At 47.7% G+C, this 102,839-nt stretch carries 85 protein-coding genes, 1 pseudogene and 2 other annotated features; of the genes and pseudogenes, 24 read left to right on the top strand and 62 right to left on the bottom strand.

Features of this window, described 5'->3' with window-relative positions:
* A partial coding sequence (locus tag H8710_RS12255; protein ID WP_346727117.1) for an AzlC family ABC transporter permease occupies positions 1 to 934 on the top strand: 934 nt, incomplete at its 5' end.
* Complete coding sequence (locus H8710_RS12260) at positions 931 to 1,260, top strand: branched-chain amino acid transporter permease (protein WP_249296135.1); 330 nt, start codon at positions 931 to 933, stop codon at positions 1,258 to 1,260. The genes H8710_RS12255 and H8710_RS12260, both read left to right, overlap by 4 nt.
* A 90-nt stretch (positions 1,261 to 1,350) precedes the next feature.
* Here H8710_RS12260 and H8710_RS12265 read toward each other — a convergent pair whose 3' ends face one another.
* From H8710_RS12265 to H8710_RS12370, 22 genes are all read right to left on the bottom strand, one after another.
* On the bottom strand, positions 1,351 to 3,012 hold the full coding sequence (locus tag H8710_RS12265; protein ID WP_249296136.1) for a recombinase family protein: 1,662 nt from the start codon (positions 3,010 to 3,012) through the stop codon (positions 1,351 to 1,353).
* A gap of 77 nt (positions 3,013 to 3,089) precedes the next feature.
* Positions 3,090 to 3,452 carry a hypothetical protein gene (locus H8710_RS12270; protein WP_249296137.1) on the bottom strand — a complete coding sequence of 121 codons (363 nt, stop codon included), beginning with the start codon at positions 3,450 to 3,452 and terminating at the stop codon, positions 3,090 to 3,092.
* Positions 3,453 to 3,536: 84 nt separating this feature from the next.
* Positions 3,537 to 5,009 (bottom strand): MobQ family relaxase, encoded by a 1,473-nt coding sequence (gene mobQ / locus H8710_RS12275; RefSeq protein WP_249296213.1) that lies wholly within the window; start codon positions 5,007 to 5,009, stop codon positions 3,537 to 3,539.
* A gap of 2 nt (positions 5,010 to 5,011) precedes the next feature.
* The gene (locus H8710_RS12280; protein ID WP_249296138.1) at positions 5,012 to 5,338 is read right to left on the bottom strand and encodes a DUF3847 domain-containing protein; all 327 of its coding nucleotides are present in this window, start codon (positions 5,336 to 5,338) and stop codon (positions 5,012 to 5,014) included.
* A 1,180-nt stretch (positions 5,339 to 6,518) separates the two neighbouring features.
* A complete protein-coding gene (locus H8710_RS12285; protein ID WP_346727118.1) occupies positions 6,519 to 7,355 on the bottom strand; it encodes a hypothetical protein in 837 nt (278 codons plus the stop codon).
* A gap of 98 nt (positions 7,356 to 7,453) precedes the next feature.
* A complete protein-coding gene (locus tag H8710_RS12290; RefSeq protein WP_249296139.1) occupies positions 7,454 to 8,506 on the bottom strand; it encodes a DUF6236 family protein in 1,053 nt (350 codons plus the stop codon).
* Between the two features lie 22 nt (positions 8,507 to 8,528).
* A complete protein-coding gene (locus H8710_RS12295) occupies positions 8,529 to 9,236 on the bottom strand; it encodes a TIGR02391 family protein (RefSeq protein ID WP_249296140.1) in 708 nt (235 codons plus the stop codon).
* A 45-nt stretch (positions 9,237 to 9,281) separates the two neighbouring features.
* Positions 9,282 to 9,818, bottom strand: a complete 537-nt coding sequence (locus H8710_RS12300; protein ID WP_249296141.1) for a hypothetical protein — start codon at positions 9,816 to 9,818, stop codon at positions 9,282 to 9,284.
* A 10-nt stretch (positions 9,819 to 9,828) separates the two neighbouring features.
* Positions 9,829 to 11,295: a restriction endonuclease subunit S gene (locus H8710_RS12305; RefSeq protein ID WP_249296142.1), complete on the bottom strand. Its 1,467-nt coding sequence runs from the start codon at positions 11,293 to 11,295 to the stop codon at positions 9,829 to 9,831.
* Positions 11,292 to 12,812 (bottom strand): class I SAM-dependent DNA methyltransferase, encoded by a 1,521-nt coding sequence (locus tag H8710_RS12310; protein ID WP_249296143.1) that lies wholly within the window; start codon positions 12,810 to 12,812, stop codon positions 11,292 to 11,294. The genes H8710_RS12305 and H8710_RS12310 overlap by 4 nt, the downstream gene beginning before the upstream one ends.
* Before the next feature lie 2 nt (positions 12,813 to 12,814).
* The gene (gene hsdR, locus H8710_RS12315) at positions 12,815 to 15,160 is read right to left on the bottom strand and encodes an EcoAI/FtnUII family type I restriction enzme subunit R (protein WP_249296144.1); all 2,346 of its coding nucleotides are present in this window, start codon (positions 15,158 to 15,160) and stop codon (positions 12,815 to 12,817) included.
* Between the two features lie 33 nt (positions 15,161 to 15,193).
* Complete coding sequence (locus tag H8710_RS12320; protein ID WP_177796036.1) at positions 15,194 to 15,397, bottom strand: helix-turn-helix domain-containing protein; 204 nt, start codon at positions 15,395 to 15,397, stop codon at positions 15,194 to 15,196.
* Positions 15,398 to 15,594: 197 nt separating this feature from the next.
* Positions 15,595 to 15,855, bottom strand: coding sequence for a DUF6809 family protein (locus H8710_RS12325; RefSeq protein WP_249296145.1), 261 nt, complete (start codon positions 15,853 to 15,855; stop codon positions 15,595 to 15,597).
* Positions 15,852 to 16,217: a TnpV protein gene (locus H8710_RS12330; protein ID WP_346727119.1), complete on the bottom strand. Its 366-nt coding sequence runs from the start codon at positions 16,215 to 16,217 to the stop codon at positions 15,852 to 15,854. Before H8710_RS12330 ends, H8710_RS12325 begins: the two co-directional genes overlap by 4 nt.
* Positions 16,218 to 16,387: 170 nt before the next feature.
* A complete protein-coding gene (locus H8710_RS12335; RefSeq protein WP_249296147.1) occupies positions 16,388 to 17,848 on the bottom strand; it encodes a flippase in 1,461 nt (486 codons plus the stop codon).
* Positions 17,841 to 18,668 carry a LicD family protein gene (locus tag H8710_RS12340; protein WP_249296148.1) on the bottom strand — a complete coding sequence of 276 codons (828 nt, stop codon included), beginning with the start codon at positions 18,666 to 18,668 and terminating at the stop codon, positions 17,841 to 17,843. Before H8710_RS12340 ends, H8710_RS12335 begins: the two co-directional genes overlap by 8 nt.
* Before the next feature lie 193 nt (positions 18,669 to 18,861).
* Positions 18,862 to 20,370, bottom strand: coding sequence for an O-antigen ligase family protein (locus H8710_RS12345; RefSeq protein ID WP_249296149.1), 1,509 nt, complete (start codon positions 20,368 to 20,370; stop codon positions 18,862 to 18,864).
* Entirely contained in the window at positions 20,371 to 21,471 is a 1,101-nt protein-coding gene (locus tag H8710_RS12350; protein ID WP_249296150.1) for a glycosyltransferase, read from the bottom strand.
* Complete coding sequence (gene tagD / locus H8710_RS12355; protein ID WP_249296151.1) at positions 21,468 to 21,869, bottom strand: glycerol-3-phosphate cytidylyltransferase; 402 nt, start codon at positions 21,867 to 21,869, stop codon at positions 21,468 to 21,470. The genes H8710_RS12350 and tagD overlap by 4 nt, the downstream gene beginning before the upstream one ends.
* 26 nt (positions 21,870 to 21,895) lie before the next feature.
* Positions 21,896 to 23,047: a CDP-glycerol glycerophosphotransferase family protein gene (locus H8710_RS12360; RefSeq protein WP_249296152.1), complete on the bottom strand. Its 1,152-nt coding sequence runs from the start codon at positions 23,045 to 23,047 to the stop codon at positions 21,896 to 21,898.
* Positions 23,048 to 23,055: 8 nt separating this feature from the next.
* On the bottom strand, positions 23,056 to 23,871 hold the full coding sequence (locus H8710_RS12365) for a glycosyltransferase (RefSeq protein ID WP_249296153.1): 816 nt from the start codon (positions 23,869 to 23,871) through the stop codon (positions 23,056 to 23,058).
* 338 nt (positions 23,872 to 24,209) lie between these two features.
* Positions 24,210 to 26,912 (bottom strand): cation-translocating P-type ATPase, encoded by a 2,703-nt coding sequence (locus H8710_RS12370; RefSeq protein WP_249296215.1) that lies wholly within the window; start codon positions 26,910 to 26,912, stop codon positions 24,210 to 24,212.
* A gap of 390 nt (positions 26,913 to 27,302) precedes the next feature.
* On the opposite strand from H8710_RS12370, the gene ymfI reads away from it, so the two are divergent.
* Positions 27,303 to 28,040 (top strand): elongation factor P 5-aminopentanone reductase, encoded by a 738-nt coding sequence (gene ymfI, locus H8710_RS12375; RefSeq protein ID WP_249296154.1) that lies wholly within the window; start codon positions 27,303 to 27,305, stop codon positions 28,038 to 28,040.
* 26 nt (positions 28,041 to 28,066) lie between these two features.
* Entirely contained in the window at positions 28,067 to 28,891 is an 825-nt protein-coding gene (locus H8710_RS12380) for a GDSL-type esterase/lipase family protein (RefSeq protein ID WP_249296155.1), read from the top strand.
* Positions 28,892 to 28,932: 41 nt separating this feature from the next.
* Here the strand turns inward: H8710_RS12380 and clpB are convergent, their stop codons facing one another.
* Complete coding sequence (gene clpB / locus H8710_RS12385; RefSeq protein ID WP_249296156.1) at positions 28,933 to 31,548, bottom strand: ATP-dependent chaperone ClpB; 2,616 nt, start codon at positions 31,546 to 31,548, stop codon at positions 28,933 to 28,935.
* A gap of 435 nt (positions 31,549 to 31,983) precedes the next feature.
* Between clpB and dcd the strand changes: the two genes are divergently transcribed.
* On the top strand, positions 31,984 to 32,505 hold the full coding sequence (gene dcd / locus H8710_RS12390) for a dCTP deaminase (protein WP_249296157.1): 522 nt from the start codon (positions 31,984 to 31,986) through the stop codon (positions 32,503 to 32,505).
* A gap of 63 nt (positions 32,506 to 32,568) precedes the next feature.
* Positions 32,569 to 33,090, top strand: coding sequence for an NUDIX hydrolase (locus tag H8710_RS12395; protein WP_249296158.1), 522 nt, complete (start codon positions 32,569 to 32,571; stop codon positions 33,088 to 33,090).
* A gap of 43 nt (positions 33,091 to 33,133) precedes the next feature.
* On the opposite strand, the gene H8710_RS12400 is transcribed toward H8710_RS12395, so the two are convergent.
* The 3 genes from H8710_RS12400 to H8710_RS12410 form a co-directional block, all read right to left on the bottom strand.
* Positions 33,134 to 35,311: a beta-propeller domain-containing protein gene (locus H8710_RS12400; RefSeq protein ID WP_249296159.1), complete on the bottom strand. Its 2,178-nt coding sequence runs from the start codon at positions 35,309 to 35,311 to the stop codon at positions 33,134 to 33,136.
* Positions 35,295 to 35,894, bottom strand: a complete 600-nt coding sequence (locus H8710_RS12405; protein ID WP_283242881.1) for an RNA polymerase sigma factor — start codon at positions 35,892 to 35,894, stop codon at positions 35,295 to 35,297. Before H8710_RS12405 ends, H8710_RS12400 begins: the two co-directional genes overlap by 17 nt.
* A gap of 67 nt (positions 35,895 to 35,961) precedes the next feature.
* Positions 35,962 to 37,686 carry a B12-binding domain-containing radical SAM protein gene (locus tag H8710_RS12410; RefSeq protein ID WP_249296160.1) on the bottom strand — a complete coding sequence of 575 codons (1,725 nt, stop codon included), beginning with the start codon at positions 37,684 to 37,686 and terminating at the stop codon, positions 35,962 to 35,964.
* Positions 37,687 to 38,198: 512 nt separating this feature from the next.
* Between H8710_RS12410 and H8710_RS12415 the strand changes: the two genes are divergently transcribed.
* The 7 genes from H8710_RS12415 to H8710_RS12445 all read left to right on the top strand — a co-directional run bounded on the left by H8710_RS12415 (position 38,199) and on the right by H8710_RS12445 (position 46,393).
* Positions 38,199 to 38,744, top strand: a complete 546-nt coding sequence (locus H8710_RS12415) for a rubredoxin-like domain-containing protein (protein ID WP_249296161.1) — start codon at positions 38,199 to 38,201, stop codon at positions 38,742 to 38,744.
* A gap of 148 nt (positions 38,745 to 38,892) precedes the next feature.
* Positions 38,893 to 39,143 (top strand) — a binding site (T-box leader).
* Positions 39,144 to 39,245: 102 nt separating this feature from the next.
* On the top strand, positions 39,246 to 40,910 hold the full coding sequence (locus H8710_RS12420; RefSeq protein WP_249296162.1) for a 2-isopropylmalate synthase: 1,665 nt from the start codon (positions 39,246 to 39,248) through the stop codon (positions 40,908 to 40,910).
* 27 nt (positions 40,911 to 40,937) lie between these two features.
* Positions 40,938 to 42,191, top strand: coding sequence for a 3-isopropylmalate dehydratase large subunit (gene leuC / locus H8710_RS12425; protein WP_249296163.1), 1,254 nt, complete (start codon positions 40,938 to 40,940; stop codon positions 42,189 to 42,191).
* 191 nt (positions 42,192 to 42,382) lie between these two features.
* Positions 42,383 to 42,865 carry a 3-isopropylmalate dehydratase small subunit gene (leuD, locus tag H8710_RS12430; protein WP_249296164.1) on the top strand — a complete coding sequence of 161 codons (483 nt, stop codon included), beginning with the start codon at positions 42,383 to 42,385 and terminating at the stop codon, positions 42,863 to 42,865.
* 19 nt (positions 42,866 to 42,884) lie between these two features.
* Entirely contained in the window at positions 42,885 to 43,955 is a 1,071-nt protein-coding gene (gene leuB / locus H8710_RS12435) for a 3-isopropylmalate dehydrogenase (RefSeq protein WP_249296165.1), read from the top strand.
* Positions 43,956 to 44,003: 48 nt separating this feature from the next.
* Positions 44,004 to 44,254: a binding site (T-box leader), on the top strand.
* Positions 44,255 to 44,302: 48 nt separating this feature from the next.
* On the top strand, positions 44,303 to 45,028 hold the full coding sequence (locus tag H8710_RS12440; RefSeq protein WP_249296166.1) for a DUF554 domain-containing protein: 726 nt from the start codon (positions 44,303 to 44,305) through the stop codon (positions 45,026 to 45,028).
* Between the two features lie 99 nt (positions 45,029 to 45,127).
* Positions 45,128 to 46,393 (top strand): O-acetylhomoserine aminocarboxypropyltransferase/cysteine synthase family protein, encoded by a 1,266-nt coding sequence (locus H8710_RS12445; RefSeq protein ID WP_249296167.1) that lies wholly within the window; start codon positions 45,128 to 45,130, stop codon positions 46,391 to 46,393.
* A 48-nt stretch (positions 46,394 to 46,441) separates the two neighbouring features.
* Here the strand turns inward: H8710_RS12445 and H8710_RS12450 are convergent, their stop codons facing one another.
* Both H8710_RS12450 and H8710_RS12455 read right to left on the bottom strand, forming a co-directional pair.
* The gene (locus tag H8710_RS12450; protein WP_249296168.1) at positions 46,442 to 46,669 is read right to left on the bottom strand and encodes a helix-turn-helix domain-containing protein; all 228 of its coding nucleotides are present in this window, start codon (positions 46,667 to 46,669) and stop codon (positions 46,442 to 46,444) included.
* Positions 46,670 to 46,717: 48 nt separating this feature from the next.
* The gene (locus H8710_RS12455) at positions 46,718 to 47,236 is read right to left on the bottom strand and encodes a DUF6886 family protein (RefSeq protein WP_249296169.1); all 519 of its coding nucleotides are present in this window, start codon (positions 47,234 to 47,236) and stop codon (positions 46,718 to 46,720) included.
* Positions 47,237 to 47,469: 233 nt separating this feature from the next.
* Between H8710_RS12455 and H8710_RS12460 the strand changes: the two genes are divergently transcribed.
* From H8710_RS12460 to H8710_RS12470, 3 genes are read left to right on the top strand one after another with little or no spacing between them, the layout of a single operon-like run.
* The gene (locus H8710_RS12460) at positions 47,470 to 47,775 is read left to right on the top strand and encodes an STAS domain-containing protein (protein WP_249296170.1); all 306 of its coding nucleotides are present in this window, start codon (positions 47,470 to 47,472) and stop codon (positions 47,773 to 47,775) included.
* Between the two features lie 26 nt (positions 47,776 to 47,801).
* Positions 47,802 to 48,245: an anti-sigma F factor gene (gene spoIIAB, locus H8710_RS12465; RefSeq protein WP_249296171.1), complete on the top strand. Its 444-nt coding sequence runs from the start codon at positions 47,802 to 47,804 to the stop codon at positions 48,243 to 48,245.
* Entirely contained in the window at positions 48,238 to 48,906 is a 669-nt protein-coding gene (locus H8710_RS12470) for a sigma-70 family RNA polymerase sigma factor (RefSeq protein WP_249296172.1), read from the top strand. Before spoIIAB ends, H8710_RS12470 begins: the two co-directional genes overlap by 8 nt.
* 142 nt (positions 48,907 to 49,048) lie before the next feature.
* On the opposite strand, the gene atpC is transcribed toward H8710_RS12470, so the two are convergent.
* From atpC to H8710_RS12530, 12 genes are all read right to left on the bottom strand, one after another.
* Entirely contained in the window at positions 49,049 to 49,453 is a 405-nt protein-coding gene (atpC, locus tag H8710_RS12475; protein ID WP_249296173.1) for an ATP synthase F1 subunit epsilon, read from the bottom strand.
* Positions 49,454 to 49,544: 91 nt separating this feature from the next.
* A complete protein-coding gene (atpD, locus tag H8710_RS12480; RefSeq protein WP_249296174.1) occupies positions 49,545 to 50,945 on the bottom strand; it encodes a F0F1 ATP synthase subunit beta in 1,401 nt (466 codons plus the stop codon).
* 37 nt (positions 50,946 to 50,982) lie between these two features.
* On the bottom strand, positions 50,983 to 51,840 hold the full coding sequence (gene atpG / locus H8710_RS12485; protein WP_249296175.1) for an ATP synthase F1 subunit gamma: 858 nt from the start codon (positions 51,838 to 51,840) through the stop codon (positions 50,983 to 50,985).
* 18 nt (positions 51,841 to 51,858) lie between these two features.
* Positions 51,859 to 53,373 (bottom strand): F0F1 ATP synthase subunit alpha, encoded by a 1,515-nt coding sequence (gene atpA / locus H8710_RS12490; RefSeq protein ID WP_249296176.1) that lies wholly within the window; start codon positions 53,371 to 53,373, stop codon positions 51,859 to 51,861.
* Positions 53,374 to 53,408: 35 nt separating this feature from the next.
* Positions 53,409 to 53,951, bottom strand: a complete 543-nt coding sequence (gene atpH / locus H8710_RS12495; protein WP_249296177.1) for an ATP synthase F1 subunit delta — start codon at positions 53,949 to 53,951, stop codon at positions 53,409 to 53,411.
* The gene (gene atpF / locus H8710_RS12500; protein ID WP_249296178.1) at positions 53,939 to 54,451 is read right to left on the bottom strand and encodes a F0F1 ATP synthase subunit B; all 513 of its coding nucleotides are present in this window, start codon (positions 54,449 to 54,451) and stop codon (positions 53,939 to 53,941) included. Before atpF ends, atpH begins: the two co-directional genes overlap by 13 nt.
* A gap of 39 nt (positions 54,452 to 54,490) precedes the next feature.
* Complete coding sequence (gene atpE / locus H8710_RS12505; protein ID WP_249296179.1) at positions 54,491 to 54,757, bottom strand: ATP synthase F0 subunit C; 267 nt, start codon at positions 54,755 to 54,757, stop codon at positions 54,491 to 54,493.
* Between the two features lie 48 nt (positions 54,758 to 54,805).
* Positions 54,806 to 55,519, bottom strand: a complete 714-nt coding sequence (locus H8710_RS12510) for a F0F1 ATP synthase subunit A (protein WP_249296180.1) — start codon at positions 55,517 to 55,519, stop codon at positions 54,806 to 54,808.
* Between the two features lie 16 nt (positions 55,520 to 55,535).
* The gene (locus H8710_RS12515) at positions 55,536 to 55,907 is read right to left on the bottom strand and encodes an ATP synthase subunit I (RefSeq protein ID WP_249296181.1); all 372 of its coding nucleotides are present in this window, start codon (positions 55,905 to 55,907) and stop codon (positions 55,536 to 55,538) included.
* A gap of 24 nt (positions 55,908 to 55,931) precedes the next feature.
* Complete coding sequence (locus H8710_RS12520; protein ID WP_249296182.1) at positions 55,932 to 56,282, bottom strand: P-II family nitrogen regulator; 351 nt, start codon at positions 56,280 to 56,282, stop codon at positions 55,932 to 55,934.
* 108 nt (positions 56,283 to 56,390) lie between these two features.
* Positions 56,391 to 57,614, bottom strand: coding sequence for an ROK family transcriptional regulator (locus H8710_RS12525; protein WP_249296183.1), 1,224 nt, complete (start codon positions 57,612 to 57,614; stop codon positions 56,391 to 56,393).
* A gap of 170 nt (positions 57,615 to 57,784) precedes the next feature.
* Complete coding sequence (locus H8710_RS12530) at positions 57,785 to 58,522, bottom strand: DUF421 domain-containing protein (RefSeq protein WP_249296184.1); 738 nt, start codon at positions 58,520 to 58,522, stop codon at positions 57,785 to 57,787.
* 452 nt (positions 58,523 to 58,974) lie between these two features.
* Between H8710_RS12530 and H8710_RS12535 the strand changes: the two genes are divergently transcribed.
* Positions 58,975 to 66,135, top strand: coding sequence for an InlB B-repeat-containing protein (locus H8710_RS12535; RefSeq protein WP_249296185.1), 7,161 nt, complete (start codon positions 58,975 to 58,977; stop codon positions 66,133 to 66,135).
* Between the two features lie 186 nt (positions 66,136 to 66,321).
* On the opposite strand, the gene H8710_RS12540 is transcribed toward H8710_RS12535, so the two are convergent.
* Positions 66,322 to 67,389: a branched-chain amino acid aminotransferase gene (locus H8710_RS12540; protein ID WP_249296217.1), complete on the bottom strand. Its 1,068-nt coding sequence runs from the start codon at positions 67,387 to 67,389 to the stop codon at positions 66,322 to 66,324.
* Between the two features lie 174 nt (positions 67,390 to 67,563).
* Entirely contained in the window at positions 67,564 to 68,445 is an 882-nt protein-coding gene (locus H8710_RS12545) for a DegV family protein (protein ID WP_249296186.1), read from the bottom strand.
* Between the two features lie 312 nt (positions 68,446 to 68,757).
* Between H8710_RS12545 and H8710_RS12550 the strand changes: the two genes are divergently transcribed.
* Both H8710_RS12550 and groL read left to right on the top strand, forming a co-directional pair.
* On the top strand, positions 68,758 to 69,042 hold the full coding sequence (locus tag H8710_RS12550) for a co-chaperone GroES (protein ID WP_249296187.1): 285 nt from the start codon (positions 68,758 to 68,760) through the stop codon (positions 69,040 to 69,042).
* Between the two features lie 29 nt (positions 69,043 to 69,071).
* Positions 69,072 to 70,694 carry a chaperonin GroEL gene (gene groL, locus H8710_RS12555; RefSeq protein WP_249296188.1) on the top strand — a complete coding sequence of 541 codons (1,623 nt, stop codon included), beginning with the start codon at positions 69,072 to 69,074 and terminating at the stop codon, positions 70,692 to 70,694.
* 95 nt (positions 70,695 to 70,789) lie between these two features.
* On the opposite strand, the gene H8710_RS12560 is transcribed toward groL, so the two are convergent.
* The 9 genes from H8710_RS12560 to aroF form a co-directional block, all read right to left on the bottom strand.
* Entirely contained in the window at positions 70,790 to 71,269 is a 480-nt protein-coding gene (locus H8710_RS12560) for a helix-turn-helix domain-containing protein (protein WP_249296189.1), read from the bottom strand.
* 126 nt (positions 71,270 to 71,395) lie between these two features.
* Entirely contained in the window at positions 71,396 to 72,226 is an 831-nt protein-coding gene (locus H8710_RS12565; protein WP_249296190.1) for a putative RNA methyltransferase, read from the bottom strand.
* Positions 72,227 to 72,418: 192 nt separating this feature from the next.
* Positions 72,419 to 73,258 carry a shikimate dehydrogenase gene (aroE, locus tag H8710_RS12570; protein ID WP_249296191.1) on the bottom strand — a complete coding sequence of 280 codons (840 nt, stop codon included), beginning with the start codon at positions 73,256 to 73,258 and terminating at the stop codon, positions 72,419 to 72,421.
* Complete coding sequence (locus H8710_RS12575; RefSeq protein ID WP_249296192.1) at positions 73,255 to 73,758, bottom strand: shikimate kinase; 504 nt, start codon at positions 73,756 to 73,758, stop codon at positions 73,255 to 73,257. Before H8710_RS12575 ends, aroE begins: the two co-directional genes overlap by 4 nt.
* Positions 73,748 to 74,590 carry a prephenate dehydratase gene (gene pheA, locus H8710_RS12580; protein ID WP_249296193.1) on the bottom strand — a complete coding sequence of 281 codons (843 nt, stop codon included), beginning with the start codon at positions 74,588 to 74,590 and terminating at the stop codon, positions 73,748 to 73,750. The genes H8710_RS12575 and pheA overlap by 11 nt, the downstream gene beginning before the upstream one ends.
* A 37-nt stretch (positions 74,591 to 74,627) precedes the next feature.
* Positions 74,628 to 75,683, bottom strand: coding sequence for a chorismate synthase (aroC, locus tag H8710_RS12585; RefSeq protein ID WP_249296194.1), 1,056 nt, complete (start codon positions 75,681 to 75,683; stop codon positions 74,628 to 74,630).
* Positions 75,680 to 76,906, bottom strand: a complete 1,227-nt coding sequence (gene aroA, locus H8710_RS12590; RefSeq protein ID WP_249296218.1) for a 3-phosphoshikimate 1-carboxyvinyltransferase — start codon at positions 76,904 to 76,906, stop codon at positions 75,680 to 75,682. The genes aroC and aroA overlap by 4 nt, the downstream gene beginning before the upstream one ends.
* Positions 76,907 to 76,932: 26 nt before the next feature.
* Positions 76,933 to 78,018, bottom strand: coding sequence for a 3-dehydroquinate synthase (gene aroB, locus H8710_RS12595; RefSeq protein ID WP_249296195.1), 1,086 nt, complete (start codon positions 78,016 to 78,018; stop codon positions 76,933 to 76,935).
* Positions 78,019 to 78,063: 45 nt separating this feature from the next.
* Positions 78,064 to 79,074: a 3-deoxy-7-phosphoheptulonate synthase gene (gene aroF / locus H8710_RS12600; RefSeq protein WP_249296196.1), complete on the bottom strand. Its 1,011-nt coding sequence runs from the start codon at positions 79,072 to 79,074 to the stop codon at positions 78,064 to 78,066.
* A 537-nt stretch (positions 79,075 to 79,611) separates the two neighbouring features.
* Between aroF and H8710_RS12605 the strand changes: the two genes are divergently transcribed.
* Positions 79,612 to 80,937: an MATE family efflux transporter gene (locus H8710_RS12605; protein WP_249296197.1), complete on the top strand. Its 1,326-nt coding sequence runs from the start codon at positions 79,612 to 79,614 to the stop codon at positions 80,935 to 80,937.
* Between the two features lie 77 nt (positions 80,938 to 81,014).
* On the opposite strand, the gene H8710_RS12610 is transcribed toward H8710_RS12605, so the two are convergent.
* From H8710_RS12610 to H8710_RS12645, 8 genes are all read right to left on the bottom strand, one after another.
* Entirely contained in the window at positions 81,015 to 81,710 is a 696-nt protein-coding gene (locus tag H8710_RS12610) for a 5'-methylthioadenosine/adenosylhomocysteine nucleosidase (RefSeq protein ID WP_249296198.1), read from the bottom strand.
* Positions 81,711 to 81,746: 36 nt separating this feature from the next.
* A complete protein-coding gene (locus H8710_RS12615; protein ID WP_249296199.1) occupies positions 81,747 to 82,490 on the bottom strand; it encodes a class I SAM-dependent methyltransferase in 744 nt (247 codons plus the stop codon).
* A 44-nt stretch (positions 82,491 to 82,534) separates the two neighbouring features.
* Positions 82,535 to 82,891, bottom strand: a complete 357-nt coding sequence (locus H8710_RS12620; RefSeq protein ID WP_249296200.1) for an arsenate reductase family protein — start codon at positions 82,889 to 82,891, stop codon at positions 82,535 to 82,537.
* A 14-nt stretch (positions 82,892 to 82,905) separates the two neighbouring features.
* Positions 82,906 to 83,760 carry an MYG1 family protein gene (locus H8710_RS12625; protein ID WP_249296201.1) on the bottom strand — a complete coding sequence of 285 codons (855 nt, stop codon included), beginning with the start codon at positions 83,758 to 83,760 and terminating at the stop codon, positions 82,906 to 82,908.
* 17 nt (positions 83,761 to 83,777) lie between these two features.
* On the bottom strand, positions 83,778 to 84,080 hold the full coding sequence (locus tag H8710_RS12630; RefSeq protein ID WP_249296202.1) for a YkvS family protein: 303 nt from the start codon (positions 84,078 to 84,080) through the stop codon (positions 83,778 to 83,780).
* Positions 84,081 to 84,356: 276 nt separating this feature from the next.
* The gene (locus H8710_RS12635) at positions 84,357 to 91,253 is read right to left on the bottom strand and encodes an Ig-like domain-containing protein (RefSeq protein WP_249296203.1); all 6,897 of its coding nucleotides are present in this window, start codon (positions 91,251 to 91,253) and stop codon (positions 84,357 to 84,359) included.
* A 644-nt stretch (positions 91,254 to 91,897) separates the two neighbouring features.
* The gene (locus H8710_RS12640) at positions 91,898 to 92,785 is read right to left on the bottom strand and encodes a ribokinase (protein ID WP_249296204.1); all 888 of its coding nucleotides are present in this window, start codon (positions 92,783 to 92,785) and stop codon (positions 91,898 to 91,900) included.
* Positions 92,786 to 92,794: 9 nt separating this feature from the next.
* A complete protein-coding gene (locus H8710_RS12645; RefSeq protein WP_249296205.1) occupies positions 92,795 to 94,147 on the bottom strand; it encodes an ADP-ribosylglycohydrolase family protein in 1,353 nt (450 codons plus the stop codon).
* Positions 94,148 to 94,328: 181 nt separating this feature from the next.
* On the opposite strand from H8710_RS12645, the gene H8710_RS12650 reads away from it, so the two are divergent.
* Entirely contained in the window at positions 94,329 to 95,216 is an 888-nt protein-coding gene (locus tag H8710_RS12650) for an AraC family transcriptional regulator (protein WP_249296206.1), read from the top strand.
* A gap of 54 nt (positions 95,217 to 95,270) precedes the next feature.
* On the opposite strand, the gene H8710_RS12655 is transcribed toward H8710_RS12650, so the two are convergent.
* Positions 95,271 to 96,833 (bottom strand): response regulator, encoded by a 1,563-nt coding sequence (locus H8710_RS12655; RefSeq protein ID WP_249296207.1) that lies wholly within the window; start codon positions 96,831 to 96,833, stop codon positions 95,271 to 95,273.
* A 3-nt stretch (positions 96,834 to 96,836) separates the two neighbouring features.
* The gene (locus tag H8710_RS12660) at positions 96,837 to 98,633 is read right to left on the bottom strand and encodes a histidine kinase (RefSeq protein ID WP_249296208.1); all 1,797 of its coding nucleotides are present in this window, start codon (positions 98,631 to 98,633) and stop codon (positions 96,837 to 96,839) included.
* A 259-nt stretch (positions 98,634 to 98,892) separates the two neighbouring features.
* Here H8710_RS12660 and H8710_RS12665 point away from each other — a divergent pair, with 259 nt between their 5' ends.
* The 3 genes from H8710_RS12665 (at position 98,893) to H8710_RS12675 (ending at position 102,134) form a co-directional block, all read left to right on the top strand.
* The gene (locus tag H8710_RS12665; protein WP_249296209.1) at positions 98,893 to 100,236 is read left to right on the top strand and encodes an ABC transporter substrate-binding protein; all 1,344 of its coding nucleotides are present in this window, start codon (positions 98,893 to 98,895) and stop codon (positions 100,234 to 100,236) included.
* A gap of 90 nt (positions 100,237 to 100,326) precedes the next feature.
* Positions 100,327 to 101,271, top strand: coding sequence for a carbohydrate ABC transporter permease (locus H8710_RS12670; protein ID WP_249296210.1), 945 nt, complete (start codon positions 100,327 to 100,329; stop codon positions 101,269 to 101,271).
* 20 nt (positions 101,272 to 101,291) lie between these two features.
* Positions 101,292 to 102,134 (top strand): carbohydrate ABC transporter permease, encoded by an 843-nt coding sequence (locus H8710_RS12675; protein ID WP_249296211.1) that lies wholly within the window; start codon positions 101,292 to 101,294, stop codon positions 102,132 to 102,134.
* A gap of 509 nt (positions 102,135 to 102,643) precedes the next feature.
* Here H8710_RS12675 and H8710_RS12680 read toward each other — a convergent pair.
* Positions 102,644 to 102,839, bottom strand: a pseudogene (locus tag H8710_RS12680) (N-acetylmuramoyl-L-alanine amidase family protein); the annotation flags it as partial.

Genomic DNA, 102,839 nt, shown 5'->3' on the forward strand with positions numbered 1-102,839 from the left:
ATCCTCTCCGCCGCTTCTTCCTGGCCTTCAAGTGACAGCTTGTCTATATTACCACACCCTTCCCCCTTTGTCAACACCGTTCTCCCTCTTTCTTCCCTTTTCAGCATTCTTTATGGTTTCATCTAATTTCTCTGGTTTCTTTTTAGGCCCTTTGTATAGTTGGACTTTCTTGACTTTACTATATGAAAGCATTATAATATTGCTAATTTTATGCTTTATAAGGGAGAGAGTCATTTTGGAGGAAAAGAAAAAGGCCCTAAAAGCTGCCTTTCCGCACACTATTCCCGTTTTGACCGGCTTCATTGTCTTGGGAGCAGCTTATGGAATTTTAATGACCGAAGCCGGTTATTCTTGGGTCTGGACTGTGCTCACCTGTACATTTGTATTCGCGGGTTCCATGCAGTTTGTCTCTGTAGGAATGCTTTCTTTGGGCTTTCATCCCATAAGCGCCGTATTAATGACGCTCATGGTCAATGCCCGCCATCTTTTTTATGGAATTTCCATGCTTCAAAAATTTAATAGCGCTGGCAAACTCAAGCTGTATCTGATTTTCAGTTTATGTGATGAAACTTTTTCGATTCTCTGTACTGCCCATCCTCCTGCGGGTGTAAGCTACAAATGGTTTATGTTCTTTATTGCTGTTTTAGATCATTTATATTGGATTATGGGAGGATTACTGGGGTCGGTGCTGGGCTCCTTCCTCACATTCAACACCAAGGGAATAGATTTCGTCCTCACTGCGCTCTTCGTCGTTATTTTCATCAATCAGTGGAAGGCTACGAAAAACCATCTCCCCGTAATAGTTGGGGTGGGAGCCTCTCTCATTTGTCTGATACTCTTTGGCCCCTCCAATTTCCTTATTCCCGCTATGATCGTTATTCTACTATTGATTACTCTTCTGAAAAAGCCTATGGAAAAGGAGGAACTGCTATGACTATCCTCCAGTCAGCTTTATTTTTTAGCATCGTTGCCGTCACTACAGCGTTGACCCGTGCTTTGCCTTTTCTTCTCTTTCCGTCCAGCAAGCAAACGCCAAAATACATTATATATCTCGGCAATGTAATTCCTTTTGCCATGATTGGTATGCTGGTCGTCTACTGTCTTAAAAATATTTCCCTAGCCGCTTTTCCATTTGGACTTCCTGAAATCATTGCAATTGCCGTCATTGCAGTTCTTCACCTGTGGAAAGGAAATACCCTGCTGAGCATAGGCATCGGTACTGTGACCTACATGATTTTGGTGCAATTCGTATTTATATAGAAAAAAGCTCCCGACGGGCGGGGCTTCGTAAAACAGTTATTTTGAAAAATGCTTGAAAACGACTGTTTTCAAGGGACGGCGTGACTTCGGTCACGCCGTTTCCTTTTTCGCAAGTTCTTCCAAGGGGATAAAGCCGATACCGTCATATTCGATGTGGATCTTCTGTCTGCGCTTACCGCTGGACTTGTCGGGTGCTTCCACATAGATCGCCTTTATCAGCTCTCGCAGCATACACGGGTCGATTTCCTCGATGTCCACATATTTGTCTGCCGTTCGGATGAACCTCTCAATATTTTCGTTCTGTCTTTCCTGTACTTCAATTTCCTGTCGCAGAGCGACAACCTCTGCTTCAAGTTGTTTTTGTTCCGCTTCGTAGTTCTGGCTCATCATCTCGAACCGCTCGTCATTCAGCTTGCCTTTCACGTTGTCCTCGTAGATCTTGACGAACAACCTTTTCAGTTCAGCGATACGGCGCTCATTGCGTTCAAGCTGTTTACGGCTCGTCTGTAGCTTTTCTGCTGACTCCAACTGGAGCTGTTGTTCCATTACGAAGATGAAATGCTGACGGTATCTGAGGATATACCCCATCACCAACTGGATGTGCTTCAGCACCATTCGCTCCAATACAGACTCACGGATGAAGTGCGTTCCGCACTTGTCCTTGTGTTTCCAATGAAGCGAACAATCGAAGAAAGCACCCTCACGTTTGCCGTTGTTGGTAGCTCCGTAGTACAGCTTCTCTCCACAATCAGCACAGTACACCAAACCGGAGAAGGTGCTTGTACATCCCGACTTGGTTTTGCGCTGTCGCTGTTGGCGAATGATTTGCACTTTCTCAAAGACATCCTTTTCGATAATGGCTTCGTGGGTGTCCTCGAAGATGGCCTGCTTTTCGATGGGATTATCCCTTTGCTTCTTGTCCCAGATGGAATTGGTGTAGGTCTTGAAGTTAACCGTGCAGCCTGTGTACTCTCTGCGTTCTAAGATATGAACTACGGTGCTTGCGTTCCACCCGCATGGGTTTTCTGCTGCGGTATTGGGACTCTTGATGCCCATGCTGTTCTTGTAGGCGGTAGGAGTGAGAACTCCATCTTCTTTTAGCTGATTGGCGATCTGCGAAGGGCCTCGCCCGTTCATGCACATATCAAAGATACGCTTCACAACGGATGCCGCTTCGGGGTCAACAAGCCAAGTCTGCGGATTCTCTTTGTCCTTGATGTAGCCGTAAGGAACATTGGTGGTAAGCGGTACGCCACGCTCGCCCTTTGCTTTCTGCACAGCACGAATTTTGCGGCTGGTATCTTTTGCGAAAAACTCATTGAACCAGTTTTTGATACCTGCCATGTCGCACTCGGCGCTGTTCATGTCGATGGAATCGAAGTGGTCATTGATGGCGATATATCGAACACCGCTTTTCGGGAAAACGATGTTGATATACAAGGTGGTCAACGCCGAGTTTCGTCCAAGTCTTGAAAGGTCTTTGGTGATGATCGTGCCAACACGACCTGCCTTTACCTCTGTAAGCATCTTTTGGAAACCGGGGCGATTGTCAAAGTCAACACCGCTGTAACCGTCATCCACAAAGAATGTGGGATTCGGAAAATGATTCTGCTTTGCGTATTGAAGGAGGATCATTTTTTGCGTCTGTATCGAATTTGACTCGTCAGCCTTTTCGCCAGCCTTATCATCCTTCATATCCTCAACAGACAGTCTGCAATAAAGGGCTGTGATTTTGTCTGTTGCTCCTAACATTTCTGTTTCCTCCTCAATCGGAGCAACTGTCAGTACAGGATTGGCTGTCTCTATTATATCAAACTTCTGAATTTCTGTCATTGATGTCCCCCTAACTGATTTGTAAACTTTCTCGTTGCGATGCGCTCCAACTTACGGATGAAGCTGTCCTCACCCTCATAGCTGCCGGTGATGGTGTAGACTGTTCCGTTGATTTCTTCGGTAACGGTCAGCTCCGGAATCCAGTAGGCAGAAATGTTTTTGACCACAATGTTGCCGTTTTCATCGAAACGAATATTGCGGCGAGGTGCATCCGCTGGCGTCGGCTCATGCTTCCAATACGGGTCGGGGTTGGAGAAATGGTAGCAAGGTATCTCGTCATCTTCGGGTACGGTCAAGGAACTAAACCACTCTTTTAGTTCCTCTGGTGTCATGTCGATTGCTTTCTTTTGTTCACTCATCGTAAAAATCCTTTCTTGAGTTGATAGTATCAAGTGGACAAATTGTCCACTTGATCGGATAGGAATGGAATCGAAGGGAAGGAATTATCGTTCCTCCTGTTTGCGGTTATCTTTCTTCTCACGTGTATGCTCAGTGTTGCCAAGTCCTTTGTTCACGCAGGACTGAATGTGCCAAATGCGTTTATGCTCGTCACGGATAGCAACAAACTTGGAATAGGTTTCTGCGTGAGTCTGTTCAAGCATTGCGTACTCCTTGTCCAGTAGTTTCTGGTCGTACTTTCCCTCGGGGAATACTTCCAAAAGCTTCCGTCTCACAGCGTAATACTGCTTCAATTCCTTTTCGTGCTCTGCCTTGTATTTCGCCTTTGCCTTGTCGAACTTGATTTTCTGTAAGCCGTCTACAATCGGTTTCAGCTCTCTCATGATAGAAGCGTATTCAGGCATCTTGTGGATTTCTTTCATGCGGGCAGTTTCCGCATCCATGGTAATTTTCAATTCGTCAACGGTGTCTCTGAGGGTCGATACACGGCTTTCCAAATCTTCGATGGTGTAGATTTCGCTGGCTATAAGATAATGGACCATCTCGTTCAGTTCCTTCAGATTGCTGACCTTGGCTTTCTGCGAATAAGCTTTGGCATTACGCATATCAAAATATCTTTGCAGAGGAATGATAACGGGATCGGATTGCGGCTTATTCAGCTCCGCCTTGATCTCTTTGATTGTTTCAAGCAGGAGGGACAGATTCTTACGAAGATTGCGGATAAAAGCATTGGTTCTTCTGATCCAACGATTGAACTCGCCCTTTTCTGTCTTGATGCCTTTCTTCTCCATGGCTCGGACTGTCGGGCCTTCGTGCCTTGTGGGGAGAAGCTCCACGCCTTGCCGTTCATAGCTGCGGTGGTCGATGTGAACATCCAGGCCTTTTTCTTCAAACTTGGCGTTGCACATCACCGCCCATTGCTCACGCCAGAACTCCAAGGTTTCCGCAGAACCCCAATCGGTGGTAGGCACTGCGTTGAACACATAATCGCCTTTGCCATCGGGGATGCGGCTGCCGTTTTCATCAAGCACATATTCTCGTCTTTGCTTCAATCCCCATTTTCCGTTTTGCTCGATAGGGCGAATGGGACACAGAAAGTGAAAGTGCGGATTGTTGATGCCGCCTTCTTCTCGCTCCGGTTCGTGAACAGCGAAGTCAACCACCATGCCACGACTGACAAAATGTTCTGCAAGGAATTGTCTTGCAAGAGCAATGTTTTCTTCCTGGGTAAATTCATTTTGAAAGGCAATATCGAAGCTGTAGGCAAGCTGCGCTTTCTTTCCTTTCTCCACTTTCTCAACGGCATTCCATAATGTTTCTCGGTCTGCATACGCTCTCGGTGCGTGGGGTGGCAGTAAGATTTCGGAACAAATCACACCGCCCTTGTTGGTGTAGTCGCTGTCCTCGCCGTAATACTCGCTGTGCAGTTTTTCGCCTGCTCGGTAGGCAGCGGATGCCACAACGGATTGACCTTCGCTGCGCTTGATTTGATCTACATGGAAATGATATAAAGCGATACTTACCCCTCCTTTGCTCGGTGGTTTCTGAAATCGTGAGTCTTCTTCATGCGGTGAAGAACCTGCTGAATATCATCCCTGTGAAAGATATATTCCAGTAGTTCCATCACCTCAGTGATGTCCAACTCCTTGATCTCCGGTGCAATGCTTTCCAAAGTTCCTGCGATGGTGCAGAGACGATGTGTGCGGCGTTTGCGTTCACCATCTTCGTAATACTTCTGTCGGTTTTCCAGTCGGGTGATTTTGTGGTCGAGTTGTTCGATTTCTTTTTCGTTTTTCTCTTTTTCTGCTTTGAGCCTTTCAAGCTCGGGATTAGGTTTGTAGTCCATAGAACCTCCTTTGTGTGATGATTGTTTTCAGCCTTGTGGGGACGGAAGGATTTAAAAAATCGTTTCGTGCTCACAAGGGCGCTGGGATAGCTGTGAAACAGTGCAAGGGGTGCAGCCCCTTGTTCGGAACGGAGTGACGCAGAACAGACGCAACTTCGCAGTTGTCGGCTGTCAGCCTCGCAGAGCGCACATACGGGTGTGGAACACACCCGTATAGAAGTGCGCCTTTAGTAAACTAAGGGTTAAAAACGCTTTCGCCGTTCTACCCGAATGTCGTTCCTGCCCAGGAGTCTCACCCCGACGTTGCTTCGCTCATGTCATCTCAAAGTCATATCCCATTCGGACGGTCATTCAGTTGTTGGATGTAGAAGAAAACAAAAAGAGCCGATTACACAGAGCATCAAAAATCGGCGGGAGCATGGCTCTCGCTTCAAAGTGATGTTCTATGTAATCGGCTCTGAAAAATCAAAGTCGGGTTCTGCTTTCTACAGCTCCCGCCGACAGAACCAAAGGCGTGGTGGAGCAGTTCGGCACTTCCGGTGTGCCGATACCGTGTCGGATGAAACCGACCTATGGTGAACATTGGTATTCAGTTGTACCACCATTATACAGATACATCACTTATGCGTCAAGATTCTGAATGTCTCTCACTATATTCGGAATTTCAAAGAGCGCTTTTCAACGGGGGCAGAAAAAGGCCCCTCTACTGGTTAGGACATTTAGGAGCAAATTATCAACGGGTTTTGGAAAACTTTCTTCATATACCTCCAGAAAAAACATTCAGATTCGTACCCGGCGCAGGAAATTTCCTTTCAAGTGGTAGCCGATGGAAGTGGCGTTTTGGGGAGCGGTCTCAGAAAAAACTTATCCCCCAATGGTAGCCGACGAGAAAGACATTTTTAGAAGCGTATCAAGAAAAATTTGTAAAAAAATAATTCTGCCCAAGTTGGACAGAATTTCTAAAATCAACTTCCCGACAACTTGTCGGGAATAAAAAACGACCTCCGACCAAGTTGGTCGGAAGTCTAAAATCCAACTTCTGCCCAACTTGGGCAGAAGTTAAAAATCACTTCGCCGCAAGTTGCAGAAAAGTGGCACAAGCAACTTCGACACAGGTTGTGTCGAAGTTAAATTCACGAGAAACGGCACTAACTCTTTGTGGTTAGCGCCGTTCTTCCAGTTATTTGTTTACGCAGAATACTAAATTATCTACATCTGGAAGTTTGTTCAGCTCTGCGCATCGTTTAAGTATCCGATTCAGTAAATTTGCGGATTCTTCTACTGCACTTTCAAGGTTGTCCTTTGTCTTATTACCATGCACGGCAGAGGAACGTGAAGAATACATTTTTCGTACTTGCTTAAATATCTGCTGCGCCTGTGCCTCGTTTTGACCAAGAAAGTTAGCAATATACAGGCTTATTCTAAAGCTAACCTCGGTGTTCACATTAAACAGCGATTCGATTCCAGACCAAATAACAGCTAACTGCACACGAGGTACAGAATGCCATCTGTAACTTGCCATGGTGTGTACTGCGGTTTGGAAACTGTCTTTCTCTAAAAGTTTATATGCCGTTTCATAGTATCTTTCCAACCACGACTCGTCTTCTTCAGATATGTTGTAGATATCTGATAACAGTGCACGTAATTCATAATTGGTTATATGAATGTGCTCAGCCTTTGCAATTTGCTCGATTGGCTGATCACTTTGCAGATTGCACATAACATTGTGATTGAATAGAGCACCTAACAAAACACAATCCCATTGTGAATTCCATGCATTGGCGATTAGATGTTCTGTGTCATCTCCAATAATATGAAGCTGCGAGGCGATTGTAGGGTTGCATAGCACAGCTATGGAGAAATCTATATCATTTTCAAATAACGGCATAACTTCCTGCCACTTTATTGCTGACTTTGCCGGAAAAAGGCAGACCGTATCGTGTAGCCATATTTGTTTTGAGACAGAAATGCCATTAACGTATAAATAACATTCATTTCCCATGCCGACCATTCCCACAATTCTCACCTCATTCCAGTTGTTCATATATCAATCGGATTTTCTCTACCTTGACAGCAATACAACGAATTGCCACGAGAAATTACCCCACATTAGCTTTAGATGTGAATTAGTCCATGTTTGTTGGCTTTAATAATATAGCTAAATCCACCGTCTGATTTTGCTGGGCTAATCTTATTTTTGTAATCGAAATAACCGATTCCAATATTAAGCAATTGTGCTCCTGTTTGGATTGCGGAAGTAACATCTTGACCAATGTGTGATGATAACTGTTGACCAACGAACGGTATTCCAACCAAACTAACCAAACTACTCAAGAAAAATGTAATTCTCGAGTCCTTAAGTGCCTTATAAAAATCCTGAGAGCACTGTTGCCATCCCTCTATAAATTGAGCTTCATAGTGCCGTATTAACTCTGGACTGTCGGCATTATATATGTTTGTTTCCAACTCTCTGATTTTCGTTCTAAATGCATTAAGTTCATCTTTTCTTCTGTTTTTGAACTCAAGGATGTCTTCAAAACTTACATCAATAGAAGGTTGAGGCAAACAATTTTCTATATTAATTTTGCAGCACTGCGCTTGTAGATCTGCACGGTTGCGAGAATTGTTATAGATTTCTCGGCTATGGGTGGATGTATCTGTACCTAATACGATGTCTTTGCCAGAGCATTTTATCGAATACTCCGCAAGTGTTCTCATGTATATTTGTGCTATTTTGCTGTCTATCTCCATCCAACCATCCGTGTTGTAATCGTGTATATATCTTCTATCTCCGAAATAATCCAATAACTGTGGCGGTAACTTTCTGTAGTGAAGCAACTCGTGTAAAGCCGGTGCATATATTTTGTTTTTGTGCATCCTAACTCGGCTATTTTGAGTTCCATTATTGGTGGTTCTTAACTCATAATCAGAAATTCTTTTTACGATAGAATTGCAAAAATCTTCTGCAAACTCAGAGAAGAACAGTTCTCGAGGATAAACAGCTTTATATACCCCTAATTCCTGCAGATACAATAATTCCGGGGAAAAATCCGGATAGTTCTCATAGGGGACAATGGATGACACCTCATCCCAATACAGAATGGCATTTCTCAACCAAGCGCCATCTTGAATATCGATTGTTGGATAATACAAAATTGTTTGTGCCATAATTCCACCTCTTTTGGGTTCATCAATGATTTTTCTTCGACCTACAAGCACGTTTCTTCAATAGGTGTATTAGTTTCCAACGATCAATACGCTTAGGCATCTTTTGAAAGATTTCCCGATAATCCATCTTTTCTGGAATCCAACGTCCATTTTGCGTGATACTATGACCATCAAGCAGATGAAGGAAGAACGATGCCTCGATGATTACGGAAATAGAATTGCTTACACCGGAGCCAATGTGATTATGTTGGTACAAATTACGAGGTCCCTGGAAGAAGCCCATAAGCATATACCTGATGCCGTCCTGCTCGTTGCGCTCGGATTCATTTTTCAGATCATTGATTGCAATAAGGGGAGACCTCTTGATTTCACCGGTCTGCTTGTCTATTTCAAAAGAAAGTGCTCTTGTTGCCAGATCGAATCCATGCGAATCCAAGCCCGATTTCTTTTTGAGGTAATTCTCCACAGCTATAAAAGCTTCACGTGCTGCCGACTCAAACTCGGATTTATATATAAGCTGTACGGCATCCGATAACGCTGTGTGGATATTGTATACCTCAAAAAATCCTTTGAGTTTCTTTAGGGAATATGGCATCAGACTGCCGCAACAAGGACAGAATGTAAAATCATAAAAGTCAAACCCATATGTACCGTCGCTATATTCCCTTAGTTGCTTTCTTCTGGGTGGCAGAGAACAGCCATTGGGACAAGCGTATTCTTTTCTCCTCATTGCGGTTCACCTCATTTCAGCCAATTATTTATCAAACAATGGTATTTACTGATTTTGAAGAAATCTTTTCTTGATATTATCTTCAATCAGCAGTTGTGCGTCGGTTAAGTAGTGGTCTTCCCACTTCTTGGTTGTATTGCATCGCAGACATTCCATTTCCAATCCATACATGCCACTTTGCTTAAGCCGCATACCGCATTTTGAACAGACCGGATGAAGATGGGAAATAGTGTATTTCCCATCGTAAGTCTTACTATATTCCCATTCCCAGGACAAACCCAGCATAGAATCTTTTGTGTAACTCAGAAAAGGTATGGGTGTATCTTTTTGCTTGGTATCAAGAATTTTCACATAGATCAGCAACGCTGCGAACAGAAGTGCAAGTACAACCAGCACCCACCATACCTTTAATTCAAAGTTAAGGAAAGCTACAATGGCGTTGCCAACGAATTGGAGCAATGCTTTGAGCGTACTCAGCCAATCGACTTTGTTAATCCAATCCATCACGAAGGATAGCAGAACACTACCTATGACGGTCGTTCCGATTCCAAGGGTCCATGGATTCTTTATAAACTTCTTCATCCACCTCACCTCATTTCAACCGTTCGCACAACGGTAGGATTTCTTCCAGTTTGGCGACGATACGTTTTTGCTCGGCAAGGGGAGGTAAGGGAAATAAAAATTGTTTGATTGATTGCAGTCCAACATTGGGTTGTGTGGTTTTATTTATATACCGATTGATTTCCTGCTTTATCATCCCGCTTTGAAGAACATAAAACACGTACTGTGGATGCATTAAATTTGCCATATTTTTCACAGTACAGCATGAATACGAAACCAAAAACTCCCTATCTGTATCTACCATTCGTACCACGCCAATCGTTCCATATCTCGGAAATACAATATCACCTTTTTCCGGTTTACATTTCTTGGATAAATGCTCAAAATCTGATTTTCCAACCATCTTAGCATTATCATAGTCAATTCCTGTTGGCGTGAAATTTACTGGAGAAATATATGGATACCCATTGTTTTCTACTGTTTCTGGCATCTTATGGTCAATATCAGCCACAGAAAGAACCGCATCATTCAACCGCACCCATTTCCAACTATCCGGAATATCAAACGGGATTTCGTCCTCCGTAATTTCAGCCAACGGCTTTTCCTTTTTAATCTTGCTTTCTTTGATCAGTCGCTGTTTTTCTGCTTGAATCTGCCGGTACAGTTCTTCGCCTGTTCCTTCTTCCGGTCTTTGCTCTACGAGCTTACCTTGAATGGCATATTGGAGAATGGACTTCTTCATATCCTCCGGGAACTTGGCGTTAAACTGTTCCAACTTTTCGTAGGCAGCAGCATAACGGTCAACATACGGAAGAAGTTCTTCTATCTTGGCAACGATGCGCTTCTGTTCGGCAAGCGGCGGAAGAGGAAGTATCGAATTTACTATTTTCTCTTTCGATATATTGGGTTGTGCTCCACCTTCGGCCATTCCAATATAGGTTTTGCGCATGGACATCAAATAATAAAATAGATATTTATTATACATTCCTGCGTAGGGGATACAAGCACAACAAGCTTGATTTGTTGTAACCGGAATTTCCAATATGCCGAGTTTTCCTATTGTAGCCCCATACATAGCCATCAGAACTGACCCAACCGGATTTAATCTTACGGACGTTTTCTCCAATGCCAACTCTGTGATGTACTCAGGAACTTCTTTTATAAATCCATTGTTTAGATCTCCTGTTTTTAGCCATGGAATAGAGCCACCATAATAGGCGGGATTGGTTCTGGATGGTGTTGCTCCTGAACCCCAAGAGCCGGTATCGCCTACCCTAATCCAAACCCAAGTTTCTGGGATATCAAACGGTATTTCGTTATCGGTAATATCAGCTAACGGTTTTTCCTTTTTTATTTTCTTTTCTTTGATGAGTCTCTGCTTTTCCGCTTGTATTTGCTGATACAGTTCCTCACCTGTTCCTTCTTCCGGTCTCTGCTCAACAAGCTTGCCTTGGATTGCATATTGAAGAATACTTGCCTTTAACTGTTCGGGGGTCATTCTTTCACACCTCCCGGCAGCAATGCTTCCAGTTCTGCAAGAACCTTGTCGATTTCGGCATTGAGGGTGGTTCGTCTCTCCTGATACTCTCTGATCGTATCAAGCGGGTCAAGAATTTCTTCTTCCTCGTGAGGATAGCCGCAAAGATCAATGTTGCAGCCCTGCTCATTCAGCAGATAATCGGCAGTATATTTCTGCGCCTTGAAGTATTCTCCGTCCGGAATTACCTTTCTATCATTCCACCAAGCGATACAATCATCGAAGTGCTTTAACTCCATCGGCTTGGTCTTGGAAAAGTGCTTTCTGTCGGACGGAATATCCACTCTGTAGAACCATGTTTCCGTTGTCGGCTTTGTGTTATCGAAGAACAACAGATTGGTCGTGATGGAAGTATAGGGGCTGAACACAGAGCTGGGCAGTCTTACAACGGTGTGCAGATTAAACTCGCCAATGAGTTTTTTCTTGATGTTTACTTTTGCATTGTCCAAACCGAACAGGAAACCATCCGGCACAACAACAGCGGCTCTGCCGTTCTTCTTCAAGCGGTACAGGATCACCGACATAAACAGATCGGCGGTTTCGGAACTTGCCAGATCATCGGGGAAGAAGCCTTGTATGGACTTGTCCTCATGTCCGCCATAGGGAGGGTTCATCAAGATGACGTCGAACTTATCTGCATCCGTATAGTCCAGCAGATTATGTTTCAAGGAGTTCATGTGATAGATGTTCGGAACTTCGATATCATGCAACAGCATATTGGTTACGCAGAGCAGATATGGGAACGGCTTTTTCTCAATGCCGTAAATGCTGTCATCAAGCTGCTTTTGCGCAGAAGTATCGGTGACCTGCTTGGACAACTGCCCAAGCCAGGAAGTGATAAAGCCGCCCGTGCCGCAAGCAAAGTCAGCCATCTTTTCACCAAGCTTCGGCTTGATCATCAGCGCCATAAACTCGGTTACGGCTCTCGGGGTGTAAAACTCACCGGAGGAACCGGCTGACTGCAATTCTCGCAGAATTTCTTCGTAAACGAAGCCGAAAGCATGGCTTTCCTTGACATCATCAAATTCCACTTCATCAATGACATCTATGACCTGACGGAGATAAACGCCGTCTTTCATATAGTTGTTGGCATCTTCAAAGGTCGATTTTACGATTGCTTTCTTGATAGGAGTATCAGGTGTAACCTTGATACCCTCATAGATAATCGTGTCGCCTTCCTTTACATCATTGCCTTTCAGTACCGGGAACAAAGTGTTGTTGACAAAGTTCAGCAGCTTATCTCCGGTCATAGCGTGGCCGTTGCTGTCTGCCTTTGCCCAATTTCTCCATCTGAGATCTTCGGGAATGATGGATTCGTAGTTGTCCTCATTCAGTTCCCAGTCGTCTTCCTTGGCATCGTATACTTTCAAGAAAAGCATCCATACCATCTGCTCAATTCGTTGAGCATCGCCGTTGATACCTGCGTCCATGCGCATAATATCACGGATTCTTTTTATAAAACCTGACTGCATCGCCATAATTAACTTACCTCTAATTCATAGATGTTCGCTTCAAGTTCCTTAATAGCAGCCTCATACTGCGCCTTGCCGCCGAACAACTTTACAATCTTTGCAGGCTTTCCAAACTCGGCAAAATCCGCAAGAGAAAGAACCTTTATGTCTTCAACCTCGGTGATGCCTTGGTTCATATACTTGTCCAAGAGGATAGAAAAGACTGCTTGTGCTTCAGCGGAATACTTGCTGAAAAAGTCCTTCTTTTTCACATTGTTTGCTCGCTCTTTTCTCGTCAGCGGCTTCTTGCCGTATGCCACATAGCAGATAAAATCGAAATCATCGACATCAGACATGCCTTGATCTGCTTTTAGAGCTTTCATATCAATGCCCATTGCCATAAAGGACTGCTCAATGGTTTTCTTCTTGTCAGATGCTTTCCATTTGCGGATGAAATCGGACAGAGAAGCATACTCGCCCTTGATGTTGGTTCTCGTGTAATCAATAATATCTTCCTGTCGAAGCAGCTTGCCGTTGGCATCATAGACAGAAACGGTCTTGTTGATGATTTTCACCCTGCATCCGTCTTTATCAACAATAGGGGTTTCAACGGGGGCAACGGGAGGTTCTTTCCCTCCGCCTCCATGACCGCCGCCCTTGGGCTTGTTACCTCCGCTGCCGTGTTGGAAGCCTTCGTCCTGCTCGATAGGGCCGTCCCAATCAGGGTCAGTAAAGAGTCTTGTAACATTTCTGAAGTCCATAACGACGAAGTGAGTTTTGCCGTCTTTTTCTCTGATACGGGTTCCACGACCGATGATCTGCTTGAAAGTGGTCATGCTCTCAACCGTCTTATCCAGGACAATCAGCTTTGTCATTTTGCAGTCGGCTCCGGTGGAAAGCAGTTCGGAGGTCGTAGCGATAACCGGATAAGGGCTGGACACGGAGATGAAATAGTCAAGCTTGGACTTACCATAAACATCGGAACCGGTGATTCTTACGCAATAGTCCGGATTCTCTTTGACCATGTCAGCGTTATGGTTGATCAGGGCAATTCTCATGCGTTCAGCATGATCTTCGGAAGCACAGAACACGATGGTTTTCTGCATCCTGTTGCCGGTACTTTTCAGATACTCGGTAATCTCCCTTGCAACCTCGTTAATACGATCCTGGAGAATGATGCTGTAATCGTAGTCCCTGTTGTTGTAAATGCGGTCTTCAATCTCGTTGCCGTAAATATCGGTTTGTCCTTTGTACGGTCTCCAACCGTCACCGATATTGGTCGTAATATTGATAACCTTAAAGGGAGCTAAGAATCCGTCCTCAATGCCTTGCTTCAAGCTATAGATGTAAACGGGATCTCCGAAATAATCTATGTTTGATACCTTTTCGCTTTCCTTGGGTGTGGCGGTCATACCAATTTGGGTTGCAGAAGAAAAATACTCCAAAACTTTGCGCCAGTTGCTATCTTCCTTGGCACTTCCACGATGACACTCATCCACGATGATGAGGTCGAAATACTCTGCGGGAATCTGCTTGAAGTGTTCTTCGTCATTCTGTCCGACCATCTGGTGATAGAGCGCAAAATTTACTTCATGGGATGCGATCTTACTCAGACAGTCCTTGTCGGAGAAATCCACTTTGTAAATGGTCTTTTCAAGCGGTGCGAAGTCCTGCAAAATGCTCTGGTCAACAAGAATATTTCTGTCAGCCAAATACAGGATTCTCTTTTTGAGATCAGAACGGAGCAGACGATACACGATTTGGAAAGCAGTATATGTTTTGCCTGTTCCTGTTGCCATGACAAGCAACAATCTCTGCTGTCCTCTGGCAATCGCTTCGACGGTTCTATTTACTGCGTTTCTCTGATAGTAGCGTGGAGGATATGTGCTCTGAGAAGAATAATACGGCTGAGAAATAATTTTCTTTTCCGTGTCGGAAATGCCCTTGCCGCCATTCAACTCGGCGTAATATCTCGCTACCAGGTCATCTTGGGTCGGGAACTTATCCAAAGCGATCTGCTGTTCCTGTCCGGTCAAGAAGTCATGCTCATAGAACGCATCGCCGTTTGAAGAATAAGCAAACGGCAAGTCCATCATCTGAGCATAAGTCATTGCCTGCTGTAAACCATGCGATACAGAATGATTATTATCCTTTGCCTCAACTACAGCGATGGGCTTTCCGTCGTTGAGATAAAGCATATAGTCGGCAAACTTAGGCTTGCTGCGAGCCACAATATTTCCTCTGATGTTAATCCGACCATCTGTGATTTTGGTCTCCATCGTAATGTGACCTTTCCAACCCTTGAGAATGACCGGAGTAATATAATTTAACTTGATGTCTTCTTCTGACATCTGTTTCTTGCCCAATATAGTCATATCGAATCCTCCTAATCAAATTTTCGGTGTTGGTTAGTCACGGACGGTCTCAAGAATATCTTCAATCCGACAATCCATTACCTCACAGATACGAAGGAGAACATCTGTAGTAATGTTATCTCCCTTGCCGAGCTTAGCAAGGGACGCAGAACTGATGCCAGCTTTTTCTTTCAAATCACTCTTTTTCATATTTTTATCAATAAGCATCTTCCAGAGTTTGTTGTAGCTGATACGCATAACGGAAGCCCTCCTTGTGGTAAATCGCCCAATTTTCTTTATTATAACACATAAATATGAAAATTTATACCCATTTTGCAAACTTAATATCTGCGAACGCAAACTAATTTTTGCGATTCGGAATATTATGTCTGTTTTAAGAAGAAAGAAAGGGACTTGTGCCCGATTTGAGCACCAGTCCCGCATGGTATATATGATTATTCTTCCATGACTTTTAACATTATTCTGGCTCCCAGCTTAAAGCTATTCTGGAATATCAAGCAATCCGTAATGGTTTGATATTCACGCACACAGTCGGAGTATTTGTCGAACAACTCTTTTTGCTCGTCTGTCATAGTAGCTTTGAGCTTTTCTTCATTCCTACAAATCAGCTCCAGTAGCTTTTTGTACTCTTTAGAAGAAGTATCGTACTCTGTAGGCTCGATGTTGCCGCACCAAAATTCCTCAAGGATTCTCATACGGCATCCTCCTCATAGATCATCTCACGGAGGATGATTTCCTCTGCTCGGTTGCGGATGCTGCTCATAGCTCCAACCCATGCCATCTGATCGTGCTGCTTCAAGCTCTCTGTCACACCTTCAGTTGCTTTCATTTGCTCGATGATAAGTTCAAGTCGATTCTGTGCCTGCTCATTCAAGTCAGCCAAATACGTCCACAGTTCGCCGCTGAGACAAAGATCGTTGAACCGAATGGGATTATGCTCCTTGATGTAATCTCTGTGCATACGCCCCCACCGTCCAATAGGTCTGTTTTCCTCCGGTAAGCGAATATCGGGAATATAGTAATTACCGCAACGGATATAATTCAGTTCCTGCATCATATGTACCTCCATAAAAGCATTTTACGGGTAAAAAAAGAAGCGATACTCGGTTATCAAACCAAGTATCGCTAACTTTGTTTAGCCAACCCCGTCTGACAGATGCCGTAAAATAGTTAAATTTTTGGTTTAACTGTTTTACGAGCACCCGCCAACTAGCCGGGAGCTTTTTTCTATTTCTTCAGTTTTGTCATAAACTTACCTAAAACTTTTTTTGTTAAGAACAGCATCGTCTCGTCTTTAAGTAGCAGCAGCGCTCCGAAATAAACGAAAATGCAAATCGGTACAATAGCAACACAGTTTACAATCACGCCGAATCCCATCTGTTTGATCAGCCAGGTAATAGGGACAAACAGCAACGCCAACAAAATATATTTGACATTCGTCCTTGTGAAGAAGTGGAAATCGATACCAAGTCTGTTGCGGATAAACCAGAACATTATCACCATAACGACTATTTCTGCAATCAAGGTAGTGGAAACCGCTGTCACCGGGGTATAAAGCCCCATCCAGATTAGAAGTCCATTCAAAGCAACGTTTAAAATGCCACCGACCAGCAAAATTCTTACCAGGAATTTCTCCTGGTTTTTTACATAAAGCACCTGGTTAGCGCAGATCGTGTAGACCGAGCTTTCCATCGTTCGAATGGCAAAAATGATAAGAACCGGAATCGACGCGTCATACTTGCCGTCGCCGTAAATCCACATGATCTCCGGTGCCAGACAGGCAATCCCCACACACGCGGGGAAAACCACTAACATAAAACTCTTGTAACTCTTATTAAGCAGTTCCATGTACTGTGCCTGCTTGTTGTTGCTGTTATAGTATGCAAGCCGTGGCACCGCCACCATGACAATGGAGGCCAGCAAGTTTGAAATCATATACGTAATATCTTGAGGCGTCTTATAGACCGTCACCGAAACTTTGTCCACCACCTGCCCCAGCATCATTTTGTCAAATTGAGTATATAGGAGATTGACATTTGATATGATAAGAATGCTGATAAGCGGAACAATGTGCTTTTTTATTTCCAGGTCTTTAAAACTGATGGGAATCCGTTTGCTCACGTATATAAAACTGATGAGATTGTTGAGAATATCGGTCAAGACGATGATAACGCTGTATTTGACCACGTCGTCCGGCTTGTGGATGAAAGCAAAAATCCCCACCACGTAAATCAGCCGTACTATCACCGTCTTGATGGTGATGAACCGGTAATTTTCTACCGCCTCGTTAAGCCATTCCACCATGAAGATGTTGGCGAACACCTTAAGCCCCAGAACCAGGTAAATCATCTTGCTCATGGATTCCACCGAGAACCACACTACGCCGGTATAGGCGATGAGTACGATGACATTGGTGGCAATACCAATGGAAAACAGGCTGGAATAGAGCTTTTTGGTCTTTTCTTTGTCGTCCCGGACTCCCGCCAGTTCCCGAATGCCATAAGTGTAAATTCCAAAAACGCCGAAAATCAGGGCAAAGTCCAGCCAAGTACTAGCATCGTTAAAGGCACCGTACAACTGCTTGTCAAAAAGCCGCTGGATATACGGGCCCACCAACACCGGAACAATCAGCCGGAACACTTTGAGTACAAAATTATAGATGGAATTGGTCGCAATCGATTTAGACATGTCCGCCCTCTTTTAAATTGGGATGATATTCATGGTCAAACGACAGATAGTGGGGCTTGTGGTTGGAAAACCGTTTGTCTTCCGGCGGCGGGGTCATATAATCCCCGTAGCAGACCTTCAAGGTCTCATGAGTGTTTTCCGGAACCGGCAGCTCAAACCCGTCATATTCCACATATTGCGGCGTCCCCAGCCATTCCCGCTTGAAGTCGTATTTGTGCCGGAAGGTGTAGGAAATAATATCACTGCACATAGTATCGTCTTTTTTCAGCTTCGGAAACACCTTCCGGTACCACCACTTGCAGATTTTTTCACTTTTGAAAATCCGGTTGGTCAATTTGTAGAGATACCGCCCCGAATGGCTTGGCACATACTGCCGCTTGGCGTTGAAATCAAACATGGTGATGAGCTCTGTGACCCGGCGGAGAAATCGGTTTTTCACATAATCGTCCAATACAAAAATATCGACGAAAATTCCGTGGTGCATCTCCAAATCCTTGTTTTCTACCTCGGCAAAAGCAGTATTATTCTTCCGGATTTTCGCAAACTTCACCGTATAGCCCTTATCGGTTTCCACGTCCTGAAAAAAATACCCTTCTACGGGATTTTGTAGCCACAACTCCCGAAACCGTTCAAAATCCTCCCGGAACATAACGATGTCCGCGTCGTTGTCCCAGGGGATAAAGCCGTGATGCCGCACAGCCCCCAGCTCGGAGCCATAAAAGAGATAGTAGGGCACCTGGTACTTCCGACAAAAGCCGTCTATGACCAATAAAATTTCGTTAACCGTTTGCTGGACCCGTTTGAGAGTCTCTTCATCCATTTCAACCATACCCTTCTAAAAGGAAAATATTATTGTAAAATAGCAAGGTTCTCGGACAGTAACCGTCCAACATCCATCCGTAATCTCTGACTGCGTCCGCGAATCGGGTTCTCATTGTGCAACAACAAGATTCCAGAGCGATGCCAGTTCGGTACCCGCCCGCAATCTTCGATTGCATTAATGGGCCGGGTTCCTATTTCCCTGCAGATTTTTTAAAAATCTTATCATGGAGCCGCGCTATAATCGGTTTTGGGCTGTTGGGATATTCCCGGTCGATAAAATACATGATGACACTCATATACATCCAGAAAATGACGCCCAGATAGTAATGGCCGTACACAATGCCGGTGTCGGTCATGGTGCGCAGCAATATCGTTACGATGATACAGATTCCCGCGATTGCCAGCATGTTTTGATTCTTGTTTTTATAGCTCCAGATCATATATCGGATTACCCTGACGAGTACCATCAGCCCAAAAATCAGGAAGATGCCCAGGCCCACCAACCCTGATGCCGCCGCTATCTGGAAAAACAGGTTATGAAGTCCACCTGTTACGCCGGGGAGATAAACGTCGTCGCCAAAATTTGTAAAGTATCTAGCCGCATAGCGATATGCATGGATAGGTACATTGTCGTTTCCGACGCCGAAGAGAGGATCGTTTTCGATAATATGCAAGCCGGACTGCCAAAGGAAATACCGCCCGCCGTATTTGGAACCGTAGTCCTCCCGCTCCAGATCCGCCGCCGCGTTTCCCGCCATGTCGTCGTTTAATGGAATACCGGTGTTGGGCAGGCTGTCCACCAGCTGCTGACTAATCGCTGAATCCTTAATGACAAGACTTGGCAGCACGCCGATTGCCAACTCATGGGCGCCGTTGACCGCCAGTGGTAGGATAATCGCCGCGGCGATAATTTTTTTACTCAGCTTCTTTTTGTCGTCCACCGTTTTGTACAGAGGAATGCCCATCAAAATTGGCAGCAGGATAAGGTAACAGCACAGAGCCAGAACGCTCCCGCGGGAGTTGCACATAAAGAGGATCATCATCTCTACAAATGCATTTGCGATGTAAAACCATTTGAGCCGTTTGGGGAGATTTCCCTTCAGGATGATGAGGCAAACCACCGTTAACATGATGTTCAGCACCGAGAAAAAGCTGGCGGCGTTGGGGTTGGTGTAAAAGCCCCAAATTCTTCCGTTATAAACACCGTAATAGAAGATGTCATCCCCGATGAGATAGCTGAACTTCAGATTCAAGAAGTAGGTAAGGAAGCTTATGAGCTGCCCTACAAACGAAACGATCATGAATACATGGTTAAACCGGAGAAGCTCCTGCTTGACCTGCCCGGGCTCCTTTTTCCCATCATAAGAATATAGCACCATCATATTTACCACCATGTAGCAAAGCATGGCTAGATTTCGAGCAAAATTCTCCTGACGGTTAACCAGACAGGTAATGGCATAGGAAATCAAAAACAGATATAGTATGCCTCGATACCGGTTGACCATGAAAAGCCGGTCGGTAAACAGGTCTTTTACTAAAATGCAGGCAGACCAGAGTAAAGTGAACTTCACCAGCGGGCCCACAATAGGATTTAAAAATGCACAGGTGCGGAGAACAACCACCACAAGCAGCACCATGCGAAATGTATTATGGTCGAAGATGGTGCTCACCAGTCTGGACCAAAAGCCTTTCTTTTCCATTTATTCTCCTCCTGTCATTTGGTTGAGATAGCATCGTTCCATGTCTTTTACCAGTTCATCTGAGTCGTAATGAAGGGCTTTGAGCAATTCAGCTTGAGATGTTCGCTCTATATCCTTTGCCTTTAACACTTTTTTCGCCACGGATTCTGGACCTTCCCCCAAGGAAATAAATTGCACCAAATCGGAAATTTCCACTTCCCTTGTCACCGTATCGGAAATAAAGCAGGGAAGGCCTGAACACACTGCTTCCACAATGGTCAGCGGGAACCCTTCAAAGAGGGAAGGCAGCATCATGCAGTCCATAGCGTTCAGATAATCCTGGGGATTGCGGACATTGCCGGTAAAAATCACCTTGTCCTCTATCCCCAGCTCAGAAACCTTTTCTTTGAGCGATTGCTCCAGCGGTCCGCCTCCCACGATCAAAAAGCTGCTACGAGAATGCCTTTTCAGCACCTCGGCGAATACCTTCAAAGAAAACTCGTGGTTCTTTACCGGAACAAGCCGTCCCAGCTGTCCAATGACAAAACGATCCGAAACACCTATATCCTTGCGCGTTTTCTCCCGAATCTGGTAATCAAAATCAAACTTTTTCAAATCTATGCCGTTGTTTGCAACAGTAAACGGCGCGTCACCGTAAGCGAACTCTCCCGCCGCCTTAGAGCAGGCCAGGCGTATGATGTCCATTTTCTGAACCTTTGGCTTGTTGAACCTGTGAAGCACTTTCGGATATAGGGAGCCCTCCACCTTTGCGCTGTGGCAATGGGCGATAACAATGGGAATCCTCGCTCGTTTCGCCTCCACCAAAGGGCAGATGTTGCTGTCAGAGGAAAGGTGGATGTGGCAAACGTCGAATTGCTCTTCCGCCATGATCCGGCGCAGATCGTCCCTATGCTGCTTTGGGTGACGGTTTCGGGCGGCGATTACCTTGAGATGCCCGCCCAGTTCTTTGATATCCTTTTCGAAATAGGGATGGGGATCATTGGAAAGGAAGGTGCAGTCAAACACATCTGAATCGAGCTTACGAAACAGGTTGACCGCATAGGTAGAAAGTCCGCCGTTCCCCTTTCCGATAATTCCCATCAGTATTTTTGTCTTTTTCAATCCGATTCCTCCTTGGAAAGGAGGTCGCTTTTAATTTTTGTCGTAGAAATCTCAGGTGTCCGCGGCAGATAGACCACTTCGCAGAGGTCGCTGAGAAAATCAAATTTTCCTTTCCAATCGTCCCCCATTACAAAAACATCCACTTTGAATTCCCTTACGTCCTCCCTTTTTTGTTCCCAGGAGGTCTCGGGAATGACCAAGTCTACATAGCGAATGGCCTCCAATAAAGCCTTCCTTTTTTCATAAGGGAAATAGCACTCTTTTCCTTTCCCCCGGTTGAACTCGTCAGTGGACAGGGCGACGATCAGATAATCCCCCTGTTCTTTGGCCCGCCGCAGCAGGTTGATATGCCCGTAATGGAGCAGGTCGAAGGTGCCGTAAGTAATGACTTTTTTCATTCGGATAAATTCCTTTCCCCTGAGCTTTACAGCTCAATTCCGGCGATTTCAAGGACCCGTTCGCAGTCCCTGCCGCCTTCAAATTTATTCACGAGTTCGTTTACCGTCTGCCGTTTTTCCTTGTAAACATCTATTCCGTTCAACAGGTCGTCCACAAACCCCAAAAATTCCTCCGGCGTATTAATAAACGCTCCCGGCATCAGCTCATAGGGGTCGTCCACCACAAAACCGCGGTTATTCATATACTCGTCAATGTCGTCCACCGTAAAGCCAATGGGACGGTCGAGCAGCAGATAGTCAAAATAAACCGACGAATAATCGGTAATCAGCGCGTCGGCGTGAGATAAAAGCTCATACAGATTGCATTGAGTAGCCTGCATTCGCGCGTTGGTAACAATTTTAATGTTGCTGAAACTCTCGGTATCGATAAGGCTCAAATCCTGCGCCGGATGAATTTTCGCGATCATCAGGCAATTTTTCTCTTTGAGCTTTTCATTGACTCGCTCCATATCTTTCCGGTCGGAAAGAATGGGAAGGCCTGTCCCCTCCGCGGCTTTGATGTCATCCTGCCCGAGAAAATCCGACTGGCGGAAAGTGGGCATCCACAAAATGACCTTGTCGTACGCCGTTTCAAATCCCAACTGCCCCAGCGCGTCGTTTTGCACAAACATGGCATCGTTTCTTGGGTGTCCGCAGACTTTCACCTGCTCTTCCCGGCATCCGAAAGATTTCTGAATAATAGGCGCAAAAAAGTCTGATGCCGCCAATACGTAGGTAAAAAAGTTATAGTCCTTATCGTCTAGATAGTTGCCTATTTTTTTCAGCGGCGAACCATGTGTAGTGTTGATCACAACCTGATGTTTAGACGGTTTTACAGGATATTTCCCAAAGGAAAAAAAGAAGTATTTGGCGGTAAAAAAATGCTTGACCCCTGCACCAGTACTTACAAACTGTACATTTTCCGGATGTGGCCGCACCGCAAAATCTTCCCAGTCGTTGACAGCACAGACAATCTGGTATTTCGAGCAGTCCCGAGAAACAAGATAATCGTAAACCGCCTTGGCGTTGTCCCGAAAGCCCATATTGCTGTAAAACACGATTTTGTTGGGATTTTTGGGTATCACTTTATTGACAGCGGACAAAATTCCGCTCATCTTCATAATCGCTTCTTTGTTCATCGCTTGCCTCAATTCTTCCGAAGGAATTTTTTGTAGACAAAGCTCCGAAGCCCATTGGGCATCAGGCTCACCGCCACATGGGCCATGGAGGAGCTGAGGTAGTCCCCGTAGCTGCTGAGGCCCAGCTCATGAATTTTCTTTTTAACAGCCACAGCGCTTTTGAGATATTTCCATCCGCCCCGGCGCTTGAACATATTCCCGCCTGTACGGAAGTAAAGCAGATACTTATCGAGGTTTCTCCCCTTTGCGCCGTTTAGTAGCATCCGGGCCCACAGGTAATAATCCTCAAATCCCATGGCGTGCTGGTAGCTTCCCGCATCCAGTACCGCCTGCTTCTTGTACATGACGGTGGGATGATTAAATGGATTGCGTCTTTTGGCGTACTCATAGATTTCCTCGTGGGTGAGTGGCACCGTCTTTTTAGACGTCACATTCCCCACATCCCCATCAAACTCCAGCTCATGGCAGCCGCATATGCTGAGCTCCGGGTCGTCCTGAAAAGCCTTGAGCTGTTCGGCAAACCGGGTAGACATGGCGATATCGTCGGTGTCCATCCTGGCCACCAACGGAAAGTCACATTGTTGAAGGCCAATGTTCAAAGCTTTTCCCAATCCCACGTTTTCCTTAAGCGGGACTGACTTGATAAGCGTCGTCTTTTCTTTGTATTCTGCGATTACCTGGTTAAGCTCATCTGTCAAAGGCCCGTCCTCTACCAGTACGATCTGGGACGGCAGCGCGGTCTGATTGAGCATGCTGTCCAGGCTTTGCCGCAGGTAATCCGGATTCTCTTTTACATAAACGGACATCAAAACCGAAAAATCCATTTTAACTCCATACTTTCTATCATAATTTTTTTATTTTTTCCTAATTAAAATATAGTACTCAAACAAACAACATAGGTATTTTTTCTAATTCACAAGCTCATTTCCTATTTTTAGACATATGTATTTTATATTATAGCAAAAATTTCCCCCATAATCAACCAGAAGAAAAATTTCCTGAAAAAAACGACCTTTTTCGACTTTAAGCATAGCTATTGTGTTAGATGAGAGAAAATGCATCACCTGCTGTTTTTTGTTATTTCTGTTCGAATTGCTGCAAATTACCCTTTATATTGAAAACCTTTCAGAAAAAGGCGCCGGTTTCATCCGGCGCCTTTTTCTTAGTCTTTTTTTGTTCGTTTAAACAATTTTTGGACAATTGCCGACAAAATAGGAGCAAAAGCCAGATAGCCTGCAACGATCAGAAGCTGCTGCCCGCTTAAAGCCACCGTTTTGAAAATCATCTGAGCTGGAGGCCAGAAAATTGCCGAAAAAATGATGGCCGCCGAGAAAAGCGCAGCTAAAACGAGCTTCCAGTTGTTCCAAAATGGAATGGTAAAGATGGTTCGTTCTTCGCTCTTGCATTCAAATACATGGATGAGCTGGGTGAGCACCAGTGTCAGAAAAGCGGCGCTTCTCGCCAGCTCTAAACTCCCAAAGTTTGTGAGGAAATGGACAAACACTCCCAGCGTAGTCAGCCCGATAAGGCAGCCCCGAAAGATAATCGTCGTCAAAAGCCCGTTTGAAAAAACACTGTCGGTGGAGCGCCGAGGCGGCTTTTTCATGCTGTTCTTGTCGGTGGGTTCCAGTCCCAGCGCAATGGCAGGCAAACCGTCCGTTACCAGGTTTACAAGCAGGATATGTATGGGCAGCAGTACGACTGGAAGCCCCATAAGGATACCCAAAAACATAGTGAGTACTTCACCGATGTTGCAGGAAAGGAGATACCGGATGAATTTACGAATATTCCCGTAAATCGTCCTGCCCTCTTCTACTGCTGTGACCAAAGTGGCAAAGTTGTCGTCCAGCAAAATGACGTCGGATGCCTCTTTTGTCACATCGGTTCCCGAAATGCCCATACTGACGCCGATGTCAGCTTCTTTCACCGCCGGCGCGTCGTTGACGCCGTCGCCGGTCATGGCGGTAATGTGCCCTTTTCGTCTAAACGCCCGGACGATTTTTAGCTTGTGATGGGGGCTCACCCTGGCGAACACCGTCACGTTTTCAATTTGCTGTTCCAATTCCTCGTCGGAAATCACGTCCAGTTCCTTGCCGGTGAGCACTTTGTCTCCGTCGTGGAAAATCCCGATCTGTTTGGCAATGGCGCAAGCAGTCAGCTTGTGGTCACCGGTGATCATTACCGTCTTGATACCCGCTTTTCGGCAGGTGAGCACCGCCTCCTTCGCCTCTTTCCGCGGCGGATCCATCATTCCGGTCAGCCCCAGGAATATGAGTCCCGTTTCCGCTCGGGAAGCGGGTTCCCCCGCCGCCAGCGGCCGGTAGGCCATCGCAAGCACTCGCAATCCTTTTTTTGCCATCCGGGTGCTGGCCTCTTCAATTTTATTTCTCAGCGGCCCTGTAATGGGCAAAACTCGGTCGCCCCACAGTACGCCGGTACATTTATCCATCAAAACATCGCAGCCGCCCTTTGTAAAGGCAAATCGCTGCCCCATGCGGTCTTCGGCGACGACTGACATGAGCTTCCGCTTGCTGTCGAAGGGTATTTCATCCACTCGCCGGTATTCATCGGCTAAAGACTGCTGCGTTACCCCCGCCTTGGCCGCCATAATGAGCAGCGCGGCCTCGGTGGGATCTCCTACAATGGCGTAGCCGCCACCTTCCTCCTTAAAAAAGCCTTTCCCTCCCTGTTCGACCCGGATGGCCGCGTTGTTACAGAAGGCACAGACCTCTAAAAGCCGTTTTCCAGCTTCATGCCCCTGGGGGTTGACGAGTTTTCCACCCATCATGAACTTGCCAGATTTTCGATAGCCGCTGCCGGTGACTTCGATTTCTTCATCGGACACAAAAATCCGCTGCACAGTCATCTTGTTTTCGGTCAGCGTCCCCGTTTTATCTGAGCAAATCACATCGGCGCATCCCAACGTCTCCACAGCGTGAAGTTTACGGATTAAGGACTTGCGTTTGACCATCCTCCCCACCGCTAAAGCGAGAGAAATGGTTACAATGGCAGGCAAACCCTCCGGTACCGCCGCCACAGCAAGGCTCACGCCGGTCAGCAGCATATTCATTACCGGCTCGCCCCGCAAAAATCCCGCAAAGGCGACGATGGCGCAGATAATAAGGCATCCAATGGCGATGATCTTGCCCAGTTCATCCAGCCGTTTTTGCAGCGGAGTGGGCTCCTCTTGGATCTCACTGATCATTCCGGCTATTTTGCCCATCTGTGTGTTCATCCCGGCAGCGATGATGCGGGCTTCCCCACGTCCGGCTGCCACAGTCGTTCCCATGTACAGAAGGTTCATCTGGTGGAGCACATTTTCCACCCCGTCGGTTTTTCCCACCCCTTTGTCAACTGCTGTGGATTCTCCAGTCAATACCGATTCATCAGCGGACAGCGCCACTGCCTTTAACAACACAGCATCGGCTGGTACCCGGTCCCCTGCTTCTACCGAAATTACGTCCCCAACTACCAGTTCTTCGCCGGGAACCTGTGTCAAAATTCCGTCCCGGTAGACCTTTGCCATAGGGGCCGCCATTTTTCGCAGCGCCTCCAGTGTTTTTTCAGTCTTGAACTCTTGAATAAAGCCCATTATGCCGTTTAAAAGCACAATAATGCCGATGGTCATTGCCTCGGTGTATTCACCCATAAAAACTGTTACCGCAGTGCTTACCAGCAGAACCATTGTGAGAAAATCTTTAAATTGGCAGACAAATATTTTGAAGGGATGTACCTTTTCCCCTTCTCTCAAAGCGTTCTTTCCGTTTTCCTTTAGCCTCTTTGCCGCCTCCTTGGCGGACAGTCCCAGAGAGGGATTCGCTGGCACCGCCTGGCGGGGCTCTTCCTCTTTATCCAAATAATCCAGCAGTTTCACGTCGAACCTCCGTACATGTTATACTTAATTAAGATTAGTACATGTTATGAAGCCTCCTGCCAAAATAGTCCATCTTCCCCTTGTATCTGCTTTTAAAATGAGATATAATAAACGCAGTTGCAAAGCGTGTTAAAAAACTTTAGCCGCAGTTGATACGGTCATTCAAAAAATACAACTTATTATGCTGCTGCGTTTCATTTATTATAAATTGGCTGGCAGGCAAAACCTTTAGCTACAGAATATGTTACTGAAATTACGGTATAACACCCACAATTGGTACACTTTATATTCTGAAATAAAACTGCGGCAAATGGACGTGTCCGACTGCACCGGCATTCCCTGTCCGGCGCGCCAATAATCAATCTAACTTGAGGGAAAAACATGAACCGAACTGTATTAATTACCGGGGCTTCCGGAGGGATTGGGCAGGCAGCAGCTCTCGCTTTCTGGCAAAAGGGCTGCAATGTCGTTTTACACTACAACACCCACGGCGACATAGCGAAATCCCTTTGCCACGATATGAACAATGCCCGCCCGCAAAGCGCCATTGCCGTCCCCGCCGACATCACGAGCCGCGACCGAGTGAACGCCCTGTTTGACACAGCGGAAAAGGAACTTGGAACCGTCGATATTCTTGTCAACAACGCCGGAATTGCCCAGCAAAAGCTTTTTAGCGATTTAACTGACAGCGATTGGGACCGGATGTTCGATGTAAACGTCAAAGGAATGTTCTACTGCTGCCAGCGGGCCGTCCCCAAGATGATCCATCAAAAGCGGGGAAAAATCATCAACGTCTCCTCCATGTGGGGGCAGGTAGGCGCTTCCTGCGAAGTGCATTACTCCGCCTCCAAAGGTGCGGTTATCGCTTTTACCAAAGCTTTGGCCAAAGAATTGGGGCCCTCCGGCATACAGGTAAACTGCGTCGCCCCTGGCGTCATCGACACCCCGATGAACGGACACCTTTCCCCTGACGCAATAGAGACGCTCAAGGAAGAAACCCCTCTGGAAACTATAGGAACTTCCCAGGATGTGGCCGAAAGCATCCTGTTTCTCGGTTCTCCCGCATCCGACTTTATCACCGGACAGGTTCTCGCCCCCAACGGCGGAATCGTCATCTGACATCTTGAATAAGTGAGGTATTATCTGTGAAAAAGAATAGCCAACTGAAAACAGTGGTGATTTCCGCTGCCATTATCCTTATTTTGATTTTGCTGATGGTTTTTGGCTTCCGCGCCCTTTTTACCCCCGTGGGCGATAGCCGCACCATTTCTGATCCCGTCTCCATTCAGCCCTCCGTCGTTTCTCCCGACCCTTCCAGCAGTGAGCTGACGTCCTCGGAGCCGGAAGACACTACTGCTTGGGGAGAGCCACTTTCGAAAAACACTGCTCCCGTGGGAGAGGAATGGTTTGACGACGCCATTTTCATCGGTGATTCCCTCACCGAAGGCTTAAGCGCCTATAACCTGCTGGACAGTGACAAAGTGGTCGCCAGCACCGGTATCAACCCCCAGTCCATTCTCACCAAAGACTGCATCAAGCAGCCGGACGGTTCCACTGTCACGGTACTCCACGCCATAGCCTCCAAGCATCCTGCGAAAATTTATGTCATGCTGGGTTCCAACGGTGTGGCCTTTATTGGAAAAGACAAACTGGTAGAACTTTACGGGGAGTTTGTGGACAACCTAAAATCCGCCCACCCGGATAGCGACATTTATCTCCAGTCCATCCTTCCCGTCACCCATGCCAAGGAAACAGAAGACGACCGCTACGCCAACAGCAAAATCGACGAATACAATGCCGCCATCATGCAGATGGCCGGCGAAAAGAAAGTTTACTATGTCAATGTAGCTGAGGCTATCAAAGATGAAAACGGCTGTCTCCCCGCCGACGTGGGAGCCGACGGTATGCACTTCGGCCCTTCCACATATAATCTCTGGCTCGACTATCTTCGGGAACACTACGCTGAGTAAACAAAAGATCCCCTTTGGTTTCAAACCAAAGGGGATTTTCTTTATCCTTCTTTCCGTTCTTCCTTTATGGCCAATTCGCCGCCGATGTAATCTACAATGATGGTCGAGTTGGGGTGAACCAAATCGGCGATGATCATTCGGCCGATGAGCGTTTCCACCTTCCGCTGCAAGAACCGTTTTAAAGGGCGGGCACCGTAAATGGGGTCGTATCCCTCATCTACAATGTAATTTTTTGCCGCATCGGTTAGTTTTACATCCAACTGGCGGTCTTTGAGCCGTTTCCGCAAATCTGTAAGCTGCAATTCTACAATTTGGAAAATATCATTCTTTGTAAGCGGTTTGTAGAATACAATTTCGTCCAAACGGTTTAAAAATTCTGGGCGGAAGGAGCGCTTGAGCACTTCCTCTACCTGTTTTCTCGCATCATCAGTGATATTTCCCTCGCCGTCGATGCCGTCCAGCAGAAATGTGGACCCCAGGTTACTGGTCAAAATGATGATGGTGTTCTTAAAGTCGACGGTGCGGCCCTGGGAGTCAGTAATCCGCCCGTCGTCCAACACCTGAAGCAGAATATTAAAAACGTCGGGATGAGCCTTTTCAATCTCATCGAACAAAATGACCGAGTAAGGTTTTCGGCGCACCGCCTCGGTCAGTTGGCCCCCCTCCTCATATCCCACGTATCCAGGAGGCGCCCCGATGAGCCGGGATACCGAAAATTTTTCCATATATTCGCTCATGTCGATTCGGACGATGTTGTGCTCGTCGTCAAAAAGCGTCTCGGCAAGAGCCTTGGCAAGTTCGGTTTTACCCACACCGGTGGGGCCCAAAAACAGGAAGGAACCAATAGGCCGATCTGGATTTTGGATACCCGCTCGGGAGCGGATAATCGCTTCTGTTACTTTTTCCACCGCCTCGTCCTGTCCGATGACCCGCTCGTGGAGGATGTCCTCCAGATGGAGCAGCTTCTCCCTTTCCCCTTCCATCAAACGCGCCACCGGGATACCGGTCCAACGCTCGACGATTCTAGCGATTTCCTCATCGGTGACTTTGTCTCTCAGAAGGCTCGTATGCTTCTTCGACTCTTCCGCCAGGGCCTCTTCGTCAGCCAATTGTTTCTGCAAAGCAGGCAGCTTACCGTATTTCAGCTCTGCGGCCTTGTTCAGGTCGTATTCCCGCTCGGCCTTTTCGATTTGGGCGTTGACCTGCTCGATTTCCTCCCGCAGTTTCTGCACCTTGCCGATGGCGTCTTTTTCGCTTTCCCATTTTGCCTTCATTGACTTGAATTTGTCCCGAAGCTCCGCCAACTCTCTCTGAATGTCATCCAGATGCTCCTTCGAGAGAGCGTCGCTTTCTTTTTTCAGCGCCGCTTCCTCGATTTCCAGCTGGATGATCTTCCGGGAAATCTCGTCAAGCTCTGTCGGCATTGAGTCTATCTCGGTTCGGATCATGGCGCAGGCCTCGTCAATGAGGTCAATGGCCTTATCCGGCAAAAAACGGTCGGTGATATAGCGATTTGACAGCGTCGCCGCCGCAATGAGCGCCTGATCCTGGATTTTTACCCCGTGGAACACTTCGTACCGCTCCTTGAGTCCTCGGAGAATAGCAATGCTGTCTTCCACTGTAGGTTCGTCCACCAGCACAGGCTGAAAACGCCGCTCCAGTGCTGCGTCTTTTTCAATATACTGCCGGTATTCGTCCAACGTCGTCGCACCGATACAATGGAGTTCCCCTCTTGCCAGCAAAGGCTTCAAAAGGTTTCCCGCATCCATGGAGCCTTCGGTTTTTCCCGCACCAACGATAGTGTGCAGTTCGTCAATAAACAGAATGATTTTCCCCTCGCTCTGTTTGACCTCGTTGAGAACTGCTTTCAGCCGTTCTTCAAATTCGCCTCTGAATTTTGCGCCGGCGATAAGGGCTCCCATGTCAAGAGAGAAAATAATCCGGTCTTTTAAGCTGTCGGGTACATCCCCGCGGACGATCCGCTGGGCGAGTCCCTCTGCAATAGCGGTTTTTCCCACGCCCGGCTCACCGATGAGCACTGGATTGTTTTTGGTTTTCCGAGAAAGGATCCTAATGACGTTCCGAATCTCACTATCCCGCCCGATGACTGGATCCAGCTTTTGGTTACGGGCCTCCGCTACCAGATCGTGTCCATATTTCTGCAAAACATCATAAGTCCCTTCCGGCGAATCGGAAGTCACTCTTGTACTTCCCCGCACCGACTGCAAAACCTCTAAAAACCGGTTTTTATTCAGGTTAAATGCGCTGAATACCGATTTTAGCGCGCTTCCCGGGTTCTCCAAAATCGCCAGGAAGATGTGTTCCACCGAAACATATTCGTCCTGCATTTGTTCGGCAAGCTTTTCGGACTGACTGAGCACTTTATCCGCCTGTGCCGATACGTAAATTTTATCCGCTTCCCTGCCAGGACCGGTGACTTTTGGCATTTTTTCGATTTCTATCCGTATTCCTTGCATCAGCGCATTATTTTCGATGTTCATTTTCCCAACTAGCTGGGGAATCAGCCCATCTTGCTGTGCCAAAAGGGCATAACACAGATGAGGCACATCGACCTGCATATTCTGATACTCGATGGCTAAGCCCTGTGCTTCCGAAATGGCTTCCAACGACTTCTGCGTCAATTTTTGTGCATTCATATCCTTCAAACCTGCCTTTCAAAGCTGTAATCAGCTGTTTATTTTTTATTTATTTACAAATTAGCACTCGTTATCTTAGAGTGCTAATTTAGTATAACCTTTTTTAAAATGATTGTCAACCTCTTATTGTGAACGCCCTGTAAACTAATATTTCTCGATTTGTAAATGCTGAGTCATAAAAGCCCATTGCCTTCGCCGTTGCCCTATGGTAGAATACTTATTGACCACATATATACAACCGTAATGCTCCTTTTACGGAGATTTACGAGTACTATATTGCGGGCATTTCATGCCCGCAGAACGCCTTTTAAAGCAATCTTTGACGGATTTTACCGTATAAAATACGGTAAAAGGAAAGAAATTTATAAACAAAAGCGGCAGAAAATTTTTCGGGGTTTGCAAATTTATTAAAACAGCTGCTCAGGAGGTATTATAATGATTTTATCGGGAAAAGAAATTCTTGCCCACATGGGCCGCGATATTTTGATAGAGCCTTTTGATCCTAAAAAAATTAATCCCAACAGCTATAATTTGGCACTGCATAATGAGTTACTTGTCTATGAAAATGATGTACTAGACATGAAAAAGCCCAACTCGACGCAAAAAGTCCTCATTCCCGAGGAAGGATTGTTGCTGGAGCCGGGCAAACTCTATCTTGGACGAACGAAAGAGTACACCCGAACCAACCGATATGTTCCCATGCTGGAAGGGCGTTCTTCTATTGGGCGGCTAGGGCTTTTTATCCATGTCACTGCCGGCTTTGGCGACATTGGATTTTCTGGCTACTGGACGCTGGAAATTTTCTGTGTCCAACCGATACGAATTTATTCCGATGTAGAAATCTGCCAAATCTATTATCACACTATAGAAGGGGAATATGACCGGTACATAAGCGGAAAATACCAAAACAATACAGGTATTCAGCCAAGCTTGCTGTACCAGGATTTTGAAAAATAAGGCTTGTGCTATCTGTTAATAGAAACTCCGTGTTATTTGAACTGGACGGATAGAGGTGCAATTATGGAACTTTGGGATATCTACCAAATGGATCGAACAAAGACGGGTGAAACCATGGTTAGAGGAGAGACTTTTCAAAAGGGCGCGTACCATTTGGTTGTTCATGCGTGTATATTCAATGTTAACGGGAATTTGCTTATCCAACAGCGACAGCCATTTAAATCCGGATGGCCCAATATGTGGGACGTTACCGCTGGCGGCAGCGCCATCACAGGAGAGACAAGTCAGGAAGCAATGGAACGAGAACTGTTTGAAGAAATTGGTCTAAATATTAATTTGCAAAATGTCAGACCGCATCTAACGATCAACTATGAAACCGGTTTTGACGATATCTACTTAATTGAACGTGAAACAGATATTCATTGCTTAAAGTTACAATACGAAGAAGTCCAGCGAGTAAAATGGGCATGCATTGATGAGATATTTCAAATGATTGAACAGGGTATTTTTATTCCCTATTATAAAAGTCTTATTCAGTTATTTTTTGACGTTAGAAATCAGTATGGCTGTTTCCATACTAAATAAACAAAAACCTCTTAACCCAATTGGGTTAAGAGGTTTTCCGTCTTTAATACTTGATTTCCCACAGCATCTTTCCGTTGTCGATATTGAAAGCTATAAGCGAATTGGAACTTGCTACATACAGTACATTGTCCTTCACAAATCCCCGCTGGTTATAAACTTTGCTGGGGTGCCGGTATTCAACCTTTTTGGTAACACCCTGCTCACTGAGCTGATACAAGGCATAATAGCAGCCGCTTTCATCCTTGGCCCCATCGTACTTAATGTAGCTGAAACCAATGAGTCCCCGGCCCGGAATCGTCAAAAGAGCTTGCCGGTTATCGATCGACTCACTGTACACATCTCCTTCTACAGCAAGTGCACTGGCCGTTTCTATAACACGGCTGGGCGACAGCATGTCATAGAGGGACAGATTGAGACCCGAATTTTCACCTTGCTTGATTTCCAAGTTGGCCATCTGCCCTTCGCCAAACGGCACCATAGGCATTGTATGATTGGGCAGGCCCAACTTTTTGGATTCTATAGGCTGAGAGGGGTCTGCAACATTGATCACATTAACCTGATCGGGTTCATCCGTTGTCACAAAATAAACCTTTTCTTTGTTAAACTGTATTGACTTGATTTTTAATCCGCTGGCAATATTATCCAGTGTTCCAATCCTCTGCAATCGCTGGTCCAAAGTATACAGGATATTGTCATCACCGCAAGTGGTAATCACCCGCAATACGCCCTGATACTCATCAATTGCTTCGGAGTCAAAAAGCCTTCCAAGCAATGCCGTCTCGCCGACATACTCAAAATTACCTTTACCAAAACTGGACTTCACAACAGTCGTATAGGTATCGCCATTTTTATAAATGTAGTCAGCTAGGTAAACGTTGTATTCGTCTATATACAATTCGCTGCTGTCACCCAAAATTGCCATCGTATCATAGAAAGTGCCCGGTTCCTTCAAAAGAATAGAAGAAGCAACGATATAGCATGGGCTTTCCGCATACTGGCTGATGTGGATGTCATCACGGCCTACCGTCTGATACTCGCCGCCTGTCTTCTGGAAAGGCAGATAGCTTTGCAGATTCTCTTCTGCCGGATTAGAAACCGTTTTACGGGTTACGAGGTACAGAAATCCTCCTGATACTCTGGAGGAAAGCAATACGCCATCCTGATAGGAATTGGAAATCAGAATCGGCCTCCCTGGATTTGAGATATCGTAAGTCGCAACAGCGGTAAGCATATTCGGAGAATATGAATCCGCCTTACTTCCCGGCTGCTGGTAAGAAGCCGATCCTACAACGGTCAGACGGCCTTGGCTTACATAACAATTCAAAAGCCGAATATCCGTAAAATCATAATTGCCGTCTTTTTCCATCCCAAAATCAACAAACAGCTCCGCGGCCATTCGATAATTGTTTCCGTCCACCTGGCTGATAACCACTGACTGATTTCCAGTTGCCAAATCTTCAGAAATGGAATAAATATATTTGCCGTCAAACTGGGCGGTATCCGTCCTGCTGCCGGTATCCGTCTGTCTTGCAGACATCAAAAGAGGATTGTTTCCAAAAATAGCTGAAAAATTAGCCGCACGGGCAACGCCCTTTACCTGGGCCGGATTTTTGCCGTTGAGTTCCTGAATCTTTTGGTAAACGTCCCCATACTCTAAAGCACTTGCTGTACCTTCCCCTATGGCAGAATCCCCCCCATTCGGGGAGACGACACTGCCCGGATTAGAGGGCGGACGATTGCTTGTTTCCGAGTCGGTATCAGATGGAGGGACCTGAGGCAGCGCGCTATGATTACCGCTCGCTTGACCAGTGCTTCCCTCCCCTCCCTGGGATGGAATACTGGACTGCTCAGACGGTCCCTGTGTGTCATAATCGGGAGTTTCCGGTTCCCGTGAAGGACCAACCGGACTAGTCGTCTGTGGTTTATCGATGGTGCCGGTCACACCGGGCGGATCAGAGGAAATCCCAGGATCGCCCATGTTCCAAAGGGTCTGTTGACCTACTACGATAATGGCAAAGCAGGCAACAGCCGCCGCCATAATGGGTGAAAGCACCTTCCATGCAGGAGTTTTCTGTTTGGAGGGAAGGCGTTGTTTTATCATATTCGGCTCCAATGCCAACGGCACCGGAACGTCTTCCGCTTCCCTTCGCAGCATTTCCATAAATTCCAGCTGCTCGCCCGACAGGTTAAAATCTTTCTTTATCTTAGGATCGATTCGCACGCCCGCCTTCCTCCTTTCCCATTTTTTCTGTGGTAAGTACCGTCCGCATCTTCGCCAGCGCCCTGCTGTGTTTGGAACGGACAGTATTGCGATTTAAATTGAGCATTTTGCCGATTTCGGCACTGTCATATCCGCCGAACACCGTCAACGATACGATCATACGCTCCTCATCACTTAAAATGCCGAGCGCCTGCTTCAGTTCCAGAGATTCCTCGGAACCGCTTACCGACAGTTCCACATCATCCAAATCACTTTCCTGGTTCCGCACGACATAAGTTTTCAGTTTCCGTTTGCACTTAGCTGAAAGAATTTTAAACATCCAACTGCGGAAAGCGTCAGCATTTTTTAGCTTGGAAATGCCGGCATAGGCATCTATCACCGCGTCACTGACTGCATCCTGCGCGTCCTGGTCGTTCTTCAGCACATAGTAAGCAAACTTATACAAGTCCTTGTAAATATGTTGGTAGAGCTGCGCAAAGGCGTCTTTATCGCCTTTTTTCGCTACAAGAACAAGGTTTTGGAGTTCTGACAATTCCCTCACCTCATTGTTAAGCCGCAGCGAAGTATCCAAGATACTTTGCAATATATCAGTGTCCTCCACAGGGCTTTCTGTTGCATCTTCGGTTAATTTTCTTTCGATTTTATTTGTATCATTTCTTTAAAGCGACAGCTGTCGCTTGGGCGTTACCCAGAATATCGGTATGGCGGTAATTAAAAAGCACTGCCGTCTCTGCCTGTCCACCTGTTAAAGGGTTAAATGGAAAAATTTCTAAATGGGCCATTTTATAGACCTGCTTGGGGTCGAGGCCCTGATATTCCCGAAGCAGTATTCCTTCCTGCAAAGCCCTGCGGTAAAAAACATAAATTTCTTCTCTTCTGGGCAGCGTCAAGTCCTCCGTCATCCAAGAAGGAAGCTTTTTCGCCTTCTCATGGGAATAGAGGTCAAACTTCATCAACCAGCGGAGCTTTTCCTTATCACAAAAGGGCAAACCAATACCAAATTTATATAACACATCGTACTGCTCCACTTTTGCATGTGGACGCAGATGATGTCCGTTTTTTTCATAAAAGCACCGAAACATTTCGAAAAAATCGAAGGGAGTTCCAGTAAGTTTCACTAAATAGCCGAGGCTTTTATGAAACCGACCTGAATTGTAGTAGTTTTCCACCAACTCCTCAATTCCCTTGAGCCGCAGCATGTGACCAAAGGGCAAATCTCCTGTAAACAGTACTTCGTAAGGCGCCCTGTCCCGGCAAACGAGTCCAAATTCCCTTTGACGTTGCCGCAACCCCGACCCTTTTAACAGCTTGAGAAAGCCCAGCTGAAACTGGTCGGGATAGAGACCGTACACATCGTTAAACGAATTTCGAAAGCTAGCGAAATCCTCGCGGGGCAGTCCCGCTATCAAATCCAAATGCAGGTGAATATTGTTCCCTATCTGAAGTTTGCCCACTACCTCAGAGATATGTGCAAATGAATCTTTCCGGTCTATGGCCTTCAACGTCTGTCCATTGGTGGACTGTACACCGATCTCAAACTGAAACAATCCCGGCCTAACTAGCTTTAAAAAGGAAATCATCTCGTCGGTAAACAAATCCGCGGCAACCTCAAAATGAAAATTGGTGACGCCGTTGTCATACTCATTTAAATACTGCCATATTTCCATGGCAAAAGTCCGGTTGGCATTAAATGTCCTGTCCACAAACTTTACCTGCCGCACCCGGTGCTCCAGAAAAAAAGAAAGCTCCTTTTTCACCTTGGCAAGCGGTTGAAATCGTACCCCTTTATCTACTGACGAAAGACAGTACTGACAGTTAAAAGGACATCCTCTCTGCGCTTCATAGTAAAGGATACGATTTTCATAGGCCTTTAGATCATTGTATACAAAAGGTAGTTTCCCCAAATCCAAAGGTTCTGCTAATGCATTCGTTATAATTTGTACTCCTTTTTTATATATAAGGGATGGTATATTTGACAACGGCATATTCTCTTCTAGCGCAAGACAAAGCTGCGAAAACGCCTCTTCCCCTTCTCCGCACAGTATAAAATCCGCCTTTGTTTCTTGGAGAGTTCTCTCCCCATCGAAACTCACCTCCGGACCGCCCAGCAAAATCAACGTCTGCGGCAAAACCTTTTTGAGATTCGCCGTCAGACGCTCTACCATCTCGATATTCCAAATGTAGCATGAAAATCCGATAAGTCCCGGTTGTTTACGATAAATTTCAGCTAAAATCAGATCTTCTGACTGGTTTATGGTATATTCACAAACCTCACAGTCGATTCCGTACTGTTCTTTGGCATACTGTCCCAGTGACCTTACAGCCAGACAAGAATGGATAAATTTAGCGTTGATGCCGACGAGAAGTTTTTTCATGTCCCAATCCTTTCTCCGTCTCATGCTTCATAAAAAATCATTGTTCCCATATAAACTTGCTTACTTTTGGGAAGGGACTGGATATAACAGCCATCTTCCGGGATAAGCCTATTAAATATTCTGTAAATGACGACACTCATAACTTCTTGATACGATATAACACTTTGGGTGTGTGCCGCCCAGCGGCATATCTCCAGCAAAGCCGGAGATGGCTATGTTGCAATAAAAAGCTTCCGCCGCTTTTGCGGCGGTATTTCCGCGCTTCACGCGGTGTGGACGGCTTCGTCGTCCGCTTTGCTTTTTATTATAACACACCTTCCAGCATAAAACAAAAAAAATATACACGGTGAATTTTGAACAAATAGTTCCCAATATTTTCCTCATTCATAAATTATTTACACAATATATTTTAGAAAAATTCTAAAATATATTGACAACTGATTTTAGAAGCGCTATAATAGAGCCATAGTTCGAAAGAACAAGAAAAAAATCAATTTTTGGAGGATTTGGATATGAAAAAGTTTGTTTGCAAAATTTGTGGTTATGTTTACGAAGGCGAAGCAGCTCCCGAAAAATGCCCTCAGTGCGGCGCGCCCGCTTCTAAATTTGAAGAGCAGACCGGTTCTATGATTTGGGCTGACGAGCATCGCATCGGCGTTGCAGAAGGCGTCGATCCTGAGATCGTCGAGGGTCTGCGCATGAACTTTACCGGTGAGTGCACAGAAGTCGGCATGTATCTGGCTATGTCCCGCCAGGCTATCCGCGAAGGCTACCCGGAAATCGGCGCATTTTACCAGCAGGCTGCTTTTGAAGAGGCAGAACACGCCGCAAAATTTGCAGAGCTTTTGGGCGAAGTAGTAACAAACTCCACCAAGAAAAACCTGGAGCTCCGTGTTGCTGCTGAAAACGGCGCTACCGCCGGAAAATTTGAGCTTGCTAAAAAAGCGAAAGCCCTCAACTTGGATGCTATCCACGACACCGTTCATGAAATGGCAAAAGACGAGGCCCGTCACGGCTGCGGATTTGCCGGTCTCCTTGAAAGATACTTCGGCAAATAAATTTTGGTTTCTCAAAAACCGGTACGAAGTCATTTCGTACCGGTTTTTTGTCTAATTGACGGTTTTGGGGCCAAAAAAGTTCTTCCGTTTTATGCAGAATGAACGCTTGACAAATTTTCGAAGGTGGCGTATACTGGATAACAACATAAAAAATGCTTTGACAGGGAAAAAGTATCCTGCCTTGGAGTTTCAGAGAGCCGTCGGTTGGTGAGAGGCGGTACCCGGGATGATGCAACTGGCCCTTGAGCAGCCGCCTGAACGCAGTGTTTGTCAGTAGGAGCGGACGGGTTCTCCGCCGTTACCAGAGGAGCAGTATTCGCTGAATAGGCTGATACGATAGAGTGGGTGCAATCGCACCAATGAGAATGGTACCACGGAAGTGTCGCTTTCGTTTCTTGATAACAGGAAACGAAAGCGTTTTTTGTTATTCACACCGTTTTCAATCGTATCATTACTGGAACATCAAACGCCATGACGCCCAAGAAAGGAAGGCAGACAGTAATGAAAAACGCAAACAAATATCAGAGAGGGTATTTTCTCCCCCCAACCTGTGAAATGAAATGGATGCAGAAGGACTACATCGACAAAGCCCCCATTTGGTGCAGCGTCGATCTTCGAGACGGCAACCAGTCGCTGATTATCCCCATGAGCTTAGAAGAAAAAGTGGAATTCTTCAAGCTGCTTGTTAAAGTGGGATTTAAGGAAATCGAAGTGGGCTTTCCCGCCGCCTCCGAGACAGAATACACCTTTTTGCGTACCCTCATTGAACAAAACCTCATCCCCGATGACGTGACCATCCAAGTGCTCACCCAGTCGAGGGAACACATCATCAAAAAGACCTTTGAGGCGTTAAAAGGCGCCAAAAGCGCCGTGGTTCACCTCTATAACTCCACCTCGGTGGCCCAGCGGGAGCAGGTGTTCAAAAAATCCAAGGAAGAGATCATCGAAATCGCCGTTTCCGGCGCAAAGCTCTTAAACCAGTATGCCGCCGAGACCGACGGCAACTTTAAATTCGAGTATTCCCCCGAAAGTTTCACCGGCACCGAGATGGAATTCGCCCTCGACATCTGCAACGCCGTTTTGGACGTCTGGAAACCCACTCCGGACAACAAAGTCATCATCAATCTCCCCGTCACCGTCTCCATGTCCATGCCCCACGTTTACGCCAACCAGGTGGAATTCATGTGCGACAACTTAAAATACCGGGAAAATGTCATCGTCTCCCTCCATCCCCACAACGACCGGGGCTGCGCGGTGGCCGATTCGGAAATGGGCCTGTTGGCAGGCGCCGACCGCATCGAGGGAACCCTCTTCGGAAACGGGGAACGCACCGGTAACGTGGACATCATCACCCTGGGTCTCAACATGTACTCTCACGGTGTCGACCCGGAGCTGGACTTCTCCAATCTCCCCGAAATCACCGAGCTTTACGAGCGCGTCACCCGAATGCACGTCTATGAGCGGCAGCCCTACAGCGGTCAGCTTGTTTTTGCAGCCTTCTCCGGTTCCCACCAAGACGCCATCGCCAAAGGGATGAAATGGCGGGAAGAGAAAAACTGCGACACCTGGACTGTCCCCTATCTGCCTCTGGACCCCAAAGATGTGGGCCGCGTTTACGAAACAGATGTCATCCGCATCAACAGCCAGTCCGGCAAGGGCGGCATCGGCTACCTGATGGAGCAGAATTTTGGCTACGACCTGCCCCCGAAAATGCGGGAAGATTTCGGTTACGCCGTCAAGAGCGTCTCCGACCATCTGCATAAAGAGCTCATGCCTGACGAAGTATTGGGAATTTTCCAGAAAGAATACGTCAACGTTAACGCTCCTATCAACCTCATCGACTATCACTTCAACCGCAACGGTGATGTAAAAGTAGATTTGACCATTGAGTACAATGGCGAGACAAAATCCCTCCACGGCAAAGGAAACGGCCGCTTGGATGCCGTCAGCAACGCCATTAAGGAAAACCTCTCCATCCAATACACAAACCTCACCTATAAAGAGCATGCCTTGCAGGAAGGCTCCGGCGCACAGGCCGTCGCCTACGTGGGTATCACCACTCCAGACGGCAAAACAGTATGGGGCGCCGGCATTCACGACGATATCATCGCCGCTTCTATTCAGGCGCTCTTCAGCGCCATCAACCGTATGGAAAAGCAAGGCTAATTCATAGAAAGGCAGGATAAATCACTCATGGCTATGACAATGACACAAAAAATTCTGGCAGCTCATGCAGGGCTACCGGAAGTAAAACCGGGCCAGCTTATCAAGGCAAAGCTCGATATGGTGCTGGGAAATGACATCACCTCCCCCGTCGCCATCAACGAATTTAATAAAGCTGGATTTGAGGGTGTTTTCGACACGGATAAAATCTCTCTGGTTATGGACCACTTCGCCCCCAACAAGGATATTAAGGCAGCTCAGCAGTGCAAGCAGTGCCGCACCTTTGCCCATCGTTTTGACATCAAAAATTATTACGACGTAGGAGAAATGGGTATTGAGCATGCCCTTCTCCCTGAAAAAGGTTTAGTCGGCCCCGGCGAGCTCATCATCGGCGCCGACTCCCACACCTGCACTTACGGCGCACTGGGTGCCTTCTCCACCGGCGTTGGCTCCACCGATATGGCCGCCGGCATGGCCACCGGGGAAGCCTGGTTCAAAGTCCCCTCCGCCATCAAGTTTAACCTGACCGGTTCTTTGCAGAAATGGGTCAGCGGCAAGGACGTAATCCTTCACATCATCGGTATGATCGGCGTGGACGGAGCCCTTTACAAATCTATGGAGTTCACAGGCGAGGGCTTACAGAATCTCACCATGGACGACCGGCTCTGCATGGCCAATATGGCCATTGAAGCCGGAGCCAAAAATGGCATCTTCGATGTGGACGAAGTGACCCTCGAATACGTAAACGGCCGGGTTAACCGCCCCTTCAACACTTATAAAGCCGATCCTGACGCCGAATACGACCAGATTATCGACATCGATCTTTCGAAAATCACCCCCACCGTCTCCTTCCCCCATCTGCCGGAAAATACCAGAACTTTCGACGAAATCGGCGACGTTGTCATCGACCAGGTGGTTATCGGCTCCTGCACCAACGGACGCCTCTCCGATATGGCCGCGGCGGCGGAAATTCTCAAAGGCAAACACATCGCCGAAAACGTCCGCTGTATCGTCATCCCCGCCACCCAACAGATTTATAAGGAATCCATGAAGCTGGGATACTTAGAGACCTTTATCGACGCTGGCTGTATCGTCTCTACCCCCACCTGCGGCCCCTGCCTGGGCGGCTACATGGGGATTTTGGCGGAAGGCGAGCGCGCCGTCGCCACCACCAACCGCAACTTTGTCGGCCGGATGGGCCACGTGGACTCGGAAGTATACCTTGCAAGCCCCGCCGTAGCGGCCGCTTCTGCCATTGCCGGCAAAATCGCCAAACCCGAATAATTACAATTTGCCAGACCTCCTTGCAGCGGCGTGAAACAAGATGCACAAAATGCGGTTTCACTGCCGCCGCCCAAAAGGCGGACACAAAACGTCTGCAAGTTCTATCAAAGTAATCTTTGACTTCATAAAACCGGGCGGCGGAATCCTAGGCTCCAACCCGCCGCCACCTTTTCAGAAAGGAATTGACTGCCATGAATACAAAAGGCTTTGCCCATAAATTCGGGGACAACGTGGATACCGACGTTATCATCCCCGCCCGTTACCTCAACACGGCCGACCACAAGGAACTGGCCGCTCACTGTATGGAAGACATCGACAAGGATTTTACGAGGAAAGTAAAGCCCTCCGATATCATCGTCGCCGGATTGAACTTCGGCTGCGGCTCTTCCCGGGAGCACGCCCCCATCGCCATCAAGGCCGCAGGAGTTTCCTGCGTCATCGCCAAGACTTTCGCCCGCATCTTCTACCGCAACGCCATCAACATTGGCCTTGCCATTTTGGAATGTGAGGAAGCCAGCGAAAAAATCTCGGAAGGCGATGAAATTGCCATCGACTTTGACACCGGCGTTATCACCAATTTGACGAAAAACGAGACCTACCAGGCCCAGCCCTTCCCTGAATTCATCAAAGACATCATCAACAAGGGCGGCCTTCTGAATTCTATCAAAAATTAAAGGAAAGGAAGTCATCCCGATGAACAAGACCATCACCGTCATCAAAGGCGACGGCATCGGCCCCGAAATTGTCACCGAGGCGCTGCGGGTCCTCGACAAAATCGCCCAAAAATACGGCCATAGCTTCACCTATCAGCAAATCGACGCCGGCGGCTGCGCCATCGACAAATACGGCACCTCTCTTCCGGAGGAAAGCCTGCAAAAATGCCTTGACTGTGACAGCGTCCTTTTAGGTGCTGTCGGCGGCCCCAAATGGGACGGCGTCGACAAAAATATCCGCCCCGAAGCGGCCCTTCTGGGCATCCGATCCGCTATGGGCCTTTACGCCAATCTTCGTCCGGCCAAGCTGTTCCCGCAGTTAAGCGGCGCTTCTCCTTTAAAGCCAGAAATCGTCGCAAGGGGCATCGATCTTCTCATGGTTCGTGAACTCATCGGCGGCGCTTACTTCGGCGACCACATCACCGAGGAAAAAAATGGAGAGAAAGTGGCCACCGACCTGATGACCTACAGCGAGCATGAAATCGAGCGCATTGCCCGCACCGCCTTTAACACCGCCCGCAAACGGGGCAAACGTGTTATCTCCGTGGACAAAGCAAACGTCCTTGACTCCTCCCGCCTCTGGAGAGCCGTCGTCCACCGTGTAGCCGCGGAATACCCCGACGTCACCTGCACCGATATGCTGGTGGACAACACCGCCATGCAGCTTGTAAAAGATCCATCCCAGTTTGACGTGGTCGTCACCGAAAATCTCTTCGGCGACATCCTGTCCGACGAAGCCAGCATGATTACCGGCTCCATCGGTATGATTCCCTCGTCGAGCCTAGGCGAAGGCACCAGAGGCATGTACGAACCCATTCACGGCTCCGCGCCAGACATTGCCGGAAAGAATCTCGCCAATCCTATCGGCACTATTCTTTCCGCCGCTATGATGCTTAAATACTCCTTCGATATGGACGCGGAATCCGAAGCCATAGAGGCTGCCGTCAACAAAGCTCTCGACGATGGCTACCGCACTGGAGACATTATGAGCGAGGGAATGACCCAGGTCACATGCTCTGAGATGGGCGACAAAATCCTCGAAAACATCTAATTTTCTGTTGACAGCAACTTTTATTTGTGCTATGCTTGATTTCAATACCGAAACATTATGATGGAAAGAGTATTTCGTCTCCCTGTTTCACAGAGAGCTGCCGCTTGGTGGAAGGCAGCAAATAGGCGCGAAAGAAGATGGTTCCGGAATGGCGCACCGAGGCAAATAAATTGCTTAGACTGCGACAGGATTCGCCTGTTATAGCGATACAGTATCCCAAAAGGCGTACTGGACGAGGCTTACTCCCGCGAGGGATAGGCGAAATGAAGTGGTAACACGGGAAATCCCCCGTCTTCATGGCTCACAAGCCGGAAGACGGGGTTTTATTTTTTACAAAGGAGTACTGAATGGTTGGACTTGGAACCATCATCAACGTGGCCGCCATCATCTTGGGCGGTTTGTTGGGAAAACTGTGCAGCCGGTTTCTCTCCGGACGTTATCAGGACACGTTAAGCAAAACCTGCGGCGTCTGCGTGCTTTTTATCGCAATAGGCGGCGCCATGGAAGGAATACTATCAATCAGCGGAAACGCTATTGTCAGCGGCAAATCCCTCCTGATCATTTGCTGCCTTGCCCTAGGAGCATTGTTGGGCGAGCTTTGCAATTTGGAAGATAAATTCGAACAATTTGGCGAGTGGTTAAAAAATAAGACCGGTAACGCCAAGGAAAAAAACTTTGTCGAAGGCTTTGTAACAGCCTCCCTTACTGTCAGCATCGGTGCCATGGCAATCGTCGGCTCCATCGAAGATGGCATTTTCGGCGACTATTCTATTTTGGCCACAAAAGCCATTTTGGACTTTATCATTATCCTGGTCATGACCTGCTCCATGGGAAAAGGCTGTGCTTTTTCGGCAATTCCTGTGGCCTGCTTTCAAGGGCTTTTGACCGTTTTGGCAAGGCTTGTAAAGCCTTTGATGACCGACGCCGCCCTTTCAAATCTGTCTTTAATCGGCTCTATTCTGATTTTCTGCGTTGGTCTAAACCTGATTTTTGGAAAAAAGATTCGGGTGGCGAATTTGCTCCCTTCCATTCTCCTTGCAATCATTATCGCTTTTCTGCCGCTTGGAGTTTAAAAGCACTGTCCGCTCCCCTATGGGATTAAGGTGCAAATTTTCTAATTCAAAAAAGCAACCTAGCTTTGAGATAAAATGACATTATAGGAGGAAAAAACCATGAGAGAAGAAACCAAATGCCTGCACGCGGGCTACACTCCCAAAAACGGAGAACCCCGCGTCGTCCCAATTTGTCAGAGCACAACCTATCTGTACGAAAGCACCGATGAAGTAGGCGCTCTGTTTGATCTGACCAAAAACGGATATTTTTATTCACGCATTGCCAATCCCACTGTCTGTGCTGTTGAAGACAAAATTGCCGCTTTGGAAGGCGGCGTGGGCGCTCTCTGTACCACTTCCGGCCAAGCGGCCAATTTGCTGGCAGTCCTCAATATCTGCTCCGCCGGAGACAGCATCATCAGCGCCCCCACTATTTATGGCGGAACCATCAACCTTTTCGCCGTCACTTTAAAGCGTCTGGGTATCGAGTGTATTTTCGTCGATCCGGAGGCTTCCGAGGAAGAAATCCAGAAGGCTTTCAAGCCCAATACCCGTCTCGTCTTTGGCGAAACGATTGCAAATCCCGCTATCTGTGTCTTTGATATCGAGAAGTTTGCAAGCATCGCTCATAAAAACGGCGTACCGCTCATCATTGACAACACCTTCGCTACCCCCATCCTCTGCAGGCCCTTTGAATTCGGCGCTGATATCGTCACCCACTCCACTACCAAATATATGGACGGCCACGCCGTACAGGTGGGTGGCGTCATCGTTGACAGCGGCAATTTTGATTGGACAAACGGCAAATATCCCGAGCTTTGCGAGCCCGATGAATCCTACCACGGTCTTCGCTATGTGGAGGCCTTTGGGAATGCTGCCTACATCACCAAGGCTCGTGTCCAGTTGATGCGCGATTTTGGCGTTTATCCCGGCGCAACCGCTGCTTTTTACCTGAACCTGGGGCTGGAAACTCTGGCTGTCCGGATGGAACGGTACTGTGAAAATGCAGAAAAAGTCGCCCGTCACTTCGCCGCCTCCGACAAAGTGGAATCGGTGAGCTACCCCTCCCTTGAAACCGACCCCTACCATGAGCGCGCCAAAAAATACCTGCCCAAAGGCTGCAGCGGTGTATTATCATTTACAATAAAAGGCGGCCGGGAAAAGGCAGCCAAGTTTATGGACAGCCTGAAGCTCGCTTCCAACGAAGTCCATGTAGCGGACATCCGCACCTGTGTTCTCCATCCTGCCAGCGCCACTCACCGCCAGCTCACCGACGAGCAGCTGATTGCCGCCGGTATCAATCCCGGTCTAATTCGGTTCTCCGTCGGCTTGGAAAACGTGGATGACATCATCGAAGATATTGACCAGGCACTCGCCAACATTTAACGAAAAATACTGTAAAAAGAGACGGGAAAAATCCCGTCTCTTTTTTATTTACTCCTCATCCCGCGGCTTGGGATTATCAGTCAACCCGGCAATATAATCGGTGCTGACCCCATAAAACTCCGCAATTTCTATGGCAAACTGAAAGGAAAATTTTCTCTCCCCTTGCTCATAACGGACATACGTAGAGGGAGCCACATCCATCATTTTGGCCACATATTGCTGCGACAAACAGTTTCCTTCCCTCAGTTCCTTCAGTCGCTGGTGAATCATACTCATTATTTTCCCCCCCTTTTTATATATTTCCAGTATTCACTTCCCATCATTTTATCTCTCCTGTGCATAACCCATCCGGCACATGGACCAACTGAGGGAACTTTTTGAGATCCGCTCATAAATATCCCACAAGTTGTCCACAATCCTCACCTCAACTCGGCGATCAAACAATTCCTGGAACAAATCGTCTACTCGATACTTGGCAATTGGTGTTTGAACCGTTTTAGAAACATAATACCCTGCAATATCATCTTGCAATTCAAATCCGGAAGAATCGAACTCATAAAGGTAAAGAACGGTATTTTTCATCATCTGAAACCATTGGCTTTCGATCACCACCGTATGTGTTGCCGTTGCAGAAGAAAAATACCTTTCCTGATCTTCCGGCGTTGTATTGATACCGATATGATACGTGATTCTGGGACAATTCCTCGGAGTCAAAAAATTGGGAAGTCTCCGCTGATCAACCGCCCATACAAGGCCCTGAGTCTGATCCAAGTCTTTCCGCTTCGGAATGCGCGGATAAAATACTCCTATGTCCTTTTCTTCGCTTACATGGAACAAGCGCATATTGAAAGCCCCCTTTCCTTTTTTATCTTACCATACTTACAATTTTGATTCCACAGTTTTTTCTTCTTTGACAATATGAAAAATTGACGCCTAAATCGCCTGCTAATTCCCCATAAACTTACAAAATATTTCATCCAATCTATGACAAGTTTTTTACCGATTATGCCGTATCCTAGTGAATAGGAATACGGCATATTTTTTTGGACAAGCTTCATTAATCAGGAGGGATAAAAATGCCTGTCACAACCATATACGAAGATTCAGTCGTTACAGCGTTTCTGTCGGGGGACATCGACCATCACACCGCCGCCGCTATGAGGGAGACCATCGACCAGACGGTGGAAAGCTCCCTGCCCCAAAAGCTCATCGTCGACTTCAAGGACGTGACCTTTATGGACAGCAGCGGTATCGGCCTTGTCATGGGCCGCTATAAACTAATGCGCTCGCTAAACGGGGAAATTGAAGTTCGAAACGTTTCCTCCCACATCAAAAAAGTTATGAAGCTGGCGGGGCTTGACCTGCTGGCCGTCGTCAAATAAAGTTCGGACAGAAAGGCAGAAATCAGATGAAAGCAATCAACGAAATGACATTATCTTTTATCAGCCGCTCCGCCAATGAGGGTTTTGCCCGCGCGGCGGTAGCGTCCTTTTTTGTGCAGTTGGACCCCACCGTCGAGGAAATGTCCGATATCAAAACCGCTATCAGCGAAGCAGTAACAAATGCAATTGTCCACGGTTACCGGGATAACCTGGGCAAGGTTCAAATCCACGCCCGCATCTACCCCGACAATCGCATTTACATAAGAGTGAAAGACCAAGGCTGCGGCATCCCCGACGTGGAAAAGGCAATGGAGCCCCTTTACACCACCTGCACAACCGGCGAACGTGCAGGGCTTGGTTTTGCCGTCATGCAGTCTTTTATGGACAAAGTGCGTGTCCGTTCCTCCCCCGGAAAGGGCACCACTGTTATCCTCACGAAAAAACTCAGCTCCAAACAGCAGAATGCATAAAACTCCCGCGGAAAAAGACGCTTTTGTCGCGGCAAATCTGGGACTTGTCCATTCCCTGGCCCATCGGCTCAAAGGCAGAGGCATCGAATACGAGGAGCTGTATTCGGCAGGATGTGTCGGCCTAGTCAAGGCCATGGAGGGGTTTGATGAATCCCGTGGACTCAAATTTTCCACCTATGCCGTTCCCGTAATATTAGGGGAGATGAAGCGCCTCTTTCGCGACGGAGGCTCCGTCAAGGTCAGCCGTTCGTTAAAAGAGCTTTCCCTTAAGGTGTCAAGAGAACGGGACAAACTGAGCATCTCATTGGGTCGGGAGCCCACGGTGGGCGAACTGTCGGAAGCCCTGGGCGTGGAACCGCAGCTTATTTCCGAGGCAATTAATGTGGCCCTCCCCACCATTTCCCTCACCCAGCCGGACGACGACGGAGGCGGGCAGATCGACGTGGAAGTGGAGTCACCGGAGGAACTCCTCTCCGACCGTCTCGCCCTTCGGGAGGTACTCAAGGAGTTGGACGAAAAAGACCGTTTGCTTCTCGTCATGCGCTATTATAAAAACTGGACGCAGACCCAGACGGCTACCTGTCTCGGCATGACCCAGGTGCAGGTTTCCCGCCGGGAAAAGAAGCTTCTTCTCTTTTTACGGGGAAAGCTTTTGGAATAGCCCTCCAAATTCGGAATGGCGGAGGACGTTCCCCGCTATTCCGATTTTTGAGATATATGATTCAATCGGTTAATTTGAACGTAACTTACCCTCACAACTATATTTGAAAAACCCGGCGGATTTTTCTCCGCCGGGTTTCCTTTTACTTCAATTTATTGGCAACGCTGATGCGGTTGAGCGCTGTTTTGAGCTTTATCTCTTCGATATCCTGCTCTCGTTTGGACTGCTCCTGCTGGAGCCGCTCCTTCGCCCGATCCGCAGCCTGCTGAGCCCGCTCCACGTCGATTTCGTCCGCCCACTCACAGGCGGATGTGACGATAGTCGCCGTATTGTCTCCGGTTTTCAGAAATCCTCCCGCAATGGCTGCAAAGCGTTCCCCTTCATCTGTCCGGATTTTCAGCGTGCCGATGACAAGAGGGGTCACATAGCGGGAATGGTTCGCCAAGATGCCCACGTCGCCGCTAGTAGTTCGAACCGAAAAGAAGCTGGCTTCCCCGTCATAAAAAATCCGGTCGGGCGTCACCACCCGCAGTTTGAAATTCGCCATCCTAACCGCCCATTCCTTTCTGGGAATCTAAAGTTGTTTTTAAAGGCATTCGATATCATTGCCGCTATCGTACGAATGGCAAAGCCTCCTTTTAGCTTCCGCCCTGCGTCTTCGCCTTCTGAACGGCCTCGTCGATGGTGCCTACAAACAGAAACGCCGATTCCGGCAGATCGTCGTGCTTTCCTTCGATGATCTCTTTGAATCCCCGGATCGTCTCTGCGATGGGAACGTATTTCCCCTCCATGCCGGTAAACTGCTCCGCCACTGTGAACGGCTGGGACAGGAAACGCTGGATTTTCCGCGCCCGGGATACCGTCAGCCGGTCCTCGTCGGACAGCTCATCCATGCCGAGAATGGCAATGATATCCTGAAGCTCCTTGTACCGCTGCAAAATGGATTGTACCTGCCGGGCCACCTCGTAGTGCTCGTGGCCCACGATTTCCGGCGTCAGGATGCGCGAGTTAGAGTCCAGCGGGTCCACCGCCGGATAAATGCCCTGGGAAGCAATGTTTCTCGAGAGCACCGTCGTGGCATCCAGATGGGCAAAGGTGGTCGCCGGAGCCGGGTCGGTCAGGTCGTCGGCCGGAACGTAAACCGCCTGCACCGACGTAATAGAGCCGTTTTTCGTCGAGGTGATCCGCTCCTGCAATGCGCCCATTTCCGTCGCCAAAGTCGGCTGGTACCCCACCGCAGACGGCATCCGGCCTAAGAGCGCCGAAACCTCCGACCCCGCCTGGGTAAAGCGGAAAATGTTGTCGATGAAGAGCAAAACGTCCTGATGCTCCTCATCCCGGAAGTACTCCGCCATGGTGAGGCCGGAAAGACCCACCCGCATTCTCGCTCCCGGCGGTTCGTTCATCTGCCCGTAGACCAGCGCCGTCTTGTTGATGACGCCCGACTCAATCATCTCGTTATAGAGGTCGTTTCCCTCACGGGTCCGCTCGCCGACACCGGTGAACACCGAAATGCCGCCGTGCTGGGTGGCTACATTGTTGATAAGCTCCATGATCAGTACGGTTTTTCCAACGCCTGCGCCGCCGAACAGGCCGATCTTTCCGCCTTTCAGATAGGGCGCGATCAAATCGACCACCTTAATTCCGGTTTCTAGGATTTCGTTGGACGCCCGCTGTTCCTCAAAGCTGGGGGCTGGGCGGTGAATGGGCAGGCGCTTTTCGGCCTTGGGGGCGGGCTTGTTGTCCACCGGTTCTCCCAGCAGATTGAAAATCCGGCCCAGAGTTTCGTCCCCCACTGGAACGGTAATCGGCCCGCCGGTATCGGTGGCATTCAGCCCCCTGGTTAAACCATCGGTAGAACTCATGGAAATACAACGGACCGTATCATCTCCGATGTGCTGCGCCACCTCGGCAACCACGATTTTACCGTCTTTTTCGATGTGTATGGCGTTGAGGAGATTTGGAAGGTGCTTCGCGTCGAACCGGATATCCAAAACCGGCCCGATGATTTGAATGACCTTCCCCACATTTTCTGACATTTGCTTCCCTCCTGGACTTCTGGGAAACCCCAGAATATTAGCTGGCGGCGTTTGCCCCCGCCACGATTTCGGTCAGCTCCTGGGTGATCGCCGACTGGCGCGCCCGGTTGTAGCTGAGCGACAGGCTGTCGATCATATCCCTGGCGTTGTTGGTCGCGGATTCCATGGCTGTCCGCCGCGCCCCCTGTTCCGAGGCGTAGGACTCGACGATGCCGCCGTAGACCATACCGGCGATATACTGGGGGATGATGCTGTTAAACACCGCCTCCGCCGACGGTTCGTATAAAACCATGGGCTCTATTTTCTTCGGATCCCGCTTTTCCACATGGAGCTCCAGCGGTAATATCCGCATCTCGGTTGCGATTTGAGTCAGCGGCGTCACAAATTGGGTAAACACAAGATGAACGCTTCCGATCTTTCCTCTGCGGAACAGATTATTCGCTTTTTCGCTGATTTCAGAAACTACTATCGAATCCAGGTCCTCCGCAATGCCGCTGTAACGTCCAACTATTTGACAGTTTACCCGCTCGTAATGCTCGACGCTTTTTTTCCCGATGGCAATGACCATGCCGTTTCGTTTTTCAATTTCCGGGTCGGCCAACTTAAAGACGTTGGAGTTGTATCCTCCCGCCAGCCCTCTATCGCCCGCGATGACGATAAAGAGCGGCTTTTTCGACGGATCCGCTGCCGTGTAAATACTGTCCTTGTCCTGCATTTCTGCCGACAGCTCGGAGATGGTCTCGTAGAGAATATTGAAGAAGGGCCGCGCCCGCTCCGCCCGTTCTTTCGCCTTGCGAAGCTTGGACGAGGAGACCAGTTCCATGGCCTTTGTGATCTGCATGGTGCCTTCCACCGATTTGATCCGGTCTTTGATGTCCTTCATCGATGCACTCATGGAATCGCCCTCCCTTCCTTACTGACGGCCCAAAAATTTTCCGACAAAAGTGCGGAGCACTTCATTGAGCCGTTCGGTATTTTCTTTGGTCAAATCCCCCGTCTGACGGATACTATCCGTAATCTCGGGATAAGATTCGTCCACAAAATCGTAGAGCTGCTGTTCAAATTCGGCAATCTGCTCCACCGGAATCTCCTGCAGGAAATTGTTGATGACCGCGTAGATGATAATGACCTGATGTTCCACCGCAACCGGCGAATTTTTGTCCTGTTTTAGCACCTCGACAATGCGGGCGCCCTGATCCAGCCGCTCCTTGGTGTCCTTGTCCAAATCGGAACCAAACTGGGCGAAGGCCTGCAATTCCCGGTACTGGGAATAAGCGAGCTTCAACTGCCCCGACACCTTTTTCATCGCCTTGATCTGAGCATTACCGCCGACGCGGGACACCGAAATGCCCGGATTGACCGCTGGACGGACGCCTGCGTTAAAGAGCTCCGTCTCCAAAAAAATCTGCCCGTCGGTGATGGAAATGACGTTGGTGGGAATATAGGCCGACACGTCGCCCGCCTGGGTCTCGATGAGAGGCAGCGCCGTCAGCGATCCTCCCCCCAACTCCGGCGACAGGTTCGCCGCCCGCTCTAACAAGCGGGAGTGGAGGTAAAACACGTCACCGGGATAGGCCTCCCGTCCCGGAGGCCGCTTTAATAGCAGCGACAGGGCACGGTAAGCCACCGCGTGCTTCGATAAATCGTCGTAAACGCAGAGGACATCCCGACCTTTGTACATAAAGTATTCGCCCATGGCGCAGCCGGCATAGGGCGCGATATACTGGATGGGCGCCAGCTCGGAAGCCGTCGCCGACACTACGATGGTGTACTCCATCGCCCCCGCCCGGGACAAAGAATCCACCACGTTTGCCACTGTCGAGCGCTTCTGCCCGATGGCGACGTAAATGCAGATGACGTCCTTGCCCTTCTGGTTGATGATGGTGTCGATGGCAATTGCGGTCTTGCCCGTCTGCCGGTCACCGATTATCAGCTCCCGCTGACCGCGGCCGATGGGAATCATCGAGTCGATGGCCTTAATACCGGTCTGCAAAGGCCGGTTGACACTTTTGCGCTCGATAATGCCGGGAGCCGGACTCTCGATGGGCCGTTTTTCCTCGCTGAGCACCGGGCCCTTGCCGTCAATGGGCTCTCCCAAGGGATTCACTACTCTTCCGAGCAGCGCTTCGCCCACCGGCACCGAAACAATCGTCCCGGTCCGGCGCACTGTATTCCCTTCTTTGATATCTTCGTCGGACCCCAGCAGTACCGCGCCCACAAAATCCTGTTCCAGATTGAGGGCCATGCCGTATATATCACCGCCAAAATCTAACAGTTCTCCCGACATGCAGCTTTCGAGCCCATAAACCCGGGCAATTCCGTCACCCACCGTGACGACAGTGCCCACGTCTTTGAGTTCGGTCTTACTCTCGTAATTTTTAATCTGCGCTTTGATAAGATTGGTAATTTCTTCAGGGCGTAAATCCATCCGGACCTTCCTTTCCCTTTCGATTCATTGATAGGCTATGCAATCACGCCGCGGATCTGGTGCCGCAAAGCGCTGAGCTTCTCACGCACCGAACCGTTGATTTCCTGATTGTTGTACTTCAATATCACGCCGCCGAGGATAGAGGCGTCCACGCTGTTTTGCAGCAAAATCTGTTTCCCCGTAAGCTCCGACAGCTTATCCCGGAGCTTCTGCTTCTGGTTTTCCGACATTGCCACCGCTGTGACAGCCTCTACTTCCAGAAGCCCTAAATGCTGGCGATAAAGCGCACCAAACTGGTCTGCAATAGATAAAAACAGCCCCATCCGACGCTTATCGGAGAGAATCCGCAAAAAATTATAGAGAATTTCCTCCACGCTTCCCGCAAAGGTCTCTTTTAAAATTTTTTGCTTGTCCCCGGCGTCCATAGCGGGCGAATCCATCATGGCAAGAAACGCCGGTTCCGCTTGGAAAACCGCTGTCAGTGCATCCAGCTCTGCCTTCACTTGCTCCAGCTTATTTTCTTCCAGCGCCGACTGAAACAGCGCGTCGCCGTAAATTTTCTCCGCTAATTCTGCCATGGCCCGTCACCCACCTTGTCGATGAATTCATCGATCAGCTTCTTGTGGTCGCCCGCGTCCATCTCTTTTTCCAGCACGTTGGACGCCGCCATAAGCGCGATATCGGCAATCTCGTCCTTGATTTCGTTGACCGCCTTTTTCTTCTCCGATTCGATCTGTTCTTCCGCCCGCACCATCATGTTGCTGACGGTGTCTTTGGCGTCGCCAATCATTGATTCGGACCGCAGTTGCGCCCGCTTTGTCGCCGACCGGACGATCTCTTCCGCCTCCAATTTGGCGCCGGACAGTTTTTTCTCGTACTGATCCTTCAGTTGATGGGCCTCAGCTTCGGCGGCGTCTGCCTTTTGATAGGTTTCTGCCACTTCCTGTTCCCGCATTTCAAACATCTTTTTGACCGGTTTGTAGAGAAACCGCTTGAGGATGAGATAAATCAGGAAGAGGTTTATCAGCATAAACAGGATTTTCCAAAGGTCGATCGCAAAGACTTCACCTGTCTCCATGCGTTCACCCTCCGTTTCTTGATTTTTTAAGGAAGCGGTTTACAGCAAATTGACCAATGGGTTAAAAAATAGAAGTGCCAGCGCGATAAACAAACCGTAAATACCAGTGGTTTCCGCTACGCCGCATCCTACGAGAAGAGTCCTGATGACGAGTCCCTGGGCCTCCGGCTGACGGCTGACAGCCTCGACTGCCTTGCCCGCCGCAAAACCCTGGCCGATACCGGGGCCGATACCGGCGATAACTGCCAGCCCCGCGCCGACCGCGGAAGCCGCAACAACAATAGCTTTTGCCAATAATGGATCCATAATAACCTTCCTTTCTATATCCACCCAAAGGGCGACTCTGACAAATATTTAAGCAGCTGATTCATCCGGCGCACTGTTGCTCACATAGACCATAGTGAGCATACAGAAGATAAACGCCTGCATGAATCCGCTGAACAAATCAAAGTAAAGGGATAAAATAGCCGGCAGTCCCGCTTGGAAAAGCGGCACCGGCAGATGGATCATCGAGCTTAAGGAAGCAAGTCCAGTGTAAATCAAAGTCATGATGATATTTCCACCCACTATGTTTCCGAAATGACGCAGTGCCATTCCCACCGGCGTAGAAACGATGCCTATAAGGTTGATCGGCAGCAAAAGAGGAATTGGTTCTGCAAAAGACTTCATGTAAGTCTTGAATCCATTAGCCTTAAAGCCCATGTAATGGATAAAGAAAGCAGTCAGCAGCGCCCAGGCTCCTGTCGTGTTTATGTCCATCGTAGTGGGACGCATCCCAATGAGCCCGATGAGGCTTCCGAATATCGAGGAAGCGAACAGCGCCATAATATACGGCGAAAACCGCATGCAGTTTTTTCCCATAGTGGTCTCGACTAAATTGTCGATGGTCAGCACCAGCTTTTCGGCGATAATCTGGGTCTTTTTGCGGGGGATTTTCTCCATCTTGTAGGTCAGCACCTTACAGAGAATAAAAAGTACCGCTGTAATCAGAAATGCATTGACAATAGTTTCATCAATGTGAATTCCCCCAAACAGAGGAATGGTAAAGAAAATCTTTGGGCCTTCCACCTTTTTTCACCTCCTGCTACTGGATATCTTTCCCCGAAAATCCCATAAAATAATACCCCACTTTGGGAGCCAGCATAGGTACTGCCACGGCAAACGGATTCAGCCAGATAAATCCCACTGTAAGACAACCTGCGGCCGTTCCGAAGCGGAGCAGATAACTCAAGATATAAAAAATCCTCGCGCGGGCAGCACTTTTGTCTGTAAGACGTTTGACTGTGTATGCCAGCGCAAGGTGGTTTAAGACCGCATATATCGTCCCTAACAGGAGGCCAAAAAAAATTTTACCTCCCACCTGATCCAAACATAAAGCGGAGATCAATATAAACACGGCGTCCAAGAACACCGCAGCGGCCGCAACCACGCGCAGATTGGGCGCAAATTCTTTCAACTGACATCCTCCTCCAAAGCCCTTTTATGCTTTGGGTTCTTTTTTGATCCCGTCGGTGAAGTCAATCGGAATGGTAAACAAAATACCGGTCTGAGGTTCAGACAAATCACCAATTACTTTTTTGATGACCTCTCTGATCGTCACGATTTCATCTTCTTCCGATACAAATAAAATCGTCTTGTTGTTGTCTTTTGCCGGATCCATGATAGAACGGAGATACGCGATCAGCGGATCGTCTTCGCCGGAATGAGTAAGCACCTGTGCCATACCAGAAGATTCAATAATCGTTGCGCCGCGGATTCCTGCTTCGGAGAGCTCGACCATCAGTTCATCTAATTTGTCAGTGTTGTTGAGTACGAATACTAAAAGTTTCATTTTCTGCCTCCTCTGTCAGATGTCATTCAAATGCTCAAAAAGGCGGACATAAACCTATATCCGCCTTTCGCATTGTTTAATTATAGCACATTTCCATAAAAAAGGTAATTAGAAACCGCCTTTATTAATAAAAAATTCACGAGTCGCCAACGAAGCAGCCGCAAGAAAAACGTTTTGGAGGGAAATGCCGCTCCGGGCGACCAGCTTCTTTCCGGCATAGATGGATTTTTCCTGGGCCGTCTTAATAATGTACTCCGCGAGGTATTCAAAAGCCTCTCCCTCGCCGAACAAAATAATCCTGTCAGGATCGAAAAACAGCACCATATCATGGAAAAGGGAGAGATAGGCATCACCGGTATCCCTAAAAACCTCCAACACCGGCATATCCTGAGGAATATACTCTGGCTGGCGGAACAAATCAATCACCTTCTGAAACAAGCCAGAAGTCTGTTCCCACAAAATTGGCGTTTTCTCCGGGGAATACACTTCCTTGATCCGATTCAAAAAACGCTCCTGAGAGAGTACCGCACTGACACAGCCATTCTTTCCGCACTGGCATTCCGGCTCACTATCGATTCTGTAATGCGCAATATCCAAAACGTTTCCATGAGAACCATGATAAAGCTCCTGGCCAATGCTGATTGCACAGTCAAACTCTTTTGCATACCGGATAACCAAAACGTTTTTCAACTGCTCATCAGAATTTTGGGTGTAATCGGCCTCAGCAGTAGCCACGCCGTCTATCAAAGAACCAAACGCCATCGATACGCCCACAAACATGGATAACCGTTCCTGAAGGCCGTTATAGTCCACTTCTCCGTCAGGGCCGACAGAGACCTTTAACATGCTATAATAATCCTTGCTTACACTTACGCCTAATCCGGCAACCAGGCTGGGCTTCAGATCATTTTTATACATAATATCCTGATAGAGCTTTTCAACCGCCGCAAAAATATCCTCAGCGTTGTCTTCCGGTCCGATGACTTTGGTGTGCTTTTCAATAATATCGCCTTTTAAAGTGCAAAGGCCGAAGTAAATTAACCCGTTGTCGATGACTAAGCCCATCCCCATTTTGTAGGTAGGGTTGACGTCCAGCAGGATTTTCTTTCTCCCCCTGGGAATTTTATTTCCCTTGGGAAGCTGTTTCCCTTTTTCGTAAATAATTCCCTGTTCGATCATTTCATTTGTGATGATCGTGACAGCTGCTTTAGTAATCCCGATTTTCCTCGCAATGTCAATACGGGATGTGGGTCCTTCGTTTCGCAGAAGTTTTAAAATCTGCATTCTGTTCTGTCTCTTTAAATCCAATTTGCTGATTCCATTAGTCGCCATGATCGCACCCTTCAGCCTTCCGTCTCCCTGTCATTTCGACAAGTTATTTTAGACATAATTTTCCACTTTTTTCGGACTTTTCTATTTTTATTATAACAAATAACCATAGATGAATTCTTTGCTAAATTATGAATAAAAGAAAATTATTATATTAAAAAATCATAACTTTTTTAAACAAATAATGTCCTTTTAAACTGATCATTATAGTAAGGATAGGCAGTAAACACGTCGTTTGTATCTAAAGTGCCTAATAATACTTCACTATAATTGTGCATATTTTGCTTTTCCAGTTCTTTTTTCAACCAAGATTCATCTTTTCCCATCTGTTTCAGGTTTCCGGGAATTAAATTTCCATCCACAATCACATTGGCCACAAGTTCCTGCTGCTGCGGAGAAATTTTCAGATCCTCCGTATTGACAGGGCGCTTTCCTTCTTTGGGAAGAATGCTCAGATGGCCGCTGGTCTCCATCACCACACTATAGACATCGGAAAGGTCGAAATAACCGTTATGGCGGCATTCCGCCGTTAAATCGTCCAGGTCGTACTTTGCCCGTAACATATTTTTGGGATAAATCTTCCCTTTATCCATCAATATAATTGGAGTTCCGTTGAAAAATTTGCGTGCTTTGTAGGACTTGCAGTTCCACAGTGAAATACCAGCGGCAATCAACCCGTAAATGGCCATAGCGAAAATGCAATCTATGACCGGGGTATCGGCCGCAAAGGCCATTTCCCCTGCGATAGAGCCAATGGAAATCCCGATAATATAGTCAAAAAAGGTCAGCTGGGAGATCTGTTTGAACCCCATGATTTTTGTCAGAATAAATAATGTCGTCACCGACGCAAGGCTCCTTAATAAAATTTCTCCTGATTGAAGCCAGTCAAAGGAACGAAACCAATCTAACATAGCCATTCTCCTTTATAATATTTTCAAATGTTAGTATCTTCCCAACGAAAGCAATCTAAACATAAAAAGTTGCAACAATAAATCAATTTTTTGTTCAGGACAGGCCTATAAAGTCAAAAAAATTCTATTGCATCATTTATTATTTCTACTAAAATATGAAGTACAGCATCTATCTGTATAAAAAATATGAACATGTGATAAAGATTTTAGGCTTAGCAACAAAATACTTTTTGAATTTGGCAACATATATGCCAAGATAAACATCATTTATAGAAAACATCTGGTTGTTTTACATATTTACTCGTGTTATTCTGGGAGCCCGCTGGTCTTACGGCAGAAATTGCGATATATAGAAACGGTATGCTTCACTTAGTTGTATGAAGGGACTTTTGGGGGAAGGTAGGAGATCCTCTGAAAGCCTGACATAAATAGTTTAAAAGGAGATTGATGAGATGTTGCACAAACGACTCAAAAAACGTCTTGCGATGTGTTTGTCGGCAGTTCTTGCTGTAACGTGTATGCTGAGTAGTATACCGGTACAAGCGCAGTCGCTCAGACTGGGATCTACCGATAAGGTCAATTTGGCAAGTGGTCTTACCTATGAAACCAACTGGTTAAGAGAAGATTTCAATAGTGATACCTACTCTGACTACGACCATGTCAAAATGACCGACGGCAAAAAAGCAAGCAGTATTTGGGCGGCAGAATGTGCAGGTTTTAAAAGGAGAGCATCAGATGAACCTGTTACATTCACCTTTGATTTAGGCTCAAAGAAAGAGGTAAACGAAGTAAACTTTTCCGGTTGGGACGGAAACGAAAGCGGTGTTCGCAACCCCAACCACTTCAAAGTAGAATATACCGACGACAATGGAGACTGGCAGCTCTTCTATGAAGGCGACGTTGGCCGCGCTTCCCCCGAAGGGTACGAGGTTGCCTACCAGTATGGATACGAAATGCCGGATAACGGATCTGTCACTACACAGAATATCCGTCTGTCCTTGTCATTTGACCCTTCATCCGGCGTTGCGTTTTTGGATGAAATTGAAATTTTATCCCCCGCAGCCGGTTCATCCAACCCTTCCGTTGATTTTGTAAACATTGCCTTGAACAAACCCTATACTATTACCACCCCTCATAAAGATTGGGACGCTGATCACCCGACCACAGGTAACGAGTATACCGATGGTATCTATGGAAACGGCGACTACAATGACCTTTCTTATGCACACGTTAATATTCAGGACAGCGCAGTAGACACGATCATCGAGTTTGATCTGGGCGCAGAATATGACATCAACGGTGTTCAGTTGAGCGGTTTTTACTATACCGATGCGTATATCTACACCCCTAAAAATTTCCGCCTGGAATACTTTGATGGAGCTGAATGGAAACTGCTGGTTGCTTCTCCGGAGTCAATCGGTTATCCATCGGGCATCGGCACCTTCGGCGGTGACACTTATAAAGCCGCTCTCCCCGATAGCGGCACCGTCAAGGCTCAGAAAGTCCGTCTGGTGACCCGTCCCTGGAGTACTGGCCTGTACTTCGACGAAATCGAGATTCTGGGAATCGGCAATGGCGAGGAGCCTACGCCTCCTGGCGATAAGCCTTCTATGGAATTGCCCGCCGACGACGTAGCAGTCATTTCCTCCGGTATGAAATATACAGCTGCTCCTGCAATTCAGTTTGAAAACGGCTACAGCGACTCCACCCCCTCCAAGCTCACAAATGGCAAGCTCGCTTCCTCCAAAGATGATACCTCCAGCATCGTTGGTATCAAGCTGACCGCAGGCCAGCCGCAGGAGCTGATCTTCGAGTTTACTGCTGACCAAAAATTCCGGGGCATGTCCTTCCACGGCTGGAGCGACAGCGTACTGCCCTCCTATAAAGTGGATTACCAGCTCCCCGACAGCAACTGGTCTGTCATTAAAGAAGATGCTGTCGCGGCAAACGGCCATGACTACACTGTTGACACTTTGATTGCAGGCGGCAATGCAGCCAACACCAAGAAGGTCCGCCTGACCCTCACTGCTGATCAGGATACGACGGTATATCTGGATGAAATCGCCGTATACGAGAAAAAAGTGGAGCCGCTGCCTCCTACAGTGGACCCCAACAATATTATTGGCGGCGTCAAATACACGACGAACCTGAAAGACGGAAACGCCAACGCCAGCCCGGCTGAAGGCGACTATCACCCTGGCCACCCCGATGTAGGCCGCAACCGGCTGACCGACGGCGTGAAAGCAGGCAAAGGATCTTCGTGGTCCGCTGCCGCTACCGTAGGCCTCCATGTTCCTTCTCCCGATGTCCAACATGATGATCCAAATGAAAAGCGCATTATCACGGAATTCAACATGGAAGAGGCAAGATCCTTCCAGCAAATTTCTTTCTCAAGCTTTTTGGATGCTCAAAACGGTATTTTATATCCCAGACATCTTTTAATTGAGTACAAAAGCGGAGACGGCGAGTGGATTAATCTCTTTGACAGAGACGTCAGCGTAGCTGGTGCAAGTATGACAGAGTTTATCTACCGTGTACCGGATAACGGCTCGATCGAGTGTACCGACATTCGCCTCTCCTTTACCGCTGGTAAAGATTCTGGATGCTGGCTCTTTATCGACGAAATCGAAGTTCTGGAAAAGGCTACTTCCAATATGCCCAACCTGAACCCCGAAGCCGGTAACTGCAAAAACATTTTGCAGGGTATTCCGTATACGACAACCTTAATAAACGGAAATGCCAACGCCGACCCGAAAGAAGGAGATTACCATCCTTCTCATCTGGATCCCAATAAAAAATTCCTGACCGACGGCGTAAGAGGCAGCGACTGGATGAGCAACGGTATCCTAATGTTTGCCGCCCGCGACGCCGCCCACTCTATCCCCGGCGAATTTGTCTTTGACCTGGGCGAGGTTAAGACCTTCGAGCAGGCCAATATCGGCATTATCACCAGTGGTGATCCCGCTATTTACGCTCCTTCTAAAATCACCGTTAAAGTATCCAACGATCCCGGTGAAGACAAAGAGTGGAAAATGGTTGGAAATTACAAGTGGAAAGACTCAAAAGAGCAAGGTAAAGAAGTGGTTTTGGTCGCCCCCGACGGCGAACCCATCGAAGCCCAGTATGTGATGGTTGAATTCTATCACAACGAAGCTTGGATCTGCGTAGATGAAGTTCAAATCTACGACCACCCCACCGGCCAGGATGCCGACGCTGCTCTCACTCTAAAACAGCCCCCTCTGGAAATGCTGAGAGACACCCCTCCCACCATTTCTGAGGACGGCACACATGTCGTTTTGCCCGAATCCCCCTCTGAGTTCTATGACATTGAACTTTTTGGCTCGGACAACAAAACGGTTGTTGATTTGGATGGAAATATCCACACTCCTCTCTTTGATACAACTGTCAATCTGATGTATAAAGCTGTATTAAAAGAGGACCCCACCAATTTTGAAAAAGGCGACTACAACGTCCAGATTACCATTCCCGGAAAATATTCGGTAGAAAACGGCGACAACGAAAAGCCCGACACTCTGCCTGCTCTCCGCGAATGGAAAGGCGGCAACGGCGAGTTTACTCTCACCGATACTTCCGCCATTGTCATCGCTCCTTCTGCCGATGCAAGAACTGAAGAAATCGCCAACGATGTAAAAGATTTCTTCAAGGATATGCTGGGCAGAGAGATTGCTGTGAAAAAAGGCGAAGCCGCAGCAGGCGACGTTTACCTGAAACTGGATTCCTCCATCCCCGAAATGGGCGAGGAAGGCTATTACATGAACGTCACTGATAAAGTCGTCATCACCTCTCCTCGCTACACCGGATTGCTGTACGGCGGCATTACTGCGACTCAGATTCTCTACGACGACGAAGACCATCTGAACATTCCTCAGGGTATCGCCCGCGACTACCCCATGTACGAAGTTCGCAGCGGTATGGTGGACGTGGCTCGTGCCTTTGTCCCCATGGATTACCTGAAGGAAATAACCCGGTACTTCTCCTGGTTCAAGCTCAATGAACTTCACCTGCACGTCAACGACCGCGGTGAAAACAATTACCAAGCTTTCCGTATCGAAAGTGATCTGGAAGGTCTTACCGCTACCGACGGTTCTTACTCCAAAAAAGAATACCGCGAATATCAGAAAGAGGCTCTCAAATACGGCATCCACATCGTTACCGAATTTGAGACTCCCGGCCACGCAAACAGCTTTGGCAACATTCCCGGTATCTCGATGCTCGACCCCTCCCACATCAACATCGGAGACGAAGCATCTGTCAACATCGTCAAGAGCCTCTTTGATGAAATGCTTGGCGGAGACGATCCTGTCATCATCAAGGAAAACAAAGTAGTCCATATCGGCACCGACGAGTACGCCTATAACGACAACAACAGCCAGGCGATCCGCGATTATACTTATGACATCGCAGAATATGTCAAGAGCCTTGGCTACACCCCCAGGTTCTGGGGCGGCCTCTGGGGCAACTCCGGTTTGCCCAACGGCGTTACCACCACTACCGGTATCCAGACAAACTTCTGGGCTCATGACGATCCCAAATACAATGTCAACTACCAGACCCTTTATGACGCAAACTACGACGTTGTAGCAACTGTAAACGAACTCCTTTACATGGTTCCCGGCGGCAGCGCCTTCGTCGATTATCTCGACCTGACAAAGCTTTACAATCAGTGGAATGTCAACTGGCTGACACTGAACGGATCTATCCGGATGCCCCTCGGCCATCCTCAGACCCTGGGTGCAGAATTTGCTGTCTGGAACGATAAACACACTTCCGGCGGCGGATTGTCTTACCATGACGTCTTCCAGCGTGTAAAATACGGCGTTGTCCTTCTCTCCGAGAAGAACTGGCAGGGTGAACCCACCGAGGGCCAGAACGCCAGAGGATTCCTGGACAGAGTTGCTAAGTTCTGGAACACCGTTCCCGGCGTAAACCCTAACCGTTATATTGAAAGCGAAACCGGTACTTTGGTCGATTACGACTTTGAGTCGGTAAACGGCACTACTGTAAACGACCATTCTGGCAACGCATATGACGCCACTTTGACAAACGGCTCCATCGTCGACGGCAAAGACGGCAAAGGCGTTTCCCTGAGCGGTAACGGATACCTTTCCCTTCCCATGGATGGCATAGGCTTCCCCTATACTGTTGAATTTGATATTAAACTCAATAGTGCTCCTTCTAAAGATGCCACCCTCTTCAGCGGCAGAGATGCCACTTTCTATCTGAACATGGACGGCACTGGAAAAATGGGCTTTAAACGTGACGGTTACGTCATGGGTACCTCCCACGGCAAATCCCAGGCTGTATTTAGGCCCGACGGTTACGCCTATTCCTTCGGCTATGAACTTCCTGTAGGTGAATGGGTCCATGTGAAGATCAGCGGCGGTAAGCAATTTACTACTCTGACTGTAAATGGTCAGGAGTACAAAGCTGAGATGCAGAACTCCATCGTCGGAAACATCAGCATGAAACCGACTGAATTCAGCTCCACCGCCATTTTGCCCACTGCCAAGATCGGCGACAAGATGGACGGTATTCTCGATAACCTGAGCGTCGTAGATCCCACAAGAAGTGAGGAAGCTCAGCGCAATCCCAACCTGGCTCTCAACTGTACTGCCTCCATGTCTACCCGTGAGGTTGACTACACCTTCGGCCCCGATATGGCAGTAGACGGCAATACCGCTCTGGAAAGCCGCGCATCCTTTAGCAAGGAAGAAGACTACCAGTGGCTCAAGATTGACCTGGGCAAGGTACAGGATATCAACAGAGTCGTTTTGTACTGTGGCGAGGAAGCAAAAGAGTATAAAATCTCCATTTCCGAAACCGGAAATGACGGCGACTGGCATGAAATCTTCTACAAACTCGTTGAGGGAGATGCCGGTGCAAAATATCTGCCTCCTTACATTATTGACTTTGATACCACCAAAGCAAGATACATCAAATACGAGCAGCTGCAGCGTTTCTGGAGCCCCTTGTACAATACCTACTACAGCGGCGGTGTCTCTGAAATTGAAGTCTATAACATGAAGGGCGCATACGATATTACCATTGCTCCCACAGAAAACGGCACAGTTACCGCAAACAGACAGACTGCTGACGAAAATGAGGTCATCACCCTGGCCGTCACTCCCGACAGCGGATACAAAGTGAAGAGCGTCGCAGTGAACGGAACTGCTATTACTCCTGTTGACGGCGTATACTCCTTCACCATGCCGAAAAAACATGTTACTGTAACAGCGGAATTTGAGGCAGACACTACTGTCGTCACCTACAGCGTCACTGTAACTGACGGTACCGCCAATCCTGCTAAGGCTGCCGCTGGCTCCACCATCACTCTGACTGCAAACGCACCGGAAACCGGCAAGCAGTTCAAAGAGTGGCAGGTAAGCCCCTCCGTTGCCTTTGTGGACGGCACTACCGCAAACGACGCTACTGCAAAATTCACCATGCCTGCAGGCAATGTAACCGCAACTGCTGTTTACGAGGATATTCCTGTTGTCACCTACAACGTAACGATTTCTTCGACGGCAAACGGCACCGTCACCGCCGACAAGCAGACGGCTGCTGAAGGCGATACTGTTACTTTGAACGTCAAACCTGCCGACGGATACTCCATCGAAAGCGTAAAAGTCAACGGTACTGCAATCACCGCAACAAGCGGCGTATATTCATTCACCATGCCTGCTGAGGATGTAACTGTTACGGCAACCTTTAAGAAGAACGACACCGAATCTTCTTACAACATCACCGTGACTCAAGTCACTGGCGGTATAATCACTCCTCAGAAGACCTCTGCCAAGGCAGGTGAAACTATTCGCGTGAGCATTGCTCCGGATACCAACTACTACCTTGAATCCCTCTACTGCAATGACGAAGAGCTGGTTGCATACTTTGGTGTTTACTCCTTCGTAATGCCTGCAGAAGATGTAGTTTTGGTCGCATCCTTTAAACCATACGGTGGTTCCAGCGGCGGCTCCGGTGGCGGCTGGATCGGCGGAGGCGGTTCTTCCAGACCTACCGAGCCCACCACTCCTGAAAAGCCCACCCCCACATCTCCCACCTGGGAAGAGGTTGACGGCGTCTGGAAGCTCAAAGGCATCGACGGCGACTACCTGACCGGCTGGCAGAAAGTGGACGGCGCCTGGTACTATCTGGGTGCAAACGGCGCTATGAAAACCGGTTGGTTCCAGGACGGCAACAACTGGTACTACTTGAAATCCAACGGCGTCATGGCTACTGGTTGGCTGAAACTCCAGAACACCTGGTACTATCTGGGTGCAAACGGCGTTATGAAAACCGGATGGCTCTTTGACAATGGCGTTTGGTACTACCTCTACAACTGGGGTGGCATGGCCAACACAAGCTGGGTCAAAGTAAACAACGCTTGGTACTACTTTAGAGGAAACGGCTCGATGATGACCGGATGGTTGCTGCAGGGCAACACCTGGTACTATCTGAAGGGCGACGGGGCTATGGCAACCGGCTGGAACTGGGTAGGAAACAAGTGCTACTACTTCAATTCCAGCGGCAAGATGGCTCAGAACACCACCATTGGCAGCTATCGTGTCAATGCCAACGGTGAGTGGATCAAATAGCCTGGCTATTCCTATAGCTCAGACGCTGTTCAATTAGCTCTCCTTTTTGCTATAGTTATATTCTCCACAGAAAAAGGCCCCGATTAATCGGGGCCTTTTTCCTATGTAGAATGATATGTGTCCATGTCATCTATAACAATAAAAAACAGGGGAAAATCCCTCTTCCCCTGTTTTACACAATCATGGTTATTCAACTTTCATCGTCCATCCAAACGGGTCCGGACACTTGCCCCATTGGATTCCCGTCAGCTCATCGTAGAGCCGCTGGGACAGCTCGCCGATTTTTCCATCGGAAAGCTTCATATCGATGTCCTTGTATCGGAGCAATCCCACCGGAGAGATGACTGCAGCTGTGCCGCTTCCAAACATCTCGGTAAAATTGCCTTTTTTATAAGCCTCCAGCAGTTCATCCACAGAAAGCCTTCTCTCACTGACCTTATAGCCCCAGCTACTCAGCAGCTCAATAACCGATTTTCTTGTAATGCCGGGCAAAATACTCCCCTGTAACGCGGGAGTGACCACTTCATCCCCCAACACAAAGAATACGTTCATAGCGCCGACTTCTTCAATGTACTTTCTCTCCACGCCATCCAGCCACAGCACCTGGGAAAAACCTTCCTCCGCAGCAACATCCTGTGCTTTCAGAGATGCGGCATAGTTTCCGCCGGTTTTGGCAAAGCCCATGCCGCCGCGCACTGCGCGGACGTACTCGTTTTCCACAAAAATGCTCACCGGATTGAGGCCAGTGGCATAATATGCCCCTACCGGGCACATGATAATGAGAAACTTATACTCAGAAGATGAATGGGCCCCCAATGAAGGCTCTGTTCCGATGACAAAAGGACGGATATACAAAGATGTTCCCTCCGTATGGGGAACCCAGTCCTTGTCCATTTTAATCAGTTCTAACAGCGCTTTTAAGGCAAATTCCTCATCGATCTGAGGGATGCAAAGACGTTCATTAGACCGGTTTAATCGTTTAAAGTTCTCCATAGGCCGAAATAAGTAAATTTCTCCATGGGGATTCCGGTAGGCCTTCATGCCCTCGAATGTTTCCTGACCGTAATGGAGGCATGTACAGGCCGGGCTCAGCTCTAACGGACCGTAGGGGACGATTCTCGCGTCATGCCATCCTTGTTGCTGATTCCAGTCCATTTCAAACATATGGTCGGTAAAATATTTGCCGAAGACCAGGTTGTTTTCGTCCGGTTTTTGTTTCGGCGCGGTATTCCGCACTATTTTGATTTCACTCATGGCAATCATTCCTCGATCCTCTTACAGAAATTTTTATTATTTTTTAGTATAGCACGGGGGTTTTGCCCTGTCAATTCGCAGAATGGCAAAAATAACCGTCTTAGAAGAGTCTGTATTTGACTCCAGTACCTTTATAAAAACAGCGAAGGTTTTAAAAACCTCCGCCGTTTTTTCTTAAATGTCCCGTGTGTCTCCTACGAAGAAAAGCGCCACCGTTCCCGGTCCGGAATGGGTGCCAATCACCGGTCCAATATATCCGATGACGACGTTTTTAATACCGAAGTGTTTTTTCACCAGGTCGGCCACATATTTGGCGTCGTCCTCGCAGTCTCCGTGGCTCACATAGACCACTTCGTTTTTATGAGAACCGATTCGCTCTCCCATTTTATCCACCAGCCAGTTCAGAGACTGTTTTCGGCCCCGGACCTTGCCCACGTTGATGAGCCGCCCCTCGTCGTCCACATGCAGGGTTGGCTTGATGCCCAGCGCTGTGCCCATAATAGCAGTCATTTTGGACACCCGTCCGCCCCGGTGGAGAAAATGCAGATCGTCAACAGTAAAGTTGTGGCAGAATCGGAGTTTTTCCGCTTCAATAATCGCGGTGAGTTCCTCAAGGCTCTTGCCCTGCTCCTTCAGCGTGACGGCGTAGTTGAGCATCAGTCCCTGCCCCATGGACGCGGCCAAAGAATCCACTACAATAATCTTTGCCTCCGGATGCCGTTCCATCACGTCGTTAGCAGCGACAGTGCAGCTTTGATAAGTGCCGCTAAGGGCCGAAGAAAAAGCCAGATGAAAAACATCGTAGCCTTCTTCCACCAGCTTCTCAAACGCGGAAGTGGCCTTATCCAGCGAAACTTGGGCGGTTTTGGATTCTCCGCCTTCCCGAAGCTGCCGATAAAACTCCTCGATGGGTAAATTTTTTTCGCTGGCAGAATCGTACTCCATTCCGTTTAAGGTATACGTCATCCCCAGCAGGTGAACGCTGTGCTCTCTGTAATACGACATCTCCATGTCACAGGTGGTTTCGGTAGAAATAATATATTTTCTAGCTTCCAAATTGACCCCTCTTTTCCTGAAAGGCGGCAAAACTGCCTGCCTATAACTTTCTATTTTATATTATACTGGAAACGGCTGCTTTCTGCAAGAATTTTCTAAAATTTTTCCAAAATTTATGGGACAGTTTGCATAAATAATATATTTATGCACAATGATTTTTATGAAATTCTACAAAAAACAAATTGTTAAAAATTAAGTACTTGATTTTTCACAAATAACCGATAAAATAGATAGTGTTAGCACTCCGTATATTTGAGTGCTAACACTATCTGCGTAACCAAAATAATAAATATATCAAGGAGGATATGAACTATGAACATCAAACCGTTGGCAGACCGTGTCGTCATTAAAATGGTAGAAGCCGAAGAGACCACTAAAAGCGGCATCATCCTGGCTGGAAGTGCCAAAGAGAAACCCTCTGTGGCAGAAGTCGTCGCAGTTGGAAACGGCGGCATCGTAGACGGCAAAGAGGTCACCATGGAGCTCAAAGTGGGGGATAAAGTGCTCATCAGCAAATACGCCGGAACCGAAGTAAAGCTGGACGGTGAGGAATACACTATTCTCCGCCAGAGCGACGTTTTGGCAGTAGTAGAATAATCAGTTCGGAAATAGAGGAGGAATTCACCATGGCAAAACAAATTATTTACGGCGAAGAAGCCAGAAAAGCATTGCAGACTGGTATCGACAAGCTGGCCGATACCGTTAAAATCACCTTGGGCCCCAAAGGCAGAAACGTTGTTTTGGATAAGAAGTTCGGCGCCCCCCTCATCACTAACGACGGCGTCACCATTGCAAAAGAAATCGAATTGGAAGATGCTTTCGAGAATATGGGCGCTCAGCTTGTAAAAGAAGTCGCCACCAAGACAAATGACGCCGCAGGCGACGGCACCACTACTGCTACCTTGCTCGCTCAGGCTCTCGTGCGGGAAGGTATGAAAAACGTTGCCGCCGGAGCAAATCCCATGGTTTTGAAAAAAGGTATGCAGAAAGCCGTCGACGAGGCTGTCAAAGCTATTATCGAACATTCCAAGAAGGTCGACGGCAGTGATGACATCGCCCGTGTTGCGACCGTTTCCGCCGATAACGAATTTGTGGGCAAGCTGATTGCAGAAGCCATGGAGAAGGTCTCCTCCGACGGCGTCATCACCATCGAGGAGTCTAAGACTGCTGAAACCTACAGCGAAGTGGTCGAAGGTATGCAGTTCGACCGTGGCTACATCTCCCCCTATATGTGCACCGACACCGAGAAGATGGAAGCCGTCATGGACGACGCTTACATCCTCATCACCGATAAAAAGATCTCCAACATCCAGGAAATCCTCCCCCTGCTGGAGCAGATTGTACAGAGCGGTAAAAAGCTCGTTATCATCGCCGAGGATGTAGAAGGCGAAGCACTCACCACTCTGATCCTCAACAAACTCCGCGGCACCTTCAACTGTGTAGCTGTTAAAGCCCCCGGCTTCGGCGACAGAAGAAAGGAAATGCTTCAGGATATCGCCATCCTCACCGGCGGTCAGGTCATCACAGAAGAACTGGGCCTTGAGCTGAAAGAAGCTACCATCGAGCAGCTGGGCCGTGCCCGCCAGGTGGTCGTACAGAAAGAAAATACCATCATCGTAGACGGTGCAGGCGACAAAGACGAAATCAAAAATCGTGTCCATCAGATCCGTTCTCAGATCGAAACCACCACTTCCGAGTTTGATAAGGAAAAACTCCAGGAAAGACTGGCGAAGTTGGCCGGCGGTGTCGCCGTCATCAAAGTCGGCGCCGCTACCGAGATTGAGATGAAAGAAAAGAAAATGCGCATCGAGGATGCCCTCTCCGCAACCAAAGCTGCTGTTGAAGAAGGCATTGTGGCAGGCGGCGGTGTTGCCCCCGTCAACGCGATCCCCCCTGTCAAAGCGCTGCTCGACACCTTGGATGGCGATGAAAAAACCGGCGCCGCCATCGTATTGAAAGCCCTGGAAGAGCCCATTCGTCAGATCGCTTTAAACGGCGGTTTGGAAGGTTCGGTCATCATCGATAAGATCCTCTCTTCCGGCAAAGTGGGCTACGGCTTTGACGCTTACAACGAGCAGTACGGCGATATGATCGAGTTTGGTATCGTTGACCCCACCAAAGTTACCAGAAGCGCTCTCCAGAACGCTGCCAGCGTCGCCGCCATGGTTCTAACTACCGAATCCCTTGTTGCCGACATCAAGGAGGAAACTCCCGCGGCTCCCCCAATGCCTGCCGGCGGCATGTATTAATCTCCCTAAAAAGGCTAAAAAGGACGAAACGGAATACCGTTTCGTCCTTTTTCTATCTAGGTATTATCACCGCAACCGCTGTTAAAATGCCGCACTTATTTCCGATGTTGTTTCAAATACTTCCATAAGAACCCCAGCGTACCGACACACAAAATTCCTGTCGCCGCGAATAAGGGAATGTAGGAATCCCATGTAGCCGCCACCAAAATTCCGGTGGGAGCGTCAGCCCCCCCAATGATAGGCGGCTGGTTGAGCTCATAGATAGCATACCCGGATAAAATCAACAGCAAAAGGCTGATAACCGCCATTATTATCAGCAGCCACTTCCCTTTTTTTCTTGGCTTAGTACCCTCCTCCGCCATATTTCCTTTTGGCTCCTCCCCGCCTTTAACCAAGGCGTCCAGCGATATCCCAAAAATCTCGCTCAATTGGCAGAGATAATTCAAATCCGGAGCCGACTGGTTTAGTTCCCATTTGGAAATGGTCTGCCTTGTCACATCCAGCTTTTCAGCAAGCTGTTCCTGAGAAAGGCCCTGCCGCCGTCTTAAAGCCTGTAAATTGTCTCCGAAATTCATAAAGCAACCTCCTTTCTGGAAATATCTTATCAAAAAAGCCCGTTGCACTCCACCTGCTTTTGCTGGAATTACCGCAACGGACTGTTGCGGAAGCCAAAATACCAGCATTTGCATAGATGAAAACAGTTATTTCTTGCGATAGAGCAAAACTTCAAATTCAATTTCCGTTTTAAGGGAGGAAAGTGCAGACAGCCGCTCTGCTCCCCTTTGCGGTGTTTTATAGTAGTACGGCGTCATTGTAAACAGATTGGAAATATCTTTCTGACAGCGCAGCCCTATCTGCTCTTGGACAAGTTTCCGCTCAACTATTTCAAAACCATCCAGTGTGTAATCTTTGACTTCGTTGGGATAGGGCTCGTCGTATAAAACCTGTTTTAGCTCCCAAAGATGACGCTCCCCCGGAATCACCATCGCCATTAGCCCCTGAGGCTTCAGCACCCGCAAAAATTCCTCTCCGCAGTAAGGTGCAAATAGATTCAGCAGCAAATCACAGCAATAATCCCCCACTGGCAGATGGAAAATACTCCCCACCGCATAGGCAATGTCCCTATCCTTCTTTGCCGCCTTGTCTAAGGCGAATTTGGAGATGTCCACTCCCATCATCTGCGCCCGAATCCCTACCTCCTTCAGAAAATGATAAAGATAGGAGGTGTAATACCCCTCCCCGCACCCGGCGTCTAAAATGGTAATCTCCCCGTCGATCTTGGCAAGATGGGCAGCCACCACCTCGCAGAGCTGCTTGCATAACGGAAGATAGTATCCCTCATGGAGAAACTCCTGCCGCGCCGCCACCATCAGCTTGTTGTCCCCCGGCACTTTGGAATGCTTTCCCTTAATGGGGAGCAGGTTTACATACCCGCTCTTGGCCCGGTCGAAGTTGTGGCGGTTGGAGCAGCAGTAACTTTTCACCTGTTGTTCCAGCGGTTTTCCGCAAACAGGACAGATAAACAGCGACATAGGTAAAATCCTTTCCTAAAGCTCAATAACCTTATTGTACCATATTTATTTTTGATGCAAGAAGCACACTTTTGACGAATAAACGGCAAAATTGAGGACAACGTCCTCAAAGGGCTTCTTCAGCGATAAACGCGGCTTTGCTGCGTTTATTGTACCACAAAAAATCCGCCGAGTACACTCAGCGGATTTTTGCTATTTTGTGTAAACAATTTTCCCGATTTCCCGTTCCAAATAACTCGCCATTTCCCCAAAATCAAATTCCTGCCCAGTAAAAATGGAAAAAGCGTAAATTGCTTGATTGATGAGCATCCCTAAACCGTTAAAGGCCCTTAAGCCTCTATTCCGGCTCTCCCGCATCAGGGAGGTCTCAGCTGGTTTATAAACAATGTCGTACACAGCCGCCTTGGTTTCGTCCAGAAAGGAAAAATCCCAAAAATCATCGGGAATTCCCTCCATTCCCAGAGGAGTAGCGTTAATGATAATGTCGGTGACTTTTGCACATTCTTTTTGCACAGTGGGGGATAACTCCCGCACTGTTACGCCGTCTTTTTCAGCAAAGGCGGCGGCCTTTTTGGGGGAACGGCACAGCACCGTCACTTTCGCCCCCACGTCCAGAGCCTTCTGACAGATGGATAGTGCCGCTCCGCCCGCTCCTAACAGCAAAACCCGGCTCCTGTCCATCAGGATGCCATTTTGTTTTAAAGAAGCATACAGGCCGTCTCCGTCGGTGTTATAACCTTTGAGTTTACCGTCAGTGATCTTTACGGTGTTCACAGCTCCACATTTTCGGGCATAAGGGTCGCATTCGTCCAGAAAATCCATGATGTCCTTTTTGTGGGGAATCGTCACGTTGAAACCTGCAAAATTTTCCGCCTTCGTCCTTTCTACAAACTGTCCCAGCTCCCCTCTTTTCACATGATGGGCGGTATACTCGCAGCAGAGCCCCAGATGCTCCGCCATCTTGGTGTGAATGGCCGGAGACAGAGTGTGGGCGATGGGGTCCCCGATGACCCCCATCCGGTAACTGTTCATTTGGTCACCTCCCTAATTGCATCCAGAATTTTTTCGGCTGCCTCTTCCGGCGCGCTATTGTTTTCCACTGTAAATTTCCCATACCGCCGGTACAATCTGATCCGCTCATCGTAGAGCCGGTGAATACGCGTTGCGTCATCCGCCAAAAGGGGCCTCTCGGACAGGTTCTCTCCTAAAATATCAGAGACCGGCCGGTCGAGGAAAATAATAAGGCCGTTTTGGGATAGCGCTTTCATGTTCGCTTCCCGCAAAATCACGCCGCCGCCGGTTGCAATCACCTGTCTGCTTTGGGCGGATACTTCCTCGACGCATTTCTGCTCCAAATCCCGAAAAGCCGGTTCCCCGTCCTCGGAAAAAATCTGAGGGATGGATTTTTTCGCCATATTTTCAATGACAGCATCCAAATCCACAAAAAAAAGGCCTGTTTTCTCCGCCAAAATTTTTCCCACCGTGCTTTTTCCCGAGCCGGGCATTCCGATGAGTACAATGTTATTCTTCATCCCGTTCCACCCCTATGGCGTTTTTATAGTACCCTAAAATTTTGAGAGTCTGGGACGCCTTGGAGATTTCCTCCAAAATTCCCTCAATCCGGCTGTCGATGGTCTCCGCCGTAAAATCCAGAAAAAAAAGGTACTCCCAGTTTTTGTTGGCGATGGGGCGGGATTCGATCTTGGATAGATTGAGGTGTTCCCGGGCAAAAATCCCCAAGATATGGTAAAGGCTTCCGCTGACATGGGGAAGTGTAAATGCCAGGGACACCTTGTTGTTTTCCGCGGAGTGGATAGCTTTCGGCGCCACCACCACGAAACGGGTCTGATTCCGGTCCTTAAAGTTTGTCTTTTCCGCCAGAATGTCCAAATGGTAAATAGCTGCCGACCGGCGGCTGGCGATAGCCGCCCAATGGGGATTGTCCCCCGCGCTGACCATTTTTGCCGCGGCGGCGGTATTGTACAACGCCGTTTGCTTCCAGTCCGGGTGCTCCGCCAAAAAATCCCTGGATTGAAAGAGCCCCTGCTCGTGAGAAAACACTTCGGTAATATCCCCGATCTTCGTCCCCGGCCTTGCCAACAGACAGTGGTTGATCTCAATGGGGCACTCTCCCACAATAAAAAATCCATATTGCGCCAGCAGGTCGTATACGGACGCTATGGCGCCGGTAGAGCTGTTTTCCAACGGCACCACGGCATAGTCTGCCTGTTGCTGTTTAAGCGCCTCAAAAGCCCCTGCAAAGGAGCTGGCAGTAATAAGATGGGCCTCCTCGCCAAAATAGCAAAGGGCGGCCTCCTCAGCATAAGAGCCGGGAACACCACAATAGGCAACGGTATCGTTCATCTCTTTCAATCCTTTTTCCGAATTTGTTTTATGGAATTCACGACAAGGCCTCCAACACCGACAGCGCTGCCGCGCTTTCGATTACCACCGACGCCCGGGAGAGAATACAGGGGTCATGCCGCCCCTTGATGACGAGAGTGTCGTCCTGCATGTCAGCCAAATTGACGGTTTTCTGCTCCCTGCTGATGGAAGCTGTGGGCTTGATGACCGTCTGAAACACAATAGGCATCCCGTTGGAAATTCCTCCCAGAATACCGCCGTTGTGGTTTGTAGCGGTGACGACTTCGCCGTTTTCCATCCGCATTTCGTCGTTCACTTCATGGCCGTAAGCAGAGGCAAAGCCAAAGCCCAGCCCAAACTCGATCCCCTTCACCGCAGGCACCCGGAAAATGTTACGGGCAATCATCCCTTCCAGATTGTCCTTATCGGGAGAACCGACCCCACAGGGCATTCCAATAACCGCGCACTGGATAATCCCCCCCACTGAGGTCAGGTTCATCCGCGCCTCCTGGATAATCGCTTTCATCCTCTCGCCGACATTGTCGTCCAAGACAGTGAAATCCTTCTGGGCTAAAGCTTCAAATGCGCTCTCGGCTAAAGAATCCGCGGTAAACGGCTGATCCTTTTCGGTTCCTACCTGCAAAATGTGGGCGCCGACAAAAATGCCTTTTTCCCGCAGCGCCAGCTTGGCCACCGCCCCTGCAAACACCAAGGGAGCCGTCAGCCGGCCGGAAAAATGTCCTCCTCCCCGGTAATCATTGCAGCCTTTATACCGCACAAAACCGGTAAAATCCGCGTGGGACGGCCTTGCCAGGTTCTTCGTCCGATCGTAGTCGCCCGATCGGGTATTGCCGTTTTGGATGACGGCACAAAGGGGCGTCCCGGTGGTTTTCCCCTCGAACACTCCGCTGAGAATCTGGGGCACGTCTGCCTCTATCCGGGGAGTGGACAGCCCGTCGCCTTTGGCCCTTCGGCGGTTCATCTCCCGGGAAATAAACGATTCGTCTATCGGTATCCCGGACGGCAAATTTTCCACCACCACGCCGACCGCCGGGCCGTGGGACTCTCCAAACACCGTGTATTCCAGCTTCATCTGCCGTCCTCCTTCACTTCTCCGCCCAAACGGCGGTAATCTTCCCAAAACTTCGGATAGGATTTTGAAACGCATTCCGCGCCCAGGAGCCGCACCTTGCCGGTACAGCCCACTGCTGCCGCCGCTGCCGCCATAGCGATCCGATGGTCGTTGCAGCAGTCTAAAGCGTTTTCTCCCGTACCGGGCAGTGTTTCCTGCCCCCAAACGGTGATGCTGTCTTCGCCCTCTTCTACCTGCGCTCCCAAAGCACGGAGCATCAGACAGGTGGCAGCGATCCGGTCGCTCTCTTTGATCCGCAGACGGGAGGCGTTGACAAACCGGGTCACTTTTCCAGCCCGGTAGGCCGCTGCCGCCGCCAGCGCCGGAACCAGGTCCGGGATGTCACTGACATCCAGCTCACAGTCGTCTTTCTGAGCAAAATCCGCTAAAATCGCCTCTACCGCCCGGTCGCCCTGGCTGGAATTGGGGTTAAGCCCCTTGAGCAAAACATCGCTTCCAATAAAATTGGCGGCATAGAAAAAGGCGGCCTGAGAGTAATCTCCCTCCACAACGGTATCTTTGGAAAGATACCTCTGGCCCCCCGGAATGATAAATTCCCGATAATCCCGATTTTCCACCTTGATACCAAAAGTAGTGAGCGCCTCCAATGTCATATCCACATATCCCTTGGACTCCAGCCTGTCAGTAATGACAATTTTGCTGTCTCCTGTGAGCAGCGGCAGGGCGTACAAAAGCCCCGTGATAAACTGGGAGCTGATTTTTCCGCTGAGCCGGCACTCCCCGCTTTTGAGTATCCCCTGCACCGTCAATCCATCTTGGCTTTTTCGGCACTGGATGCCCATCTCGTCAAAAAGCGCGAAATACGGCTCCAACGGCCGCTCCAAAAGCCTCCCTCGGCCTTTAAAAATCAGCGTTTTCTGAGGACAGAGGGCCACAGCCACCGGAAGAAGGAACCGCAGCGTCGAACCTGACTCGTTGCAGTCTATAACGACTGTTTCCTCCTGAACGTCCCGGCGGTTCTCAAACCGAGCGGTGTTACCGTCAAAGCGGTAATCCGCCCCCAATGCCTTCATCCCCTGCAGCGTCGCTTGAATATCAGCGGAAACCGTCAGGTTTTCCACCTTTCCGCCGCCGGAAAGCGCCGCCGCAATCACCATCCGGTGCCCCATGCTTTTGGAGGAGGGAATTTTCAGCGTGCCCTGAAGCCTTCGAGGAAAAATCATCAAATCCACAACGCCACCTCTTTCCCTTATACTATCTCATGTACCCATTGGGCGAATGTCTCTTTGGGAACCTTCTGCAATGCCGCCTTGCCGATGCGCTCGCATAGCACCAGGGTAATCGACCCGCCGCTTCCCTTTTTATCGTAGGCCAGCGTCCCGATGAGCGCCTCCTGCGGCACTTTCTGAGCCTCTACCGGAAGCCCATAGGTGCAAAGCATTTTTTTGAGCCGGTCAGCTGTTCCCGGAAGAGTCCTTCCCTGCCGCTCGCCGATTTCGCAGATGCTCACCATGCCACAGGCCACCGCTTCCCCGTGCATATAGGTGCTGTAATGGCCCAATTTTTCATAGGCGTGCCCCAGCGTGTGGCCGAAATTCAGGACCATCCGTTCACCGGTGTCCATTTCGTCCCGCTCTACAATTTCTTTTTTGATGTGGCAGCAAACCCGGATGATTTCCTCCATGTGGGGGAGCAGTTCCTCACGACTGTGGCAGCTTTCCAGCAACTCGAAAAGCTCTTCGTCGCGAATCATCCCGTATTTGATGACTTCGGAAAGGCCGTCAAAAAAGACGCGGTCGCTGAGGGTAGTAAGGGTTTCCGGGTCGATGAGGACCCGCTTTGGCTGGTAAAAAACGCCAGCCAGGTTTTTCCCCTGCTTTAAATCCACCGCCACTTTTCCGCCCACTGAGCTGTCTACCTGGGCTAAGAGGGTAGTGGGAATCTGTACAAAGGGAATCCCCCGCAGCAACGTCGCCGCCGCAAACCCCACCATATCGCCTACGACACCACCGCCCAAAGCGACAATCAGGTCTCCACGTGTCACCGGAAAGGGGTCAGGGTTTAAGAGCCCGTCGTATAAGCTTACAACCGTGTCCAGATTTTTGCTGGGTTCCCCCGCCGGAAAGTCTAAAAGCTTCACTTGAAATCCGGCCTTTTTCAGGGATTCCAACACCGTTTCCGCATACAGCGGCTTTACGTTGGAATCGGTAATGACGGCGATTCGCCCACCTTTGTACACCTCTTTAATTTTCTCTCCAGCTTGCCGGAGCAGTCCGTTTTGAATAAAAATATCGTAATCCCGCCCCCCGGACAGATTGACATGCAAACTCTTCATAGAGAACCGACCCCTCCTTGGTTTATAACCTGTTTCAGCTCTATTTTACAGTGTTTTTCCCGACAATTCAACCAGCGGGCGCAAATCTTTCACCAGCTTGTCAAAAGCTTCAGGAGTGATGGACTGCTTGCCGTCGCAGAGGGCCTTGGCCGGGTTGTTGTGCACTTCGACGATAAGGCCGTCGGCTCCGACCGCCGCCGCCGCTTTGGCCATAGGCTCTACCATCCATGCGATGCCGCAGGCGTGACTGGGATCGACGATCACCGGCAGATGGGACACGCTCTTGAGCATGGGGATTGCCGAAATATCCAATGTATTGCGGGTCGCCGTCTCGAAAGTGCGGATTCCCCTCTCGCAGAGGATGACGTTTTCGTTTCCGCTTGCCATGATGTACTCGGCGCTCATGAGAAGCTCTTCCAACGTATTTGCAAGGCCCCGTTTTAAAAGAATCGGTTTGTCGCTGTGGCCCAGCTCTTTGAGGAGCTCAAAGTTCTGCATATTTCTCGCTCCCACCTGAATGACATCAACATCGGCGAACAAATCGATGTGGGCAATAGACATAATTTCGGTGACGATGGGAAGACCGGTTTCCTTTTTCGCCTCCAGCAGCAGTTTGATGCCGTCGTCATGTAGCCCCTGAAACGCGTAGGGTGAAGTTCTCGGTTTGAACGCCCCGCCCCGGAGGAATCTGGCGCCGCTCTTTTTTACGTCCTTGGCGATTTCGGTAATCTGCTCCCGGCTCTCCACCGAGCAGGGGCCGGCAATAATCTGGAAGTTGGTGCCTCCGATTTTAGTTCCCTCCACGTCTATGACTGTGTCATCCTGATGGAATTTCCTGTTTGCCAGCTTGTAGGGCTCTTGTACCCGTCTGACTGCCTCTACCACATCGTTTGCCGAAATGTCGTCGGCGTTTATCTTGGTGGTGTCGCCGATCAGCCCGATGATACTGGACTGCTCGCCCTCAATCATATGGGTGTTGAGCCCTAAATCTTGAATATCGTGAAGGAGTTTTTCTACTTCTCCTTTATTGGCGTGTTCTTTCAATATGATTACCATAATTGTTCCCTCTTTCTGTATCTCTAATAAATCTCTTTGATTTCATCAAATGAAAAGGCCCGTTTTTTTTTGACGGCGGGCGGATCCAACCCCTCCTCAAAAAACCAAAAAGAGCCTGCATCTTCGTTTCCAAAGATGCAGGCTCCCATTTTACCTTACGGAAAAATGACAGTTAGCAGTCATGGGGCAACGAAAGATGCGTACGACAATCAAGACCGGTGCTAAAATAAAAGCCCCAGCCAAAATAGCCCATAAATCGTTTCGTTGCGTTCAAAACAGACATAGCCACTTTTCCTTTCATTCGTTTTAATGCTTTAAATTGTAATACCTTATGGTGATTTTGTCAACCCTCTTTCTAAATTTTTATAAATATGCCAAATTATAAAAAATTCTTCTCCTATTTTTATGGCATCTGCGCATAGGTCATGAAAAAATTTACAGTATCATTTTATTCAGGCAAAAAGCCTTGCCTTTTTCGGAAAATAGGTGCAAAATAGATTTATTCATTCAAGTATTCCCTGTGGTTTGGAGGTTTTTATGTTTACCCGCAAAGCCCTTTGCCTATTGATAATCCCGCTTGTCATCGAACAGATTCTCGCGGTCACCATCGGCATGGCGGATACCGTGATGGTCGCCCGTGTGGGAGAAGCCGCCGTTTCCGGCATCTCTCTGGTGGACACCATCAACATTTTACTCATCAACATCTTTTCTGCCCTCGCAACCGGAGGGGCGGTGGTTTCTTCTCAGTATCTGGGTCGTCAGGAAAACAAAAATGCCTGTATCGCGGCAAAGCAGCTATTATGGGCAATTCTCATTCTATCCTCTGTGATCATGGCTCTGGCCCTCATCTTCCGAAACACCTTGCTGAGTTTAATTTTCGGACACATTGAAGCCGATGTCATGTCCCATGCCCAGACCTATTTTTGGCTCTCAGCCATCTCCTATCCCTTTCTCGCCATTTATAACAGCGGCGCGGCCCTGTTTCGCACCATGGGTAACTCCAAAGTATCCATGTTTACGTCTCTCTTGATGAACATCATCAACATTTCTGGAAACGCCATCCTGATTTTTGGCTTCAATATGGGCGTTGCCGGTGCCGGAATCGCATCTCTCGCCTCCCGAGCCACTGGCGCCGTCATTATGGTTATCCTCCTGCGCAACGGGACCAATCCCATCCATGTGCGTGATCCCTGGAAGCCGCAGTTCAACTTCTCCATGATTAAAAACATCCTGAAAATCGGAATACCCAACGGCATGGAAAACGGCATGTTCCAAATTGGAAAAATACTGGTGCAAGGCTTAATCGCTTCCTTTGGCACCGCCGCTATCGCCGCAAACGCCGTCGCCAACAACTTGGCCAGTATTCAGATTCTGCCCGGCGCCGCCATCGGCCTCGCTATGATCACTGTCGTCGGCCAATGCGTCGGTGCCCACGATTATAAACAGGCGAAAATGTACGCCATCAAGCTGATGAAGATCACCTATGTGTCGATGTTCGCCCTAGACATATTCCTCCTGGCCATCGCCACTCCCCTAATCGGGTTTTACCGTTTATCGCCGGAGGCCAGTTCCACCGCCTGGGAGTTGATCGTCTGCCATACCGTCTGCGCGGTGATCTTTTGGCCCAGCGCCTTTACCCTTCCCAACGCCCTCCGCGCGGCCGGCGATGTGAAGTTCACCATGCTTACCTCGATTATTTCCATGTGGATTTTCCGCATCGGTCTCAGCTATGTGCTGGGAGCGTGGCTCCAGTTGGGCGTGCTGGGCGTTTGGATCGCCATGGCTGTCGACTGGGTTTTCCGGGCCGCTCTTTTCATTCAGCGTTTTCTCCGGGAAAAATGGAAACATCGTCAGGTAATTTGATGTTTTATTATTTCCCGGTAAATATTTTATCGTTGTAAAAACGGGAGAAAGCAAAGTCGCTTTCTCCCGTTTGCTTTCTATTCTTCCCATTGTTTTCGCAGTTCATCCAAAAAATCCAAAACCACCTCTTTAGAAATCATCGAAGCCTCTTTGCAGTTTTTTTCAAAGTTTTCAACACCTGCGTGGTCGGCCGTGTCGGTAATCGACCGTATTGCAATAAAAGGGACTTCATTGACGTAACACACGTGGGCAATACTCGCCGTCTCCATGTCCACGGACATCGGAGAAAACTTCTCGTTGATGCTTTCCCGCAGGTCATCCTGAATGAATTGTTCCCCCGTCGCCATGCCCCCGAAATGCACATGTCTTCTATTTCTGCAAACCCTTTTTGCAATGTTCAGCAGGTCCTCATCCGCTGCAAAATAGACGGAGGACATCCACGGGTGAAATCCCGTCAAAATATCTTCCTCTACGTCATGATACACCGCTCGAGTTGAAACAACCGTATCGAATAGCTGGATTTTTGGATCTATCCCGCCTGCCACTCCGGCATTGACGACAATTTCCACATGATAGCTATCGATCAGTATCTGCGCAGCAATGGCGGCGTTTACTTTGCATACGCCGCTATACAGCGCGACGACCGGTACGCCTTTTACCTGTCCCTCGTAAAACTTCAACATCGCTTTTTCTGAGATGGTACAATTATCTATGTGCGGCAAAAACGGTGCCAGTTCATCGTCTGCAGCGCATATGATTCCAACTTTTTTCATCGGTACCTCCCTTAACAACAATTATTGCCGCCGCAGTCAAAGCTTCGTCGCCTTTACAATAAAAGAAAGGGGCAGCTTATTTGCTTTCCAAGCCGAATAGTATTTGGCTGAAAACGCTGCAGGCTTTGCTAGAGTGTCTGAATCTGTTTCCTCGATAATTTTTTCAACCGCAAACCCCGTGTCCGCAAGCTCGTTGATGTAGGTGGACAGCCGGCGGTTCTGTACCGTAACCGGCTGCCCCCTCTGTATGTAAGAAAAAGATTCGTCAACATAGCTCCCCGTGAACGCCAGCTGTTCCCCCACCGCCTCGACGCAATGCATCAGCGGATGATCCCAGGAAAAGAGAAACGCACCTCCCGGCTTTAAATAGGAGGCTATGTTATGAAACGTTGTCTTCAGGTCGGTGCTCCAGCCGATGGCATAGATAGAGTAGACCACGTCAAAATAGGTTTTGGGCAGGCCCGGGTCAACCTCCATTGGCCCATTATATAAATTGGAAGAATAACCGCATTTGACAAGGTGTTTCCGGGCGTTTTCGACCTGCCTTGCAGACAAATCCAATCCCCACAACTCTGCCGCACCCTGTTCTCCGCACCAGCAGAGTGAGTGACCGCTGCCGCAGCCAATATCCAAAACCCTTTTGCCCGACAAATCAGGAAAGAGATGAAGTTCGTCTTCCGTTGGAATAAAACAGCCATATGTGGGCAGCGCAGTCGTACCAAACCAAGTATCCGCCATAGCGTCCCAACTCCGTTTATTCTGCTCGAGTATATTATTCATCCTATTTTCCCCTCTATCGCTGCACCTGTTATATCCAAAACTACTTAATTTTTCAGCGCCTCCCACTGCTGTGGCCGGAATCCGATGAGTACGGCATCCTCTCCAATGAGCAGGGGCCGCTTCACCAACATGCCGTTTGTTGCCAGCAACGCAAACTGCTCTTCCTCGCTCATAGAAGGCAGCTTGTCTTTCAGTTCCATAGAACGGTACAACATACCGCTGGTGTTAAAAAATTTTCTAAGGGGCTGGCCACTTTTCGCTGCCCATTCCTTCAGTTCTTGAACGGTAGGATTCTGTTCCACGATGTGACGGTCGTCGTAAGAAATACCGTTTTCCTCCAGCCATTTTTTTGCCTTTTGGCAAGTGCTGCATTTGGGATATTCCAAAAACAAATACTTCATTTCTGTTCCTCCTTTTATTCTTGCTGTTGCCGAGCTTTTTTGCAGGCTTTCAGGCAGGTATCCTCCGTATCTGCAGACACCAGAAACCTCCCCCTATGACAAAAACGCAGCCCGCTAATACCCGAAATGTATTCCAGATCTTCGTTTTCCTTCCCTGCCCAAGACAATGGAAACGGACACCGCAGTACTCCCTCTTCTTTTCCCGGCACAGCCTGTGCGCAGTAACCTCCCCGCTGGGAAGGGTAAATGACAAACTCCGCTTCGGACCGGCAAACAATGGGCTTCCAGGGCGCATATACCGGCAACTTGACGATGGCGTCTTCCATTTTTTCTATTGCTTCTTCCACGACTGCATCCGCACGAAATTGGCTGTACAAAAAACCTAATTTTCGCTCCAGCACCAGCTGCGCAAATTGGACTGCTTTCCAGAAATTTCGATCACTGTCAGCGTCCTCATCCCAATAAGGGTTAAACGCCCCGATAATGCTGGCCAGCATATTGCCGCAGCCGGTATTATCGTCCAGATCCAAAGGTTGGACAAAGGATTCATCGAATCGCTGCACTGCCTCTGGAATTTGCTCCTCGGTACACTTGGAGCCAAAGAATAGAGAGCCATATTTTCGCCATAGCAACCCAAAAGCTGCATAAGGCACCCCATTATCCCGAACCTGGGCGTCCTCCTGATGATGATCAAATTCCCCTCTGCCGATGTCGTATACAATACCTTTCGTATCTTGTGGTGCATTCATAACTCTTTGTATTTTAATTTTAGGATTCAGCATACGGAGAAGCGCTGTAGAGAACACATCATCCGCATGAAAACGTCCTCCATGGGTATACCCTGACTCAAGCAATTCTGTATCAAGCATGTGATTGTGTTTCCTTTCTACTGATCCTCACCCAAAATGGCTATCTCTACTGCATCCACGCCTAAAGGATAGGTTTCCCGAATATAAGGTAAAATTTTCACTCGCACATGGGCGCCTCTGGAGAGCATTTCCGGCTTTTTACAACCATCCTCGTATCCCACCATGGCTCTATCGCCGCTCTGCAAATCCGCCTCAGCTACTAGTATGCTGTTTTCATAGACCTGTTCTACAACGCCGGTAAAGGTTATATAATCCTCTTTGGGCTGACAACCATAAAACATAATGACCGCAGTTAATACTGCAAATAATTTCCCCACCATAACGCCTCCTTATTTAAAAATTCATCTATCGCGCAAGGACAATCAAAATAATAGTCTAACCCGTTCATTTTTCTATATAATGTTTATTGTATTGCATTTCAGGCAAAAAGTAAATAGAGGAACACAAAAAGAACCCTCTGAATCAGAGGGTTCTTTTTTATTTGAGATAAGCAATGGAAGAATTGAAAAACAAATTACAATTAGCCTGTTATTCCTACAATTGCAATTACGGTCTTCTCTCCACCCACCGGTCTCAACGCCGCAAACTTGGAAAGTTTAGGCCAAAACGCGGATTTCAGCAAGGTTAAACCAGTTATTTGCCTGCTCGACAGTTACTTTGATATACTGTGCTGTACCGTTTGCAGCAAGAGAAACAGTTTTCACTTCGCCCTCAGCCTGAGCACCTTCGTCATTCGTAATCTTACCAAGTTCGTTCCAATCTTCACCGGTTTCAGAGCAGTAGATGGTAGCTGTGCGGAGCGGATGTACGCCGTCAGCACCTTTCAAAGTGTCTATGCTGACTTCCCGGAAAGATTTCACAGCGCCCAAATCAATAATAATATCTGCGGTCGTACCGTTAGGATTGTGAGCCGTCATATAACCTGCGTCGTGATAAGCGGTAGAACCAGGAATCTGGCCATCAGTCAATTTTTTGCCGTCATTGGTAGCGTTGCCGGAAAAACTCAGGCCCTCGGTAACTGTGTAGGAACAGCCCTGTGCCAAGTTATTCGGATCCTTGACGCTCACATAGCAGACAGTGGAATCAGCAAAAGCAACAGCCTCGCCGACTGTATTGGTAGCAACTACTCTGTAGTTACCGCCGTCACTGACTTGTGCGTTATTGATGGTGTAACTGGCTTCGGTAGCTCCATTAATTTTAACGTCATTTTTAAACCACTGATAGGTAATGGTACCGCCATCGGTAACACTGGCCACTACGCTCATCGTAATTGTATCGCCCATGGCTGCGTCTTTAGTTGCGCTCAAATCAGTTGTAAAGGAGGGAGTCTGCGCGATTACAGCTGGTTTGACCAAGGCGCCGTCAGCCGCGGAACCGTCCGCAGTTTTCAAAGCCTCAATTTCAGAGACAGCAACAGGCAAAACACCGTCTCTGTTTCCAGCAAAGAGCCAAACCTTCAAGCCGGTTGCAGTAATGGGTTCATCAGAGGTAAACACAAATTTTCTGGGTGCATTGCTATCGTTTTTAAGTCCAGTTTCCTCGTAAATAGTCACCCATGTGCCGTTAATCTTAGCTTGGATTTTAACATGATCAGTCTGACCGTTGCCGTTGGCATAAGCGTTCCAAGGATCACCGAGGTTAGTGTGGATATTGACCTGCTCAAAAGAAGCTTCGTCAAAGGTCCAGGTAAAGTCGGCTTCGTAGCCGGCAGTGTCATGGCCTGCTAAGTAGAGAATATTTTCCCAATCAGCATCATAAGGATCTGTTGCAGTGGAGATTACACCATCTGTCAGTTTAGCATTCCACACTGCACTTAATCCACTTCCGTCAGACATCCAGTAAGCAAGTGCGCCATTTGGGATTGCGCAGGTTGACGTCTTACCGGCAAGCAGGTTATTAGACACTACCGGAGCTTCAACCGTCAATACGCAAACGGTAGATGTAGCGGTCGCAGTTGCAGTACCATTGGTATTGGTAACGACTACTTTATAACTGCCCGCATCGATGTCTGCTACAGAGTCGATAGTGTAGGTAGCTTCGATGGCACCATCAATGGCAACATCATCTTTGTACCACTGGTAGCTGAGTGTGCCGCTGTCAGTCGTGCTGGCTGCTACGGTAAAGGTTACTGCATCACCAACATTTGCGGTCTTGGCAGCTTCCAAATCGGTGTCAATTGTGGGAGTAGCTGCCGTGTCAACGGGGGCTGTAGGAACGACCAAATCGCCGGTCTTGGTAGCACCCGCAGTGGGTTCTGCCTTGACTTCGATCTCATCGAGAACAATAAAGGCAGTTACTTTGGTCATGGTAAAGCGAAGACCGCTTGCAGTGATAGGATCACTGGAAACAAAGTAATCATTCTTTCCAGTAACAACTTCAGCACCATCCAGGGTTGCATTATTGGGGTTAGCATTGTAAATGGTTTTCCACTCGCCGTCAATATTAGCCTCAATCTGGAGATTGCTCATACCATCAATTCCCCAGCCGCTGATGCGGAGGACACCCATATTGATTTCTTTAAAGGTAATATCTTTACCAAAATCGTAGGAGAGTACAATGTCGTTTACTCCACTATCTGCCTTAAACAGAACAGAGTTTCCGTCGTTATAGGCGATAGGATCAGCAAAACGCACACCATCGGTCAATTTGGTCTTAGAAGGGTCACCGGAATTGCTGTCATCATTGTCAGTATGAGAAGTTGCATCCAGTGTATAGGCTTTTCCAAAAATCAGGTTATCAGAGGTGATAGCCTCAGGAGCTTTCAATTCACCGTCCAGAGCGCCGGTAGCAGCATTTGCAAGAACCTCGATTTCATTGATCGCTGTGCCTGGCCAAGCATCAACCTCACCATGTACTGCCGTGGAAATTCTCAGTTTGCTTCCGGAGATATCGGTATCTCCGCTGAAAACAAAGACTTTATTCTGGTCTTCACGGGTATAGGGGGTATCAGTATTGTCAAACAGGGTTACCCATTTACCGTCTTTCTCCAGCTCGATCTTAACGCTCTTCGGCTGGGTTGCGACAACAACATCGCCTTTCGGAATCACTACAGTGCCGATTCTGATTTGCTTAAAGCTCTTTGCAGGATCCAGCTCAAAGGTATATGTAGGAACAAAACCTTCTTCCTGCTGGAATGCGGGAACGGAACCCCAAGTCAGACGACCGCTAGTGCTAATATCCCCTTCGTTTATAACGGCTTTACCATCGGTCAGCCAATCCTGCCAATTATCAGGCAAAGGTTTGGCAGCCTCCCAGCCGTAACCTTCGGTGACATTAGAGTCTGCTTTTACGCCGTAAATCAAGCTCTCGCCAGTAATTGTCCAGCTACCATCAGTTTTAGTGGCTTTCAGACTTACACCGTTATCGGTAAAGGTAAACTCACTGACTGTTGACGGCACAGAGAATTTTCCATCTGCAAAGGTCACATCAGAGCTGATGTCGGCTACTGTACCGGTTGCAGTATAATCTACGCTTGTATCGCTGGGAGGAGTTTCCCCAGCTTCGCCCCAAACGCGGATTTCCGCTAAACCGTGCCAGCTGTTAGAATCTTCGTAGGAGAGTTTGACATAACGTCCGGTAACAAGGGCTTCTGACTGTACAAGAATGGTCTCTACGCCCAGTTCAGTCTGAGTGTGGTCAATCTTGCCCATCTCTGTCCAATCGGTTCCATTGCTAGAATAGGAAATGCTTCCCTTTTCAATGGCTTTGATACCATTTATACTTAGCAGGGTATCAACAGCAACCTGTTTGAAGGACATTTCTGAACCCAAATCAATGGTGATGTCCAAAGTTGTAACACCATCACCGGTATGGACAGCGACAAACCCTTCAGCCGTATAATCAGTGGAATTCGGAGTAATATCATCTGTCAGCTTGATACCGTCGTCAGCGTTAGCCCAGTTCAGGCTTTCAGTCGAGAAGGTATAAGGTTTGCCTTTCGCTATATTGACAAATTCAGAAGATACCGTTACAGTACAGACCGTACTAGTTGCCATGCTGGAAAGCATGCCAGCTTTCGTATTGGTAACTTCCACCTTATATGTGGCAGTCTCCGCTGCGAAAGCAGTAAAGCTGTAAGTATTGCTGGTAGCGCCTTTGATGGCTACACCATCTTTGTACCACTGGTAAGACAGTGTGCCCCCGTCGGAAACAGCGGCCTCTACTGCAAAGTCAACTTTGTCGCCTACGTTTACATTTTTGGTTGCTTCCAAATCAGTAGTAATACTCGGGATTTCCGCTACTTCATTGGGAGCTGCCAGCGAACCGTCAGCAGCAGATCCGTCAGCGTCAGCTAGAACATCAATGCCAGTGAGAATAACAGCTTTTGTATTGCCTTGACGTGCATAGAATGTGAATCTCAGACCATCAGCAGTAATAGCTTCCTCTGCTGTAAAGACAAGAGTCTTGGCTGTTCCGTCTGTACCGGTTATATCTAAGCCTGTCACGTCGCCAATAGTAGCCCACGTACCACCAATCTTGGCTTCAATGGTAACGTGCTCCGGATAACCATCTGCATCGTTCCAAACGGTCTGCTTCAACAGGTCAAGGTTAATTTGTTTAAAGGTTACCTCATTTTCCAGATTGAAGCAAACATCTTTGCTGACGCCGTCTAGAACAGTTCCCGCAAAGGTCACATATCCGAACTGGTTGCAGGTATCGGTAGAAGGCGTAACTCCGTCAGTCAGAGAATAGGCAAACATGGGATTATCAAAAGTAGTGCTGTAGTAGCCAAAACTATCTCTCTTTACATCTGTTGTAAAGGGAACACCAAAAATCAAACTCTTGCTGATTTCGGTGACTTCAGACCAAACACCGTCTGTATTGGTGAACTGTTTGGCAACTCCACTGTCAACGAAGGAGAAGACAGTTACATCCTCAGCAACGGTAAATTTGCCGTCTGCATAGGTAACTTTCGCAAGGTCGTCAGCCTTGTTGCGGCCATTGACAAATTTAACGACGGGTGTTCCGGTTGCTGCGTAATCAATGGTGGTAAGCTCTGGAGTAACAGGACTTCCTCCGGTCAACGTGCCGTCCGCAGCTGCGTCAGTTGCATTAGCCAATACTTCGATTTCAGAAAGGGCAGTTGTCTTATGGATAGTCTCATCTGTCCAAGTATAGAACCAGAATTTCAGGCCGGTAGCGGTAATCGCCTTGTTGTCTTCGGTCTTCAGCACAATATCCGTATGGCCCTTCGTATTATTTTCGCGGCCTTCATAAATGTCGGTCCATACGCCGTCGATCTCAGCCTGCACCTTAATATGCTCGGCAACGCCGTTGACAGCCTCTGTGCCCCAGGGAGTGCCGTTTCTGAACATCAGGGTAATCTGCTCAAAGGTCTTTTCCTCAAACTGGAAGGTAAAGTCCGCAGCTCCGTTCTGATCGAACCAGTTAAAATACAGCGTACCCTTGTAGCTTTCCGGATCAGCTTCGTTATAAACCGCATCGGCAGCGGGATAAACGCCGTCGGTCAGCAGGTCATAAGTCTCATCCAGAAGCGGAGAACTCATATCGCTTGAATTTTCATGGTGGTCTTTCGCAATATAACCGATACCAATCCCAATAGTGGGTCTCACGCCTGCAATCAGGTTTTGAGAGGGGATAGGAGCTGTAGTCTGAGCAACCTCCAGCTTAACAATGGCAGTTACAGTAATGGGATCGACTGCATCCACATAGCCGGCAGGCAGAGTGTAAGAAGCGGTAAAAGTCTGGTCTCCGGTGCTTTCCGCATCGTAGTCAGCGCAAGCCCATGTAGCATCTACATCAACCGTACCGCCGTCATACTGCAAAGTAACCTTAGCGGGCAGTTTGGCCGCCGCCAAAGCCGCTGTTGTCAGATGCTCATCTTCGGATACGACTACTTTGTCAATTGCTGCAAATCCAGTAATCTCAACATCTTGCACTGGAGCCGCCTTGGTAGTAACTACACAGGTTTTACTGGTCGCAGTAGCAGGTGTTAAACTGTCTTTTGTATTGGTGACAACGACTTTATAGCTCTCGCTTCCGACTTTGTCGGCAGTAAAGGTATAAGACGCGCCTGTTGCTCCGGAAATAGCAGTGGAGCCTTTATACCACTGATAAGTCAATTTGCCGCCGTCAGATGCAGAAGCGGTGACAGAGAGGGTCACGCTGTCTCCTACAGTAACGCTTTTAGCAGTATCTAAATCTTTAGTAAAAGTCGGCTTAGCAGATTCCGTTGCAGGTTTCTTTGTAACAGTAACGTCAAAAGTGCCAGTCACGCCGCTGCCGTCTGCCGCGGTCGCGGTGATGGTCGCAGTACCTTCTTTAACGGCGGTAACCAAACCGCTTGTGCTGACTGTAGCAACAGTATTATCGCTGGAGCTCCAGTTAACAGCCTTATTGGTTGCGTTAGCCGGAGTAACCGCTGCCTGAAGCTGTAAGGTTTCAGCAACATGCACTTCATTGCTGCCGCTGGTAGAAGTAACGGTAATATCAGTTACTTTAACCTCTTCGCCCTTGGACATAATTTCAATTCTACAGGTAGCCTCGACAGTATCTGCGATAGCTTTGATGGTAACGGTACCTTCTTTAAGAGCGCGCACATAGCCGTTGGAAACAGTGGCGATTTCCTCGTCGCTGCTGATCCAGGTTACCCTTCTGTCCGTCGCGTTAGAGGGGTAAACAGTGGCGGTCAAAAGAAAATCTTCGCCTGTATACATAATGTGGCTTGTCTTGCTCAAGCTGACGCTTTGAACTTCGACATAAGAGCTTCCGCCACCGCCGCCGCTGCCGCCGCTGCCGGACGGTCTGGAGGGAGTCGTAGTATCTCCACCGCTGATAACGCCGCCAGGAGTCTTTTCATTGCCGTTGGCATCAAATGCGATTTCTGCTTTAGGCAACAAGGCACCAGTAGCAGCACCATCTTCTCCAAAGGTATATGTAAGGTTGCCGACTTTGATACGGCCTGTCTGCAGTTCGCCGGTAACTTCATCAAAGTAATAAACTTTGTTGTCGATCTGTACCAGACCGGTCTGCATAACGCCGTCTTTGCTGCTGAAATAGTGATTGTTCTTCCAATTGATCCAGCCGACACTCATCTGGCCGCTGGGATTAAAGTGATACCATTTATTGGAAATTTTGCGCCAGTGACGGCTCATAACACCGTTTTCATTCAGATGATACCAGGAAGAGCCTTCCTTATACCATCCTTTGGTCATGGCACCGCTGGCAGACAAATGATACCATTCACCGTTGATGAATTGCCAACCGGTCTTCATTGCTCCGCTCTGGTCCATGTAATACCACTGGCCATTGATGAATTTCCAGCCGGTCTGCATAACGCCCGAACCGTCAAAATAATACCAGTTTCCGTGAATCATTTTCCAGCCAGTTGTTTTCTGGCCGTTCTCAGTCCAACTCCAGTTAGAGTTTGCATCTTTGTTCCAAGCCGCAGATGCACTCATTGGAGCGATACTGGCTGCCAAAACTGCCGCAGTTGTGATTGCAGTCAGTTTTTGCAAGACTTTTTTGTTCATAACGAATCCCTCCACAATTTAATGACACTCATATTTCACACAAGAGAGATAGAATTGCGTTCATCCCCCCTATTTGCAAGACCTCTTCCTTCAATTGAAGAGCTGAGTTCACAATGCCACACAGTAAAATAAGCTATTTTACTACAATATGGACATTATCCTGCAAAAATATGTTTAATTTATTATATACTAGAAAAAATCAAAAAGCAAGCAATTTTCTATATATTTATCAAAAATCACAGTGGTTTTCATAATGATTTATTGATTATTTACTAAACCAACAACATTTTATATACCCTTTTACTAATATGGAAGATTTTTCAATTCTCTGTGTATTACATATTTTTAAAATTCAGTTAAAAACGGGGCATAAATTACTTTTCGGAACTTGTCCCTTCTATATTTAAACACCCGTGCTATAAACTTTTTTCTGATCATTTTTATTTGGGTAGCGTACCAAGGTTCCTTTTCAAAAAACATCATATCACCTTAGCAAAATATAATTTGTCGAAAATATCACGGCGTATTTTGGCCTTATTTGTAAATAACCGATCGGTCGGCATCGCTTTGTACAGTTTGGCCGCAAACAAAAGCAGTGGGAGCGCCTCCAATTGAAGGCGCTCCCACCGCAATAACAATTTTTATCAATTACTTAAAAATGCTTCGACCTCATTTTTATAAGGGATAGAAGGCGCCGCACCCATACGGGAAACCGCTAAAGCAGATGCGGCGCAGGCACATCGCAACACTGTATCTGGCGGAGAGCCGCACAGCAGTTGCGCGATAAAATATCCGGTAAAAGTATCTCCTGCCGCGGTCGTATCCACTGCCTCCACCGGAAAGGCCTGATGGAAGTACCGGCCTCTTTTATCGTCATAGCAGGCTCCGTCTTTTCCCAGGGTGAGAACGATTTGTGCTTCGGGATACTTTTCCCGGATGCCAGCCAAAATTGCCTCCCGGCCTCTTGTCCCAGCCAGTGAAGCCCCTTCTAATCCATTCACCAAAAAACAGGAAACCAAGTGGAGGGGATAGCCAGATATCGCCTCTGTCATAGGAGAGGGATTAAAGAAAATTTGCATCCCCTTACGATAGGCCGCTTCCATTATATAAGCAATCTCACACACTTCATTCTGTAGAAGGAGAACGTCACCTTCCCCATATTCTTCTAAGGTCCTGTCGACTTGTTCCCGGGTAATTTTGTGGTTGGCTCCGGGGTATAGCAGTATGGTGTTCTCTCCTTTTGAGTCCACTTGAATGATCGCATGGCCGCTGGGTGAAGATAACACTTGAATTTTATCGGTTTCCGCTCCGCTTTTTTCAAGCTCTTCGATCAAAAACACGCCGTCACTTCCGACACAGCCAGCATGGGCCACCGGTATACCTGCCCGCGCCAGAGCCACGGATTGGTTAAGTCCTTTTCCCCCGCTAAACCGTTCCATATTAATCGCAGGAATCGTTTCCCCCGGAAGGGCAAAACGCTCCACCCGATATACATAGTCGATATTCAACGACCCAAAGTTTAAAACTTTCATTTTTTCACCCTATTTCAGATGGGACAAAGTAATCTCCACTAAATCAGAAATTTTTACTGACTCGTAACCTGCAATACTAGTGTGAACAGTATTGTTCAAAGGCTTTGTCCAGTACGCCGGAATATTCTTTGCACCCAACATCATGCCCAAAATAGATCCAACGGTAGCGCCGTTGCAATCGGTGTCAAAACCAGTTTCCACTGCCATGCAGATGGATTTGCTGTAATCCATCCCACCGTATAGCAGACATGCCGCCACGATCATGGCATTAGGGATCGTATGACACCAGTCGTATCCATTGGCCTCATCATACATGGTGTGAATTTCATCGAGGCACTCTTCTGCACTGCGGCCGCTCTCATACCAGGACAGCACCTTCTCAATGGCCTCGGTGAGGCGGGACTTTTCAGGGATTTCCTGGAGCCCGGCTTGAATCACCTCTTTGATGTCACTGCTTACTGCCGCGGCTGCCAACATAGCCGCTACGAACATTTCCCCATAGATACCGTTTTTCACGTGGGAGACAGTCGCATCCCGCCAGGCCATTTCCGCTGCTGACTGGGTATCTCCAGGGTTGATGTAACCGTAATAATCTGCCCGGATCTGCGCGCCGATCCATTCCCGGAACGGGTTTCGGAAAATCGCCGACTTAGGCGGCACAATACCGATAGCCGCATTTAGGTACGCAGCCTGCTCCGCTGTACAGTAAGACGTTTTGGGCATGCTCTCCAGCCAGGAATCCACCACGTTTACCGGTTTGAAATCCCTACCGTATTTTTTGAGAATCCAGACAGCCGCCAATGTGGTGTAATTGGTATCGTCGTCCATGGGCATGCCGTCTACGCAGCGTAACCAGCAGCGGTCTTCAGCCAATTCCAAGTCCTTAATGGTCTCGGGCGTAGGGTCGAAGTACCCTGAAAGCTTAGTATCCCCTGCCGCCTCAATGATCTTTTTAATTACTTTTGAATTAAGCCCCTCTACCGGTTTTCCCAGCAAACAGCCACAGATTCTTCCCAGCCATGCGCCGTGTATTTTTTCTTTTAAGGCATCACCAGTCGGAACCGGCGCAAAATCTTTCCGATTTTTGGGTCTCGCCTCACGGATTTCCTCCAAATCAGACGGCTCCAAATAAGGATATCCCTCCTTCACCGGTGCTTCCAGCATCGCCTTGAACAACACGTCAGCGCAGTCTTCCCGCACTGGCCCCGCGGGCAGTTTTGACACCGCGTTGACCAGTTCTTCATACTGTTCCACATCCTTACCTTCCTCGGTGTTTTGGCGGAAATCGTTTTGGAGGTTTAGGGAGTACCAGCCGATACCAGGATACCTTTCGTGTTCAAACCATTTCTGATCGATGTTCATTTAATCACCATTCCTTTTTAAATTCACTGTAACGCTGCCTTTTTTCAAGGCGAAAGGAATAAATACTGATATGAAAATGTTTTCACACAGTTTCTTCCTTTTGAGCAGTTGATTTCTGCCTGTTATAATGCTATTATAAAGCTGAAATATTGACGATTCTACTCAATAAGGAGCATTTTCTATGCAAAAAAAGGCGATTTCCAACTCACTGACAGTAAAATGTCTTCCCGTGCCGCTGGATCCGGAGTTTCCTGTTCACTGCTCTGACGACGTTTACGACCTTCCCGCTCTCCCGGTCACCTACCTCCATTATCATTCCTCGCTGGAGCTAGGGGTTTGCCTGGAGGGAAGCGGCGTCTTCTATATCGGCAGCCAGACTTTCTCTTTTTCCCAAGGTGACGTATCCATTATCTTTCCCAATATCATCCATATCGCCCAAAGTGCCCAGGAAAAAGGCAGCAAATGGCGCTTCATTACCGTCGACCTGCCCCACATCATTGACAACTCCAAAATTTCCACCCCCTTGGACGGCAGCATGCTCTATAGCGGTATTGTCTCTTCAACAGAAGCGCCCACTCTCACCGAATCGATTCAACGCCTCATGGAGGAACTCATTTGTCAAAAGGAGTACCGCTCCTCCGCAGCTTCCGCTTGGATTCATCTCATTTTTGTAGAAATTCTCCGCTATTCGGAACAAAAAGATATCCTCCCGACATTCGATCCGCTCTCAGACCAAAAGATTGAAAAAATCTCACCCGCCATCCTACATATCACCCGCCATTACAATGAATCTATCCGGATTCAGGATTTAGCTTCTCTTTGCAGTCTGAGCGTTACGGCATTCCGAAGAAATTTTATCGCGGTCATGGACATCGCCCCTCATGAATATCTCAACCGTGTGCGGGCGAACATGGGGGCGATTCTCTTGATAAAAAGCACGTTACCGGTAGCCGATATTGCCTATGAAGTGGGATGCTCCTCCATTTCCACCTTCAACCGGATTTTTAAGGAATATTATCATACCACCCCTATTGCTTACCGTATCTCACAAAGGCAGCAAAATAAATAATTGAAAGCCCATCATCCCGGTACCGGGATGATGGGCTTTACTTTTTGTATAATATTATTCATCAATTACAGATTTGCGGTACTGTGAGCGTTTAAATTGAGCAGGAGTCATACCAGCGGTGCTCTTAAACATCTTAATGAAATATCGGGTATCGTTGTACCCTACTTCATTGCATATCTCATAGATTTTCATATCGCTGTTGAGCAGCAGGCTTTTCGCCAGTTCCACCCTTTTCTCCATTACGAATTGAATAAAGGACTTTCCAACTTCCTGCTTGAAAAGCCTGCTAAAATACGCCGGGGCCAACCCCACAAAGTCAGATACCGACTGCAACGTAATGTCACTTTTATAATTTTGCTCAATGTAATAGATAGCTTTGTTTACCGGAGACAAACTTTTCTGCATTTTGATGTCGTGCAGAATCTGTATAGTCGATATGGCGTACTCCTCGATATGGTTGCTGAGAACACTCAGCCTGTCCGCCTCAGTAATTTTTTCAAAGGTAGCCTGTATATCGGTGATATCCCCACAGAATGCCGACCGCATCTGGACAATATCCATCGCAATGTTTCGGTAAAGTCCCAAAACCACATCGCAGCTGTAAATCGGATTGTTCCGAATTTCATCGGATAAGTTGATAAACAGATGGCGGATTCCCATGGTGTCCTCCTCCCGCAGCATGGTTTCCATCATACTTTTATCATAAATAGCGGGAATGAGAGTTTCGTCGCTAATGGCGGCAATGTCATCATAAAACATGACCTCTTCGTTTTCATACAGGAAGTGAAACCGCTTCACTGTCATGCATTGGGACAGTCCCAGCGAAATATCGCTATTCATATGAAAAATACTGCTGATAGAGGTAAAGGATTCTAGGCCGTTTTCCTGTCGGCACACCTCACAAAAGCGGCTGAAAAAGCTTTTCAGGCTGGAGCGGACGTGGGCGGTACTTGCCCCTGAATGAAACCGCTGAATACCAATGACATACTCTGTTCCTAAGCAGCTCCCCATATAGTTACGGTCCCCTTCAAAAATCCCCTCTAAACGGTTTCTTACTTCTTCCAGGCCATTTGTGGAAATCAAAAAGACCACGAACTGGCAGTTGGTTAGGGACAGCAGAAAATCATCACAATAATTTTTAAGGACTGGCGAAACAATGGCCTTATTGTGAAGCAAAAGGCTCAAGACTTTTTCTTTGAGGGAGTTGTCATATTCTGTCAGACGGCGATCCGTCCCCCGTTCCTCCAAAATCTCCCCTTTTATTTTTTCAATAACCTCGATGACGCTCTCCAAGCTGGCAGGTTTGGTCAGAAAACTGGAGACGCCGATATTGGCCGCCTCTTTGGCATATTCGAACTCCTGGTATCCGGTCAGGATGACGAATTTGGCACGGGATCCTTTATCCCGTGCCCTCCGCGCCAGCTCTAGGCCAGAACAAATGGGCATACGAATGTCGGTAAATACGATATCGGGGGCCAGCTTTTCGATTTTTTGTAAAGCCTCTTCCCCGTCAGAAGCCTCCCCAACTATTTCAATTTCGTATTTCTCCCAATCGACAATACTTTTGATACCCTGACGGAACCAGTATTCATCATCCACTATGAGCAGTTTAAACATCTGTTAATCCTCCTTGCCGATATCCAGCAATTTATCTTCTGTATAAGGAATCAAAGGTATCTTGAAGCTGACTTTTGTACCAGCGCCCACTTCGCTTTCAATATGGAGTCCGCATTCCGGACCGTATGTGTGGAGAAGCCGGTGATGAACGTTAAAAAGCGCATAGCCCTCAACCGATTCCTGGCGATTGATGAGCTCTTCCAGATGGGCCACTTGTACAGCATCCATGCCAACCCCATCATCAATGACCTCAAACGCAGCGTACCCTTCCTCCAATTGTCCCACTACACGGACAGAGCCTTTTTCCTTTTTGGGTTCCAGTCCATGAAAAATGGCATTCTCTACCAATGGCTGAAGTAAAAATTTAATGATGCCGTAAGGATAAAGCGCCGGATCGATCTCTACCGAAGCACGGATTTTGTCCCCAAAACGGTACTGCTGTATTTTGATATAGTAAATAATTTCATCCTGAATCTTTTCAATGGAAATGATGTCTTTTCCCTTGCTCAAATTGATTTTGAGGTAGCCGGAAAACGCAGAAATCATATCAGATAATTCTTCATTTTTCCCGAGCCTGGACATCCAGTACATGGAGTCCAGCGTATTATAAAGAAAATGTGGATTGATTTGGGATTGAAGTACTTTCAGCTCGGCATCCTTTTTCATCAGCTTCAGCTCATAGAGTTCTTTCACCAGCTTGTTAATGCTGGCAGTCATACTGTTAAAGCCGTTATAAAGGCTGGCAAACTCATCGCTGCGCTGCTCGGTCAGGACCACGTCCAAATTGCCTTCTCCTGCCTGCTGCATGGCTTTTTTGAGACTTTTAATCGGCTGGTAAAGAGCATTGGACATAATAAAAGCAAAAACAATCGCAACTAACACGCAAAGCGCCATCAAAAAGACAAAAACATTGAGTTTTCCAAGTATTTGGTGAACAATTTCTTCCTGAGAGTTGGCAGTAATAAAATACCATCCAGTATAAGGCGAAACCATTGTTGTAATCTGATAGTTTTCCCCGTCAATGGACAAGTCCTGCACTTCCGTCAAGTCGGGCAGGCGTTCAGCCAAGTATCTTTGATCAAAATAAGTGCTTACAGCGCTGGTAAAATTAGAAGAGCTGATCAAATCTCCCTTTTCGTTAACAACGGCAGTAAATCCTTTGTCTCCACTGTTAATGTCTTGAATCTGACTATAAAGACTGTCATTTCGAATCCAAACGCACAAGGCGCCCATAATATTTCCCCGGTAATCTTTCATCAGCAGGGCCACACGAAGGCGATCTCCTCCTGCATGAGGGCTTTCTTTATCCGGAGGGATCCAGCAGAGTTCCCCATCTGAGGCCAAAGCCTTTCCATACCAGTCAAGACCTTCGCCGGATTTTGTTCTAGTATCCGAATTCAAGGAATCTACGAGATACTTATCCTGTTCATTATAAAAGAAAATATTTTCGATACCGAGGCGGTCAGATGTTAAAAAGCTGTTGTACAGAACCTGCTGTTCGTATCTCATTCGTTCCGACAGCGCCACCGCATAATTCTCACTTCGACTGCCGGAAATATAGACCAAATCGGAAATGTAGAAGCTAAACACCCGATCTTCTATATTATGAAGCATATTATCCATATTCTCCACGACCTTGTTAAGAATGCGGCTATCGTTTTGATAAGTCTGCTTTTTAAACATCGACAAGGTGACAGAATAATTAAAAATAGTCAGCAAAATCAAAGGGACGATGGAGATCAGAAGGAACAACACCAGCAGCTGTCGTCGAAAACTGCCGTTCATACTCAGTTTTCTCACTCTTCCCCTCCTCAAAATTGCATTTCAATTTTGTTTTGTATAGTTAATTATACCATAATTGCCGAAGATATCAACTAACTTATTGCAGGACTTTAAATTTTTTGTTGAGAAAGCGTGAGAGATTTATGGGTTTTTAGTAAAAATAACCCTTGTTAGTAAAAATAAAACTATTTTCCGAATAGGCAACTTATCCTATAATAGTAAGGTAAATGCAAATGCTGGAAAAATGGTGTTGTAATTTTTGGGAGGATAGTGGGAAATGCGCAACAGAATCATCGCAGTTACGCTTGCGGCCGTTCTTTGTGGGGCTTTGACAGCAAGCTGCCGCAATGGTTCCACCGAAGACACTTCTTCGGCTCCTTCCCCTGTCACCTTGACGATCTGGCATAATGATACCCAAAGCAATGACCCCGGCAGTAGACAACAGCGCATTCTGCAGGTAGCAAACCAGTATATGGAGCTTTATCCCCATGTGACGATTGAAACAGTAGGCAACGTCGGGGAAGAAAAAATGTTTACTTCGATGCTGGCTGGCAGCGGTCCCGACTTGGTTAAACCAAATTGGGTTTTCGGAGGCCAGTGGGGAGCGACCGGTGTTCTTGCTGATTTGACAGATTTAGTCAATCGTGATGATAATTTTGATAAAGACGACATTATTTCTGCAGCGTGGGACCGATGCACCTACAAAAACCGCATTTATACAATTCCAGATGAGATCAATTCTTCTGAGTTTTACTACAACATAGATCTGCTGTCCCGAAAGGGATATGACGGTCCGCCAAGAACCTATCAGGAATTGGTAGAGATGGCGGTTGATCTGACGGAGTATGATTCTGATGGAAAAATTGTCCGGGCGGGCTTCATTCCTGATTACCCGTGGATGGAAAAGGTTTTATGGCCTGTGGCATTTGGCGCAAAATGGATCGATCCGGAAACAAATAAAATTACATTTGACAGTCCGGAGATGCACGCCGCTTATCAATGGCAGCTGGATATTTACAATACGATTGGCTATGACAAACTTTTGACATTTAAGACCAGTTTAGGGAGTGGTACGACTAATGTAGCCGGAAGCCCTTTTATTGACGAAAAACTGGTAATGCAGTTTTCTGGTGAATGGCTAATGGATGAAATTGCCCAGCAGCGCCCTAATATGAACTATGGCGTTACATATTGCCCTTACCCTGATGGGAAGCCGGAGTTGGAAGGTTCCATGTTTATTACCGCTCATGTATGGGGAATCAACAAACGTTCCGATCAGACATTAGAAGAAAACTGGAAATTTTTGTCTTATCTTACTTCTAAAGACATTATGAAGCAGCTCTCCGCAGGATATAACGGAGATGGAATCCTCATGGCGCGTAAATCAGTGTTGAACAATTTACCAGCATCAGTACATCCTTTAAAACGGAAAGTTGCACAGATGCTGCAATCTGACAAATGTACCGGATTCCCCATGTCTTTATATATAAATGACTACCTTGTGGAGATCGACCAACAGTTGACTTTGGTCTTTTCCAACAAAATTTCTCTCGATGACGCTTTGGAAAACGTCACCGTTAAAATCCAGAAGTTTGCGGATGAAAATCCGATAAACGATTAATATAGACTAATAGCAGAATACATTTGTGGAATGGGCGTCTGTAAAGATAACCGCAAAAGCGATTCTGCTAGTAAAAAAGGAGAGAAATACATGAAGCAAAAGAGTGCCCCTGCCAGAATGAGCTCCCAGGCCCGCAAGTATACCATGTATGGAATTGTTTTTGCACTTCCGTGGATCATCGGGTTCTTGGCGTTCACAGCGTATCCCATCATTGCGTCCATTGTGTACAGCTTTACCAATTTTAACGGTTTTGCGATCAAAGGCTTTGTGGGCGTAGAAAACTATGTCAAATTTTTTACCGAGGCAAAAAACCTGAATTCCCTGTGGAACACACTATATATGTGTGTATTCAGTCTGCCAGCCAACATCGTTTTCTCGCTTTGTATGGCGTTGCTTTTAAGCTTAAACGTCAAAGGCCAGTCGGTTTTCCGTACCATTTTTTACATTCCCTCTGTAGTTTCCGTCGTTGCGGCATCTATGGTATGGGTATGGGTATTGAATCCGTCTTACGGTATTTTGAATAAATTCTTGATGGCGATCGGCGTTCCCGCCAACTCTGTTCCCGGGTGGATGTACGACCCCAACTGGACGAAGCCAGCGCTCATCTTGATGGGCATGTGGGGCAGCGGCGGTATGATGCTTATCTTCCTTGCATCGATCAAGGGAGTTCCTCAATCGCTTTACGAGGCGGCAGAACTAGACGGCGCAAATGCTTGGAATAAATTCTGGCATATCACCATGCCCGGTATTTCTCCCGCAATGTTCTATCAATTGGTTACCGGTATCATCGGTATGTTCCAATACTTTACTCAGGCTTATATCTTCTCCAGCTCTTCTGGAAACGTCAGTGCACAGGACGGCGGCCCAGGAAACTCAATGCTGTTCTATTCACTGCACCTGTACAACCAAGCGTTTAAGTATATGAACATGGGCTTTGCCTGTGCAATGGCTTGGATTTTGTTCATCATTATCATGATCGTTACTGCCATTATTTTTGCAACCTCTGGTTGGGTGCAGTACGGCGATGGTGAATAAGAAGGAGGAGAAGAGAAATTATGAAATTATCCGGTCGTAAACTTACATATAACATCTTTGCATATGTACTTCTGGTGTTGTTCTCCTGCGTCTTTATCATTCCATTATTGTGGCAGGTGGCGACATCTTTAAAGTATCCTTCCGACGTATTCAATACCTCAGCGGGAATGCTGAGAAGCTTGATTCCAGAAAGAGTTCGCTTCCAGAACTACCCTGACGCGTTGACGAGAATTCCATTTTTCAATTACTTGTTGAACACTTTAATTGTAGCTGTTATTCCTGTTTTGGGACAGGTCATTTCTTCCTCTTTAGCGGCATACTCCTTTACCAAAATTCCCTGGAAAGGCGGAAAGGTTCTTTTCTTGATTGCCCTTTCTACTATGATGCTGCCCAGCCAGGTCACCATGATCCCCTTGTATGCTACTTGGGTAAAATTCCATGCGATCAACACCTTCTGGCCGCTGATTCTCCCCAGTTTCTTCGGTGGTGCATACAATATCTTCTTGTTGAAACAGTTTTACTCCACCATACCGTCAAGTTATCTGGATGCGGCGCGTATTGATGGCGCAGGTGAGTTTACTATCTTAACGAGAATTATGATGCCTCTGTCCAAACCGATTTTGACCACTATTTCGCTGTTTACCTTTATCGGTGGCTGGAACGAATTTATGGGTCCCTTGCTGTACTTAGAAAGTGACCACTACACCTTGGCGATTGGTCTTCAGGTATTCATGCAAGAAAATGCTAGCCAGTGGGAACTTCTGATGGCTGCATCGACTGTCTTTATTATTCCTCTGATTGTTATCTTCTTCTTAGGCCAGAAACAGTTTGTCAGTGGTATCGTAATGACCGGATTTAAATAATCGTTGAGCTCGGCTTAGATTCGAGCGGCTTTTAATTGAAATAAAAATACCCCCTAGTACTTTAACTAGGGGGTATTTTTTCATATTGTTGGCGATAAATACAACTGTAAACTCTTTATGCTCAAACTTCCAAGTCCATTTAGTTTCAACTGCTTCATATCTCTCCCTAACAAAAACTAAATGTAAGCAGCTTAAGACTCAGTAGAAAACCGGGCATTGACAAAGCCTGAACTCCAAGAAAAGCTCTAATTAAAATTGTATCATAAGGTATAATTTTTATGAGGGCTTCTCCCAACTAAGTGGTTAATTATAACTTTTATCCAGACTTCCCATCGCAATAACAAAATTCAAAAATATTTTATATTCGTTTCTTGTACGCATCAGCTATTTTATCTGAAAAACAAACTCCCCGATTCTATAAAATCGGGGAGTTTGTTTGCAAAGAAGGATTTCCTTCTCATGCCATAGTAAAAATATATAGGAGATTAAGGAGATTAGGAAGACTACTGTTATTTCACCCACGCGCCGGAAGCGTCTACCTTGTATCCGCCCACGGTGGTGTTTGCTGCCATTTTGCCGCTGGCGCTAAAGTAGTAGCATTTAGCATTTACCCAATTCCAGCCTGTCGCCATGGCTCCGCTGTCTTTCAGGTAATACCAGGTATTTCCCTGCTGCAGCCAGCCGGTCATCATAGCGCCGTTGCCT

Origin of the sequence: Fumia xinanensis (assembly GCF_014384905.1) — a bacterium.
Taxonomy (GTDB): Bacteria; Bacillota; Clostridia; order Oscillospirales; family Ruminococcaceae; genus Fumia; species Fumia xinanensis.

Bases quoted from the DNA above. Each gene is read 5' to 3' on its own strand.
- H8710_RS12260 (WP_249296135.1), top strand. From the start codon at position 931: ATGACTATCCTCCAGTCAGCTTTATTTTTTAGCATCGTTGCCGTCACT.
- H8710_RS12265 (WP_249296136.1), bottom strand. From the start codon at position 3,012: ATGTTAGGAGCAACAGACAAAATCACAGCCCTTTATTGCAGACTGTCT.
- H8710_RS12270 (WP_249296137.1), bottom strand. From the start codon at position 3,452: ATGAGTGAACAAAAGAAAGCAATCGACATGACACCAGAGGAACTAAAA.
- H8710_RS12280 (WP_249296138.1), bottom strand. From the start codon at position 5,338: ATGGACTACAAACCTAATCCCGAGCTTGAAAGGCTCAAAGCAGAAAAA.
- H8710_RS12290 (WP_249296139.1), bottom strand. From the start codon at position 8,506: ATGGCACAAACAATTTTGTATTATCCAACAATCGATATTCAAGATGGC.
- H8710_RS12295 (WP_249296140.1), bottom strand. From the start codon at position 9,236: ATGAGGAGAAAAGAATACGCTTGTCCCAATGGCTGTTCTCTGCCACCC.
- H8710_RS12300 (WP_249296141.1), bottom strand. From the start codon at position 9,818: ATGAAGAAGTTTATAAAGAATCCATGGACCCTTGGAATCGGAACGACC.
- H8710_RS12305 (WP_249296142.1), bottom strand. From the start codon at position 11,295: ATGACCCCCGAACAGTTAAAGGCAAGTATTCTTCAATATGCAATCCAA.
- H8710_RS12310 (WP_249296143.1), bottom strand. From the start codon at position 12,812: ATGGCGATGCAGTCAGGTTTTATAAAAAGAATCCGTGATATTATGCGC.
- hsdR (WP_249296144.1), bottom strand. From the start codon at position 15,160: ATGACTATATTGGGCAAGAAACAGATGTCAGAAGAAGACATCAAGTTA.
- H8710_RS12320 (WP_177796036.1), bottom strand. From the start codon at position 15,397: ATGCGTATCAGCTACAACAAACTCTGGAAGATGCTTATTGATAAAAAT.
- H8710_RS12325 (WP_249296145.1), bottom strand. From the start codon at position 15,855: ATGAGAATCCTTGAGGAATTTTGGTGCGGCAACATCGAGCCTACAGAG.
- H8710_RS12330 (WP_346727119.1), bottom strand. From the start codon at position 16,217: ATGATGCAGGAACTGAATTATATCCGTTGCGGTAATTACTATATTCCC.
- H8710_RS12335 (WP_249296147.1), bottom strand. From the start codon at position 17,848: ATGTCTAAATCGATTGCGACCAATTCCATCTATAATTTTGTACTCAAA.
- H8710_RS12340 (WP_249296148.1), bottom strand. From the start codon at position 18,668: ATGGATGAAGAGACTCTCAAACGGGTCCAGCAAACGGTTAACGAAATT.
- H8710_RS12345 (WP_249296149.1), bottom strand. From the start codon at position 20,370: ATGGAAAAGAAAGGCTTTTGGTCCAGACTGGTGAGCACCATCTTCGAC.
- tagD (WP_249296151.1), bottom strand. From the start codon at position 21,869: ATGAAAAAAGTCATTACTTACGGCACCTTCGACCTGCTCCATTACGGG.
- H8710_RS12360 (WP_249296152.1), bottom strand. From the start codon at position 23,047: ATGAACAAAGAAGCGATTATGAAGATGAGCGGAATTTTGTCCGCTGTC.
- H8710_RS12365 (WP_249296153.1), bottom strand. From the start codon at position 23,871: ATGGATTTTTCGGTTTTGATGTCCGTTTATGTAAAAGAGAATCCGGAT.
- ymfI (WP_249296154.1), top strand. From the start codon at position 27,303: ATGAACCGAACTGTATTAATTACCGGGGCTTCCGGAGGGATTGGGCAG.
- clpB (WP_249296156.1), bottom strand. From the start codon at position 31,548: ATGAATGCACAAAAATTGACGCAGAAGTCGTTGGAAGCCATTTCGGAA.
- dcd (WP_249296157.1), top strand. From the start codon at position 31,984: ATGATTTTATCGGGAAAAGAAATTCTTGCCCACATGGGCCGCGATATT.
- H8710_RS12395 (WP_249296158.1), top strand. From the start codon at position 32,569: ATGGAACTTTGGGATATCTACCAAATGGATCGAACAAAGACGGGTGAA.
- H8710_RS12410 (WP_249296160.1), bottom strand. From the start codon at position 37,686: ATGAAAAAACTTCTCGTCGGCATCAACGCTAAATTTATCCATTCTTGT.
- H8710_RS12415 (WP_249296161.1), top strand. From the start codon at position 38,199: ATGAAAAAGTTTGTTTGCAAAATTTGTGGTTATGTTTACGAAGGCGAA.
- H8710_RS12420 (WP_249296162.1), top strand. From the start codon at position 39,246: ATGAAAAACGCAAACAAATATCAGAGAGGGTATTTTCTCCCCCCAACC.
- leuC (WP_249296163.1), top strand. From the start codon at position 40,938: ATGGCTATGACAATGACACAAAAAATTCTGGCAGCTCATGCAGGGCTA.
- leuD (WP_249296164.1), top strand. From the start codon at position 42,383: ATGAATACAAAAGGCTTTGCCCATAAATTCGGGGACAACGTGGATACC.
- leuB (WP_249296165.1), top strand. From the start codon at position 42,885: ATGAACAAGACCATCACCGTCATCAAAGGCGACGGCATCGGCCCCGAA.
- H8710_RS12440 (WP_249296166.1), top strand. From the start codon at position 44,303: ATGGTTGGACTTGGAACCATCATCAACGTGGCCGCCATCATCTTGGGC.
- H8710_RS12445 (WP_249296167.1), top strand. From the start codon at position 45,128: ATGAGAGAAGAAACCAAATGCCTGCACGCGGGCTACACTCCCAAAAAC.
- H8710_RS12450 (WP_249296168.1), bottom strand. From the start codon at position 46,669: ATGAGTATGATTCACCAGCGACTGAAGGAACTGAGGGAAGGAAACTGT.
- H8710_RS12455 (WP_249296169.1), bottom strand. From the start codon at position 47,236: ATGCGCTTGTTCCATGTAAGCGAAGAAAAGGACATAGGAGTATTTTAT.
- H8710_RS12460 (WP_249296170.1), top strand. From the start codon at position 47,470: ATGCCTGTCACAACCATATACGAAGATTCAGTCGTTACAGCGTTTCTG.
- spoIIAB (WP_249296171.1), top strand. From the start codon at position 47,802: ATGAAAGCAATCAACGAAATGACATTATCTTTTATCAGCCGCTCCGCC.
- H8710_RS12470 (WP_249296172.1), top strand. From the start codon at position 48,238: ATGCATAAAACTCCCGCGGAAAAAGACGCTTTTGTCGCGGCAAATCTG.
- atpC (WP_249296173.1), bottom strand. From the start codon at position 49,453: ATGGCGAATTTCAAACTGCGGGTGGTGACGCCCGACCGGATTTTTTAT.
- atpD (WP_249296174.1), bottom strand. From the start codon at position 50,945: ATGTCAGAAAATGTGGGGAAGGTCATTCAAATCATCGGGCCGGTTTTG.
- atpG (WP_249296175.1), bottom strand. From the start codon at position 51,840: ATGAGTGCATCGATGAAGGACATCAAAGACCGGATCAAATCGGTGGAA.
- atpA (WP_249296176.1), bottom strand. From the start codon at position 53,373: ATGGATTTACGCCCTGAAGAAATTACCAATCTTATCAAAGCGCAGATT.
- atpH (WP_249296177.1), bottom strand. From the start codon at position 53,951: ATGGCAGAATTAGCGGAGAAAATTTACGGCGACGCGCTGTTTCAGTCG.
- atpF (WP_249296178.1), bottom strand. From the start codon at position 54,451: ATGGAGACAGGTGAAGTCTTTGCGATCGACCTTTGGAAAATCCTGTTT.
- atpE (WP_249296179.1), bottom strand. From the start codon at position 54,757: ATGGATCCATTATTGGCAAAAGCTATTGTTGTTGCGGCTTCCGCGGTC.
- H8710_RS12520 (WP_249296182.1), bottom strand. From the start codon at position 56,282: ATGAAACTTTTAGTATTCGTACTCAACAACACTGACAAATTAGATGAA.
- H8710_RS12525 (WP_249296183.1), bottom strand. From the start codon at position 57,614: ATGGCGACTAATGGAATCAGCAAATTGGATTTAAAGAGACAGAACAGA.
- H8710_RS12530 (WP_249296184.1), bottom strand. From the start codon at position 58,522: ATGTTAGATTGGTTTCGTTCCTTTGACTGGCTTCAATCAGGAGAAATT.
- H8710_RS12535 (WP_249296185.1), top strand. From the start codon at position 58,975: ATGTTGCACAAACGACTCAAAAAACGTCTTGCGATGTGTTTGTCGGCA.
- H8710_RS12540 (WP_249296217.1), bottom strand. From the start codon at position 67,389: ATGAGTGAAATCAAAATAGTGCGGAATACCGCGCCGAAACAAAAACCG.
- H8710_RS12550 (WP_249296187.1), top strand. From the start codon at position 68,758: ATGAACATCAAACCGTTGGCAGACCGTGTCGTCATTAAAATGGTAGAA.
- groL (WP_249296188.1), top strand. From the start codon at position 69,072: ATGGCAAAACAAATTATTTACGGCGAAGAAGCCAGAAAAGCATTGCAG.
- H8710_RS12560 (WP_249296189.1), bottom strand. From the start codon at position 71,269: ATGAATTTCGGAGACAATTTACAGGCTTTAAGACGGCGGCAGGGCCTT.
- H8710_RS12565 (WP_249296190.1), bottom strand. From the start codon at position 72,226: ATGTCGCTGTTTATCTGTCCTGTTTGCGGAAAACCGCTGGAACAACAG.
- aroE (WP_249296191.1), bottom strand. From the start codon at position 73,258: ATGAACAGTTACCGGATGGGGGTCATCGGGGACCCCATCGCCCACACT.
- H8710_RS12575 (WP_249296192.1), bottom strand. From the start codon at position 73,758: ATGAAGAATAACATTGTACTCATCGGAATGCCCGGCTCGGGAAAAAGC.
- pheA (WP_249296193.1), bottom strand. From the start codon at position 74,590: ATGAACGATACCGTTGCCTATTGTGGTGTTCCCGGCTCTTATGCTGAG.
- aroC (WP_249296194.1), bottom strand. From the start codon at position 75,683: ATGAAGCTGGAATACACGGTGTTTGGAGAGTCCCACGGCCCGGCGGTC.
- aroA (WP_249296218.1), bottom strand. From the start codon at position 76,906: ATGATTTTTCCTCGAAGGCTTCAGGGCACGCTGAAAATTCCCTCCTCC.
- aroB (WP_249296195.1), bottom strand. From the start codon at position 78,018: ATGAAGAGTTTGCATGTCAATCTGTCCGGGGGGCGGGATTACGATATT.
- aroF (WP_249296196.1), bottom strand. From the start codon at position 79,074: ATGGTAATCATATTGAAAGAACACGCCAATAAAGGAGAAGTAGAAAAA.
- H8710_RS12605 (WP_249296197.1), top strand. From the start codon at position 79,612: ATGTTTACCCGCAAAGCCCTTTGCCTATTGATAATCCCGCTTGTCATC.
- H8710_RS12610 (WP_249296198.1), bottom strand. From the start codon at position 81,710: ATGAAAAAAGTTGGAATCATATGCGCTGCAGACGATGAACTGGCACCG.
- H8710_RS12615 (WP_249296199.1), bottom strand. From the start codon at position 82,490: ATGAATAATATACTCGAGCAGAATAAACGGAGTTGGGACGCTATGGCG.
- H8710_RS12620 (WP_249296200.1), bottom strand. From the start codon at position 82,891: ATGAAGTATTTGTTTTTGGAATATCCCAAATGCAGCACTTGCCAAAAG.
- H8710_RS12625 (WP_249296201.1), bottom strand. From the start codon at position 83,760: ATGCTTGATACAGAATTGCTTGAGTCAGGGTATACCCATGGAGGACGT.
- H8710_RS12630 (WP_249296202.1), bottom strand. From the start codon at position 84,080: ATGGTGGGGAAATTATTTGCAGTATTAACTGCGGTCATTATGTTTTAT.
- H8710_RS12635 (WP_249296203.1), bottom strand. From the start codon at position 91,253: ATGAACAAAAAAGTCTTGCAAAAACTGACTGCAATCACAACTGCGGCA.
- H8710_RS12640 (WP_249296204.1), bottom strand. From the start codon at position 92,785: ATGAAAGTTTTAAACTTTGGGTCGTTGAATATCGACTATGTATATCGG.
- H8710_RS12645 (WP_249296205.1), bottom strand. From the start codon at position 94,147: ATGAACATCGATCAGAAATGGTTTGAACACGAAAGGTATCCTGGTATC.
- H8710_RS12650 (WP_249296206.1), top strand. From the start codon at position 94,329: ATGCAAAAAAAGGCGATTTCCAACTCACTGACAGTAAAATGTCTTCCC.
- H8710_RS12655 (WP_249296207.1), bottom strand. From the start codon at position 96,833: ATGTTTAAACTGCTCATAGTGGATGATGAATACTGGTTCCGTCAGGGT.
- H8710_RS12665 (WP_249296209.1), top strand. From the start codon at position 98,893: ATGCGCAACAGAATCATCGCAGTTACGCTTGCGGCCGTTCTTTGTGGG.
- H8710_RS12670 (WP_249296210.1), top strand. From the start codon at position 100,327: ATGAAGCAAAAGAGTGCCCCTGCCAGAATGAGCTCCCAGGCCCGCAAG.
- H8710_RS12675 (WP_249296211.1), top strand. From the start codon at position 101,292: ATGAAATTATCCGGTCGTAAACTTACATATAACATCTTTGCATATGTA.